104 protein-coding genes, 1 tRNA gene, 1 pseudogene and 1 riboswitch (2 of these 107 only partly in view) are annotated in these 112,833 nt (G+C 67.2%); of the genes and pseudogenes, 59 read left to right on the forward strand and 47 right to left on the reverse strand.

Features of this window, described 5'->3' with window-relative positions; genetic code table 11:
* The 3 genes from aceA to AC10QF_RS07115 form a co-directional block, all read left to right on the forward strand.
* Positions 1–1,205: the 3' portion of an isocitrate lyase gene (gene aceA, locus AC10QF_RS07105; RefSeq protein ID WP_494541976.1), read on the forward strand. Its footprint begins 97 nt before the window's first position; 1,205 of the gene's 1,302 nt are visible here — the last part of the coding sequence; its start codon lies beyond the left edge, outside the window; the stop codon is at positions 1,203–1,205.
* 437 nt (positions 1,206–1,642) lie between these two features.
* Positions 1,643–2,683, forward strand: coding sequence for a GGDEF domain-containing protein (locus AC10QF_RS07110; RefSeq protein WP_414607902.1), 1,041 nt, complete (start codon positions 1,643–1,645; stop codon positions 2,681–2,683).
* 13 nt (positions 2,684–2,696) lie between these two features.
* Positions 2,697–5,189 (forward strand): putative peptide modification system cyclase, encoded by a 2,493-nt coding sequence (locus AC10QF_RS07115; protein WP_494541977.1) that lies wholly within the window; start codon positions 2,697–2,699, stop codon positions 5,187–5,189.
* A 7-nt stretch (positions 5,190–5,196) separates the two neighbouring features.
* Here the strand turns inward: AC10QF_RS07115 and AC10QF_RS07120 are convergent, their stop codons facing one another.
* Positions 5,197–5,493 carry an NHLP-related RiPP peptide gene (locus AC10QF_RS07120; protein WP_065178400.1) on the reverse strand — a complete coding sequence of 99 codons (297 nt, stop codon included), beginning with the start codon at positions 5,491–5,493 and terminating at the stop codon, positions 5,197–5,199.
* A 138-nt stretch (positions 5,494–5,631) separates the two neighbouring features.
* Between AC10QF_RS07120 and AC10QF_RS07125 the strand changes: the two genes are divergently transcribed.
* Complete coding sequence (locus AC10QF_RS07125) at positions 5,632–6,798, forward strand: putative peptide maturation dehydrogenase (RefSeq protein WP_069138098.1); 1,167 nt, start codon at positions 5,632–5,634, stop codon at positions 6,796–6,798.
* Between the two features lie 19 nt (positions 6,799–6,817).
* Here the strand turns inward: AC10QF_RS07125 and AC10QF_RS07130 are convergent, their stop codons facing one another.
* From AC10QF_RS07130 to AC10QF_RS07140, 3 genes are read right to left on the reverse strand one after another with little or no spacing between them, the layout of a single operon-like run.
* Positions 6,818–8,800: an acetyl/propionyl/methylcrotonyl-CoA carboxylase subunit alpha gene (locus tag AC10QF_RS07130; protein WP_494541978.1), complete on the reverse strand. Its 1,983-nt coding sequence runs from the start codon at positions 8,798–8,800 to the stop codon at positions 6,818–6,820.
* A 26-nt stretch (positions 8,801–8,826) separates the two neighbouring features.
* On the reverse strand, positions 8,827–10,437 hold the full coding sequence (locus AC10QF_RS07135) for a carboxyl transferase domain-containing protein (RefSeq protein ID WP_111176920.1): 1,611 nt from the start codon (positions 10,435–10,437) through the stop codon (positions 8,827–8,829).
* A gap of 10 nt (positions 10,438–10,447) precedes the next feature.
* On the reverse strand, positions 10,448–11,611 hold the full coding sequence (locus tag AC10QF_RS07140; protein WP_005420715.1) for an isovaleryl-CoA dehydrogenase: 1,164 nt from the start codon (positions 11,609–11,611) through the stop codon (positions 10,448–10,450).
* A 158-nt stretch (positions 11,612–11,769) separates the two neighbouring features.
* On the opposite strand from AC10QF_RS07140, the gene AC10QF_RS07145 reads away from it, so the two are divergent.
* From AC10QF_RS07145 to AC10QF_RS07155, 3 genes are all read left to right on the forward strand, one after another.
* The gene (locus AC10QF_RS07145) at positions 11,770–12,387 is read left to right on the forward strand and encodes a TetR/AcrR family transcriptional regulator (protein ID WP_049413500.1); all 618 of its coding nucleotides are present in this window, start codon (positions 11,770–11,772) and stop codon (positions 12,385–12,387) included.
* Positions 12,388–12,595: 208 nt separating this feature from the next.
* Positions 12,596–13,114 (forward strand): c-type cytochrome, encoded by a 519-nt coding sequence (locus tag AC10QF_RS07150; protein ID WP_005420711.1) that lies wholly within the window; start codon positions 12,596–12,598, stop codon positions 13,112–13,114.
* 174 nt (positions 13,115–13,288) lie between these two features.
* Positions 13,289–14,731, forward strand: coding sequence for an ExeM/NucH family extracellular endonuclease (locus tag AC10QF_RS07155; protein WP_494541979.1), 1,443 nt, complete (start codon positions 13,289–13,291; stop codon positions 14,729–14,731).
* 118 nt (positions 14,732–14,849) lie between these two features.
* Here the strand turns inward: AC10QF_RS07155 and AC10QF_RS07160 are convergent, their stop codons facing one another.
* The gene (locus tag AC10QF_RS07160) at positions 14,850–15,707 is read right to left on the reverse strand and encodes an EamA family transporter (protein ID WP_494541980.1); all 858 of its coding nucleotides are present in this window, start codon (positions 15,705–15,707) and stop codon (positions 14,850–14,852) included.
* Positions 15,708–15,750: 43 nt separating this feature from the next.
* Here AC10QF_RS07160 and AC10QF_RS07165 point away from each other — a divergent pair, with 43 nt between their 5' ends.
* The 4 genes from AC10QF_RS07165 (at position 15,751) to AC10QF_RS07180 (ending at position 21,730) form a co-directional block, all read left to right on the forward strand.
* On the forward strand, positions 15,751–16,422 hold the full coding sequence (locus AC10QF_RS07165; RefSeq protein WP_494541981.1) for an alpha/beta hydrolase: 672 nt from the start codon (positions 15,751–15,753) through the stop codon (positions 16,420–16,422).
* Entirely contained in the window at positions 16,419–17,519 is a 1,101-nt protein-coding gene (gene zapE / locus AC10QF_RS07170) for a cell division protein ZapE (protein WP_065178408.1), read from the forward strand. The genes AC10QF_RS07165 and zapE overlap by 4 nt, the downstream gene beginning before the upstream one ends.
* Before the next feature lie 641 nt (positions 17,520–18,160).
* A complete protein-coding gene (locus tag AC10QF_RS07175; protein ID WP_053499270.1) occupies positions 18,161–20,563 on the forward strand; it encodes a ribonucleoside-diphosphate reductase subunit alpha in 2,403 nt (800 codons plus the stop codon).
* 147 nt (positions 20,564–20,710) lie between these two features.
* Positions 20,711–21,730: a ribonucleotide-diphosphate reductase subunit beta gene (locus AC10QF_RS07180; RefSeq protein WP_005420683.1), complete on the forward strand. Its 1,020-nt coding sequence runs from the start codon at positions 20,711–20,713 to the stop codon at positions 21,728–21,730.
* Between the two features lie 102 nt (positions 21,731–21,832).
* Here AC10QF_RS07180 and AC10QF_RS07185 read toward each other — a convergent pair whose 3' ends face one another.
* A complete protein-coding gene (locus tag AC10QF_RS07185) occupies positions 21,833–22,468 on the reverse strand; it encodes a LysE family translocator (protein WP_065178409.1) in 636 nt (211 codons plus the stop codon).
* A gap of 90 nt (positions 22,469–22,558) precedes the next feature.
* On the opposite strand from AC10QF_RS07185, the gene AC10QF_RS07190 reads away from it, so the two are divergent.
* From AC10QF_RS07190 to AC10QF_RS07210, 5 genes are all read left to right on the forward strand, one after another.
* On the forward strand, positions 22,559–22,960 hold the full coding sequence (locus tag AC10QF_RS07190; RefSeq protein ID WP_138953304.1) for an acyl-CoA thioesterase: 402 nt from the start codon (positions 22,559–22,561) through the stop codon (positions 22,958–22,960).
* 43 nt (positions 22,961–23,003) lie between these two features.
* Entirely contained in the window at positions 23,004–23,810 is an 807-nt protein-coding gene (locus AC10QF_RS07195; protein WP_494541982.1) for an NAD-dependent protein deacetylase, read from the forward strand.
* A gap of 159 nt (positions 23,811–23,969) precedes the next feature.
* Entirely contained in the window at positions 23,970–25,070 is a 1,101-nt protein-coding gene (locus AC10QF_RS07200) for an NADH:flavin oxidoreductase/NADH oxidase (RefSeq protein ID WP_494541983.1), read from the forward strand.
* Positions 25,071–25,263: 193 nt separating this feature from the next.
* A complete protein-coding gene (locus AC10QF_RS07205; protein WP_065178411.1) occupies positions 25,264–25,764 on the forward strand; it encodes a hypothetical protein in 501 nt (166 codons plus the stop codon).
* A 573-nt stretch (positions 25,765–26,337) separates the two neighbouring features.
* Positions 26,338–26,619, forward strand: coding sequence for a hypothetical protein (locus tag AC10QF_RS07210; protein ID WP_494541984.1), 282 nt, complete (start codon positions 26,338–26,340; stop codon positions 26,617–26,619).
* A 26-nt stretch (positions 26,620–26,645) separates the two neighbouring features.
* Here AC10QF_RS07210 and AC10QF_RS07215 read toward each other — a convergent pair whose 3' ends face one another.
* Positions 26,646–27,557, reverse strand: coding sequence for a LysR family transcriptional regulator (locus AC10QF_RS07215; RefSeq protein WP_111176984.1), 912 nt, complete (start codon positions 27,555–27,557; stop codon positions 26,646–26,648).
* 114 nt (positions 27,558–27,671) lie between these two features.
* Between AC10QF_RS07215 and purU the strand changes: the two genes are divergently transcribed.
* Complete coding sequence (purU, locus tag AC10QF_RS07220) at positions 27,672–28,523, forward strand: formyltetrahydrofolate deformylase (protein ID WP_005420671.1); 852 nt, start codon at positions 27,672–27,674, stop codon at positions 28,521–28,523.
* 206 nt (positions 28,524–28,729) lie between these two features.
* Here the strand turns inward: purU and pncA are convergent, their stop codons facing one another.
* The 4 genes from pncA to AC10QF_RS07240 form a co-directional block, all read right to left on the reverse strand.
* Complete coding sequence (gene pncA / locus AC10QF_RS07225) at positions 28,730–29,356, reverse strand: bifunctional nicotinamidase/pyrazinamidase (RefSeq protein WP_095378597.1); 627 nt, start codon at positions 29,354–29,356, stop codon at positions 28,730–28,732.
* A gap of 55 nt (positions 29,357–29,411) precedes the next feature.
* Entirely contained in the window at positions 29,412–30,083 is a 672-nt protein-coding gene (locus AC10QF_RS07230) for an epoxyqueuosine reductase QueH (RefSeq protein WP_069138087.1), read from the reverse strand.
* A gap of 139 nt (positions 30,084–30,222) precedes the next feature.
* Positions 30,223–30,436, reverse strand: a riboswitch (cobalamin riboswitch).
* Between the two features lie 98 nt (positions 30,437–30,534).
* On the reverse strand, positions 30,535–31,944 hold the full coding sequence (locus tag AC10QF_RS07235; protein WP_494541985.1) for a nicotinate phosphoribosyltransferase: 1,410 nt from the start codon (positions 31,942–31,944) through the stop codon (positions 30,535–30,537).
* Between the two features lie 65 nt (positions 31,945–32,009).
* A complete protein-coding gene (locus AC10QF_RS07240; protein ID WP_069138085.1) occupies positions 32,010–33,059 on the reverse strand; it encodes a bifunctional nicotinamide-nucleotide adenylyltransferase/Nudix hydroxylase in 1,050 nt (349 codons plus the stop codon).
* Positions 33,060–33,253: 194 nt separating this feature from the next.
* On the opposite strand from AC10QF_RS07240, the gene AC10QF_RS07245 reads away from it, so the two are divergent.
* Entirely contained in the window at positions 33,254–35,146 is a 1,893-nt protein-coding gene (locus AC10QF_RS07245) for a patatin-like phospholipase family protein (RefSeq protein ID WP_494542009.1), read from the forward strand.
* Positions 35,147–35,498: 352 nt separating this feature from the next.
* On the opposite strand, the gene AC10QF_RS07250 is transcribed toward AC10QF_RS07245, so the two are convergent.
* Entirely contained in the window at positions 35,499–36,866 is a 1,368-nt protein-coding gene (locus AC10QF_RS07250; RefSeq protein ID WP_494541986.1) for a helix-turn-helix domain-containing protein, read from the reverse strand.
* A gap of 115 nt (positions 36,867–36,981) precedes the next feature.
* Here AC10QF_RS07250 and AC10QF_RS07255 point away from each other — a divergent pair, with 115 nt between their 5' ends.
* Genes AC10QF_RS07255 through mmsB form a run of 5 tightly spaced genes read left to right on the forward strand, consistent with a single transcriptional unit; the run spans position 36,982 to position 42,521 of the window.
* On the forward strand, positions 36,982–38,487 hold the full coding sequence (locus AC10QF_RS07255) for a CoA-acylating methylmalonate-semialdehyde dehydrogenase (protein ID WP_005420657.1): 1,506 nt from the start codon (positions 36,982–36,984) through the stop codon (positions 38,485–38,487).
* Positions 38,488–38,501: 14 nt separating this feature from the next.
* Complete coding sequence (locus AC10QF_RS07260; protein ID WP_494541987.1) at positions 38,502–39,668, forward strand: acyl-CoA dehydrogenase family protein; 1,167 nt, start codon at positions 38,502–38,504, stop codon at positions 39,666–39,668.
* The gene (locus AC10QF_RS07265; RefSeq protein ID WP_005420654.1) at positions 39,665–40,462 is read left to right on the forward strand and encodes an enoyl-CoA hydratase; all 798 of its coding nucleotides are present in this window, start codon (positions 39,665–39,667) and stop codon (positions 40,460–40,462) included. Before AC10QF_RS07260 ends, AC10QF_RS07265 begins: the two co-directional genes overlap by 4 nt.
* On the forward strand, positions 40,459–41,634 hold the full coding sequence (locus AC10QF_RS07270; protein ID WP_494541988.1) for an enoyl-CoA hydratase/isomerase family protein: 1,176 nt from the start codon (positions 40,459–40,461) through the stop codon (positions 41,632–41,634). The genes AC10QF_RS07265 and AC10QF_RS07270 overlap by 4 nt, the downstream gene beginning before the upstream one ends.
* Complete coding sequence (gene mmsB, locus AC10QF_RS07275) at positions 41,631–42,521, forward strand: 3-hydroxyisobutyrate dehydrogenase (protein ID WP_494541989.1); 891 nt, start codon at positions 41,631–41,633, stop codon at positions 42,519–42,521. Before AC10QF_RS07270 ends, mmsB begins: the two co-directional genes overlap by 4 nt.
* 231 nt (positions 42,522–42,752) lie before the next feature.
* Here mmsB and AC10QF_RS07280 read toward each other — a convergent pair whose 3' ends face one another.
* Both AC10QF_RS07280 and AC10QF_RS07285 read right to left on the reverse strand, forming a co-directional pair.
* Positions 42,753–43,178: an organic hydroperoxide resistance protein gene (locus tag AC10QF_RS07280; RefSeq protein WP_111176942.1), complete on the reverse strand. Its 426-nt coding sequence runs from the start codon at positions 43,176–43,178 to the stop codon at positions 42,753–42,755.
* 111 nt (positions 43,179–43,289) lie between these two features.
* Positions 43,290–44,246 carry a cation diffusion facilitator family transporter gene (locus AC10QF_RS07285; protein ID WP_494541990.1) on the reverse strand — a complete coding sequence of 319 codons (957 nt, stop codon included), beginning with the start codon at positions 44,244–44,246 and terminating at the stop codon, positions 43,290–43,292.
* Positions 44,247–44,476: 230 nt separating this feature from the next.
* On the opposite strand from AC10QF_RS07285, the gene AC10QF_RS07290 reads away from it, so the two are divergent.
* The 8 genes and pseudogenes from AC10QF_RS07290 (at position 44,477) to AC10QF_RS07325 (ending at position 52,172) form a co-directional block, all read left to right on the forward strand.
* Positions 44,477–45,931 carry a SulP family inorganic anion transporter gene (locus AC10QF_RS07290; protein ID WP_494541991.1) on the forward strand — a complete coding sequence of 485 codons (1,455 nt, stop codon included), beginning with the start codon at positions 44,477–44,479 and terminating at the stop codon, positions 45,929–45,931.
* A gap of 421 nt (positions 45,932–46,352) precedes the next feature.
* Positions 46,353–46,964, forward strand: a complete 612-nt coding sequence (locus tag AC10QF_RS07295) for a lysozyme inhibitor LprI family protein (RefSeq protein WP_447901377.1) — start codon at positions 46,353–46,355, stop codon at positions 46,962–46,964.
* A gap of 349 nt (positions 46,965–47,313) precedes the next feature.
* A complete protein-coding gene (locus AC10QF_RS07300; RefSeq protein ID WP_095378616.1) occupies positions 47,314–47,907 on the forward strand; it encodes a lysozyme inhibitor LprI family protein in 594 nt (197 codons plus the stop codon).
* A gap of 127 nt (positions 47,908–48,034) precedes the next feature.
* Positions 48,035–48,109, forward strand: a pseudogene (locus AC10QF_RS07305) (hypothetical protein); the annotation flags it as partial.
* Between the two features lie 237 nt (positions 48,110–48,346).
* Positions 48,347–49,378, forward strand: a complete 1,032-nt coding sequence (gene dusA, locus AC10QF_RS07310) for a tRNA dihydrouridine(20/20a) synthase DusA (protein ID WP_494542010.1) — start codon at positions 48,347–48,349, stop codon at positions 49,376–49,378.
* Between the two features lie 212 nt (positions 49,379–49,590).
* Entirely contained in the window at positions 49,591–49,965 is a 375-nt protein-coding gene (locus tag AC10QF_RS07315) for a hypothetical protein (protein ID WP_005420623.1), read from the forward strand.
* A gap of 73 nt (positions 49,966–50,038) precedes the next feature.
* The gene (locus AC10QF_RS07320; RefSeq protein ID WP_004136763.1) at positions 50,039–50,722 is read left to right on the forward strand and encodes a response regulator transcription factor; all 684 of its coding nucleotides are present in this window, start codon (positions 50,039–50,041) and stop codon (positions 50,720–50,722) included.
* A 25-nt stretch (positions 50,723–50,747) separates the two neighbouring features.
* Positions 50,748–52,172, forward strand: coding sequence for an ATP-binding protein (locus tag AC10QF_RS07325; protein ID WP_005420622.1), 1,425 nt, complete (start codon positions 50,748–50,750; stop codon positions 52,170–52,172).
* 85 nt (positions 52,173–52,257) lie between these two features.
* Here AC10QF_RS07325 and AC10QF_RS07330 read toward each other — a convergent pair whose 3' ends face one another.
* On the reverse strand, positions 52,258–53,049 hold the full coding sequence (locus AC10QF_RS07330) for a M90 family metallopeptidase (RefSeq protein WP_494541992.1): 792 nt from the start codon (positions 53,047–53,049) through the stop codon (positions 52,258–52,260).
* Complete coding sequence (locus AC10QF_RS07335) at positions 53,016–53,300, reverse strand: hypothetical protein (RefSeq protein ID WP_014645622.1); 285 nt, start codon at positions 53,298–53,300, stop codon at positions 53,016–53,018. The genes AC10QF_RS07330 and AC10QF_RS07335 overlap by 34 nt, the downstream gene beginning before the upstream one ends.
* A 144-nt stretch (positions 53,301–53,444) precedes the next feature.
* Between AC10QF_RS07335 and birA the strand changes: the two genes are divergently transcribed.
* From birA to AC10QF_RS07355, 4 genes are all read left to right on the forward strand, one after another.
* Positions 53,445–54,413, forward strand: coding sequence for a bifunctional biotin--[acetyl-CoA-carboxylase] ligase/biotin operon repressor BirA (gene birA, locus AC10QF_RS07340; RefSeq protein ID WP_494541993.1), 969 nt, complete (start codon positions 53,445–53,447; stop codon positions 54,411–54,413).
* Complete coding sequence (locus AC10QF_RS07345; protein WP_069138054.1) at positions 54,410–55,141, forward strand: type III pantothenate kinase; 732 nt, start codon at positions 54,410–54,412, stop codon at positions 55,139–55,141. Before birA ends, AC10QF_RS07345 begins: the two co-directional genes overlap by 4 nt.
* A gap of 9 nt (positions 55,142–55,150) precedes the next feature.
* On the forward strand, positions 55,151–55,999 hold the full coding sequence (locus tag AC10QF_RS07350) for an SPOR domain-containing protein (RefSeq protein WP_494541994.1): 849 nt from the start codon (positions 55,151–55,153) through the stop codon (positions 55,997–55,999).
* Between the two features lie 40 nt (positions 56,000–56,039).
* Positions 56,040–56,115, forward strand: a tRNA-Thr gene (locus AC10QF_RS07355).
* Between the two features lie 1,498 nt (positions 56,116–57,613).
* Here AC10QF_RS07355 and AC10QF_RS07360 read toward each other — a convergent pair.
* Both AC10QF_RS07360 and AC10QF_RS07365 read right to left on the reverse strand, forming a co-directional pair.
* The gene (locus AC10QF_RS07360) at positions 57,614–58,213 is read right to left on the reverse strand and encodes a hypothetical protein (RefSeq protein ID WP_134972372.1); all 600 of its coding nucleotides are present in this window, start codon (positions 58,211–58,213) and stop codon (positions 57,614–57,616) included.
* 290 nt (positions 58,214–58,503) lie between these two features.
* Entirely contained in the window at positions 58,504–58,905 is a 402-nt protein-coding gene (locus AC10QF_RS07365) for a hypothetical protein (RefSeq protein ID WP_164263496.1), read from the reverse strand.
* 583 nt (positions 58,906–59,488) lie between these two features.
* Here AC10QF_RS07365 and AC10QF_RS07370 point away from each other — a divergent pair.
* The gene (locus tag AC10QF_RS07370; RefSeq protein ID WP_111176962.1) at positions 59,489–60,259 is read left to right on the forward strand and encodes a DUF3011 domain-containing protein; all 771 of its coding nucleotides are present in this window, start codon (positions 59,489–59,491) and stop codon (positions 60,257–60,259) included.
* Positions 60,260–60,333: 74 nt separating this feature from the next.
* Here the strand turns inward: AC10QF_RS07370 and AC10QF_RS07375 are convergent, their stop codons facing one another.
* Positions 60,334–60,783, reverse strand: a complete 450-nt coding sequence (locus AC10QF_RS07375; protein ID WP_111176964.1) for a hypothetical protein — start codon at positions 60,781–60,783, stop codon at positions 60,334–60,336.
* A 275-nt stretch (positions 60,784–61,058) separates the two neighbouring features.
* Here AC10QF_RS07375 and rocF point away from each other — a divergent pair, with 275 nt between their 5' ends.
* The 3 genes from rocF (at position 61,059) to AC10QF_RS07390 (ending at position 62,709) form a co-directional block, all read left to right on the forward strand.
* Positions 61,059–61,979, forward strand: a complete 921-nt coding sequence (gene rocF, locus AC10QF_RS07380) for an arginase (protein WP_005420594.1) — start codon at positions 61,059–61,061, stop codon at positions 61,977–61,979.
* Between the two features lie 163 nt (positions 61,980–62,142).
* Complete coding sequence (locus AC10QF_RS07385; protein ID WP_005407710.1) at positions 62,143–62,280, forward strand: entericidin A/B family lipoprotein; 138 nt, start codon at positions 62,143–62,145, stop codon at positions 62,278–62,280.
* Between the two features lie 207 nt (positions 62,281–62,487).
* Entirely contained in the window at positions 62,488–62,709 is a 222-nt protein-coding gene (locus tag AC10QF_RS07390) for a CsbD family protein (RefSeq protein ID WP_004153772.1), read from the forward strand.
* A gap of 73 nt (positions 62,710–62,782) precedes the next feature.
* Here AC10QF_RS07390 and AC10QF_RS07395 read toward each other — a convergent pair whose 3' ends face one another.
* Positions 62,783–63,583, reverse strand: a complete 801-nt coding sequence (locus tag AC10QF_RS07395; RefSeq protein ID WP_069138049.1) for a hypothetical protein — start codon at positions 63,581–63,583, stop codon at positions 62,783–62,785.
* 108 nt (positions 63,584–63,691) lie between these two features.
* On the opposite strand from AC10QF_RS07395, the gene AC10QF_RS07400 reads away from it, so the two are divergent.
* From AC10QF_RS07400 to AC10QF_RS07415, 4 genes are all read left to right on the forward strand, one after another.
* Complete coding sequence (locus AC10QF_RS07400; RefSeq protein WP_005420592.1) at positions 63,692–64,987, forward strand: tryptophan--tRNA ligase; 1,296 nt, start codon at positions 63,692–63,694, stop codon at positions 64,985–64,987.
* Positions 64,988–65,114: 127 nt separating this feature from the next.
* Entirely contained in the window at positions 65,115–65,417 is a 303-nt protein-coding gene (locus AC10QF_RS07405) for a hypothetical protein (RefSeq protein WP_032954673.1), read from the forward strand.
* A gap of 156 nt (positions 65,418–65,573) precedes the next feature.
* The gene (locus AC10QF_RS07410; RefSeq protein ID WP_494541995.1) at positions 65,574–66,506 is read left to right on the forward strand and encodes an MBL fold metallo-hydrolase; all 933 of its coding nucleotides are present in this window, start codon (positions 65,574–65,576) and stop codon (positions 66,504–66,506) included.
* A gap of 105 nt (positions 66,507–66,611) precedes the next feature.
* A complete protein-coding gene (locus AC10QF_RS07415; protein ID WP_053498772.1) occupies positions 66,612–68,264 on the forward strand; it encodes a M28 family metallopeptidase in 1,653 nt (550 codons plus the stop codon).
* 127 nt (positions 68,265–68,391) lie between these two features.
* Here AC10QF_RS07415 and AC10QF_RS07420 read toward each other — a convergent pair whose 3' ends face one another.
* Both AC10QF_RS07420 and AC10QF_RS07425 read right to left on the reverse strand, forming a co-directional pair.
* Entirely contained in the window at positions 68,392–68,724 is a 333-nt protein-coding gene (locus tag AC10QF_RS07420) for a hypothetical protein (RefSeq protein WP_254698781.1), read from the reverse strand.
* A 31-nt stretch (positions 68,725–68,755) separates the two neighbouring features.
* Positions 68,756–70,090, reverse strand: coding sequence for an MFS transporter (locus AC10QF_RS07425; RefSeq protein WP_494541996.1), 1,335 nt, complete (start codon positions 70,088–70,090; stop codon positions 68,756–68,758).
* A gap of 223 nt (positions 70,091–70,313) precedes the next feature.
* Here AC10QF_RS07425 and yedA point away from each other — a divergent pair, with 223 nt between their 5' ends.
* On the forward strand, positions 70,314–71,219 hold the full coding sequence (gene yedA / locus AC10QF_RS07430; RefSeq protein WP_005420582.1) for a drug/metabolite exporter YedA: 906 nt from the start codon (positions 70,314–70,316) through the stop codon (positions 71,217–71,219).
* Positions 71,216–72,112 (forward strand): EamA family transporter RarD, encoded by an 897-nt coding sequence (rarD, locus tag AC10QF_RS07435; RefSeq protein WP_494541997.1) that lies wholly within the window; start codon positions 71,216–71,218, stop codon positions 72,110–72,112. The genes yedA and rarD overlap by 4 nt, the downstream gene beginning before the upstream one ends.
* A 120-nt stretch (positions 72,113–72,232) precedes the next feature.
* On the opposite strand, the gene AC10QF_RS07440 is transcribed toward rarD, so the two are convergent.
* The 5 genes from AC10QF_RS07440 to AC10QF_RS07460 all read right to left on the reverse strand — a co-directional run bounded on the left by AC10QF_RS07440 (position 72,233) and on the right by AC10QF_RS07460 (position 80,017).
* The gene (locus AC10QF_RS07440; RefSeq protein ID WP_494541998.1) at positions 72,233–75,058 is read right to left on the reverse strand and encodes a TonB-dependent receptor; all 2,826 of its coding nucleotides are present in this window, start codon (positions 75,056–75,058) and stop codon (positions 72,233–72,235) included.
* Positions 75,059–75,469: 411 nt separating this feature from the next.
* The gene (locus AC10QF_RS07445; protein ID WP_005420576.1) at positions 75,470–76,792 is read right to left on the reverse strand and encodes an ABC transporter permease; all 1,323 of its coding nucleotides are present in this window, start codon (positions 76,790–76,792) and stop codon (positions 75,470–75,472) included.
* 13 nt (positions 76,793–76,805) lie between these two features.
* Positions 76,806–77,963, reverse strand: a complete 1,158-nt coding sequence (locus AC10QF_RS07450) for an ABC transporter permease (RefSeq protein WP_005420575.1) — start codon at positions 77,961–77,963, stop codon at positions 76,806–76,808.
* A gap of 14 nt (positions 77,964–77,977) precedes the next feature.
* On the reverse strand, positions 77,978–78,667 hold the full coding sequence (locus AC10QF_RS07455; RefSeq protein WP_005420572.1) for an ABC transporter ATP-binding protein: 690 nt from the start codon (positions 78,665–78,667) through the stop codon (positions 77,978–77,980).
* A gap of 102 nt (positions 78,668–78,769) precedes the next feature.
* A complete protein-coding gene (locus tag AC10QF_RS07460; RefSeq protein WP_262220907.1) occupies positions 78,770–80,017 on the reverse strand; it encodes an efflux RND transporter periplasmic adaptor subunit in 1,248 nt (415 codons plus the stop codon).
* A gap of 202 nt (positions 80,018–80,219) precedes the next feature.
* Between AC10QF_RS07460 and AC10QF_RS07465 the strand changes: the two genes are divergently transcribed.
* From AC10QF_RS07465 to AC10QF_RS07475, 3 genes are read left to right on the forward strand one after another with little or no spacing between them, the layout of a single operon-like run.
* The gene (locus tag AC10QF_RS07465; protein WP_255313029.1) at positions 80,220–80,348 is read left to right on the forward strand and encodes a hypothetical protein; all 129 of its coding nucleotides are present in this window, start codon (positions 80,220–80,222) and stop codon (positions 80,346–80,348) included.
* Entirely contained in the window at positions 80,345–81,568 is a 1,224-nt protein-coding gene (locus AC10QF_RS07470) for a sensor histidine kinase (RefSeq protein WP_494541999.1), read from the forward strand. The genes AC10QF_RS07465 and AC10QF_RS07470 overlap by 4 nt, the downstream gene beginning before the upstream one ends.
* Entirely contained in the window at positions 81,565–82,167 is a 603-nt protein-coding gene (locus tag AC10QF_RS07475) for a response regulator transcription factor (RefSeq protein WP_005420563.1), read from the forward strand. The genes AC10QF_RS07470 and AC10QF_RS07475 overlap by 4 nt, the downstream gene beginning before the upstream one ends.
* A 576-nt stretch (positions 82,168–82,743) precedes the next feature.
* On the opposite strand, the gene AC10QF_RS07480 is transcribed toward AC10QF_RS07475, so the two are convergent.
* From AC10QF_RS07480 to AC10QF_RS07520, 9 genes are all read right to left on the reverse strand, one after another.
* On the reverse strand, positions 82,744–83,280 hold the full coding sequence (locus AC10QF_RS07480) for a cytochrome b (RefSeq protein ID WP_111201148.1): 537 nt from the start codon (positions 83,278–83,280) through the stop codon (positions 82,744–82,746).
* Positions 83,277–84,380 (reverse strand): catalase family peroxidase, encoded by a 1,104-nt coding sequence (locus tag AC10QF_RS07485; protein WP_065196038.1) that lies wholly within the window; start codon positions 84,378–84,380, stop codon positions 83,277–83,279. Before AC10QF_RS07485 ends, AC10QF_RS07480 begins: the two co-directional genes overlap by 4 nt.
* A 135-nt stretch (positions 84,381–84,515) precedes the next feature.
* Entirely contained in the window at positions 84,516–85,883 is a 1,368-nt protein-coding gene (locus AC10QF_RS07490; RefSeq protein ID WP_494542000.1) for a leucyl aminopeptidase family protein, read from the reverse strand.
* A gap of 3 nt (positions 85,884–85,886) precedes the next feature.
* Positions 85,887–86,606: an HAD family hydrolase gene (locus AC10QF_RS07495; protein ID WP_065196040.1), complete on the reverse strand. Its 720-nt coding sequence runs from the start codon at positions 86,604–86,606 to the stop codon at positions 85,887–85,889.
* Positions 86,607–86,637: 31 nt separating this feature from the next.
* Positions 86,638–87,747: an AI-2E family transporter gene (locus AC10QF_RS07500; RefSeq protein ID WP_005420552.1), complete on the reverse strand. Its 1,110-nt coding sequence runs from the start codon at positions 87,745–87,747 to the stop codon at positions 86,638–86,640.
* A gap of 67 nt (positions 87,748–87,814) precedes the next feature.
* Positions 87,815–88,276, reverse strand: a complete 462-nt coding sequence (locus tag AC10QF_RS07505) for a protein sip-5 (RefSeq protein ID WP_069138037.1) — start codon at positions 88,274–88,276, stop codon at positions 87,815–87,817.
* Positions 88,273–88,743, reverse strand: coding sequence for a phage holin family protein (locus AC10QF_RS07510; protein ID WP_004153834.1), 471 nt, complete (start codon positions 88,741–88,743; stop codon positions 88,273–88,275). The genes AC10QF_RS07505 and AC10QF_RS07510 overlap by 4 nt, the downstream gene beginning before the upstream one ends.
* A gap of 8 nt (positions 88,744–88,751) precedes the next feature.
* Positions 88,752–89,117 (reverse strand): hypothetical protein, encoded by a 366-nt coding sequence (locus tag AC10QF_RS07515; RefSeq protein ID WP_004153835.1) that lies wholly within the window; start codon positions 89,115–89,117, stop codon positions 88,752–88,754.
* 101 nt (positions 89,118–89,218) lie between these two features.
* Positions 89,219–90,652 carry a Do family serine endopeptidase gene (locus tag AC10QF_RS07520; RefSeq protein ID WP_005420544.1) on the reverse strand — a complete coding sequence of 478 codons (1,434 nt, stop codon included), beginning with the start codon at positions 90,650–90,652 and terminating at the stop codon, positions 89,219–89,221.
* A 491-nt stretch (positions 90,653–91,143) separates the two neighbouring features.
* Between AC10QF_RS07520 and AC10QF_RS07525 the strand changes: the two genes are divergently transcribed.
* Entirely contained in the window at positions 91,144–92,031 is an 888-nt protein-coding gene (locus AC10QF_RS07525) for a histone (protein WP_111177994.1), read from the forward strand.
* Between the two features lie 106 nt (positions 92,032–92,137).
* Positions 92,138–92,830, forward strand: coding sequence for a hypothetical protein (locus AC10QF_RS07530; RefSeq protein ID WP_095377907.1), 693 nt, complete (start codon positions 92,138–92,140; stop codon positions 92,828–92,830).
* A 15-nt stretch (positions 92,831–92,845) separates the two neighbouring features.
* Here the strand turns inward: AC10QF_RS07530 and AC10QF_RS07535 are convergent, their stop codons facing one another.
* The gene (locus AC10QF_RS07535) at positions 92,846–93,205 is read right to left on the reverse strand and encodes a DUF1428 domain-containing protein (RefSeq protein WP_494542001.1); all 360 of its coding nucleotides are present in this window, start codon (positions 93,203–93,205) and stop codon (positions 92,846–92,848) included.
* A gap of 91 nt (positions 93,206–93,296) precedes the next feature.
* Positions 93,297–95,699: a S9 family peptidase gene (locus AC10QF_RS07540; protein WP_494542002.1), complete on the reverse strand. Its 2,403-nt coding sequence runs from the start codon at positions 95,697–95,699 to the stop codon at positions 93,297–93,299.
* A 210-nt stretch (positions 95,700–95,909) separates the two neighbouring features.
* Here AC10QF_RS07540 and AC10QF_RS07545 point away from each other — a divergent pair, with 210 nt between their 5' ends.
* A complete protein-coding gene (locus AC10QF_RS07545) occupies positions 95,910–96,482 on the forward strand; it encodes an OmpO family porin (RefSeq protein ID WP_005420534.1) in 573 nt (190 codons plus the stop codon).
* A gap of 198 nt (positions 96,483–96,680) precedes the next feature.
* Positions 96,681–97,358 (forward strand): response regulator transcription factor, encoded by a 678-nt coding sequence (locus AC10QF_RS07550; RefSeq protein ID WP_032954668.1) that lies wholly within the window; start codon positions 96,681–96,683, stop codon positions 97,356–97,358.
* 6 nt (positions 97,359–97,364) lie between these two features.
* Here the strand turns inward: AC10QF_RS07550 and AC10QF_RS07555 are convergent, their stop codons facing one another.
* Positions 97,365–97,754 carry a DUF6165 family protein gene (locus AC10QF_RS07555; RefSeq protein WP_049414316.1) on the reverse strand — a complete coding sequence of 130 codons (390 nt, stop codon included), beginning with the start codon at positions 97,752–97,754 and terminating at the stop codon, positions 97,365–97,367.
* 178 nt (positions 97,755–97,932) lie between these two features.
* On the opposite strand from AC10QF_RS07555, the gene AC10QF_RS07560 reads away from it, so the two are divergent.
* Positions 97,933–98,631 carry a TorF family putative porin gene (locus tag AC10QF_RS07560; RefSeq protein ID WP_494542003.1) on the forward strand — a complete coding sequence of 233 codons (699 nt, stop codon included), beginning with the start codon at positions 97,933–97,935 and terminating at the stop codon, positions 98,629–98,631.
* Here the strand turns inward: AC10QF_RS07560 and AC10QF_RS07565 are convergent.
* On the reverse strand, positions 98,628–99,776 hold the full coding sequence (locus AC10QF_RS07565; RefSeq protein WP_331250375.1) for an MFS transporter: 1,149 nt from the start codon (positions 99,774–99,776) through the stop codon (positions 98,628–98,630). The genes AC10QF_RS07560 and AC10QF_RS07565 overlap by 4 nt on opposite strands.
* Positions 99,777–99,919: 143 nt before the next feature.
* Between AC10QF_RS07565 and AC10QF_RS07570 the strand changes: the two genes are divergently transcribed.
* Positions 99,920–100,807, forward strand: coding sequence for a LysR family transcriptional regulator (locus AC10QF_RS07570; protein ID WP_053499479.1), 888 nt, complete (start codon positions 99,920–99,922; stop codon positions 100,805–100,807).
* Here the strand turns inward: AC10QF_RS07570 and AC10QF_RS07575 are convergent.
* Entirely contained in the window at positions 100,776–101,243 is a 468-nt protein-coding gene (locus AC10QF_RS07575) for a YehS family protein (RefSeq protein ID WP_005420526.1), read from the reverse strand. The two genes, AC10QF_RS07570 and AC10QF_RS07575, sit on opposite strands and share 32 nt — an antisense overlap.
* An 84-nt stretch (positions 101,244–101,327) precedes the next feature.
* On the opposite strand from AC10QF_RS07575, the gene AC10QF_RS07580 reads away from it, so the two are divergent.
* Both AC10QF_RS07580 and AC10QF_RS07585 read left to right on the forward strand, forming a co-directional pair.
* A complete protein-coding gene (locus AC10QF_RS07580) occupies positions 101,328–101,816 on the forward strand; it encodes a hypothetical protein (RefSeq protein ID WP_005420525.1) in 489 nt (162 codons plus the stop codon).
* An 88-nt stretch (positions 101,817–101,904) separates the two neighbouring features.
* Positions 101,905–102,657 (forward strand): SDR family NAD(P)-dependent oxidoreductase, encoded by a 753-nt coding sequence (locus AC10QF_RS07585; protein ID WP_049414322.1) that lies wholly within the window; start codon positions 101,905–101,907, stop codon positions 102,655–102,657.
* A 127-nt stretch (positions 102,658–102,784) separates the two neighbouring features.
* Here AC10QF_RS07585 and AC10QF_RS07590 read toward each other — a convergent pair whose 3' ends face one another.
* The 4 genes from AC10QF_RS07590 to AC10QF_RS07605 form a co-directional block, all read right to left on the reverse strand.
* Positions 102,785–103,669 carry an SPOR domain-containing protein gene (locus AC10QF_RS07590; protein WP_065185647.1) on the reverse strand — a complete coding sequence of 295 codons (885 nt, stop codon included), beginning with the start codon at positions 103,667–103,669 and terminating at the stop codon, positions 102,785–102,787.
* 21 nt (positions 103,670–103,690) lie between these two features.
* Positions 103,691–105,379 (reverse strand): arginine--tRNA ligase, encoded by a 1,689-nt coding sequence (argS, locus tag AC10QF_RS07595; protein WP_005420518.1) that lies wholly within the window; start codon positions 105,377–105,379, stop codon positions 103,691–103,693.
* Between the two features lie 113 nt (positions 105,380–105,492).
* Complete coding sequence (radC, locus tag AC10QF_RS07600; RefSeq protein WP_014035697.1) at positions 105,493–106,197, reverse strand: RadC family protein; 705 nt, start codon at positions 106,195–106,197, stop codon at positions 105,493–105,495.
* A gap of 70 nt (positions 106,198–106,267) precedes the next feature.
* Positions 106,268–106,894: a response regulator gene (locus tag AC10QF_RS07605; RefSeq protein ID WP_061478747.1), complete on the reverse strand. Its 627-nt coding sequence runs from the start codon at positions 106,892–106,894 to the stop codon at positions 106,268–106,270.
* A gap of 199 nt (positions 106,895–107,093) precedes the next feature.
* Between AC10QF_RS07605 and coaBC the strand changes: the two genes are divergently transcribed.
* From coaBC to AC10QF_RS07620, 3 genes are read left to right on the forward strand one after another with little or no spacing between them, the layout of a single operon-like run.
* Positions 107,094–108,383, forward strand: a complete 1,290-nt coding sequence (coaBC, locus tag AC10QF_RS07610; protein WP_494542004.1) for a bifunctional phosphopantothenoylcysteine decarboxylase/phosphopantothenate--cysteine ligase CoaBC — start codon at positions 107,094–107,096, stop codon at positions 108,381–108,383.
* Complete coding sequence (gene dut, locus AC10QF_RS07615) at positions 108,380–108,853, forward strand: dUTP diphosphatase (RefSeq protein WP_061478745.1); 474 nt, start codon at positions 108,380–108,382, stop codon at positions 108,851–108,853. Before coaBC ends, dut begins: the two co-directional genes overlap by 4 nt.
* Before the next feature lie 12 nt (positions 108,854–108,865).
* On the forward strand, positions 108,866–111,214 hold the full coding sequence (locus tag AC10QF_RS07620) for a phosphomannomutase/phosphoglucomutase (protein ID WP_494542005.1): 2,349 nt from the start codon (positions 108,866–108,868) through the stop codon (positions 111,212–111,214).
* 96 nt (positions 111,215–111,310) lie between these two features.
* Here the strand turns inward: AC10QF_RS07620 and AC10QF_RS07625 are convergent, their stop codons facing one another.
* Together AC10QF_RS07625 and AC10QF_RS07630 are read right to left on the reverse strand one after the other, a co-directional pair.
* Positions 111,311–112,024: a response regulator transcription factor gene (locus tag AC10QF_RS07625; protein ID WP_005420506.1), complete on the reverse strand. Its 714-nt coding sequence runs from the start codon at positions 112,022–112,024 to the stop codon at positions 111,311–111,313.
* Positions 112,005–112,833, reverse strand: the final stretch of a protein-coding gene (locus AC10QF_RS07630; RefSeq protein WP_111096922.1) for an ATP-binding protein. 1,832 nt of this gene lie beyond the right edge of the window; the window shows 829 of its 2,661 coding nt (coding positions 1,833–2,661); its start codon lies off the right edge, out of view — the gene reads right to left on this strand; the stop codon is at positions 112,005–112,007. The genes AC10QF_RS07625 and AC10QF_RS07630 overlap by 20 nt, the downstream gene beginning before the upstream one ends.

Raw genomic sequence — 112,833 nt, forward strand, 5'->3', positions numbered from 1 at the left:
TGCGCCTGCGCGGCACCGTCCACATCGAGCATTCGCTGGCCCGCCTGGGTGCGGAGAAGCTGTGGGCGTCGCTGCACGAGCGCGAGTTCGTCAACGCGCTGGGTGCACTGACCGGCAATCAGGCCATGCAGCAGGTCAAGGCCGGCCTGAAGGCGATCTACCTGTCCGGTTGGCAGGTGGCGGCCGACGCCAACCTGGCCGGGCAGATGTATCCGGACCAGTCGCTGTACCCGGCTGATTCGGTGCCGGCGGTGGTCAAGCGCATCAACAACACGCTGCTGCGCGCCGACCAGCTGCATCACGCCGAAGGCAAGGATGACATCGACTTCCTGCAGCCGATCGTGGCCGATGCTGAAGCCGGCTTCGGCGGCGTACTCAACGCCTTTGAACTGATGAAGGCGATGATCGAGGCCGGCGCCGCCGGCGTGCACTTCGAGGACCAGCTGGCCTCGGTGAAGAAGTGCGGGCACATGGGCGGCAAGGTGCTGGTGCCGACCCGCGAGGCGATCGAGAAGCTCAACGCCGCACGCCTGGCCGCCGACGTGATGGGCGTGCCGACCCTGCTGGTCGCGCGCACCGATGCCGAAGCTGCGGATCTGCTGACCAGTGACATCGACGGCAACGACAAGCCGTTCACCACCGGTGAGCGCACCGTCGAAGGCTTCTACAAGACCCGCAACGGCCTGGACCAGGCGATCAGCCGCGGCCTGGCCTATGCACCCTATGCCGACCTGGTGTGGTGCGAGACCGGCAAGCCGGACCTGGAGTTCGCCCGCAGGTTCGCCGAGGCGATCCACGCGAAGTTCCCGGGCAAGCTGCTGGCCTACAACTGCTCGCCCAGCTTCAACTGGAAGAAGAACCTGGACGACGCCACCATTGCCAAGTTCCAGCGCGAACTGGGCAGCTACGGCTACAAGTTCCAGTTCATCACCCTGGCCGGGTTCCATGCGTTGAACTACGGCATGTTCAATCTGGCCCACGGCTACGCGCGCCGCCAGATGAGTGCGTTCGTGGAACTGCAGGAAGCCGAGTTCGAAGCGGCCGAGCGCGGTTTCACTGCGGTCAAGCACCAGCGTGAGGTCGGTACCGGCTATTTCGATGCGGTGACCCAGGCGATCCAGCAGGGCCAGTCGTCGACCACCGCGCTGACCGGATCGACCGAGGAAGAGCAGTTCCACGGCGGGCGCAGCGAACGCGCGGCGTGAGCCGGTGCGCGGCGTGATCCGGTAGTGCCGGCCGCTGGCCGGCAATCACAGGATGCTCCGGGCGCTGCGTGGCAGCCGGCCAGCGGCCGGCTCTACCGGGGCCTGGAAATCCGATCAGGGTGGCCAGGGAAGGGCCAGGCAACGCCGGCCGGTCGGGGGACCTGCCGGCGTTGTTGTATCGATGCAAGGGGGGCAGCCAGCGGGCAGCGTCAATCAGGCGCACCCCGGGTTCCGGCAACTTGGCCGAAACCCTGTGAAACCCGGCATCGAATTGATCCAGCAGGGGTTTTGCCCGGGCACCCGTGACCAGAACGGGCCACCACCGATCTTCACATCAATCAAGATCGGCAGAGCGGTCAAAATGAGATAGGGCGCACACTTTAAAGCGGTGCTATGCTCCGCGGCTCACCAGGGGACGCTGGCGGCGGGTGCAGGGAATGACCGGCAGGGGTGCGGCCGAGAACAGTGATGTGACGACAGGTATCGCCCGGGTGGCGATGGCCGAGATCGTGCACGCGCTGTTGTCAGATGCCGAGGTGGCATTGTTTGCCAGATTCGCCCGCGCATGCAAGCTCCGTGCCGGACAGTGGCTGTTCCAGCGTGGTCACCGCGGCGAGCGCATGTATGTGATCCTCGAAGGCCAGATCGAACTGGACTTCGGCGAGGACCTGGTGATCAAGACACTCGGGCAGCATGAGTTCTTCGGAGAACTGGGCCTGCTGGTCGGCGACCACCTGCGCAGCGCGAGCGCGCGCGCGCTGGTCGACTGCGATGTGCTGGAACTGGGGCCGGCTGATTTCCACCGGCTGGTCGAATCCAATCCGGGCCTGGTGGCCTATTTCCTGCGCCGCACGATCATGCGCGTGCTGGCCAACGAACAGGCCCTGATCAGCCAGCTGCGCCGGCGCAACCACGATCTGGAAACCGCGCTGGACAACCTCTACATCACCACCCACCAGCTGACCCACACCCGCGAGCTGGTGCGTACCGATGAACTGACCGGCCTGCACAACCGCCGTGGCCTCACCCTGTACCTGCAGGAGTGCCGCGAGCGTGCCGAGGGGCCGCCACAGGCGCTGCTGCTGATCGATTGCGACCGCTTCAAGCAGATCAACGACCGCCACGGCCACCAGGCCGGCGACCGCGTGCTGCAGAGCATGGGCAACATCCTGCGCTCGATGGCTGGCGAACAGGATCTGGCCTGCCGGCTTGGCGGCGATGAGTTCTGCCTGATGCTGCGCCGTGGCAACCGCGAGATCGTGCAGCACGCTGCCGAGTTCATCCTCAGCGCGGTGCACGGCCTGCTCGAGCGCAGCCATGGCACGCCGCATGTAAGCCTGGTCAGCATCGGAGCCAGCCTGCTGGATGCCGACGCGGACTGGAGCGAGTGGTATGCCAGCGCCGATCGGGCGCTGTACCGGGCCAAGCGTGATGGCGGCAACTGCCTGCGCTGGGTGGATGATCCGGACGGCCAATAGGGAGATGCAGGCGATGAATGGCGACAACGGAACGTCAGCCCCGCATAGCCCACAGCTACGCGCCCTGCTGTTCACTGATCTGTGTGATTCGCTGCAGCTGGTCGAGCGGATCGGCGACGTGGCGGCGGCGAGCCTGTTCCAGGAACACGACCGCCTGGTGCTGGTGCTGCAGCACCGCTGGAATGGCCAGCTGATCGATCGTTCGGACGGCCTGTTCATGCTGTTCGAGCGCGCCATCGATGCCCTGGGCTTCGCCCTGGACTACCAGCGCGAACTGCATGCGCTGGGCCAGCAGCGTGCGATTGAACTGCGCGCGCGTGCCGGCCTGCATGTGGGTGACGTGCTGACCTGGGAAAACAGTGCAGAGGCGGTCCGCGCCGGCGCCAAGTCGATGGAAGTGGAAGGCTTGGCCAAGCCGATGGCGGCGCGCCTGATGATGCTGGCGCGGCCCGGCCAGATCCTGTTGTCGGCGGTAGCCGAATCGCTGACCCGCCGTGCCACCGATGCGTTGGGCGAGCGCGGCACGCGCCTGTTGTGGAAGTCGCACGGGCGCTGGCGCTTCAAGGGCGTGCCGGTGGTACAGGAAGTGATCGAAGTGGGCGAGATCGGCTCCGCACCGCTGCGCATGCCGCGTGCCAATGCCAAGGCCCGCCGCGACCTGCCGTTGTGGCGGCAGCCGCTGGTGCTGGCCGCCGAAGGCCTGGTGCTGGCGGTGGCGGTGCTGGGCGGCTGGCTGCTGCTGCGGCCGGAACCGGCGATCGCGTTCGCCGAGCGCGACTGGGTGGTGCTCGGTGATGTCGACAACCTCACCGGCGACCCGATCTTCGACGACTCGATGCGGCACGCGATCCGGATTGCGCTGGAGCAGTCGCGCTACGTGAACGTGCTGTCGGAGGGCAAGATCCGCGAAAGCCTGGAAATGGCGCGGCTCTCGGGCGATACCCGGCTCAGCCGCGATACCGCGGCCAACGTGGCAGTGCGGGAAGGCGCGCGCGCCGTGCTGCTGCCGACGGTGCGGCAGAAGATCGGTGGCTACGAGCTGGCCATCGATGTCGCCGCACCCGGCACCGGCCAGGTGATCCAGACGTTCACCGCTACCGTGGATCGATCCGACCAGATGGTGTTCGCGGTGGACGACGTGGTCGGGCGCCTGCGTCGCGGACTGGGCGAATCGGTGGCGAGCCTGGAACAGTCGTTGCCGCTGCCGCGGGCATCGACCCAGGACCTGCGCGCACTGCGTGCGTTCGCGCTGGCGGAGAGTGCACTGGGCCAGCGTCGCTTCGAGGAGGCGCGCAACCTGTACCAGGCGGCGATCGATATCGATCCTGGTTTCGCCCTGGCCTACATGGGCGTGGCCAAACTGCATGCGCGCGTCGAGGAAGGGCGGCGTGCACGCGAAGCCATGCAGCATGCGCTGGACCTGCAGGATCGGCTGCCGCCACGCGAGCGGCTGTACCTGAAGGCCTGGATGGCCGAGCTGGAGCCGGGTGGCTGGGCGCTGGAGCAATGGCGCACGCTGGCCAAGGTCTATCCGGATTCGTTCGCGGGGCTGTCCAACACCTCCTGGTACCTGCTGCAGGCCAACCAGTTCAGCGAGGCCGAACCCTATGCGCGTGCGGCCGCAGTACCGCAGGATCCGCTGCGGCTGTATCCGCTGGTCCACCTGGTGCGGATACAGATCGCTGCCAACCAACCGCAGCTCGCTGCCGAAACGCTGGCCCAGGCGCAGGTCCTGCGCGGTCGTGATGATGCCGATGAGACCGGTGTGGATGTGCTGGTGGCCCTGGGGCAGTACGCCAAGGCAGCGAAGCTGTTACCGCAGATCCATGCCAGCGATGCCCTGCAGCAGCGGATGAAGCTGCGTGCGCAGCTGCTGCTGGCGGCCGCGCAGCGCGATTGCCCGGCGATGCAGCGGGCGATACGTGAAGATGCAGCGGCGCCGACGCTGGTCGATCTTCAGGTGCAGCAGCGCCTGCAGCACGCCAGCGTGGCGGCGTTGTGCCCGGGCGCTGACCGTGTCGAGCTGCAGGCCATTGCGGCGCTGCTGCAGCCGATGCTGCAGGAGCGTGATGATCCCATGCTGCATGCCCGTGGCCTGCAATGGCTGGCACTGGTCCACCTGGCGCAGCGGCAGGGCCAGTTCGAACTGGCCAGGCGCTGGCTGGACGAGCAGCGGCCCCTGCTGCGCAGCCTGCGCAGTCCGGTCGCGGACCGCTGGCTGCGCATCGTCAGCGCCATGGACGAACTGCAGATGCAGCGGCCCGATGCAGCCCGCGCGCTGATCGAGCCGATGCTCGATGGCAGCGAGCCGGTGCAGGCACACGTCGTGCTGCTGCTCGCGCTGCGCGCACAGGGCAATGAAGCCGCGGTACGCCGCGAGCAGGCCTGGCTGTCCCAACATCGCGGCCAGGCCATTGCCGAGGTCACCGCCATGCAGGTCTGGCAACCACTGAACGTGCATGACGTGTCCACGTGGGCATCGCCGGCCACGGCCGGCGCGCCCTGATGGCGGGTCAACCGTCGATGCGCTCGCCGACCTTGCCGGCTTCGAAGCAGAACACCACGGTCATGGCCGCCACCGACCCGGACAGGTGGGCCTGCAGCCCGTCACGCACCTGGCTCAGCTCTTCGACCGAGGCCAGGGTGCCGATCTTCATGCAGTCGTTCTCGCCAACGGCACCGTCCAGCCCGATCGAGGCCAGGGCCTTGGCCGGCGACGCGGTGAAGTGGCGGCGGAAGTCGTCGCTGCCGATCAGGTGGTCCAGCAGGGTGCTGGCGTCTGCGGCGGAAAGGCGGGGATGGGTGCTCATGGGGATCGTCCGTAAGTGGAGTTTCTCGTATCGGCCGCGACAGCCTGCCATTGAGGGCCGCGCTGTGCACATCGCTAAAGTTGGCCGCGCCGCGGTCGTTGCTGCTATGCCGGTTGTGCGGCAGAAGGAAGGAAACCCATGCGCCTGCGCCGCTGCGCCAGCCTGATGTTCGAGCCCCGCGAGGCGGTCACCCTGGACCTGCGCGCGATGCTGGCCGGCCACGCCGAGATGGACAGCCAGATCAGCTGGGTGGCGCTGGCCGCGCATCTGGACCAGCCACTGCCGGTGGACGCCGAGGAGCGCCAGCTGCTGGGCGAGCTCAGCGCGCACCGCTGGAGCGAACCGCCCGCCGATGCCTCCCCGGCGATGCTGGCCCGCCTGGTCGAGCAGGGCCTGCTGCTGACCGACCCGCCGAGCGAGGTGGGGCACCAGTTGCGCGACGAGGCACTGCGGCGCAGCCAGTGGTGGCCGCTGGCTGCACTGGCCCATCGCCATGCACGCTGGCAGGCCGTGGACAGCGTGGAGGACATGCGTCGGCAGGGGTTGGACACCGCTGCCGGCCTGCGCCAGCGCCTCGGGCCGCCGCCGCCGGTGGTGCAGCCCATGCAGGGCGACTACCAGCCGCTGCCGCGCAGCGAAGAGGCCGCGTTCGATGCACTGCTGGCGCGCCGCACCACCTGCCGCAATTTCGACCCGCAGCGCGCGCTGCCGCTGCCATTGCTGGCCCAGGTGCTGCAGCGCACGCTGATGGCGCACGCGGTGCAGAAGGTCGAGCGCGATACCGAGTTCCTGAAGAAGAACGTGCCTTCCGGTGGCGGCCTGCATCCTACCGAAGGCTTCCTGCTGGTGCAGAACGTGGAAGGACTGGCACCGGGCCTGTACCACTACCACCCGGTGCAGCACGCCGTGCTGCCGCTGCCCTCGCCACCGCCGCAGGCACTGCCGGCGCTGGCGCGGCGGATGCTGTCCGGGCAGGCGTGGTTCGCCGATGCGCCGGCGATGCTGGTGCTGGCGCCGCGCTATGACCGCTGCTTCTGGAAGTACCGCAACCACGCCAAGGCGCATCGTGCGGTGACGCTGGATGTCGGCCACATCTCGCAGCTGCTGTACCTGTGCGCGACCGAGCGCGGGCTGGCGGCGTTCGTGACAGCGGCCATCAACGATGCCGATGTCGATCGTGCCTTCGGCTTCGATGGCATCGGTCAGAGCGCGATGGCCATCTGCGGCCTGGGCTGGCGCAGTGCCACGCTGGACACGGCCGAATTCGATCCCGCAGGTCGGGTGACGGCGGGCGACGACCGCTGAGCGACCGTCGCCCCGGCGTTCACGCCGCTTCGAAGTCCACCAGTACCGCGCCGTCGCTGACCTGGTCACCGGCCTTGGCGCGGTAGCCCTTCACCGTGCCGTCGGCCGGCGCCTGCAGGGTGTGCTCCATCTTCATCGCTTCCAGCACCACCAGCGGCGTGCCGCGCTTGACCTCGGTACCGGCGGCGACCAGCGTGGCCACGATCTTCCCGGGCATCGGTGCCAGCAGGCTGCCGGCATCGGCCACGGCGTGGTCCGATTCGCTCACCGGATCATGCAGGGTGAAACGGTGCTGGCCGTCGGTGCCGAACAGGTACAGCTGGTCACCCTCGCGCAGCAGCTGCAGTGTCCAGCGGCGCCCGCCCAGCTGTACCGCCAGCCCCCGCACATCGGCTGTGCCGATCACCTGCACGGGTGCCGCGTCATCGCACTGCACGCGCCAGCCATCGGTCTGCGCCCACACCTTCAGCGTGTGCCGGCGTTCACCCTGCTGCAGCGGAAGCACGCGCGGCGCGGGCGCGCCAAGGCGCCAGCCATCCTGCACCTGCCACGGCGAATGCGGGTCGCGCGCGTCGCTGGCTGCACCTGCAGTAGTGGCCACGGCGGCCACCGCCGCCAGCAGCCACAGCGCATCATCGCTGTCACCCACCCGGCCCAATGCGGCCTGCTCGCGCTCGATCAGCGCGGTATCCAGCTTGGCGTGGGTAAACGAATCGGTGTTCACCAGGCGGCGCAGGAAACCGGCATTGGTGGTCACGCCCACCACCTGGCAGTCGGCCAGGGCCTGGCTCATGCGGCGCAGCGCGGCGTCGCGGTCCACGTCCCAGACGATCAGCTTGGCAATCATCGGATCGTAGTACGGGGTGATGCTATCGCCTTCCTCGACACCGGTATCCACGCGCACATGAGTCGACGGCGCCGGCAGGCGCAGGCGGCGCAGGAGGCCGGTGGACGGCAGGAAACCACGGTCGGCGTCTTCGGCATACAGCCGCGCCTCGATGGCATGACCATGAATCGCCAGCTGATCCTGGCGCAGCGGCAGCGGCTGGCCCGAGGCCACGCGCAGCTGCCACTCCACCAGGTCGGTGCCGGTGATGTACTCGGTGACCGGATGCTCGACCTGCAGGCGGGTGTTCATTTCCATGAAGTAGAAATCGCCGTCCGGGCCGGCGATGAACTCCACCGTTCCGGCACCGACGTAGCCCACCGCGCGCGCGGCATCGACCGCGGCCTTGCCCATCGCAGCACGACGTTCGGGGCTCATGCCCGGGGCGGGCGCTTCTTCCAGCACCTTCTGGTGGCGGCGCTGCACCGAGCAGTCGCGCTCGAACAGGTAGACCGCCTCACCGTGGCTGTCGCCGAACACCTGGATCTCGATATGGCGCGGGCGCTCGACGTACTTCTCGACCAGCACATGGTCGTTGCCGAATGCCGAGGCGGCCTCGCGCTGGCAGCTGGCCAGTGCATCGACGAAGTCCTCGCTGCGTTCGACCTTGCGCATGCCCTTGCCACCGCCACCGGCGCTGGCCTTGATCAGTACCGGGTAGCCGATGGCATCGGCCTGCGCGCGCAGGAACGCCGGCTCCTGCTGGTCGCCGTGGTAGCCCGGCGTCAGCGGCACACCGGCCTTGGCCATCAATGCCTTGGCGGCGCTCTTGTCACCCATCGCGCGGATCGCGCTGGCCGGCGGCCCGATGAAGGTGACGCCGGCGGCGGCGCAGGCATCGGCGAAGTCGGCATTCTCGGACAGGAAGCCGTAGCCGGGGTGGATCGCCTGCGCGCCGGTCAGGCGTGCGGCGTCGAGCAGGGCATCGCCGCGCAGGTAGCTCTCACGCGCGGCGGCCGGGCCGATGTGGATGGCCTCGTCGGCCAGGCGTACGTGGCGTGCGTTGCGGTCGGCATCGGAATACACCGCCACGGTGGCGATGCCGAGGCGGTGGCAGGTGGCGATGACGCGGCAGGCGATTTCGCCGCGGTTGGCGATCAGGACTTTGGTGAACATGGCAACAGGCTCGGTCATGGCACGGGTTACATGCGGAACACGCCGAAGCGCGTCTGCTGCGGGGCGGCGTTGAGGCTGGCCGACAGCGCCAGCGCCAGCACCCGGCGGGTGTCGGCCGGATCGATCACGCCGTCGTCCCACAGGCGCGCGCTGGCGTAGTACGGGTGGCCCTGCTGCTCGAACTGGTCGCGGATCGGTGCCTTGAACGCGTCTTCCTCCGCTGCCGGCCACTGGCCACCCTTGGCCTCGATGCCATCGCGCTTGACCGTGGCCAGCACGCTGGCGGCCTGTTCGCCACCCATCACGCCGATGCGCGCGTTCGGCCACATCCACAGGAAGTTCGGCGAGTATGCACGGCCGCACATGCCGTAGTTGCCGGCACCGAACGAGCCACCGATCACCACGGTGAACTTGGGAACCCTGGCGCAGGCCACCGCCATCACCAGCTTGGCCCCGTCCTTGGCGATACCACCCTGTTCGTACTTGCGGCCGACCATGAAGCCGGTGATGTTCTGCAGGAACACCAGCGGGATGTTGCGCTGGGTGCACAGCTCGATGAAGTGCGCGCCCTTCAGTGCCGACTCGGAGAACAGGATGCCGTTGTTGGCGATGATGCCGATCGGGTAGCCGTTCAGATGGGCGAAGCCGGTGACCAGCGTTGCGCCGTAGCGCGGCTTGAATTCGTCGAAGCGTGAGCCATCGACCAGCCGCGCGATCACTTCGCGTACGTCGTAGGGCTTGCGCGTATCGGCCGGGATCACCCCGTACAGTTCGTGTGCCGGCAGCAGCGGTTCCTCGGGCGCCTGCATCGCCATCGCCGGTTCCGGCTTGCGCCAGTTGAGCTGGGCGATGATCGCGCGCACCCGTGCCAGCGCCTGCAGGTCGTTGTCGGCCATGTGGTCGGCCACGCCGGAAATGCGCGTGTGCACATCGGCGCCACCCAGTTCCTCGGCCGTCACCACTTCGCCGGTGGCCGCCTTCACCAGCGGCGGGCCGCCGAGGAAGATCGTGCCCTGCTCGCGCACGATCACCGTCTCGTCGCTCATCGCCGGCACATAGGCACCACCAGCGGTGCAGCTGCCCATCACGCAGGCGATCTGCGGAATGCCCTGCGCCGACAGGTTGGCCTGGTTGTAGAAGATGCGGCCGAAATGGTCACGGTCGGGAAAGACTTCGTCCTGCAGTGGCAGGAACGCACCACCGGAATCGACCAGGTAGATGCACGGCAGGTGGTTCTGCTCGGCGATCTCCTGCGCGCGCAGGTGCTTCTTCACCGTCATCGGGTAGTAGGTGCCGCCCTTGACCGTGGCGTCGTTGGCCACGATCACGCATTCCACGCCGCTCACCCGGCCGATTCCGGCCACTACGCCAGCGGCCGGCACGGCGTCTTCGTACATGCCGTGCGCGGCCAGCGGCGCGATTTCCAGGAAGGCGCTGCCGGGGTCGAGCAGCGCGTCGATGCGGTCACGCACCAGCAGCTTGCCGCGCGCGGTGTGCTTGGCGCGTGCGGCTTCGCTGCCACCCAGCGCGGTGCGGGCGAGGGTGGCATGCAGGTCGTCGACCACGGCTTGCATGGCCGCGCGGTTGCTTTCAAACGTTTCGCTGCCCGGTTGCAGCTGGGTGCTCAATACGGTCATCGCAGTGGCCTTACAGGGTGCGCTGGAACAGTTCGCGGCCGATCAGCATGCGGCGGATCTCGGACGTGCCGGCGCCAATCTCATACAGCTTGGCATCGCGCCACAAGCGGCCGGTCGGGTATTCGTTGATGTAGCCGTTGCCGCCGAGGATCTGGATCGCCTGGCCGGTCAGCCAGGTGGCCTTCTCGGCGGCGTACAGGATGGCACCGGCGGCGTCCTGGCGGGTGGTGCGCCCCTGGTCGCAGGCACGTGCCACGGCATAGACATACGCGCGGCAGGCACCCAGGCCCACGTACATGTCGGCGATCTTGGCCTGGATCAGCTGGAAGCTGCCGATCGGCTCGCCGAACTGGTGGCGCTCGTGCACGTACGGCATCACCACGTCCATCGCCGCAGCCATCAGGCCCAGCGGGCCACCGGACAGCACCACGCGCTCGTAGTCCAGGCCGGACATCAGCACGCGCACGCCACCGCCAACCTGGCCCAGCACGTTCTCTTCAGGAATCTCGCAATCCTGGAACACCAGCTCGCAGGTGGGCGAAGAACGCATGCCCAGCTTGTCCAGCTTCTGCGCGGTGGAAAAGCCCTTCATGCCCTTCTCGACCAGGAACGCGGTGATGCCCTTGGCACCGGCGTCCATGTCGGTCTTGGCGTAGACCACCAGCACGTCGGCGTCCGGGCCGTTGGTGATCCACATCTTGTTGCCGTTGAGCACGTAGCGGTCGCCGCGCTTGTCCGCACGCAGCTTCATCGACACCACGTCCGAACCGGCGCCCGGTTCGCTCATCGCCAGCGCGCCCACCTTGGCGCCGCTGCACAGGTCGGGCAGGAAGCGCTGCTTCTGTTCCTCGTTGCCGTTCTTGCGCAGCTGGTTCACGCACAGGTTGGAGTGCGCGCCATAGGACAGGCCGATGCCGCCGGACGCGCGCGAGATCTCTTCCATCGCCACCACGTGGGCCAGGTAACCCATGCCGGTGCCGCCGTATGCTTCTTCCACGGTGAGGCCCAGCAGCCCCTGTTCGCCCAGCTTCGGCCACAGCGCCAGCGGAAACTGGTTGCTGGCATCGGCCTCGGCGGCCAGCGGAGCGACCTCGGCGGCGGCAAAATGGGCCACGCTCTGGCGCAGCAGGTCGATGTCTTCGCCAAGATCGAAGTTCAGGGATGGCACGTGCATTGTGGTGGCTCCACGGCGGGATGGCAGGAATGGACGCACCCGGCGGGGGAGTGGGGGGCGGTCTGCAGGACCGCCACCCACACGGGCGATGGCCCCAGCGTAGCGGGGTTCGGTTAAGAAGTGAATACGAATTCAAAAATTGAAAATAGAATCAGAACATGGCTTATAAACGCTCTGCATTGATGGAAGAACGCCTGGCGGGCGCCCGTGAACGGATCCTGCTGGCCACCCGCGAGCTGGTCGCCACCGGCGGCTGGCGCAATGCCCCGGTGACGGCCGTGGCGACCCAGGCCGGGGTGTCCACCGGCCTGATCTATCGCCACTTCCCGTCCAAGGCAGAGCTGTTCGTGGAAGTCCTCAATGCCGCCGTCGCCCACGAGGTCGCGATCATGGAGCGCATCGCCAGTGGCCCGGAGGCGGCCAGCGAGCGGCTGCGGCTGGCGATCACCGCCTTCGTCCGCCGTGCCCTGGCCGGGCCGGGGCTGGCGCACGCCTTCATCGTTGAGCCGGTCGACCCGGACGTGGAAGCCGAGCGCATGCGCGGTCGTCGCGCCTTCGGCGACGTGTTCCTGCGGCTGGTGGAGGAGGGCGTGGCGGCCGGTGAGCTGCCGGCGCAGGACGCGCATGTGGCCGCCGCCTGCCTGGTGGGTGCCTTCACCGAAGCGATGGTCGGCCCGACCGCGCCCAGCCGCGAAGCGCACCGCGACGAAGACGCGCTGGTGGACGCGATCTGCAGCTTCTGCCTGCGCGCGATCGGCGCCCCGGCAATCCGGTAGCGCCGGCCGCTGGCCGGCTTCTGTTGCTCGGGTCAGATCCCTTTTGCGGCGCAAAAGGGATCTGACCCCATCCCCGACCCCATCCCCCGGCATGCTGCGCCGCATCAGCAGTGACGCCTGTTGTCGCACGCAAAGTGCGTTCTATACTCGGCCCATCACGCAGTCGCTCAGCCGTGGTCCAACGACTATCAGCCAGGGGTAACGAAGAGTGCGGAATTACGATCTGGAGTTCCTGAAACGCTTCTCCATGGTGATCGCGCTGCTGGCGACCATCACCCTCGGCCTCATCCTCCTTGCCGCCTACATCCACACCCGGATTCCGCCCGAGGTGTCGCCGACCGCAGCCAAGCGCACCGAACAGCGCATCTCGCCCACCGGCGCGGTCTATGCCGGCAGTACCGGCGCCGCCGCGCAGGCCGCAGCCAAGGCCGCCGCGCTGGCCAAGGCCGCGTCGCAGGTGGCCTACGGCGGCACCAAGGATGGCAAGGTGATCTTCGACAACCTGTGCACCGCCTGCCACACCACCGGCGTGGGCATGGCACCGACGCTGGACCATTCGCACTGGGACAAGCGCATCGCACAGGGCAAGGACACCCTCTACAAGCACGCCATCGAGGGTTATACCGGCCCCGACGGCGGCATCATGCCGCCCAAGGGCGGCAACCCGGCCCTGACGGAAGAACAGATCCACGCCACCGTGGACTGGATGCTGGCCAATCTGAAGTAAGCGGTAGTGCCGGCCGCTGGCCGGCAACCACACATCGCACGAAGGTCATGAGGTTGCCGGCCAGCGGCCGGCACTGCCCAGGCTTTGCCCACCAGGGTCAAAACCCCGCTGCGCAGGCGGGGTTTCGCATTTCAGGGTTAGTCTGTGCGCCCTCTTCCAAGGAATTGCCCGTCGATGCGCCGCCGTTCCCTCGCCCTTGCCCTGTCCCTGCTGCCGGCCAGCGCCTTTGCCCAGGCCCAGCCGCAGGCCGCACCGGTCGCGCCACCCTCCGCCGCGCGCAGCAGCGCCACCGTGGTGCTGACCGCCGCGCCGGCCGACTGGCGCGCGCTGGATGGCCAGCGCGTGCGCATCGCCGCACCGCTCACCCTGGCCGGCACCGATGGCCTGGAGCGCTTCGGCCAGCTCACCGTGGCCTTCGATGGCCGCCTCTGGCAGCCGACCGAAGTGGCCGCGCCGGGCACCGCCGGCTACGAGCAGGTGATGGCCGACAACCAGCGTCGTCGCCTGGTGCTGGACGATGGCAGCGATGCCCGCGATCCGGCCAGCGTGGCCTACCTGCCGGGCAACCCGGTGCTGCGCACTGGCATGCAGCTGCGCAATGTGGAGGGCATCGTGCGCGTGGATGCACAGGGCCGTCCGCGCCTGCGGGTCGAGGGTGCGCTGAAACTGCCGGAACTCAAGCGTCCGGCGGTGCCGACGGTGCCAGGCAGCCTGCACGTGGCCGCCTTCAACCTGGAGAACTTCTTCAACGGTGATGGTCAGGGCGGCGGCTTCCCGACCCTGCGCGGCGCCCGCACGCTGGACGAGCACAAAGCGCAGGTGGCCAAGCTGGTCGCCACGGTCAACGCGCTGGGCGCCGACGTCGCCGCGCTGATGGAGCTGGAGAACGACGGCTACGGACCGCAGTCGGCCATCGCCGAACTGGTCGATGCGCTCAACCGTGACCGCGGCGCGCAGGGCGACTGGCGCTTCGTCGATGCCGGCAACGGCCCCGGCGACAACCCGATCCGGGTCGGCATCATCTACCGCAGCTCACGCCTGCAGCCGGTCGGCACGCCGGCCACGTTGACCGGCGGCCCGTTCGTCGAGCACAGCCGCGTGCCGCTGGCGCAGGCCTTCCAGGGCAAGCAGGGCGCGCCGTTCGTGGTGGTGGCCAATCACTTCAAGTCGAAGGGCTGCCGCGACGCAAGCGGCGCCGACGCCGACCGCAACGACAACCAGGGTTGCTGGAACGCCACCCGCGTGACCTCGGCGCAGCAGCTGCATGCCTGGCTGCAGACGGATCCGACCGGTACCGGTACAAAGGACGCGGTACTGCTCGGCGATTTCAACGCCTACGCGATGGAAGACCCGATCCGCACCCTGCACGACCTGGGCTGGCAGGACGCGTTCAAGGTCGTCAAGGTCGAGCATCCCTACAGCTACGTCTACAACGGCTACACCGGCCGCCTTGACCACGCGTTGCTCAGCCCGGGCATGGCCAAGCGCCTGCGCGGTGCCGCCGAATGGCACAGCAACGCCGACGAGCAGGACGCCAGCGGTTACCAGGGCCGCAACGTGCAGGGCCCGTGGCGCAGCTCCGACCACGACCCGCTGCTGCTGGGTTTCGACAAATAACCCTCAAAGCCGGGGTCGGAGCCCATTCCGTGGGAATGGGATCCGACCCCGGGGCAATGGTCGCGTCAGGGGTCGGATCCCATTCCTACGGAATGGGCTCTGACCCCGATGCACATGCTCACCCCCAGGCGATCAAGCCGATCGCCAGCACCGCAAGCGCCAAACCGGCACGGTTCCACTTCGTGGTGGCCTCGCCGAAGGCAAACACGCCCACCAGTGCACCCAGCATCACCACGCCGATGTTCATGCCGGCGAACACGGTGGCCGGGTTGTCCGGCATCGACTGGTGCGCATGCACATAGAACAGGATGTTGCTGCCATTGAGCAGGCCCAGCAGCGCACCCGCGCCGAGGTTGCGCCAGGCCAGCCGGCTGCGGCCACTGACATGCCGCCACAGCTGCAGGGCCAGCATCAGCACGAAGGCCACGCTGAAGCTGGCCAGCACCGCCGCCATCGACGGCGTGCCCGACAGCGCCACCTGCTTGAGCAGCACGTCGACCACCGCAAACCCGGCCCATACGCCCAGCAGCCAGCCCCAGCCGCCGGGCGAGGACGCCACCGCCGGGCCGCGCGGGCGCAGGCTGATCGCCACCATGGCGACCAGGCCCAGCGCCAGGCCGACCAGCTTCCACGGCGTCGCGCTCTGGCCGAAGAACAGGAAGGCGGCAGCCAGTGACAGCAGCAGCGACAGGCGCTGCGCCACATCGCTGCGCACGATGCCGGCCACCGCCACTGCGCGGCCCAGCACCAGGAAGATCGAGGGCAGCACCACCGCCAGCGCCAGCAATGACAGCCACGGCGCATGCGGCGCGCGCAGCGCATCCAGCGGCGGCTGCAGCACCACCGCGGTGAGCGTTGCCGCCACCAGATAGTTCCAGGTGACCATCTGCGCGACATCCAGCTGGCGGCGTCCAGCCACCTTCAACATCACCGAAACCAGCACGCTGCAGATCACGGCCAAAGACAGGTAGAGCATGGGGCGGGCACAGGGCAGGGGCGGGGGACGGTATCATGGTGCCATGCACAAGCCCTCGTTCCCCGTCGCCCCCGGCGAAACCGCCTGTCTCCAACTGGATGGCCCGGCCGGCCCGCTGGAAGTGGTCGTCGACCTGCCCAAGGCCGATGTGCCGGTGCAGCCGATCGTGGCCATCGTCTGCCATCCGCTGTCCACCGAAGGCGGCACCCTGCACAACAAGGTGGTCACCATGACCGCCACCACCCTGCGCGAGCTGGGCATCGCCACGGTGCGCTTCAACTTCCGCAGCGTCGGCGCTTCGGCCGGTACCTTCGATGGCGGCGTGGGCGAGCAGGATGACCTGAAGGCGGTCGCCGCCTGGGTGCGCAGCCAGCGCCCGGACGACCGCCTGTGGCTGGCCGGTTTCAGCTTCGGTTCGTTCGTGTCGCTGAAGGCGGCTGCCGCGCTGCAGCCGGAGGCGCTGATCTCGATCGCGCCACCGGCCGGCCGCTGGGACTTCGATGGCATCGTACCGCCGGCGCGCTGGCTGGTGATCCAGGGCGAGCAGGACGAGATCGTCGACCCGCAGGCTGTCTACCAGTGGCTGGATACGCTGGACTTCCCGCATGAGCTGGTGCGCATGCCCGAGACCAGCCACTTCTTCCACCGCAAGCTGATCGACCTGCGCGGCGCGCTGACCCACGGCGTGAAGCATTGGCTGGGCGCGGCGGCATGAGTGCAACCGAGTTGACCCCGTCGCAGCGGTACGCGGAAGGGGTCGCCCGTGGTGACTGGCAGGACGACCCGGCCCAGCATGCAGCGCTGGCCGAGCTGGACCGCATCCACCTGGGCCTGCTGGACAGTGCCGAGGACGGCTGGCTGGACCGCCTGTCCTCGTTCTGGAAGAAGCCCGAGCCGGTCAAGGGCCTGTACTTCTGGGGTGGCGTCGGCCGCGGCAAGACCTTCCTGGTCGACCTGTTCTACGACGGGCTGCCGATCAAGCAGAAGTACCGCACGCATTTCCATCGCTTCATGCGCAGCGTCCACGAGCGTCTGCGCGAGCACCAGGGGCAGAGCGACCCGCTGGCGAAGATCGCCCAGGAGTGGCGCAGCAACCTGCGCGTGCTGGTGCTGGACGAGTTCTTCGTCACCGACATCGGTGATGCGATGCTGCTGGCGCGGCTGCTGGAGCGCCTGTTCGCCGAGGGCGTGACCCTGGTCACCACCTCCAACACCGCAGTGGAGAACCTGTACCTCAACGGCCTGCAGCGCGAGAGCTTCCTGCCGGCCATCGGCCTGTTGCAGCGCTTCTGCGTGGAGCTGTACGCAGAAGGCACCGAGGACTACCGGATGCGCGCGCTGACCCGCTCGCCGGTGTACCGCGCACCGTTGGCCGCCGACAGCGACGACTGGCTGGCCACGCGCTGGAGCGAACTGAGCGGCGGCCAACCGGCCAGGCCCGGCAACATCGAGATCGAGGGCCGCAAGATTCCGGTCCGCGGCCGCGGCAAGAGCATCGCCTGGTTCGATTTCGCCGCGCTGTGCGAGGGCCCGCGCGGGCCCTCGGACTACATCGAGATCGCGCACGAGTTCAACACGGTGCTGCTGGGCGGCATTCCGGCCTTCGATCGCCTGAACGAAGATGCCGCGCGCCGCTTCGTCAACCTGATCGACGAGTTGTACGACCGCCACGTCAACCTGGTCTGCACCGCCAGCACCTCGCCGGTCGAGCTGTACACCGGCCAGCGCCTGCAGGGCGCGTTCGAGCGCACCGCCTCGCGCCTGATCGAGATGCAGAGCGCCGAGTACCTGGGCACCCCGCACCGGGCGTGAGGGTAGTGCCGTTTGTAGAGCCGGGCCCACGCTCGGCTGCTTTTCGGCACATCATTCAGAAGCAGCCGAGCGTGGGCTCGGCTCTACAACAGCACGGCGCGGCTATCGGGTGGGCGCAACCGCGCTCCCCAACGGCCGCTCATCCGGCCCGGCCGACACATGCGGCCTCGCGTTGCTGCCCGGCGGGTGATCCCGACGTCCACCGGATGCCCACCACCTATCCACAGGGTTGTCCCTAGCCAGTTTCATCACTGTCATGTGAAGCTGTCATTGTTCCGTTTCCGCGGTGCGTTGTGCCACCGCAGTGACGCCTTTCGGGCTTGACTGCGCAGCCCGTTCCGGCAGGTCTGAAGCGTCTGATCCGGGCGCCGTCGGCACGATCCTTGCGGCGCAAGGGATTGCCGAATTTCACTACATTTGGCGTTGACGGACCCCACTACCCCCACTATCTTGTGGCCGTCGGTCGCAGCAACCCCAGGTCTGGGGGTTGGCAGCAGCACCCATCCGCGATCGTCAACGGCAGTGGCAGGCGCAGGGTCTCATCCCCTGCGACGCCGTCCTGCCATCCTGGGCCGTCATGTCCCGGGCTGCGTCACCCCGATGCATCGAGCACCCCCAATCACGCCAAGAGGACATACGCCGTGAGCACCGAATCCAGCGCCACCATCGAGAAGGAAAGCGAGTTCCTGTTGACGTCGCCGCCGACGGCCAACGCGATGAGTGTGACCAAGCGCAACGGGACCACCGAGCTGGTGGACCTGAACAAGATCGTGCGCGCGGTGCAGCGTTCCTCCGAAGGCTTGCACGCCGTCGATCCGATGCGCGTGGCCACCCGCACCATTTCCGGCCTGTACAACGGCGCCACCACCCGCGAGCTGGACGAACTGTCCATCCGCACCGCCGCCCTGCTGATCGGTGAAGAGCCCGAGTACGGCCGCCTCGCTGCGCGCCTGCTGGCCAACTACATCGCCAAGGAAGTCTCGGGCCAGGAAATCTACGCCTTCTCGCAGTCGGTCAGCCGCGGCCATGAAGTCGGCCTGATCAACGACCGCCTGCTGAACTTCGTGCAGACCAATGCACGCAAGCTCAACGACGCCATCGACGGCGCGCTGGACCTGAACTTCGATTACTTCGGCCTGCGTACCCTGTACGACCGTTACCTGCTGCGCCATCCGCACACCCGCAAGGTGATCGAGACCCCGCAGCAGTTCTTCCTGCGCATCGCCAGCGCGCTGAGCGAGGACGTGTCCGAGACCCTGGCGCTGTACAAGCGCATGGGCAACCTGGACTACCTGCCATCCAGCCCGACCCTGTTCAACTCCGGCACCACCCACGAGCAGCTGTCCTCGTGCTTCCTGCTGGACTCGCCGCAGGACTCGCTGGAGTCGATCTATGCCAAGTACGGCGACATCGCCCAGCTGTCGAAGTTCTCCGGCGGCATCGGCGTCAGCTACACCCGCGTGCGTTCGCGTGGTTCGCTGATCAAGTCGACCAACGGCCACTCCAACGGCATCGTGCCGTGGCTGAAGACCATGGATTCGTCCGTGGCCGCGGTGAACCAGGGCGGCAAGCGCAAGGGCGCAGCCTGCGTGTACCTGGAAACCTGGCACGCCGACATCGAGGACTTCCTCGAACTGCGTGACAACACCGGTGACGAAGCCCGCCGTGCGCACAACCTGAACCTGGCCAACTGGGTGCCGGACCTGTTCATGAAGCGCGTCGAGGCCGACCAGGAATGGTCGCTGTTCGATCCGCGCGTCGTGCCGGAGTTCACCGACCTGTTTGGCGAAGCCTTCGAGGCTGCCTACCTGCAGGCCGAAGCCCAGGGCAAGGCCAACCGCACCATCTCCGCGCGCAAGCTGTACGCCCGCATGATGCGTACGCTGGCCGAGACCGGCAACGGGTGGATGACCTTCAAGGACAAGTGCAACCGCGCCAGCAACCAGACCCTGCGTCCGGGCAACGTGATCCACCTGTCCAACCTGTGCACCGAAATCCTGGAAGTCACTTCCAACGATGAAACCGCAGTGTGCAACCTGGGTTCGATCAACCTGGGCAACCACTTCGACGAGCACAACGAGTTCGACTTCGAGAAGCTGGCCGAGACCGTGCGCCTGGCCGTGCGCCAGCTCGACCGCGTCATCGACCTGAACTTCTACCCGATCGAAACCGCCCGCCGCGCCAACCTGCGCTGGCGTCCGGTCGGCCTGGGCTGCATGGGCCTGCAGGATGTGTTCTTCCGCAAGCGCCTGCCGTTCGACAGCGCCGAAGCCCGCGCGCTGTCGAAGAAGATCGCCGAAGCGATCTACTTCCACGCGCTGGAAACCTCCTGCGAGCTGGCCCAGGAACGCGGCAAGCACCCGTCGTTCAACGACACCCGTGCCGCCAGCGGCGAACTGCAGTTCGATGCCTGGAACGTGGTGCCGGAAGACACTGCGCGCTGGGATGCCCTGCGTGAGCGCATCAAGGAACACGGCCTGCGCAACTCGCTGATGATCGCGATCGCGCCGACCGCGACCATCGCCTCGATCGCCGGCTGCTACGAGTGCGTCGAGCCGCAGGTGTCCAACCTGTTCAAGCGCGAGACCCTGTCCGGTGACTTCCTGCAGGTCAACCGCTACCTGGTCAACGAGCTGAAGAAGCTGGGCCTGTGGACGCCGGAAATGCGCGATGCCATCAAGCTGGCCGAAGGCTCCATCGCCGGCGTGGCGCAGATCCCGGAAACGCTGCGCGAGGTCTACCGCACCGCGTGGGAACTGCCGATGCGTTCGCTGATCGACATGGCCGCCGAGCGTGGCGCCTTCATCGACCAGTCGGCCTCGCTCAACCTGTTCATGGAAAGCCCGAACATCGGCGCGATGTCCTCCATGTACATGTACGCCTGGAAGCAGGGCATCAAGACCACCTACTACCTGCGTTCGCGCCCGGCCACCAAGATCGCCAAGACCACGGTGAGTGCCGCCGCACCGGCCAAGGTGTTCAGCCCGGACGAAGCCATCGCCTGCTCGCTGGAAAACCCGGAAGCCTGCGAGGCCTGCCAGTAACACGCCGCGCGGTGGGTGCCGACCGTTGGTCGGCACTCGAACACCTCGCACCTGTAGAGCCGAGCCATGCTCGGCTGCAGCACGGAAACACCAAGGTAGCGCCGGGCCATGCCCGGCGTTTTGACCCGAGAATTCAAGGAAACACCCATGGCCGACAAGCCCAAGCAGATGCTGCTCGATCCCGGTTTTGAACTGACCCTGCGCCCGATGCGCTACCCGCAGTTCTATGACATGTACCGGAATGCGATCAAGAACACCTGGACGGTGGAAGAGATCAACTTCCAGATCGACATCACCGACCTGCACAGCAAGATGTCGCCGGGCGAGCGCCACCTGATCCACCGCCTGGTCGCGTTCTTCGCCACCGGCGACTCGATCGTGTCCAACAACCTGGTGCTGAACCTGTACCAGCACCTCAATGCGCCGGAAGCGCGCATGTACCTGTCGCGCCAGTTGTATGAAGAAGCGCTGCACGTGCAGTTCTACCTGACCCTGCTCGACAACTACCTGCCGGACCCGGAAGAGCGCGCCAAAGCGTTCTCGGCGGTGGAGAACATCGACTCGATCAAGAAGAAGGCCGATTTCTGCTTCAAGTGGATCGACTCGATCCAGGACCTGACCCGCATCGAGACCCGCGAACAGCGCCGCCAGTTCCTGCTCAACCAGATCTGCTTCGCTGCCTGCATCGAAGGCCTGTTCTTCTTCGCTGCGTTCGCCTACGTGTACTACTTCCGTTCGCGCGGCCTGCTGCCAGGCCTGGCCTCGGGCACCAACTGGGTGTTCCGCGACGAAAGCGCGCACATGGAGTTCGCCTTCGAGTCGGTGCGCGTGGTGCGTGAGGAAGAGCCGGACCTGTTCGACGATGAAATGAAGCAGCAGGTCTACGACATGCTGGCCGAAGCCATCGAATGCGAAGTGCAGTTCGCCGAGGACGTGCTGTCCGGTGGCGTGGCTGGCATTTCCACCCGCGACATGCGCCAGTACCTGCAGCACTGCGCCGACCAGCACTTTGCCAAGCTGGGCATGGAAAAGAAGTACAACGTGCGCAACCCGCTGCCGTTCATGGAACTGCAGGACGTGCAGGAACTGACCAACTTCTTCGAACGCCGCGTCTCGGCCTACCAGGTCGGCGTGCAGGGCGAAGTCGCCTTCGACATGAACTTCTGATCGAACCGGTCAGGCCTGTCGCAACGAAAGACCCCGGCCGATGCCGGGGTTTTTTGTTGCGCGCCTGGCTTTTGTAGAGTCGAGCATGGCTCGACTCTACGATCAGCGCCGCCCTTCCACCGCCATGCGCACCGCCAACCCGGCCAGCACCGTGCCCATCAGCCAGCGCTGCACCCTCTGCCAGGTGGGGCGCGCGGCCAGGAAGCCGGCGATGCTGCCGGCGGTCAGCGCGATCAGGCCGTTCACGCTGACGCTGACAAGGATCTGGGTGCAGCCCAACACGATCGACTGCATCAGCACACTGCCTTCGCTGTCCGGATGCAGGAACTGCGGCAGCAGCGACAGGTACATCACCGCCACTTTCGGGTTCAGCAGATTGGTCAGCAAGCCCATCGTGAACAGTCTGCGCGGGCTGTCCTGCGGCAGCTCGCGCACCGCGAACGGCGAACGGCCGCCGGGCTTCAGCGCCTGCCACGCCAGGTAGAGCAGGTACAGCGCGCCACCGATGCGCAGCGCCTCATAGGCGAACGGCACGGTCATCAGCAGGGCGGTGATGCCCAGCGCCGCGCACAGCATGTAGAACACGAAGCCCAGCGCCACCCCGGCCAGCGAGATCAGCCCGGCGAGCGGCCCTTGGCAGATCGAGCGCGAGATGACGTAGATCATGTTCGGCCCGGGCGTGAGCACCATGGCCAGGGAAACCAGCGCGAAGGCCAGCAGGTCGGAAAGTGCGGGCATGGGCGGTCCTGGCAGTGGGCGTGGCGCAGTGTAGCGCCGCCTGCACGGGGCCTGGCTTAAAATTGACGGACCCCACACCGAAGCACCCCCATGACCCCGATCCCCGACACTGTGCCGCCCACTGAAGTGCGCATGGCCGAAATCGTCTTCCCCAACCACACCAACCACCTCGGCACCCTGTTCGGTGGCCAGGCATTGGCGTGGATGGACAAGGCCGCCTTCCTGGCCGCCGCCCGCTATTCGCGCCGCACCGTGGTGACCGCGCGCAGCGACCAGGTCGACTTCAAGCTGCCGATCCGCATCGGCCAGATGGTGGAAACCATCGGCCGCATCGTCGAAGTCGGGCGCAGCTCGATGAAGGTCGAGGTCGAACTGGTCGCCGAGGACCTGCACAGCGGTGAGCGCAAGCTGTGTACCCGCGGCCACTTCGTGATGATCGCGCTGGACGAGGACGGCCACCCGATCGCGGTGCCGCCGCTGCCGGCCGCCTGAGCCGGCGCTTGCACGGGCGCTGCGGCGCCCCCATCTGGCAGCCATGACCTCGCCGCTGACCGACTTCATCGACCGCGCCCAGCGCCTGTTTGTGCTGACCGGCGCCGGTTGCAGCACCGCCTCGGGCATTCCCGACTATCGCGATACCGACGGCCAGTGGAAACGCACGCCGCCGGTGACCTACCAGGCGTTCATGGGCGAAGCGGGTACCCGCCAGCGCTACTGGGCGCGCAGCCTGCTGGGCTGGCCGCGCTTCGGCCTGGCCCGGCCCAACGGTACCCACCAGGCCCTGGCCGCACTGGAAAACAGCGGCAAGCTGCAGCTGCTGCTGACCCAGAACGTGGACGGCCTGCACCAGCGCGCCGGCAGCCACAAGGTGATCGACCTGCATGGCCGCCTGGACCGGGTGCGCTGCATGGGCTGTGAGCGCCGCAGTGGCCGCGAGGATTTCCAGCAGCGGCTGCTGGAGGCCAATCCGGGCTGGGATGCGCTGGATGCCGGTATCGCGCCCGATGGCGATGCCGATCTGGAGACCGATTTCTCCACGTTCGTGGTGCCCGATTGTCCGTACTGCGGCGGCCTGCTGAAGCCGGATGTGGTGTTCTTCGGCGAGAACGTGCCGCGTGAACGGGTGGCGGCGGTGCACGATCACCTGCAGCAGGCCGACGCCGTGCTGGTGGTGGGCTCGTCACTGATGGTCTATTCCGGCTTCCGCTTCGTGCAGGCGGCCGCGAAGGCAGGGTTGCCGGTAGCGGCGCTGAACCGAGGCCGCACCCGAGCCGACGACCTGCTGTTGTTCAAGGATGAGCGGGACTGCGCTGAAGCGCTGGCCACGTGGGCTGCGCGCTGAGCCGAGCACGGGCTCGGCTCTACCAGGGGCGAGGGCTTCTGTAGAGCCGGGCGCACGCTCGGCTGCTGCAGGTCACGCGAAACAGCGATCCATCCAGATGGTTGATCCGCGAGCCGCGCAGCGGTGCAATACGCACCCCCTACGTCGTTCATCACCGTCTTGAGCCAGCTGTTCTCGCCGATCTCGTTCGGCCCCCTGACCCTGTCCAACCGCATCGTCATCGCGCCGATGTGCCAGTACTCCGCCGAGGACGGCCGCGCCAGCGACTGGCACGCCATGCACCTGGGCAACCTGGCGCAGTCCGGTGCCGGCCTGCTGATCCTGGAAGCCACCGCCGTCGAACCGCGCGGCCGCATCAGCTGGGCCGACCTGGGCCTGTGGGACGATGGCACCGAGGCCGCGCTGGCACAGGTGCTGGCCAGCGTCCGCCGCTGGTCGCCGATGCCGTTGGGCATCCAGCTCGGCCACGCCGGTCGCAAGGCCTCGGTGAAGCGCCCGTGGGACGGCGGCGGCCAGCTGCCGGCCGATGATGCGCGTGGCTGGGCCACGGTCGCGCCGTCGCCGCTGCCGTTCCATGCCGCCGATCCGGCACCGCAGGAACTGGACGAGGCCGGCATCGCCGAGGTGATCGCCGCCTTCGCCGCCAGTGCGGTGCGCGCCGAGCGCCTGGGCTTCGAGCTGATCGAGCTGCATGCCGCGCACGGCTACCTGCTGCACCAGTTCCTGTCGCCGCTGAGCAACCGCCGCACCGATGGCTATGGCGGCTCGCTGCCGAACCGCCTGCGCCTGCTCGTGGAAGTGTTCGACGCGGTGCGTGCGGCGGTATCGGACAGGATCGCCGTGGGCGTGCGCATTTCCGCCAGCGACTGGGTCGAGGGTGGCTGGGATCTGGTGCAGAGCGAAGCACTGGCCCAGGTGCTGGACGCGCGCGGCTGCAATTTCCTGCATGTCTCCAGCGGTGGCCTGGACGAACGCCAGAAGATCACCGTCGGTCCCGGCTACCAGGTGCCGTTCGCCGCGGCGATCAAGGCCAAGGTACGCATGCCGGTGATCGCGGTGGGCATGATCACCGAGCCCGAGCAAGCCGAATCGATCCTGCGCCATCGCCACGCCGATGCGGTAGCGCTGGCACGCGGTATCCTCTACGACCCGCGCTGGCCGTGGCACGCTGCTGCCGCATTGCGCGACAGCGTGGAGCCGGCGCCGCAGTACCTGCGCTGCGAGCCGCGCGATGCGCGTGGCGTGTTCAAGGCGCGCTGACGCAATCTGCGAGCGCATTGTGACACTTCAGGATGCAGGGAATCTGCGTGACGGCGAGTTGCGGCATAGCCTGTCGCAACGAACTAGGAATGATTGCGGATACTACTTTGTGTGAATGACACCTCATTGCGCTGGGTGCGGACATTGCAACGTTGAGCTGCACACATGGGTGTGCAGCCAATGGAGAAACGCAATGAAACCCATGATGCTGATGGTTCTGCTCTCGGCTTTCTCACTGCCCCTATCAATGCCTGCCGTCGCAGGTGATGACGCCGCGAGTGTCACCGGGGCGGAGAATGTTTCGCTCATGCACGCCCCTGTGAACTCGCGGGGGCGGCTTGATCTTCACATGATCGAGCTCTCTCCCGAATCCCCACTGATGTTGCTTTCACCCCTTGCGCGCAAGCAGTTTGTCGATTCGCTGGTGTTTGGAGATCGCGGACTGGCCAGCTTCAGCTACGAGCCCATCGTCTCTGAACTGAGTGCAGGTGAAGCCTATCGGCTCCTGTCACTCTTCGGGGCACAGCGCGCAATTGTGCACATCCCGGGATTGCGGAAGGAGTCGGAAGCGGATCATGTGGTCGTGCGGTCGGCCAATCCAAACCCGGTATTCGAAGATTATCCGGGCTACGCCTGTTCAGGGCGTGCGACCTGTTCAACCTCCATGAGCAGCATCTGCATGTCGAGTTGCTGATCGCATGATTGGTCGCATGCTGCTTTGGTGTTTGCTGCTGCCCACAAGTACGTGGGCAGCAACTCCAGTAGACGCTCAACTGCGTGAAATGGACCGGGAGATGTTGGCCGCTGGCGCTTCAGACCGAGTCGAGAAGCTGGTGGATGCCTATTCGTCATGGGAGTCTTCCAGATCTTCAGGGGATGGTTGCGGCAGTTTGAGCGATCTGGATCTTGAGGCCGCGTTCCGCGCCAGCTTCTACATCTCAATGTACGTTGGAGACGAGAAATGGCTTGGCAAAGTGCGATGCATTCATGCAGAACTGGGGCGGAGAGGTATTGCCACAGAGACAACGCACCGGAAAATGCACGCGGTCCTGGTGCAGGTTCGACATTTTGCTGAGGCCAATGAGCTGCGTGAGAGGGCGTCATTGCGTGTAGATGAACTTCCCGAGATAGAGCGGAACGCACCCGACCAGCGGGCGTTCTCCACCCTCTTTCGGGTGGGAAGCTGGAATGGCGGCGCTGGACGTACAGGGAGGGAATGGAGGTGGTCGTCTATGTCAGTCCGGCATGCGCTCCCTCGCGACGCGCGATGCAGGTGATCCTGAACGAACCAGAATGGATATGGATTCGATCCAGCGTGCGCTTTGTCGTGCGTCGGTCTCCTGCGTGGCCGCAGCCGGGTGTGAGCGAGTGGAACAGAAGCAATCCCTCTCATCCCATGCTGCTCCAAGCGGGGCCGCAGGGCTGGAAAGAACTGGATGTCCATGAAACTCCGGTATTCCATGTCTTCAGGAATGGCCTGCGCCTGCGCACCCTGACAGGATGGGCAGAGGCCAGTGCTCACCTGATGCGCCTGAAGGAGAGTTTCTGACCGCGAAGGCCCTCCGCTCCTCCCCGTCACACCCGCCAGGCCGGCGCCATGCCGGCCTGCAGATGCTCGAACAGCGCGCGGATCTTGGCGGTGAAGTCGCGGCGGTCGCTGACGCAGAAATAGACCTCCATCGGCTCCGGGCGCCACGCCGTGTCGGCGCCGAACACCGCCTGCAGGCGGCCGTCGCGCAGGTAGGGCTCGGCCACGAACGCAGCCAATCGTGTGATGCCGGCACCGGCCGCCGCCAGCGACGCCAGCGCATCGATGTCATCGCAGACCATGCTCGGCGGCAGCGCGGCGTCTACGCGCTGGCCGTCCTTCAGCAGGCCCCAGCGCAGCGGCCGGCCATCGGTGGGGAAGCGGTGCAGCAGCCCGCGATGGCTGCCCAGGTCCGAGGGTTCCTGCGGCGTGCCATGGGTCTTCAGGTAGGTTGGTGAGGCGCAGAACACGAATGGCACGCGCGCCAGCTGCCGTGCGACCACACCGTCCTCCAGCTGCGCGCCGATGCGGATGCTGGCATCCACCGCCTCTGGACCATGCTGCACGGCGCGGTCGGTCAGGCGCAGCTCCAGGTGCAGTTGCGGGTAGCGCTGCTGCAGTGACGGCAGCAACGGTGCCAGCACGTGGCGGCCGAAGGCGCTGCTGCTGGCGATGCGCAGGGGACCGGCCGGTTCGATATCACCGGCAGTCACCATCGCCTGCGCGCGCGCCAGGTCGCCCTCGATGTGGCGCACCTGCGCCAGGTACAGCGCGCCGGCCTCGCTGAGGGCCAGCTGGCGCGTACTCCGGTTCAGCAGCCGTACGCCCAGATGCGCTTCCAGTCGGTTGATGTTCTGGCCGACTGCGGTGGCGCTGATGCCAAGGATGCGGGCCGCGGCGGCAATGCTGCCGGTCTCTGCGGTGCGGGTGAAGCTGCGGATCAGTTGCAACAGGTTCATGACCGACCAGCTTGCCACGGTGATGGCCAAGTATCGCTTGGGACTGAACCAAGCGGTTCGGTTGCATCGGTGATCATCCGGCTGCTGGGCAGGAAGCTGCCCTACACTGTGGAGATGCGCCCCGATTCCATCCTCACCCTGTCCTGCCCCGACCGTACCGGTATCGTCTACCGAGTGTCCGGCCTGCTGTTCGACCACGGCTGCAACATCCTCGACGCCCAGCAGTTCGGCGATGAGGAGAGTGGCCGCTTCTTCCTGCGCGTGCATTTCGACCGCGATGCCAGCCTGCTGCTGGAGACCGTGCATGCCGCGATGGCCAAACTTGCCGAAGGCTTCGGCATGGACTGGCAGCTGCATGATGGGCGCCGCCGGGCACGCCTGCTGGTGCTGGTCAGCAAGCAGGGGCACTGCCTCAACGACCTGCTGTTCCGTGCCCACAGCGGCCAGCTGAAGGTCGATATCGCGGCAGTGGCGTCCAACCACGCCGACTTTGCGCCATTGGCCGCGTCTTACCAGGTACCGTTCCACCACCTGCCGGTGACCGCCGATACGCGTGCGGTGCAGGAGCAGCAGATCATCGACCTGGTCGAGCGTGAGCGCATCGACCTGGTGGTGCTGGCGCGCTACATGCAGATCCTGTCACCCACGCTGTGCCGCGCGCTGGCCGGCCGTGCGATCAACATCCATCACAGCTTCCTGCCCAGCTTCAAGGGCGCTCAGCCGTATCATCAGGCGCACGCGCGCGGGGTCAAGATCATCGGTGCCACCGCGCACTACGTCACCGAGGATCTGGACGAAGGCCCGATCATCGAACAGGACGTGGCTCGCGTCGACCACGCCATGGCGCCGCGCGAGCTGGTGCGGCTGGGCAGCGACACCGAATCGCTGGTGCTGGCGCGCGCCGTTCGCCGCCATGTGGAGCATCGCATCCTGCTCAATGGGCATCGCACGGTGGTGTTCCGGTAATCGCCCATCCCGCGTCCGCCGGGCATGGCCCGGCGCTACCGAATCCTGATTTCATCCAATGAAAAGCCCCCGGTTCGGCCGTCCCGCGATCTGTAGGGGGCGTAGTTAGGGGGCTGGATGAATCGATTGTGTTGTTGTGGGCAGGAGCGCGCAAGCGGCATAAGCGACGTGCGCGGTAGCGCCGGGCCATGCCCGGCGGTCACGCCTCAGACGATCGCGATCCCCGCCTTGCCCAGCGCTTCGCGCACCATCGCGTCGTTGGCTTCGGTCACCGGCCGGGTCAGCTCCCACAGGAACTTCACCCGGAAGCCGGATTTCACCGCGTCCTGCGCGCTCCACAGCACGCAGTAGTCGCGTGCCAGGCCGCACACGTGCACCTCGCGGATGCGGCGCTCATGCAGCCAGCCGGCCAGGCCGGTGGCCGGGCGCTCGCCATCGGGGCCGTGGTTCTCGCGGAAGGCGCTGTACGAATCCACCTGTGGGCGGGTGCCCTTGCGCAGGATCAGGTCGGCCACGGTCCAGTCCACGCCCGGGTGCAGCGCGGCGCCATCGCTGCCCTGCACGCAATGGTCGGGCCACAGGGTCTGTGGCTGCGCGTGCAGCAGGATGGTCTCGAACGGTCGCTTGCCGGGGTGCTGGCTGGCGAACGAGGCGTGGTCGGCCGGGTGCCAGTCCTGGGTCGCCACCACGGTGCGGTAGCGACGCTGTGCCAGCAGGTCGGCAATCGGTGCCACCAGCGCATCGCCCTGGTCGCAGGCCAGCGCACCGCCGGGCATGAAGTCCGGCTGCAGGTCGATCACCAGCAGGGCGACATCGGCGGGCAGGGCAATCATGGCAGATCCACTACATCAGAAGGAGCGACCAGCGTGGCCGCCCCATGCCTGCACGTCAATCGCCCTGCGGCGCCTCAGCGTCCTGCCCGTAGTACAGCAGTCCGATCTTGATCCGTTCGCGCCCGTTCTCGCGGCGGTGGCGGTTGGCATCGCGCAGCGAGTACACGCAGCCGCAGTACTCCTGCTGGTAGAACTGCTCGCGCTTGCTGATCTCGATCATGCGGCTGGCACCGCCGCCCTTGCGCCAGTTGTAGTCCCAGTACTGCAGGCCTTCATAGCGCGACGCCGCGCGGATGCCGCAGTCGTTGATCTGCGCCATGTTCTTCCAGCGCGAGATGCCCAGCGACGAACTGATGGTGTCGTAGCCGTGCTCGTGCGCGTACAGCGCGGTGCGTTCGAAACGCATGTCGAAGCACATCGTGCAGCGGATGCCGCGCTCGGGCTCGTTCTCCATGCCACGCGCACGGCTGAACCAGTTGTCGGTGTCGTAGTCGCAGTCGATGAACGGAATGCCGTGCTGCTCGGCGAAGCGGATGTTCTCCTGCTTGCGCAGCTCGTACTCCTTCACCGGATGGATGTTGGGGTTGTAGAAGAAGATCGCGTAGTCGATCCCGGAAGCGGTGATCGCCTCCATCACTTCGCCCGAGCACGGCGCGCAGCACGAATGCAGCAGCAGGCGCTTGCCATCGGCGGGCAGGGTCAGGGTGGGGCGTTGGAACTCGGTCATCGTGGCGTGCGTCAGGGCGTGGGAGCGGTCTGGCCGGTTACCGTGAACAGGACGCGCGCGGCCACGCCGCCTGCACGTGCAGGCAGGCGATGGCCCCGGCACCCTCCCCGCGGAGAGTCCAGGTCGAATCAGGGGACGGTCGTGTCCCCCGGCCGGGGCCGGTATTCGGGCTGATGGACACGGGCCGCAGCCCACCTACTCCCTGCCGCTTCCCAGGCGCGAGCCCAGTGCTGTTGGCAGGATTCGTTTCCATTCACCGCTGCGGGGCAGCTCCGGAATGGGCGCACGAAGCGCCTTCACCGGATTCCCGTTTAACTCCCTGCCGCCATCCAGCCACGGCAGGGATACCTTCGGCGTGCCCACGGTGGACGCGTTGCCGGCGTGGGTCAAGGGGCACCGGGGTCGGAGCCCTTTGCGCTGCAACGGGATCCGACCCCGGTCGGGATGCGCCTCAACGCCCCGCCGCAGCCCGCGCGCGGATCTCATCCAAGCGCTGGTCGTGCAGCAGGCGCCCGTTCTCCCACACGGTCACCATCGCATCCTCGAAGCCGGTCGGCAGCGCCTCGTCACCGCGGGGAGGCAACGCCACCGTGTGCAGGCTGCCGTCATCCAGGCGCCGCAGCAGGCGCATGCGGCCACGCTTGCTGGTCTTGCCGGCATCGGTGACCGGGTCCTTGTAGACGTCGATCCACTCACCCTCGACCCGTGCTGCCGAGCACTTCAGCGCGAACTTCTGGGTGTCGCGGTCCAGCCGCTGCAAAAGCGCGCCGCCCATGCCGAAGGCCACGTTGTCGGCCGCGTAGCCGTCTTCGGTGATGCGCTGCAGGATGGCGCGGATCGTATCCGGGTTGATGCCATCGCCCTGGATCACCCGCACGTGGTTGAGTACGCGGTAGCCCTTGCCGTTGAGGGTGTGGCCGAATGCTTCATCCAGCCGGCGCAGGCTTTCGGCCACCACGTCCACCGGGTCACCCGAGTCGGGGCGGATGACCAGGGTGGCGCCCGAAGCGATCACTTCATCACGCAGCGTCGTGCCCCAGTGTTCACTGATCGCGCGGTAGATGTCATAGCTGTCCGACACCACTGCCACGATCGCGCCCGGCTTGCCGAACTGGCGCAGCATGTTGCGGTAGGCGTCCACTTCGCGCTCGCGGCCCCAGCTGGTGATGGTGCTGTGCTCGGCGGCGGGAATCGAATAACCGGCCATCGGTGCGTGATAGTGCGCGCGGGCCAGGCACAGGGCCGAGACGGTGTCGGTGCCGAGGAAGTTGACCAGGTGTGCGGCACCACCGAGCGCGGCCGATTCCAGGCTCGATACACCGCGGGCGCCGAAGTCGTGCAGCTTGAATGGCAGCTGCCCCTGCGGATCGTCGCTGGTCTGCTGCAGGAACGCAGCAATGGTCTGCCGTGCATGCCAGCTGATGGTGGCCACGGTGACCGGGTACCACACGCGCAGCAGCAGCGTTTCCAGGTACGACGGCACCCAGAATGCAGCCGGGTCGGTCGACTCGATCGTCATCAGTGCCTGGTGGGTGGGTACCACGCTGCCCTCGGGCACGGCACGGATGCGCACTGGCAGGTTGCCCCCGAGCCGGTCGACGATATCGCGCCAGCCGGCTTCGTTGAACGGCTCGCCATGGGCGGCGAATACCGCAGCAGCGTCGTCGATGTCAGCGTGGGTGACCGGCCGTGCCAGCGCGTCCTTGAGGATCGCCTGCAGGCCGAAGAACACCGTGCGATCGTGCAGGCCGCCACGTGATTCGACGTAGAAGAACGTGGCATCGGTACCCGGCGGGTACTGCAGCCAATGGCTGGCCTTGTAGCTGTCGGTGTTGAGGAGAAGATTATCGAGGTAGTGCATGACGGAAGCTCCTTCGCGTCGAGTGACACCAGCGGTCTATCCGCCAGTGGGGAGAGCCGGGCAGGTCAGCCGCGGCCGAGGAAATACTCCAGGATGTGCAGGTGGTCCTCGAACAGCTGCGGGCCCATGTCCAACGCCTCACTCACCGGTATCCAGCGCGCCTTGTCGGCGTCGTCGCCACCGCGCACCGGCGGCAGGTCACCGGCCGGGAATTCGAAGTGGAACCCGTGGGTGATGGTGCGGCCGCGCTGGCTGCGGTCGGGGTGGTCGAATACCTGCTGGCCCTTCAGCGAACCCTTCAGCACCGGCAGCGGAATCTTCAGACGGGTTTCCTCGCGCAGTTCGCGCAGGCAACTGTCCAGCAGGCTCTGCTCCTGGCCAACGAAACCGCCGGGCAGCGCCCACAGGCCCTTGCCGGGCTCCGAACGGCGCCGTACCAGCAGCACGTGGCCCGAATGCACTACCACCGCATCGGTGGTGACGAAGGTGGGCGCGTAGGGCGCATCCTTCCAGGCGGCCTTGTACTGTTCGATGAAGCGGTACTCGGCCACCAGCTGGGCATACGCAGGCGCGCTTTTGCGGAACGCTTCGAGCATGTCGTACACCGGCGCCGGCACATTGCCACGCAGCATCAGCAGCGCGCCGTGGAAGTCGACGTCGCCGGCTTCGAACAGGTAGCGCCGCAGCTCGGTGGCCGACAGGGTGGCGGTGTGCTGCACGTCCACCAGCGGCCATTGCGGGAACTCCCTCAGGTAGTAGCTGGAGGCATCCTTGTCCATGCCGATCAGGCCGACCTTGGCATCGGCGGCGGCGCCGTCGTTGCGCAGGGCTTCGGCCACCTGGCGCTGCACGTTGGCGATCCACTGCGCTTCGTTGTACAGGTGGTCGCGCAGCGGGCGGATCAGCAGGCGGTCGGTGTGGCCATCGAGGGCGGCCTGGATCATCACGGCGCGTTCGGCCACGGTCCAGGGATTGCGGAGGCTGCGGGGGGTATCGGCAGAGCCGACCAGGAAGATCAGCTTGCGGGCCCGGCTCAGGGCCAGGCGGGCAACGGCGGCGTGGCCGTTGTGGAAGGGCTCGAATCGCCCGATGAAGACGAGATAGTCGAATTCCATGAGAATCCCTCATGTCGTTGTGGCAGCCGCGGGTCTGTCCCTTGGCTTGCTGCAGATGCTACGCCGATGGTGGGGCCGGTCAAGCCTGCAGGCCTGCCATCTGCTGAACGCCGCAGATTCCTGCCCGGACTGCGGTGGTGTTCTCAGGCCCTGAGAAGCCGCTGCGCCATACTGGCATCCACGCGGCGGACGGCATGCTCGGGGGCAAGACGGTGGCGGACAAGTACTGCGATCTGGTCATGAAAGGCGGCATCACCAGCGGCATCGTGTACCCCAATGCGGTACTGGCGCTGGCACGCGAGTATCGGTTCAAGAGCATCGGCGGCACCTCCGCTGGCGCCATCGCTGCGGCGGTAGCGGCTGCGGCGGCATGCGGTGATCGCCGCATGCAGGCCGGCGAGCACCTGCCCGATGATGCCGGTTATGGCGGGCTGTCGGCGGTGTCGGCGCAGTTGTCGCGGCGCGGGTTCATCTACAGCCTGTTCCAACCGGCACGGGGCGCGCGCGCGGCCTATCGGCTGCTGGTGGTGCTGACCGGCAATGCCGGCCTGCCGCACAAGCTGCTGTGCCTGGCGGTGGCGGTATTCGAGATCGCGCCGCTGGAAGTGCTGGTGTCGCTGGCGCTGCTGCTCGGCCTGGGCTGGTGGGGCGGTGGCTGGAGCGGCGTGGCCGCAACGCTGCTGCCGTCGCTGCTGTGCGCCTACGGTGCAGGCGTGGCCGGAGCCGCGTTGCGCGTTGCGCGTGTGGCCCGGCGCAACCTGCTGGGCCTGTGCAGTGGCCTCGGCCGCGATGCACGTAAACCGGCATTGACCGAGTGGCTGCATGAATGCCTGCAGCAGTTGTCCGGCAAGCCGCTGGATGCACCGCTGACCTTTGCCGACCTGCACGATGCGCCGCGCTATGCCGGCGAGCCGGACAGCCCGCATGCGATCAGCCTGCAGATGATCACCACCTGCGTATCGCACAACGAACCACGCACACTGCCGCTGGGCGGCGCGCAGTTCTGGTTCCTGCGCGAGGAGTTCGAGCAGTTGTTCCCCGCCAGCGTGGTGCAGTGGCTGGTGACGCAGGCCGGCCCGCCGCTGGAGGTGGAAGGGCGCCGGTACTACCACCTGCCGCAGGGCCCGAAGCTGCCGGTGCTGGTGGCCACGCGCATGAGCCTGAGTTTCCCGTTGCTGATCAGCGCGGTGCCGCTGCATGAGCCCTCGCGCCGCGAGCGCCGCTGCGAACCCACTGCACCGGCCGCCGACCAGGAACACAACGTGGCCGACAGCATGGAAGGGCTGACCAGCGCTGGGCAGACCTGCGGCCCGGTGATTACCGCGTTCCGCATCTGCTGGTTCTCCGATGGTGGCATCAGCAGCAACTTCCCGATCCATCTGTTTGATGCCGCGCTACCGCGCTGGCCGACCTTCGCCATCAACCTGGTCTACCCGCAGCATGCCGAGGACGTGGGCCGTGGCAGTGATGGCCGACAGGCGCTGGAACGTGCCGTGTTCCTGCCCACCGAAAACCGCCACGGTTGGCAACGGCATTACCAGTCCATTGCCACGCCGCTCGCCGCAGCCGAGCTGGGGCGCTTCCTGTTCGCGGTGGTGGCGACCATGCAGAACTGGCGTGACCTGCTGCAGGCACGCGCGCCGGGTTACCGCGACCGTATCGTGCACGTCAGCCTGCAGGGCGACGAAGGCGGCATGAACCTGGACATGCCGCAGGAGGTGCTGACCCGCATCGCCGACAAGGGCAGCCTGGCGGGTGCGCGCTTCTGTTCGTTCTCGTTCGGGAACCACTACTGGATCCGCTGGCGCAACCTGGCCTCGGCCTACCAGCGCTACACGCTGGAAGTGGCGCGTACCGACGACCCGGCGCAGCAGGTGCTGGCCTACTGCGCGGCGTACTCGATGGTTGCCCGTGGCGAGCCGGCACCGCCGTCGTACAAGCTGGGCTCGGAAGACAAGCGTCGCGGCTCGCAGCAGCTGTGGGCGCAGATGGTCGAGCAGGGCCGCACATGGGAAGACCTTGGCCCGGACCTGACCGACGGCGCACCGCGCCCGCTGCCGCAGATGAAGGTCACGCCGATCTACTGACCCGGTAGTAGATCCACGCCATGCGTGGATGAACGTCCATCGAAATCGAATATTTCGAACATTCATCGAAGAGCATCCACGCATGGCATGGATCTACCGTGTCGACCAAGGTCGACACCTACCAGAGCAATACGTCGTTCCGACAGATGGAAGGAAACTGTCGAAGGCGGGGTGGTGTCGGATTGCGGGGTGTCCGCGGCATGGATGCCGCGGCCAAGCCCCCAGGGACGGGTTCACGGCGTCCCCGCAATCCGACACCGCCCCGCAATCCCACGGAATGCCAGCTTTTGCTGTTGCTTCGGCTTCGGCTTCGGCTTCGGCAGGTGCAGGGCGCAGCCCTGCCGAACCAACCCTACCTCCCCGGCAACTGCGCGAACGCACGCTGCATGCAGTCCTCGCGTGGGCACACCCGGCAACCCGGTCCGATCGAAACCGAGTTTCCTGGGCTCTGCACATCCAGCCCCAGCGAATACACCAGGCGTTCGGCATGCTGTAGATCGCAGCCCAGCGCCACCGCGAAGGTCTTGCGCGGCTGGCCATGGCCCACCGGGCCACTGCTGACCTGCCGCGCCAGCCAGAAATGGCGGCGCCCGTCGGGCATGCGCGCCGTCTGCGTAAGGATGCGACCGGGCTGGTTGAACGCCTCGTAGACGATCCACAGCGGGCACGAGCCGCCCACCTGCGAGAAATGGAAGTCGGTGGCCGAATGGCGCTTGGATACATTGCCGGCACGGTCTACGCGGATGAAGAAGAACGGCAGGCCGGGCGCACTGCGCCGTGCCAGCGTGCTCAGCCGGTGGCAGACCGCCTCGAAACCGACGCCGAACTGGTGCGCCAGCAGTTCGATGTCGTAGCTGCTGGCCTCGGCCGCACGCAGGAAGCGCATGTAGGGCATGACCAGCGCGCCGGCGAAGTAGTTCGAAAGACCCACCCGCGCCTGCGCGATGCGCGCGTCATCGGTGAAGCCGGCACGCGCCACCACCACGTCGATCTGCGGCAGGTAGCCGTGCAGGGCCAGTTCGGCGGCCATCTGGAACGCCTGCTGGCCTGGCTCCAGGTAGTCCGGCAGCCACAACCGGCGCGTGCCGGCATCGTACTGGCGCTTCTCGCGCCCGGCCTGCAGTGCGGCCACTTCCACCAGCACGCCGTGGCGGTCGGCCAGCAGCTGGCGCAAGCGCGGCGCCACATGCCCAGGCGATAGCCCCCACTCGGCGAACAGGCGCTCGGCCAGTTCGTCCAGCTCGGGAATATGGTTGTGCATGCGGTTGAAGAACTCGCGCACCTGGTCGCCGGCCGGCAGGATGCTGCCGGCGCCGGGCTCGCCCAGCTGGAACTCCAGCGCGGCGGCATGCTCGCGCAGTGCCAGGTGGCGGCGGTGCAGGTCCAGCAGCGCACGGCTGACCTGCGGCAGGTTGCCCGCCAGGGCGCGCAGTTCGGTGGCACTGACTTCGGCCAGGCCCAGGTCGCGCAGGGTCTCGCCCAGCGCTTCCTGCAGCGCGGCGGGCTCATCTTCGTCGAACAGCGCGGAAACATCGCCCAATACCTCGCCCAGCTTCTTCTGCACCGCTGGTGTGAGGGGGCGCTTGTTGCGCTCGATCTGGTTCAGGTAGCTGGCCGACAGCCCCAGCGCCCGCGCCAGGTCAACCTGGCTGTAGCCGCGCTGTTCGCGCAGGCGCAGCACGCGCAGGCCGAGTTGCCGCTGGGGAGCTGAGGTATTCACAAAATTAACAGGAATCGTGGGGTGTGTTGGCCAGATTAAGCGGATTCAGCCCGGAAATCGAGGTGCGTGCTGTGAATAATGCCAAGCATCTTTCGCACCCTGTGGGATTGTCGTCATGACTGTTGCAGCGCCCCGTATCCGCATGCTGATCGATGGCCAGTTCGTTGAATCGGCCACCTCCCACTGGCAGGACGTGATCAATCCGGCCACCCAGGACGTGCTGGCCAAGGTGCCCTTCGCCACCACCGGTGAAGTGGACGCCGCCGTCGCAGCCGCCAAGGAAGCCTTCAAGACCTGGCGCAAGACCCCGATCGGCACCCGTGCGCGCATCTTCCTGAAGTACCAGCAGCTGATCCGCGAAAACATGAGCGAGCTGGCCCACATCCTCACCGCCGAACAGGGCAAGACCCTGCCGGACGCCGAAGGCGATGTGTTCCGCGGCCTGGAAGTGGTCGAGCACGCCGCCGCCATCGGCAACCTGCAGCTGGGCGAGCTGGCCAACAACGTGGCCAATGGCGTGGACACCTACACGATCATGCAGCCGCTGGGCGTGTGCGCCGGCATCACCCCGTTCAACTTCCCGGCGATGATCCCGCTGTGGATGTTCCCGATGGCGATTGCAACGGGCAACACCTTCATCCTCAAGCCGTCCGAGCAGGACCCGATGGTCACCATGCGCCTGGTCGAGCTTGCCCTGGAAGCCGGCATTCCGAAGGGCGTGCTGAACGTCGTTCACGGCGGCGAGGAAGTGGTCAACGCGATCTGCGACCACCCGGACATCAAGGCCGTGTCGTTCGTCGGTTCCACCCGCGTCGGCACCCACGTCTACAACCGCGCCTCGCTGGCCGGCAAGCGCGTGCAGTGCATGATGGGCGCCAAGAACCACGCCGTGGTGCTGCCGGACGCCAACAAGGAACAGACCCTCAACGCGATGGTCGGTGCCGCCTTTGGTGCCGCGGGCCAGCGCTGCATGGCCGCCTCCACCCTGGTGCTCGTCGGTGAGGCGCGCAACTGGGTGCAGGACCTGGTCGAAAAGGCCAAGACGTTGAAGGTCAGCGCCGGCACCGTGTCCGGCACCGACGTCGGCCCGGTCATTTCCTGCAGCGCCCGCGAGCGCGTGGAAGGCCTGATCGCCTCGGGCGTGGAGCAGGGCGCCAAGCTGGTACTCGACGGCCGCAACCCGCAGGTCGATGGCTTCGAGAAGGGCAACTTCGTCGGCCCGACCATCTTTGCCGGTGTCACCACCGACATGCGCATCTACCAGGAAGAAATCTTCGGGCCGGTGCTGGTCATCCTCGAAGCGGAGACGCTGGAAGACGCCATCGCGATGGTCAACAGCAACCCGAACGGCAACGGCACCGCACTGTTCACCCAGTCCGGCGCGGCCGCGCGCAAGTTCCAGGAAGACATCGACGTCGGCCAGGTCGGCATCAACGTGCCGATCCCGGTGCCGGTGCCGCTGTTCTCGTTCACCGGTTCGCGCGCCTCCAAGCTGGGCGACCTGGGCCCATACGGCAAGCAGGTGGTGCTGTTCTACACCCAGACCAAGACGGTCACCGCGCGCTGGTTCGATGACGAAACGCTGAGCCACGGCGTCAACACCACGATCAGCCTGAAGTAACGGCAGGAGCAGCCATGAGCCACTCGATGACGACGGAACTGGAAGAAGCGCAGCAGGCGTACCGCGAGGCAGCGCGCGACTTCGCACAGGCCGAACTGGCGCCACACGCCGCGCGATGGGATGCGGAGGGCATCTTTCCGCGCGAGGCGATCGCCAAGGCCGGTGAACTGGGCTTCTGCGGTCTGTACATGGACCCGGAAGTGGGCGGCAGCGGCCTGAGCCGGCTGGACGCCGCCGTCGTCATCGAGGAGCTCGCCAACGTCGATCCGTCGACTGCGGCCTACATCAGCATCCACAACATGGCCTCGTGGATGGTGTCCACGTGGGGCCAGCCAGCACTGCGCGATGCGTGGGGCACTGACCTGTCCTCGGGCAACAAGCTGGCCTCGTACTGCCTGACCGAACCGGGTGCCGGCTCCGATGCGGCCTCGCTGAAGACCACCGCCGTGCGCGACGGCGATCATTACGTGCTGAACGGCTCGAAGGCCTTCATCTCCGGCGCCGGTGCCACCGAACTGCTGGTGGTGATGGCACGTACCGGCGGTGCCGGTGCCGGCGGCGTCAGCGCCATTGCAGTGCCGTCGGACCTGCCGGGCATCAGCTTCGGCCGCAAGGAAGAGAAGATGGGCTGGAACAGCCAGCCCACCCGTGGCATCACCTTCGAAAACGTCCGCGTGCCGGTCAGCCACCTTCTGGGAGAGGAAGGCGGCGGCTTCAAGCTGGCGATGAAGGGGCTTGATGGTGGCCGCATCAACATTGCCGCCTGCTCGCTGGGTGCCGCGCAGGGCGCGCTGGATGCCGCGCGCCGCTACATGGGCGAGCGCCGCCAGTTCGGCAAGGCGCTGGCCGAGTTCCAGGCGCTGCAGTTCAAGCTGGCCGACATGGTCACCCAGCTGGTGGCCGCGCGGCAGATGGTGCACACCGCCGCACGCAAGCTCGATGCCGGTGCCAGCGATGCCAATGTGTGGTGCGCGATGGCAAAGCGTTTCGCCACCGATGCCGGTTTCAGCGTCTGCAACGAGGCGCTGCAGATCCACGGTGGCTACGGCTACATCCGCGAGTACCCGATCGAGCGCCTGCTGCGTGACTGCCGCGTGCACCAGATCCTGGAAGGCACCAACGAGATCATGCGGGTGATCGTTGCCCGTCACCTGCTCAACACCGAAGAGGAACTGCGATGAAGGATTGGCGTACCCAGGAGCACGTGGGCCTGAAGGTCGAGGCCGACGGCCATACCGCCGTGGTCACCCTGAACAACCCGCCGGCGCACACCTGGACCGTGCACAGCCTGTCGGCGCTGCGCGACCTGGTCGGCGCGCTCAACGCAGACCGCGACATCTACGCGCTGGTGATCACCGGTGACGGCGAGAAATTTTTCTCCGCCGGTGCCGACCTCAACCAGTTCGCCTCCGGCGACAAGGCCGCTGCACGTGAGGCCGCGCGCCGCTTCGGCGAAGCCTTCGAGGCGTTGTCCGGTTTCCGTGGCGTGTCGATCGCCGCGATCAACGGCTACGCGATGGGCGGAGGCCTGGAATGCGCACTGGCCTGCGACCTGCGCATCATCGAAGAGCACGCCCAGGTGGCGCTGCCGGAGGCCACCGTCGGCCTGCTGCCGTGCGCCGGTGGCACCCAGAACCTGCCGCGCCTGGTCGGCGAAGGCTGGGCCAAGCGCATGATCCTGCTGGGTGAGCGCATCAACGCCGAGACCGCGCTGCGCATCGGGCTGGCCGAAGAAAAGGTCGGCAAGGGCGAAGCCAAGGCACTGGCGCTGGAATGGGCGAAAAAGGCCGGCAAGCAGAGCCCGACCAGCATCGCCGCCTGCAAGACGCTGGTGCAGTCCACCCGCACCGGCACCCACGCCTCGGCGCTGGTGGCCGAGCGCGAAGCCTTCGTCGACCTGTTCGACACCGCCGACCAGGTCGAGGGCGTGACTGCCTTCCTGGAAAAGCGCGCCGCGCAGTGGAAGAACGCATGAGCGCCGACACCGCTGCCGACGACACACCGGTGCTGTTCGAGGAGCGCGTGGCCGGTAACGGCGTGCGCATCGGCCTCGCCACGCTCAACGCGCCGCGCACGCTCAATGGCTTCTCGCTGCCGATGGCACACCTGCTGCTGGAGCAGTTGAACGCTTGGGCCGACGACGACGGCATCGCCATGGTGGTGCTGCAGGGTGCTGGCGAAAAGGCGTTCTGCGCTGGCGGCGACCTGCACAGCTTGTACAAGGCCATGGTCGCCTTCCGTGAGGACGGCCGCAGCGACATCCGCGAGAACGACTACGCCGGCGAGTTCTTCGACGTTGAATATCGCGTCGATTACCTCATCCACACCTACGCCAAGCCGATCCTGTGCTGGGGCCACGGCATCGTCATGGGGGGCGGCATCGGCCTGATGTCCGGCGCCAGCCACCGTGTGGTCAGCGAGCGCTCCAAGCTGGCCTTCCCGGAAATCACCGTTGGCCTGTTCCCTGATGTCGGTGGCAGCTGGCTGCTGCCGCGCGTGCCGGGCAAGGGCGGGCTGTTCCTGGCCCTGACCGGCGCGCTGCTCAACCCGGGCGATGCCATCTACGCTGGCCTGGCCGATGTACATGTGCCGGAAGAGCGCCGCAGTGCGGTGTTCGATGCGCTGCTGCAGGTGGCCTGGTCCAGTGAGCCCGCACACAACCACGAACGCCTGACCCATCTGCTGCAGTCGCATGCCAGCGATGCCGCCACCGGTCCGCTGCTGGCCAACGCGGCGCAGGTCGATGCGTTGTGCGAAGGCGATGACCTGCCCGCGATCATCAAACGCATCAGCGCGCTGCAGACCGACGATGCCTGGCTGCAGGCGGCACAGAAGACCCTTGCCGCCGGCGCGCCCGGCTCGGCACGTCTGGCGTTCGAGCTGCAGCGCCGCAGTGCCGGCCAGGACCTGGCCAGCGTCTACCGGCTGGAGTACATCACCGCGCTGCACTGCGCCGCCCACGGCGATTTCGCCGAAGGCATCCGCGCACTGCTGATCGACAAGGACCGCAATCCGCAGTGGAACCCGGCCACCCTGGCCGAGGCCACCGGCGCGTGGGCCGACACCTTCTTTGCTTCCCCCTGGGCCGCTGCCGCGCATCCGCTGGCCGACCTGGGCACTCCCCTTGTTGAAAGGAGCCTTGCATGAGCCGCATTGCATTCATCGGGTTGGGCAACATGGGTGGCCCGATGGCCGCCAATCTGGTCAAGAACGGCCACGCCGTGCGCGTGTTCGATCTGGTCCCGGCCGCGGTGCAGGCCGCCGTCGATGCCGGTGCCAGCGCGGCGTCGTCGGCACGCGACACCCTGGCCGATGCGGAAGTCGTGATTTCGATGCTGCCGGCCAGCCGCCACGTCGAAGGCGTCTACCTGGGCGATGACGGCATCCTCGCCGCCATCCCAGCGGGTGCACTGGTCATCGACTGCAGCACGATCGCACCGGCCAGTGCCAGCAAGGTTTCCGAAGCGGCCGCCGCGCGTGGCCTGCAGATGATCGACGCGCCGGTCTCCGGCGGTACCGCCGGCGCCCAGGCCGGTACCCTGACCTTCATCGTCGGTGGCGAAGAGGACGCGCTGGAGCGCGCCCGCCCGGTGCTGCAGGCGATGGGCAAGAACATCTTCCATGTCGGCGCCAGCGGTGCCGGCCAGGTCGCCAAGCTGTGCAACAACATGGCGCTGGGCGTGATCATGGCGGTGACCGGCGAAGCCATCGCCCTCGGCGTGGCGCACGGGCTGGACCCGAAGGTGCTGTCGCAGATGATGGCGGTCAGCACCGGCCGCAGCTGGGCTACCGAAGTGTGCAACCCGTGGCCGGGCGTGCTGGAAAACGCCCCGGCCTCGCGCGGCTACAGCGGCGGTTTCGGCAGCGATCTGATGCTGAAGGACATGGGCCTGGCGGTGGAAGCGGCGATGAGTGTCGGCGCCTCGATCCCGCTGGGCGAAGTGGCCCGCAACCTGTACTCGATGAACCACCAGGCCGGCCGCGGCAAGCTGGATTTCTCCAGCGTCGTGCAGCTCATCACCAGCGACCGGTAACCGGTCGCTGGTCCGCGCATTCCACCTTATCCCCGCGCCGTTGGCGCACCCCCTTGAACAACAAGGGGGCTCTCCTCCAGAAGGATGGATGCGCGCCGTAGCGAATGCGTCCCCGGCCACGTGCCGGGGCCCACCCGAGGTGGGATGGGCGGATGCTCGGTTTCGACCGGCATCCGCCCATTTTTTTGCACCGCGCGCGGGTAGTGCCGGCCGTTGGCCGGCAGCACCGCATCAGGCAACGATCAGCGTTACATCAATGTTGCCGCGGGTGGCATTCGAGTACGGGCACACGATGTGCGCCTTCTGCACAAGCTCTTCGACCTGCTCGCGCGGCACGCCCGGCACGTTGATGGTCAGCTCGGCCTCGATGCCGAAACCGGTCGGGATCTGGCCGATGCCGACCTTGCCGGTGACGGTGGTGTCGGCCGGCAGCACGACCTTGGCCTGGCCGGCCACGAACTTCAGCGCGCCCAGGAAGCAGGCCGAGTAGCCGGCGGCGAACAGTTGTTCCGGGTTGGTGCCTGGGCCACCGGCGCCGCCCAGCTCGCGTGGGGTCGACAGCTGGATGTCCAGCACGTTGTCGGAGGAGACGGAACGGCCTTCGCGGCCGCCGGTGGAGGTGGCCTGGGCGGTGTACAGAACCTTTTCGATGGACATCGGGATGCTCCTGGTCAGTGGGTGGGTGTTGCGTTGGAGCCTACTTTGCCCGCTTTCCGCGTACGTTGGGTTGCAACGCGTACGAAAAACTTGATCGATCGTCCTGTTGGCCTAGATCGTCCACTCGCGGTCGGTGGTGAACATGATGGTCAGCCAGCGGTCCGGCGAGGCCTCGCCCAGCGCTTCGCCGATCTCGTCGCGCAGCCGGTCCCATTCCACCAAGGGCCTCGGCGGGTCGTCTTCCGGCACCACGAAGAACAATTCGATCTGCTCGCCACGCCCCACCTGCGCCACGTAGCTGCGGTGCTCGACGAAGCCGTGCCTGGCCACGATCGCGCGTGCCACCGCATCCACATGCGCCTGCAGTTCCGGCGGAGTGACCAGCAGGATGCCGGCCAGCGCCCGGCGCACGGTGCCGAGCGGGGCGATCATCACCAGCACGCAGACGAAGGCGAGGATGGCCGGGTCGATGTACGGCCCGACCCACGCCAGCGAGGTGCCCTGCACCAGCACGCCGCCGAGGAAGGCCAGCAGATAGCAGGCCGACATGCTGGCGGCGATCGCCCAGTTCTTCGCGTCCAGTGCGATGAACTCCGAACCGATGCGCCGGTTGGCGCGCAGCACGAACCAGGCCAGCGCACCTTCGCCGACGATCGACAGCCCGGCGAAGGCGATGGCCGGGCCGAGCGCGATGTGGCGGCCACCGGACATCAGCGCGTCGACCGCATTGACCAGCGCATACAGCGCCGCGCCGATCATCAGCGTGCCGCTCACCCCCAGCACGATCGGCTCCAGGTGCCAGAACCCCATGGTGAAGCGCTGGTTGAGCCGCGACTGCAGCGCGTCGGTGCTCGTGGACAGTGCGATCAGCCGCGCGACCAGCAGTGACAGCCAGGTCATCACCACATCGATCAGGCCGTAGATGCCGTCGAAGATGATCAGCGAGGAATTGGCCAGCAGGCCGAACACCACCGCTGCCGCGGCCAGCAGCAGTGAGCCTGCGATGGACAGGCGCAGCACGCCTTGTTCGGTGGCGGGATCGAAGAACTGTGCGCGGTCGGTGGCCATGGGCGATTGTAGAGCGGAGCCATGCTCCGCTGCCGTTGCGGACTGTCGACGCTGTCCCTTGGCAGCCCTGTGCCGTAGACTGCGTCCCTCCCACGTACCGATTCCCGCCTGCAGTGATCACGCCACCCTGACCCTTGCCGCACCTCGGCAGCCGGCCCGCCCGGCTCAGGAACCCGCGTCTTTCACTGCAGCGCCACGTGGCCCAGCCCGCGTGTGCGCGGAGTTTTACCATGCAAACGTCTTATCCCCTGCGCCAGCAATGGCTCGGCAACATCCGTGGTGATCTGCTGTCCGGCACCGTCGTCGCCCTGGCACTGATTCCCGAAGCCATCGCGTTCTCGTTGATCGCCGGCGTCGACCCCAAGGTCGGCCTGTATGCTGCTTTCTCCATTGCCGTCATCACCGCGATTGCAGGCGGCCGCCCCGGCATGATCTCTGCCGCCACCGGCGCGATGGCCCTGGTGATGGTCGACCTGGTCAAGGACCACGGCCTGCAGTACCTGTTTGCCGCCAGCATCCTGGCCGGCCTGCTGCAGGTGCTGGCCGGCGTGTTCAAGCTGGGCTCGCTGATGCGCTTCGTCTCGCGCTCGGTCATCACCGGCTTCGTCAACGCGTTGGCCATCCTGATCTTCCTGGCCCAGATGCCCGAGCTGATCGGCCGCGGCCCCACCGTGTATGTGCTGTGCGCCACCGCGTTGGCGATCATCTACCTGCTGCCGCGCCTCACCCGCGCTGTGCCTTCGCCGCTGGTGGCAATCGTCGTGCTCACCGCCGTAGTGATCGGCTTTGGCGTGGACGTGCGCAGTGTTGGCGACATGGGCCAGCTGCCGGACAGCCTACCGCAGTTCCTCATCCCCGATGTACCGCTCAGCTGGGAAACGCTGCGCATCCTGCTGCCGGTGTCGGCCACGCTGGCCGTGGTCGGCTTGCTCGAATCGATGATGACCCTGCAGATTGTCGAGGACATCACCGAGACGCCCAGCGAGCGCAACCGCGAGTGCGTTGGCCAGGGCGTGGCCAACACGGTCACCGGTTTCCTCGGCGGCATGGCCGGCTGCGCGATGATCGGCCAGTCGGTCATCAACGTGACGTCTGGTGGCCGCGGCCGCCTGTCCTGCCTGGTGGCCGGCGTGCTGCTGCTGGTGCTGGTGGTGTACGGCAGCGACCTGGTGCGGCAGATCCCGATGGCCGCGCTGGTGGCGGTGATGATCATGGTCAGCATCGGCACTTTCAGCTGGCGCTCGCTGCGCGACCTGCGCACGCATCCGCGCAGTTCCTCGGCCGTGATGTTGCTGACCGTAGTGGTCACCGTGGCCACCCACGACCTGGCCAAGGGCGTGCTCAGTGGCGTGCTGCTGTCGGCGCTGTTCTTCGCCCGCAAGGTCGGCGGCATGCTGGATGTGCAGCGCGAGGATGCCGCAGACACGCAGGTCTACCGCGTACGCGGGCAGGTGTTCTTTGCGTCCGCTGGCCAGCTGGGCGCCGCCTTCGACTACCAGCACGTGGCGCCGAAGGTGCAGATCGACCTGCGTGACGCCCACCTCTGGGACCTGACCGCAGTGGCCGCGCTGGAACGTGCGCAGGAAAAGCTGGCTGCGCATGGGGCGGAGGTGACGGTGGTGGGACTCAATGCGGCCAGCCAGACGCTGATCGAACAGGTGGGCGGGCGCGCGGGCGGGCATTGAGGCTTACGCGTCCTGCTTCTGGGACAAGGTGCACGCATTCTGAATCCGGTCAGGCACCTGAAACCGGCGCCGTCGTAGCATTGCCCGCGTGATGGGGGTCGATGGACGGCCCCTTCCTGCCGGCACCCGCTGGCGACACGCAAGGGAGAAACAGGCAATGCAGGCAATGGACGCGCTCGGGCGCAACGAACGGGTCAGCGTCGGCCGTGGGTGCTGGAAGGTGTTGGCCCTATGCCTGGCGCTCACCGCATGCCAAGCGCCTTCTTCCCAGGCAGCGGCCGATACGGCTGCGCCCGTGTCGATCGCCGCAGCATCGCCGGCAGCTCCTCCCGGCCCGGCATCCGCAGATTCTCCGCGGTACCCGGATACGTCCTATAGCGAAGGTACGCTGCGCCCCGCCTATGGCTGGTGTGTGGATGGGGTGGAAGATGCAGGCAAGCTCCAGGCCTGCGGCAAGGACGAACTCGCCTACCAGGAAGCGCGCCTCGAAGCGGCGGCCAGCAAGGCGCTGGCCGGGCTCGACGCCGCTGCCCAGACGGCGTTCCAGGCCAGCCAGGCGAGCTGGCGCAGCGATACAGACCGTTATTGCCGCGATTTTCCCAACGGCAGCGTGCAGCAGCTGCAGGGCGCGCAGGAATGCCGCCTGTACCGTGTTGCCAACCGTGCCGACCAGCTGCTGGCGCAGAGCGCGCCGCCGGATACCTCATATACCCGGGCAACGCTGCGTCCGGAATACACCCGTTGCGTGCAGGACGCCCGCGGCATGGACGACCAGCTGGAAGCCTGCGATACGGCCGAGCTCGCCCACCACAAGGCGCTGCTGGAAGCACAGGTCGCGCGACTGATGGACGGCGCCGACGGCCCGGCCAAGGACCGCTGGATGGACGAGCAGGCCAACTGGGTCGCAGAGACGGACAAAAAGTGCAGCCAGGCCACTGACAGCGTGGGCCCGGCGTTGGATGCACAGTTGTGCTTCATCAATCGTTATGCCAACCGTGTGGCGGAACTGCAGAAGGGCGTGCTGGCGCGATGACGAGCCTCGATGCCGGCATTGCAGGGGGCCTCGACGCCGATCCGAAAGCCCGTCTGCTGGCAGCGCAACGGAATTGACTGCGATCAAGTCTTCAAGATGTTCTTGAGACGGCAGTTTCGTTGAGGTTCGTGAGTGTTGGGCATCATGTGAGCGACCTCAACATACGAATTCGCGAACGCGATCGCGAGGACGTTGCGCCGTGCAGATTGCAGTTGGGACAAGGTGCACGCATTCCGAATCCAGTCAGGCATCTGAAATCCACGCTCGCGTAGCATGCGTTTCCTGATGGGGCCGATGGACGGCCCCGCGTTGACCGGCCACGCGCCTGGATGCCAAGGAGATGCAAGCAATGCAGGGAACGAACCACCTTCCAGCGGCCCCCCGTGAAACGTTCGGCAAGGTTGGGGCCATCGCCCTTGCGCTGGTCTTTGGCCTCAGCCTGGCGGCATGCCAGGCCAAGAGCCCGGAGGCGTATACGGCAGCTGCCCCCGCGGCCGCCGCGCCGGCCACTGCATCGCCGCCCGCCACTGCGGAGCCTGCACGTGCCGCACCTGCCACGACGGCGGCCGATGCCGATGACCAGGACATGCCGCCGCGGCGCCCGGATGATTCCTACAACAAGGCGACGCTGCGGCCGCAATACGCCACGTGCGTGAAGTCCAGCGGCGGCGAGACACCGGCACTGCAGGCGTGCGGCGATGAGGAGCTTGCCTGGCAGGAGCAGCGACTCGAGCAGGCCTTCATGAAGATCGTCGACGGCCCCGATGGCAAGGACAAGGACAGGCTGATGGACGAGCAGGCCGCCTACATGTCCGATACCAATCGCTACTGCTGCTGGAACCCTGCCGAAGACGGGCAGGGGCAGATGCTGGACGCGCAGTCCTGCCGGATCAATCGCACTGCCAACCGTGCCGATGTGCTGCAGGCACTGACCTCGAAGTAGTTCCGCGCAAAGGAGTACAGGACGATGGATGCAGCGCGCCCAGGCCGGCCTGAAGCCATTGTTCGCCAACCCGCAGGAAGCCGAGCGTGCGGCCGGCCAGTTGGCCTATGAAAGCAAGGTGTCCGGGATGCGCCAGATCGACCACGTCGTGGCCCGCCCCGACGGCACCGGCCTGTTCGCGGTGCAGGGTGAGCTGGGCGATCCGGCGGCGCAGCGGACCTACGTCAACCGCCAGCAGGCGGTATCGCACTCGGTCGAGGCCGGCAGAGCGAGGCGCTGGACAGCCAGTTCAACCAGCGTGCGCAGGAGCAGCAGCAGGAACAGGTGCGCAACCGCGGGTTGTAAGCCACGCGGTGTCCCCGGGGCCGGTCGAGCGGCCAGCCCCGGCGCCACCCGCCGCCGTTCAGCCACCCGGTGTAAACTATTGATCTCACTGGCAATGCCAGTCTCCGCGATCAACACCCCGATGACGTCCGCCGCCGCCCGTTACGCCGATTCCCTGCGCCTGTCCGTGGCCCCGATGATGGACTGGACCGATCGCCATTGCCGCGTGTTCCATCGCGTGCTGGCACCGGGTGTGCGCCTGTACACGGAAATGGTGCACGCCAATGGGGTCATCCACGGCGATCGCCAGCGCCTGCTCGGTTTCGATGTCAGCGAACAGCCGCTGGCGCTGCAGCTGGGCGGCAGCGATCCGGCCCTGCTGGGGCAGGCTGCGCGCATTGCCGCCGAGTGGGGATACGACGAGGTCAACCTCAACTGCGGCTGTCCGTCCGACCGCGTGCAGGCCGGGCGTTTTGGCGCTTGCCTGATGCGCGAGCCGGCGCTGGTGGCCGACTGCGTGGCGGCGATGGTCGACGCGGTTGATATCCCGGTGACGGTGAAGTGCCGCCTGGGCGTGGACGAGGACAACGACTACGACGTGTTCGCCGCCTTCGTCGACCGCCAGGTCGCCGCCGGTGCCGCAATGGTGGTTGTGCATGCGCGCAACGCGTGGCTGAAGGGCCTGTCGCCGAAGGAGAACCGCGAGGTTCCGCCACTGAAGTACGACTGGGCCTACCGCCTGAAGCAGGAGCGCCCGGGGCTGCCGGTGGTGCTCAACGGCGGCCTGGCCAGCATCGAGGCGGTGCAGGCGCAGGCCGCGCATGTCGATGGCGTGATGCTGGGCCGCGCGGCCTACCACGACCCCTACCTGCTGCATCAGCTGGAGGCGCTGCAGACCGGCGCGCCGTTGCAGGCGCGCGGTGACCTGCTGCGCACGCTGCGTCCCTACGTGGAAGCGCGCCTGGGCGAAGGCCTGGCACTGAAGCACATCACCCGCCACCTGCTCGGCCTGTTCCACGGCCAGCCCGGTGGCCGCGCGTTCCGCCAGGTGCTGAGCGAGGGCGCGCACCGCCCGGGCGCCGACTGGAGCCTGGTCGAGCAGGCGCTGTCGGTCACCGAGCGCGAAGCCGATCGTGCCGCAGCGTGACCGCAGTCACATTCCTGACTTGACAAGGGACGGCGATTCGTCCCGAATGTTCACCTAGCTGAACATCGCAGGGCTGCGGCCGGAAAAGTTCAGACCGGATTCACTGCCCCAAACCAAGAATTTGCAAAGGAATTGTAAAGGCCGGGTCCCGCACCCGGCTCCCGGATTTACGACTTTTGAACGAATCGCCGTGCTCGGCTAGGATCGCATCGATGTCTTCCGCTCCCTTCCATTGCCGCATTGCCCTGGCCACCTGCGTGGTGCTGTCGGCTGCGCCGCTGTCGTCGGCGCTGGCGCAACAGCCGCCGCGCGGCGAGCAGGCACGGGCGGAAATGATGGATCGGGGAGAGCGCGGCAACCGTGGCGACGAGCGTTCGCTGTCCGATGCCGTGCGCCGCGTGCAGCGCAGCACCGGCGGCCACATCCTCGGCGCCGAGCGCGTGCCGTTCGATGGTCGTGATATCAACCGGGTGAAGTACATGGACGACCGGGGCCGGGTCCGCTACATGGACGACCCTGCCCCGTCGCGTTCACAGCCGCGCACGCCGCGGTCGGATATGTCATCACTACGCGGCGATAACCCCTGAACAGGGATAGTCGTCGCTATCAACCCGTACCCCACAGGCCTCCGGGCCACACCCAGGACACTAGGGAGAGTTCATGCGTATCCTTCTGGTCGAAGACGAAGCCCCGCTGCGTGAGACCCTGGCAGCCCGGCTCAAGCGCGAAGGCTTTGCCGTCGATGCTGCGCAGGACGGCGAGGAAGGCCTCTACATGGGGCGCGAAGTTCCGTTCGATGTCGGCATCATCGACCTTGGCCTGCCCAAGATGTCGGGCATGGAGCTGATCAAGGCCCTGCGTGACGAAGGCAAGAAGTTCCCGGTACTGATCCTGACCGCGCGTTCGAGCTGGCAGGACAAGGTCGAGGGCCTGAAGCAGGGCGCCGACGATTACCTGGTCAAGCCGTTCCACGTCGAAGAGCTGCTGGCCCGCGTCAACGCGCTGCTGCGCCGCGCCGCCGGCTGGAGCAAGCCGACCCTGGAATGCGGCCCGGTCGCCCTGGACCTTGCTGCCCAGACGGTCAGCGTGGCCGGCAGCAATGTCGACCTGACCAGCTACGAGTACAAGGTGCTGGAGTATCTGATGATGCATGCCGGTGAACTGGTCTCCAAGGCCGACCTCACCGAACACATCTACCAGCAGGACTTCGACCGCGACTCCAACGTGCTGGAGGTCTTCATCGGCCGCCTGCGCAAGAAGCTGGACCCGGATGGCGAACTGAAGCCGATCGAGACCGTGCGCGGTCGCGGCTACCGTTTCGCGATCCCGCGCAACGAGGGCTGAGCCGGCTCACCCTGGCGATAACACGATGTCCGGCCGTCTGTGGTTCTTCCGACGCTGGCGGCCGCGCTCACTGCAGGCGCGCCAGATGCTCGCCGCGTCCGTGGGCCTGGTGGCGTTCCTGGCGCTGGCCGGCTACGCGCTCGACGCCGCCTTCGCCGATACGGCGAAGGCGAACCTGCGTGAGCGCCTGAAGAACTACGCCACCTCCTACGCGGCCGGCATCGACTTCACCCGCGACCGCTCGCTGTATATCCGCGAGCAGCCGCCGGATTCGCGCTTCGACGTACCCGGCAGTGGCCTGTACCTGCAGGTGGTGATGCCGCACGGCAAGGGCAATTCGATGTCCGCCGAAGGGCCCATGCTGCCCACCGTGGGCGGCGGCCTGCTGGCGCCGCGCCAGGAAGTGTTCGAAGGCCCGCTGCCGATGATCCAGATCGATGGCAGCCAGGGCTCGGTGTACCGCTATGGCCTGGGCCTGGTGTGGGGCGCCGACGCCGACCCCGCCACTGAATTCCCGTACACCATCTACGTGATGGAAGACTCGCGCGCGCTGGGTGCGCAGCTGCGCGTGTTCCGTGGCCGCGTCTGGTTCTACCTGGGCGGCATCGGCCTGATCCTGCTGCTGCTGCAGACCGTCATCCTGCAGTGGAGCCTGCGCCCGCTGCGCCGGGTGATCACCGAGCTGACCAAGGTGCAGCGCGGCGAGACCGAGCGCATGAGCGAGCGCCACCCGCGCGAGCTGGAACCGCTGACCGACAGCATCAACGCCTTCATCGAAAGCGAGCGCGAGAACCTCGAGCGCCAGCGCAACACCCTGGCCGACCTCGCGCACAGCCTGAAAACGCCAATCGCGGTACTGCGCACGCAGATGGACAGCGGCGCCGGCGACGGTGCGCTGCGCGAAGAACTGGACGTGCAGCTGCAGCGCATGAACAACCTGGTTTCGTACCAGCTGGCACGCGCGGCCTCGTCAGGCCACAAGCTGTTCTCCGCGCCGCTGCCGATCGAGTCCAACGCCGAGGAAATCGTGCGTGGCCTGGAAAAGGTCTACGCCGCCAAGGGCGTGCTGTGCGAATTCGATATCGACCCGGTCGCACGCTTCCACGGCGAACCGGGCGACCTGCAGGAACTGCTCGGCAACCTGCTGGAGAACGCCTTCAAGTGGGCCAACCGCCGCGTGCTGTTGACCGCACAGCCGCTGCCGGCGCCGAACGCACGCCGTGCCGGCCTGCTGCTGGCGGTGGACGACGATGGCCCGGGCATCGCCCCGGATGACATCGGCAAGGTGCTGCAGCGTGGCGTGCGTGGCGACGAGCGCGTGCAGGGCCACGGCATCGGCCTGTCGATCGTGCAGGACCTGATCAAGGACTACCGCGGCGAACTGACCGTGGGCCGTTCGGCCGAACTGGGTGGCGCCCGCTTCGAAGTGCGCTTGCCGCCGGGGCCGTAAGCCTCGTTGATCGGTAGTGCCGGCCGCTGGCCGGCAACCAAGCAATGCCATCGAAGATCATGAGGTTGCCGGCCAGCGGCCGGCACTACGGCATTTCGATCTTCGGCGGCTCGCCGTAGAACCGCCGCAGCTGCGCGGCGACCTCCGGCAACGCCTGCTGCAGCAGATCCGGTGCCGAGAAGTGGTACTCGCTGGCCACCGCGAAGAACTCCTCCGGCGCCTCGGCCGCATACGGATCGATCAGCGTCTCTTCGCCTGCGTCCACCTGCGCACAGAAGGCATCGTAGGCGCGCTGGAACGTGGCCACCCACTCGCGCTGCCATTGCCGCGGCAGCGGCGGTGTGCCGTCCATCGCGCCATCCAGTGCATCGAGCTTGTGCACCATCTCATGCACCGCCACGCAGTAGCCCTCGTGCGGCGCGGCCAGGTCGGCCTGCACGTCGGCCCAGGACAGGATCAACGGACCACTGTCCCACGACTCGCCGATCAGCTCGTCATCCCACTCGTGCAGCACGCCGGCCGCATCCATGTGGCTGCGGTGCACGCGGAACGCATCCGGGTAGAGGATCAGCTGCGACCAGCCTTCCAGCCCCACTTCGCCGAATTCCAGCAGCGGCAGGCAGCACAGTGCGGCCAGCAGCACGCCATCGCCAGCCTGCAGTTGCAGTTCACCGACAGGGGTAATGGTCTTCTCATGCAGGAAGCGCGTGGCCAGCACGCGCAGTCGCGCGCGGCGTTCGTCGTCCAGGCCGTGCAGCCAGGCCGCACGGCGGCAGGCGTCTTCCCAAAGCGCATCGTCGATCGGCCGCGGCGAGGGCCGCAGCCACTGCAGCAACGACTTGATCAGCGGAACATTCCCGGCAGGTAGCTGTGCCACTTCGGCGCACGGATGCGCTGCAGCACGTCGTCGTCGCTGCCGCCGCCCCCGGTGCTGGTGGCACTGCTGGCCGCAGGGCGTACCGGTGCCGGCTTGGTGGTCGCAGCCGAGGCGGTCGCGGTCGGCGCGCGCTGCGAGGCGGCATCACCGTTGGAGGACACGCAGGCGCCGCGGCTGTCGTCCAGCGCTGCCGTTGCAGACGCCGCGAAGGGCATCATCAGCAGGATCAGGCAATGGGCATAACGGCGCATTGACGACATCCACGTTAAGGGAGGGTGAGTTCCCGATTCTAGCCCGAACCCGGCGCCCCGTTGGAAGCCCCTGCGGAACCCAGCGTGGCAGGCGTCGCTGGCGGCTTTCCCGCATAATTCCTGCCTGACTTCGTGGAAGCTGCCGTGGACGATCGCCAATTGCTGGCCAAACTCGCTGCCGGTCGCCTGTCCGGCGACGCCCTGGCCCGAGAGCTGGGCCAGACCCGGGCCGCTATTTGGAAGCGTATTCAAGGGCTTAGGGCCGCAGGTGTGGACATCGAGGGCCGTGCTGGCGAGGGCTATGGCCTGACCCGCCCGGTCGACCTGCTGGACCCGGCGGCGATCCGCGCCGGCCTGCCCGCCGATGCCCAGGCCCTGCTGCACGACCTGCAGGTGGCCTGGACGGTGGACTCCACCAACGCTGAATTGCTGCGGTGCAGCGCGCCCCAGCGCGGGGTCAGCGTGCTGCTGGCCGAACGCCAGACCGGTGGCCGCGGCCGTCGTGGCCGCACCTGGGCCTCGCCGCTGGTCGCGCATATCTACCTGTCGGTGATGCGCCTGTACTCCGGCGGCCTGGGGCGCCTGGCCGGGTTGAGCCTGGTGGCCGGCATCGCCGTGGCCGAAGCGCTGCACGACCTGGGCTACACCCAAGCGCAGTTGAAGTGGCCGAACGACCTGATCGTCGATGGCAAGCGAAAGCTGGTCGGCCTGCTTGCCGAGGGCGGTGGCGAATACGCCGGCCCGGCGCGCGCGGTGATCGGCATCGGCATCAACACCCACATGCCGCCGTCGTTCGGCGAGCAGATCACCCAGCCGTGGGTGGACCTGGACACGCTGGCTGGCAAGCCAGTGGATCGAAACGTGGTCGTTGCCGCCGTGCTGGCGCGGCTGCTGCCGGCGCTGGAGGAATTCGATCGCGAAGGCCTCGCTCCGTTCCTGCCGCGCTACGCTGCCTTCGACATGCTGGCCGGCCGCGAAGTGCGCGTGGAACTGGACGGGCAGTGGCAGCACGGTACTGCGCTTGGCCTGGCTGATGACGGCGCATTGCGCGTGCGCATCGATGGCCAGGAACGCCTGCTGCACGCCGGCGAAGTCAGCGTGAGGGCGGCATGAGCGATTGGTTGTTCGACCTCGGCAACTCGCGCTTCAAGTTCGCGCCGTTGCAGGGTGACCGTGCCGGTGACGTACAGGCCTGGGCGCATGGCGCCGAAGGCATGGCCGGGCAGCCGCCGCACAGCCTGCCCAGCGGCCGCACCGCGTTCGTGGCCAGCGTGGCCGCACCGTCGCTGACCAGCGCGATGCTGGACCAGCTGCAACGCCGCTTCGAAAACGTGCACGTGGTGCGCACCAGCGCCGAATGCGCCGGTGTGCGCATTGCCTATGCCAAGCCGGAAAAGTTCGGCGTCGACCGCTTCCTGGCCCTGCTGGCCGCGGCCAAGGCGCAGCGCCCGGTGCTGGTGGTCGGCGTGGGCACCGCACTGACGATTGATCTGCTCGATGCCGACGGCCAGCACCACGGTGGCCGCATCTCCGCATCGCCCACCACCATGCGCGAAGCACTGCATGCCCGTGCCGTGCAGCTGCCCGCGACCGGTGGCGGCTACAGTGAGTTCGCCAACGACACCGCCGACGCGCTGGCCTCCGGCTGCGATGGCGCTGCGGTGGCGCTGATTGAACGCAGCGCACAGCACGCGCACACGCTGCTGGGCGTGGCACCGTCGCTGCTGGTGCACGGTGGCGGCGCAGCGGCGCTGATGCCGTTGCTGCCCGCTGCCGATTACCACCCCTCGCTGGTGCTGGATGGCCTCGCCCGCTGGGCGGTGCACCAGCCCGCGCGCTAGTATCCGCGCATGCTCACCCGTGCCCTGATCGTCGTACTGGCCATTCTCAATCTCGGCGTCGCCTGCTGGTGGCTGCTGCGCGAGGCGCCGCAGAAGCCTGCGCCTGCGCCGCAACCGGCTGGCGTCGCCGAGCTGCGCTGGGTGCCCGGTGGCGTGGATGCCATTGCCGCAGCCGAGGCCACCGCCGCCGCCCCGACTGCACCGCTGATGGAGCGCGAACCGGCGGCGAAGACCGCGGTGGCTGCGACACCCGCGCCGGCCGTGCCGGCCAAGCCGGAATCCGCCAAGCCGCAGGTGGCTGAGGCTGCGCTGGTTGCTGCCGCTGCCAAGCCGGTAACACCGCCTGTACCCGTTCCGGCAGCGGAAAAGCCCGTAACCCCGCCCGCGGCCGCCGAGCCGCCGCGCTGCGTCGCGCTGGGCCCGTTCGCCGACCGCGCCGCCGCGAGCAGCGCGCAGGGCAAGGCCGGCACGCTGCTCAGCCAGGTGCGCCTGCGCGAACAGCCCGCTGCCAGCGGCAGCGCCCGTTACCGGGTGATGCTGCCGGCCGCCGCCAACCGTGATGAAGCCCAGGCCACCGTGAAACGCATTGTCGCCGCCGGCCTGAGCGACTACTACATCATCAGCCAGGGCGAGGAGGCCAACGCCGTGGCGCTGGGCCAGTACCGCAACCGCGAAGGCGCCGAACGGCGCATGGCGGCGGTGCAGGCCGCCGGCTTCCAGCCGCGCCTGGTCGCCAGCGGCGACGCCGGCCAATGGTGGCTGGAAGGGCAGCTGGCGGCGGGCACGCAGCCGGCCCAGGCCCAGCAGCGCAGCGGCGCGGCGCAGAGCCGGTCGCTGGAATGCACGCGGTTGCGCTAGAATCCCCTGACCGCGGCGCTGCCGCCGGTGCACCACCCATGCCGCTTTAGCTCAGTTGGTAGAGCAACTGTCTTGTAAACAGTAGGTCATCCGTTCGATTCGGATAAGCGGCACCACATGGGAAGCTCTGAAACGCCTTGAAAACAGTGCTTTCAATGAAAAGGGCCAGCGCGGTGCGCTGGCCTTTTCTGCGTCTGCCGTCCGTCCCTACGCTGACCTCAGGGAAGCAGACCCCTAGGAGGAACTAATGAGCTCGACTGAAGCCCGACAACCTCGCTTCTGATCTGCTGGCATCGGTCCAGCATCAAGTCGCCAGATGGAGCTCCAAGCCGGATGCTTCCGTCCGCCAGCAACGGATATGTTTCCAAGCGCACACGATAGGCCTCCTGCGAGGAGTATCGTACTGCCCGATCACCGGACTCGAGAGGGGCCCCCGGCAAGTCTTCTTCCGTAATGAGGCCGTTGATCCGAAGTTGCGCGCACAGGCCCGCGTAGTAGGCACTTCTTTCGTCCAGTCCTCGGCGGTGTTTTGTAGCGTGGCCTAATGCGTGAAAGCTCTCGTGCGCAACCAAGTCAACCAAATTCGCGAAGGTTCTATGTTGATTACTGTAGACAGGTGCCACAAACGCAAGCTGCCTGCCCGTGGCAAAGAGGCCAAGCGATCTTGTTCGTATTGCCCCAGCAGTGCCTTCCGGCAGAAGAAGGATTCGGTACCTGTTTGATGCTGCCGGTATCCATGACTCGGATGCCGCAGCCGCAGCATCGATACGTGCGCACACATCTGCGGCATCAAGCGCCAGCCCGTTCGCGATCTGCAGGTTGATCGTCCGCGCGGTGTTCGTGCAGCGGACGAGGTTCGTAGCGCCTACGGCGTTCTTCCCCGGTAGAACAGAAGTCGTATGGAAGTAACGGAGAGGGCCTAGAGGGACGGAAACAACTTCAGTGTATCCCGCTGAAGCAACCCCATTGGGAAGTGTGGTAGTCGCGCAGCCTGAAAGAACAATGGTGCAGACGCCAACCAGGAAGATTGCAATTGTGCGCATCTTGTCCCCACATGAAAGCGGGGCTGATGCCTCCGCTCCAGCGAATCGCGTCAGGTGTTCCACGACAACCAGGTCATCCGTTCGACTAGGATAATCGCCCCCATTCCCATGAGTCAGCGCCTCTTTGCGCTGCTTCAGGTACTCCCATTTGTTCGAAGGGCGGCAGAGCGGTTGCGTCGACGGCCTTACCTTGAGAACGCTGGCCCGTCCTGCGCATGAACCTGCTGCGCCGGCTGCTGTTCCAGATTTGCGGCCAACGCTTCAGCGCGATGAAGGGACTCTGCTTCAGGCAGGCGAAGCGCGTCCATCATACTCATGGTTCCACGGCGTTGGGCAGGATCGTCCATCGCTCCCTCGACGATGAATACTCTCTTGCCACGTGCAAGGGACTATCAGCCTGCGCAAGACCCGCTCGAAGTGTTGGGGATTTGGTCAGAAGCGGTGCCAGCGAGGGATCAACCAAAGGCGAAGCCGGACGACGTGTTGCCCCTGGTCGGCCACTCTCCTGCGGCTGTGACAGTGCAGATTCTTCAGTACGCTCCATGGTGCGGCTCTTTCGCAATGACAGGGATCAGCGCTGACTGATCGATACGTAGGTCAGCGTCTTGTGGTCAAGGGAGAGCCCGAGTACAACCTTGGCACTGTTCACCTGAGCAGACCAGTAAGGGCGGGAATCAGGCGCATCCGGGTGGGGTGGATACATGGCGGATTCTTCCCAGATGATTCCCTCGAGCGCGATGCTCGGCGGTGTGACTTCAAAGATCAAGGTCGCGTGCGTAGGATCGTCGGCAGGACTTCTCAGCGTGATGTTCTGGATACCAAGTCCGCCCAGCATGCCGCGTTCTGCGGTCCGCTCGTCCTTCAAGCCTTGTCGAGTCGGTTCTCCCAGGTGCGTGTGGAGCTGTTCATTCAATGCGTCGACATCATCAAAACGCAATTTGGTCAAACGCTCGATATCGTTCTTGAACCGCTCCATACCAGTTTGACTACCTGATTCGACGGGCTGTTTTTGATTCAGATGATCTGATGGGGGCGGCGGCGCGGCGCTCGTACATGCTGCCAGCACAAGCGCCGGAACAGCGATCGCGAGGCGACGACGCACTGCTATCCAGAGGTGGCGCCGAAGTTCACGTTCTGATGAAGAAGCGCATTTCTCGACCCATGCATCCATGAAAGCGTCTCTCGTGCCAATGTCACGCTCTTGAATCTAGCACAGCATCTTTTGACTGCGGATTGGTCCGTGATCCGTGCCTTGGGTGTGCGATTGCACGCCAGCGCAGCATAAGCACATGCGCCGATCATGATGCGTCGGCGCGGCGCCGGTCGCAAAGGCGATGGAACGAAGATGAAGAAACCGCCATTCGCTGGTTTTCTCGTCCCAACCCGGTGAGTCAACTCACTGTATGGCGCGGGCAGATCCTTCGATCAATGCCGCACACACACACTGCGACCGCAGCAGCCTCAGCTACGCACCTGCAACGCCACATACTCCGCCAGCCCCCGGCAGGCCAGCATCAGTCCTTCGCGCGTGCCGTCGCCGATGTCGTCTTTCTCTTCCCCGTCCACGCGCACGCGCTCGGCGGCGTGGTACAGCTCCAACAGCGACACCAAACCCACCGCAGCGCGATCCCGGCGTGCGGCGGCCACGGCCTGGCCGGGTGTGCTGGCGGGCCCCGTCCACGGCTGTCCATCGGCGGCATCACCGGCGCGGATGCGCTGCAGGCAGCTGGGCAGGTTGATGGACGCAGGCGCTTCGTTCGCAGCGGCGAAAGCGGCTTCCAATGGCTGCGCCAGTTCGGGCGGCAGGCGCAGGGCGGCCTCGCCCAGGGTGGCGGTCAGGTATGGGTGGTTGGTTCTGGACATGCGGGCATCCTCGTCAGGAACAGAGGTGCCGCCACGATAGGGTGGCGGGCGATGCGTGGCTTCCAAGACCGGGTCAACGAATCGGCGGGCACGAGGCCCCCACGCACCGCCCGCCGTCGATCGGCTAACGGATTGCCAGCCGGCGCTGCCCCTGAAAGGACGACGCCGGCTGGCAAGCGTATACATCGTTGACAACACGGGCTTGGAAGTCCCGACCACCTTTGCAGGCGGCGATTCATCATGCGCAGGCGAAATCCCCGTCTGCCAGTCGATTGTTTCGATGGCATCGGGTGATCTGAAAGGAAAAATGAATTATCGCGTTTGGCCCGTTTCGGGCATCGCAATGCCAGAAGCGACAGATTGCGCAGTGGCGCCATCAGCGAGAAATCTGCCCGAACCATCGCTGCCGTATGCCCTGAGCTGGCCCACGAAGTAAAGGTGACTTAACAGCCTGGGCAAGGCTCCACAGCTACCATAGCAAACACAAACGCCCGAATGCGCTGCCGGCTTTTTTGATTCTCCTCACAGACCATTTGCAGACCCCCGACACATACTGGGGACACATGCCCTTCGGGACCCGCCCATGCGTCGCCACGCCCTGCCGCTCACCGTCGCACTGTTGGTCACAACCTTCGCAGCCCCGGCCATGGCCGCCGTGCCGTTCTTCAACGCCAGCTGCCCGGGCGGCATCGATGTGCACGCCGACGACGGCGGGCCGGTTTACGTGCAGGGCCGCGAGACGGCGCTGAAGCGCTTCAACGACCGCTATTTCGAAGCACGCGATGCCAACAGCGGCATCACCCTGTCGATCAGCCGCAACGATGACGGCGCGCCGCAGGTCAGCTACACCGGCCGTGGCGGCGCCAATGGCATCTGCCAAGTCAGCGCCAGCGGCACGCCTGCGCCCGCCGCAAACGGCGAACGCTCTCGCGACGGTGCCGCCGGGGATGCCGCGCTGCCGCGCGAAGTCACCTGCGAATCCACCGGCCAGCAGCAGGTGTCGTGCGATCTGAATACCCGTGGCAATGTGGAAATCGTGCGCCAGCTCAGCCGCACCCGATGCGAGGAAGGCAGGAACTGGGGCCTGTCGCGGCACTCGGTGTGGGTCAATGGCGGCTGCCGCGCGGTGTTCCGCAATGTGTCTTCGGTGACCACCCCGGCGCCGGCAGGCGATACCGCGTTGGGCGCCTGCAACATGCGCAAGGGCGCTCAGGGCGCGCTGGTCACCCAGATGCCGGTGGGCAGCGATTACCAGGAACTGATCATCGATTATCCCGACGGCCGCTTCCTGTGCATGATGCGCAACAACGGCCAGGTGCAGAGCCTGACGCCGGTTCGTCGCCGCGGCGGTTGAGATATCGCGCCGGCGCGTCTGCCGTCGGCCGCGAGTCTGAAGGGGGCAATGCAGCAAGCGTTGCCCCCGTCCTGTTACTGCTGGTTCACCGGGTCATTTCCCTTCTTGTAGGAGTACCCGGTGACATCCCAGCCGCCGCCATGGCCGGATGAGGGCTCCACCCAGGTGAATTCCCACGTCTGCAGGGAGCCGTCGGGGAGCAGGTTTTCCACCCGGTAGATCTCACCGGGAATTCCCTGGTCTGGCAGTTTTCCAGGAATCGATTCATCCGAGCGTGCAGACGCGAGGCCTACGGAGACTGCCTGTCGTTCCACCTGTACGTTGCCGTAGCCCTGCGGGGCGAACGACGGCTTCACCCGCTGCGCCACCCAGTCGAGTACCTGGCGTGCGCCTGCCGTCTGCATGGGATACGCATCGGAGGTCACCGTATGCGTGATGCGTTGCGAGGGTGCACTGGCAGCGGCGGGAAACAGTCCGCCCAGGGCAATTGCCAGTACCGCAAGTCCATTGAGTGCATGTTTCATGCGCGTGGTGCTCCATGATTGAGGAAGTGAGGCGGCACCTTCAGGGTGCCTGCGCAGCGTGGACACAACAACAGCCTTGCGTAAGAGGCGAAACCGACCGGGATGTGAGGTGGATCGCGGAAGGTCCAATTCCTGACGACCCAGCGCTGGAATGCCTGACCGGATACGGCTGGCAGGCCGCGACGATCTGACCCATGCCCTGCTGCACCGCCGCGAGTGGTGTCACACAGCTCTGGCTAGACTGTGCTTCTTTTTCCGCACCGCAGGAGGCAGCCATGGCCCACCCCATTTCCGTATCCCTGATTGGCGTTCCCACCGATGTCGGTGCGGGCCATCGCGGCGCACGGCTGGGGCCGGAGGCGCTGCGCGTGGCGGGCCTGCCGGAGGCGCTGGAAGCGCGCGGCGTGGACGTGCGCGACGTGGGCAACCTGGATGGCCCGCGCAACCCGTGGACCGCGCCGGTGGAGGGCTACCGCCACCTGGATGAGGTGGTGGCCTGGAACCGCGCACTGATGGAAGCCAGCTACGCCGAGCTGCAGGCCGGGCGCATGCCGATCATGCTCGGTGGCGACCATTGCCTGGGCATCGGTTCGATCACCGCCGTCGCGCGCTGGTGCCGCGAGCAGGGGAAGAATCTGCGCGTGCTGTGGCTGGATGCGCATTCGGACTTCAACACCAGCGATGTCACGCCGTCGGGCAACATCCACGGCATGCCGGTGGCCTGCCTGTGCGGCCTCGGCCCGGACGCGCTGACCCGTCTGGGCGGCAGCGCACCGGCGATCACCCCGGCGCAGATGCACCAGATCGGCATCCGCTCGGTGGACCCGGAAGAGAAGCGCCTGATCAAGACCCACAAGGTGGATGTCTATGACATGCGCTACATCGACGAGAACGGCATGAAGCGTGCCGTGGAAGCGGCGCTGGCCGGCATTGATGAGAACACCCACCTGCACGTCAGCTTCGATGTGGATTTCCTCGACCCCAGCATCGCGCCGGGCGTCGGCACCACGGTGCCGGGTGGGGTGAACTATCGGGAGGCGCAGCTGGTGATGGAAATGATCGCCGATACCGGGCGCATGGGATCGCTGGACATCGTCGAGCTCAACCCCTTGCTGGACAAGCAGAATGCCACCGCCGAACTGGCCGTGGACCTGGTGGAAAGCCTGTTCGGCAAGTCCACCCTGATGCGCGACTGACCGCCCCCTGCTGAATGGATCGCCGAACCGTTCACGCCCGCTCCACGCCCCTGCCGCCAGATTGCACTTCACGCGGCGGCAGTGGGCATTGGTGCCCTCCCGCCGAGCGAAAGAATCCCATCCGCGAATGAAGCGGTATAGCGGCGAACCCAAGGAGAAGCCCATGAAGCGCGTAGTTGCCCTGATGCTGTTGTCGATGTTCTCGGTGGCCCTGCTGGCCGGTTGCAACACCGTGGCCGGTGCCGGCAAGGACGTGCAGAAGGCCGGTGAAAAGGTTGAGGATGCCGCCAAGGGCCGTTGAGCCTGAAGTGGAACGGAAAGCAAAAAGGCCGGGGGGATCTCCCCGGCCTTTTTGCTTGCGCGTTTCTCTGCAGCGTACGTGTCGAAGCGTAGTGAACCATTCAAGCAGGTGAGCGTGCATTTCATTGCCGGTTGACCGGTACTCAACAGGGACTGCGCGAAGCTGGAGCCACGGTAAGAACGCCGTTGCAACCAAGGACTCCCAGCAATGAACAAAGACATCATTTCCGGCAAGTGGTCGCAGCTGAAGGGCAAGGCCCAGGCCAAGTGGGGCGATCTGACCAACGACGACTTCGATGTGGCCGAAGGCAATGCCGAGTATCTGGCCGGCCGCCTGCAGGAACGCTATGGCTGGGCCAAGGACCGCGCGGAGAAGGAAGTGCGTGAGTTCCAGGACGCGGTGAGCAAGGACTACCCGGACTACAAGTAAGCGCTTCGGTTTCCCCCACATCACGACGCCCGCACCGTGAGGTTGCGGGCGTCGTGTTGTCTGCGCGGGACGATCAGCGGGCCGGAGGGTCCGGCACGTAGCGGTTGGGGAACGCCTGCGGTTCGCGCGGCAGGCGCGAGGGCGCATCGACCAGGATGCCGCGCGCACGCAGGTTGCGGGCACTGTCGTAGCGCAGCTGCAATACCTGTGCAGGGCTGCGGCTGGCACGTTCGAAGTCGGTGTCGCGTACCGAGGATTGCTCGCGTGCGCCATGGCCGGTACCCAGCGCCGGGGCCTGCGACTTGCTGGCGTAACCCTCGATGCGGCTGGCACTGGCGTCGGCCGCCGCTTCGGCCTGTGCGGCTGGAGCCGGCGGCGGCAGGCCACGGCGCAGGATCGGCTCGGGGCGCCAGCGACGCGCTTCCTCGAACACGGCCACGCCGACCACACCGATGTTGTCCGGGCGGCCGGTGCGGCTGGCATAGCTGCCGCTGGGGCTGCTGAACACGAACTGCGCCACTTCGTCCTGGCTCTTGCGCCAGCCGGTGATGTCGGCGCGCTGGCCGGGATTGAGCACGTAGCCGGTCTGCGAGGGATCGGCATCCTCGCCGGAGATGGCGTTGACGCCGTCCACCGACAGCACTACCAGTACCCGGCGAGGGCTGTCGTTGTACAGGCGCACGGCGTAGCGGTGGCCGCGCTCGCCGGCCACCCAGCGCTGGCCCTCGGCAGGGTAGCTGCGCAGTTCGGTGCCGCGGTCGCGGTCGACAAGGGCCATGCGCACGGGGCCGCCGTCGTATACCGGCGGCGGTGGCGGGACCGGGCGGAAGCCGGCCAGGGGCAGGATCAGCAGCAGGGGCAGCAGGCGTTTCATCGGGCGTCTCCAGCGGGGTTGCGTGAATGAACGCGCCGCAGGCCCTGACGGGGTTGGTGGCGTGCAAGGTAAACTGGCCCCGTTCATCGAAGGTTACCCCACGCAGTCATGACGACCCGAGTCCTTACCGGCATCACCCCCTCCGGCACGCCCCACCTGGGCAACTACGTTGGCGCCATCCGTCCGGCGATCGCGGCCAGCCGCGCGCCGGGGATCGAGAGCTTCTTCTTCCTGGCCGACCTGCACAGCCTGATCAAGTCGCAGGACCCGCAGCGCACCCAGCGCGCGACCCTGGAGATCGCGGCCAGCTGGCTGGCCTGCGGCCTGGACCCGGAACACGTGTGGTTCTACCGCCAGAGCGACATCCGCGAGACCACCGAGCTGATGTGGTTCCTGACCGCCATCGCCAGCAAGGGCATCCTCAACCGCGCGCACGCCTACAAGGCGGCAGTGGACAAGAACCGCGAGGAAGGCGTGGACGAGGACGCAGGCGTCAGCGCCGGTCTGTTCATGTACCCAGTGCTGATGGCCGCCGACATCCTGATCTTCAAGGCCAACCAGGTACCGGTGGGCCGTGACCAGATCCAGCACATCGAGATGGCGCGCGATTTCGCCCAGCGCTTCAACCACGTGTACGGCAAGGAGTACTTCCCGCTGCCGGACGTGGTGATCGATGAGCAGGTGGCAACGCTGGCGGGCCTGGATGGCCGCAAGATGAGCAAGAGCTACCACAACACCATTCCGCTGTTCGTGCCGCGCGAGGAGCTGAAGAAGCTGGTGTTCTCGATCCTGACCGACTCGCGCGCGCCGGGTGAGCCGAAGGACACCGAAGGCTCGGCGCTGTTCCAGATGTACCAGGCGTTCGCCACGCCGGAACAGACCGCGGAATTCGCCAGGGCCTTCGCCGCCGGCATCAGTTGGGGCGACGCCAAGCAGCAGCTGTTCGAGCGTATCGACAGCGAGCTGTCGCCGCTGCGCGAGCGCTACAACGCGCTGATGGCCGAGCCGGAGAAGATCGAAGCGCTGCTCAAGCGCCGTGGCCAGCAGCTGCGCGAGCAGCTGGCGGCACCGCTGCTCGACGAGCTGCGCCATGCGGTGGGCCTGCGTGACCTGTCCAGTGCCGGTGACATCGCCAGCGAAGATGCCGGCGTGGCCCGCGTGGCGCCGCCGCAGTTCAAGCAGTACCGCGAGAAGGATGGGCGTTTCTACTTCAAGCTGACCGCTGGTGACGGCACGCTGCTGATCCAGAGCGAAGGCTTCGATTCGCCACGTGATGCGGGCCAGCTGATCGCGGTGATCAAGCAGGCAGAGCAGGGCGACCAGCTGCAGAGCGAGCTGTTCAAGCTGGACGCCGAGGTGGACGCGGTGCTGGCCGCCCTGGCTGCGTTGCGCGAAGCGGCCTGATCGCCGGGCGTAGAGTCGAGCCATGCTCGACTCGGCTCTACAGGGAAGCCCCCCGCCGGCACGACCGTGGCACAGCACCCATGGCATGATGTCCGCGCGCCTCTGGCGCGATGACATGGAGTCTGCGATGGCCTGGTTGTCGCTGCTGCTGTTCCTGCCCTGGTTCCTGCTGCTGGGCAGCCTGTACTGGCTGTTTCCGCGCCAGCCGCGCAGCGCGCGGCGGCGCCTGTTCGATGGCACCACCCTGGTCGTGGCGTTCGCGCTGAGCATCGTGTCGATGCTGTGGGGCTACCGCATTGGCGTGGTGCAGCCCGGCGCCGGCCCGATCTGGCCGCAGGTGCTGGCGGTGCTGTATGCCTATGGCGCGTTCCTGGCGGTGCTGGTGCTGGCGTTGCTGCTGCGGCCGCGGTTCGGATTGCGTTCTGGCTGATCGGTAGTGCCGGCCGCTGGCCGGCACATGCATTCTCCCGGCCATCCCGAGGTTGCCGGCCAGCGGCCGGCACTACCCGACCAAAGCCGCATCGAACCCGGGCCGCCTGCGCGCCTACCATGGGCGTCTGTTCCCGAGACTGCCAGGTGCGTGCCGATGACCGCCGACCCCAGCATCCACACGATCGATACGGGCTTCCAGCGCCCGGACTTCGACGCGGCCTACCTGATCGTTGAAAACGGCCGCGCGGCCTTCGTCGACTGCGGCACCGGCCTGTCTGTGCCGGCGATGCTGCAGGCGCTGGTGGACGCTGGCCTGGGCGTGGATGCCGTGGACTGGCTGCTGCTCACGCACGTGCACCTGGACCACGCCGGCGGCGCCGGACTGCTGATGCAGCAGCTGCCCAACGCAAAGGCGGTGCTGCATCCGCGCGGTGCGCCGCACATGATCGACCCGACCCGGCTGATTGCGGGTGCGACGGCGGTGTACGGCGCCGAAGAGATCGCGCGCAGCTACGGCCGCATCGAGCCGATTCCCGAACACCGCGTGGTGGTGGCCGAAGACGGCCACCGCATCGATCTCGCTGGCCGCGAGCTGGTGCTGCTGCACACGCCGGGCCACGCACTGCACCATTATTGCGTGTGGGATGCTCGCAGCCGCAGCTGGTTCACTGGCGATACGTTCGGCATCTCCTACCGCGAGCTGGACAGCGCGCAGGGCGCTTTCATCTTCCCGACTTCCTCGCCGGTGCAGTTCGACCCGGAGGCGATGAAGGCCTCGATCCGACGCATGCTGGGCTACGCCCCGCAGGCGATGTACCTGACCCACTATGGGCGCGTGGGGCAGGTGCAGAAACTGGCCAACGACCTGTTCGAACAGATCGATGCGATGGCCGCCATCGGCCGCCAGTGCGATGGCCGGCCGGACCGCCACCGCTGCCTGCTGGCGGCACTGCAGGCGCTGTACCTGGAACGGGCGCAGCAGCATGGTTGTGCGCTGGACGATGCGGCGGTGATTGCCGTGCTGGCGATGGACATCGAACTCAACGCACAGGGCCTGGCCTGCTGGCTGGATCGCATCAGCAGGTAGATCCACGCCATGCGTGGATGACACAGGCCCAAGCCGCGCCGTGGTGTCACGACCACGTTACACTCTGGTGACTTCCAAAGTAGCCGTGGTACTGCCGTGAATCCGATGCGCGTGTTGCTGCTGTCGTCCTGCCTGTTTGTCGGTGGCCTGGCCCATGCGGCCAACGACCTGCCGGGTGGCGGCATCGATCCGCAGGCACTGTCGCGGCATGTGCGTGTGCTGGCGTCGGATGAGTTCGAGGGCCGCGCACCGGCCACCGAGGGCGAAGAGCGCACGGTGCAGTACCTGATCGAGCAGTTCCGCAGCTATGGCCTGCAGCCGGGCGGCGTGGACGGCAGCTGGGTGCAGCCAGTGCCGCTGGTGCGCGCGCAGCTGGAGGGTGAGGCCAAGGCCAGCCTGTCGCTGAAGCAGGGCAAGCGTGCGCTGGCCAATGGCGTGGACGTGACCCTGCAGAGCCTGCAGCCGCGCAAGCGCGTGCAGATCAAGGATGCACCGTTGGTGTTCGTCGGCTACGGCATCGACGCACCGGAACGCCACTGGAACGACTACAAGGACGTGGACCTGCACGGCAAGATCGCCGTGGTGCTGATCAACGACGCCGACTTCGAGGCCGACGCGCCGGGCGCGTTCGATGGCAAGGCGGTGACCTACTACGGCCGTTGGACCTACAAGTTCGAGGAAGCCGCACGCCGGGGTGCCGAAGGCGTGCTGATCGTGCACGAGACCGCGCCGGCCGCGTATGGCTGGGCCACGGTAAAGAGCTCGGGCACTTCGCCGCTGTTCGACATCGAGCGCGGCCACGCCGAAGCGATGGCGCAGCACACCCCGCTGCGCGGCTGGATGCAGCGCGAGCTGGCCGAGGCGATCTTCGCCGACGCCGGCCTCGACTTCGATGCGGAGAAGCGCAAGGCGATGCGTGCCGACTTCCGCCCGGTGGCACTGGACAACGCGAAACTGAGCGTGGATTTCGCGCTCAAGCGCGAGCAGGTGGTGACCCGCAACGTGGTCGCCAAGCTGCCCGGTGGTGAACATGCTGACGAGGCCGTGATCTTCTCCGCGCACTGGGATGCGTTCGGCATCGGTCAGCCCGACGCCAAGGGGGACCGCATCCGCCGCGGTGCGATCGACAACGCCACCGGCGTGGCCACGGTGCTGGAGCTGGGTCGGGTGTTCGCTGCCGGCCCGCAGCCACAGCGCACGCTGTACTTCGTGGCGCTGACCGCTGAAGAGAAGGGCCTGCTGGGGGCCAGCTACTATGCTGCGCACCCGCTGGCGCCGCTGGACAAGACCGCTGCGGTGCTGAACATCGAGATGTTCAGCCCGGATGGCCCGACCCGCGACATTGCTTCATGGGGCAAGGGCCGGGTGTCGTTGGAAGGCGATCTGGAGCGCGTGGCCAAGGCCCGTGGCCGCAGCTACAGTCCGGACCCGAACCTGGAAGCCGGCTTCTTCTACCGTGCCGATCATTTTGCCTTCGCCCGCCTGGGCGTGCCGGCGATCACCATCGGCCCGGGCCTGGACAAGCTGGACGGTGGCGTTGAAGGCGGCCGCGCGCTGCGCGAAAAGTACTTCGCCGACTGCTACCACCAGGCCTGTGATGCCTGGACGCCGAGCTGGGACCCGAGCGGCCACGCTGCCGACACGCTGCTGGTCTACGACCTGGGTGCCGAGCTGGCCAACAGCCGCCGCTGGCCGACGTGGGAAAAGGAATCGGAGTTCCGCGGCGCGCGCGACAAGAGCGAAGCGGCCCGCCGCTGAGGTAGTGCCGGCCGCTGGCCGGCAACTCCCTGCTCTTTCCGGAGGTTCATGAGGTTGCCGGCCAGCGGCCGGCACTACCAAAGGAATGTTGAGTTGCCGGCCAGCGGCCGGCACGACCGGGTGTTCGTCAGCGCCGGCGCAGCAGCTTCCACGCGCCCCAGCCGCCGGCGACGAGCGCTGCCAGATAGCACGCCACCATCGTGCGCAGGCCAACCAGGGGGGCCGGACTGACACCGCGATGCAGCCGCAGGTGCAGCGAGCTGTGGCCGCTGCCCAGGTCCATCGCCAGCTGCAGCGCCAGCGCGGCGCAGAACACCAGCAGGGCGATCCCGAAACCCGTGCGCGGCCACGTGGCCTGCGCGTTGGGGCGGCGCAGCACCCAGGCCAATGCCGTGGCTGCGGCCAGCGTCACCGCGATCCACATCAGCGCGGTGGCGGGAGACGTAGCGGCCACCGGCATTGCACCAGTGGCCGCGATCAGGGCAACGCGCTTACTTGCGGGTGCCGTCGAGCCAGTTCGGGCCCTTGTTGGTAAGGAAGAACACATAGACCACCAACGATACCGCGATCGTGGCGGTCACGTAGATGGCGAACCAGTCGACGTGGCCGGTCTTCAGCGCGCCCTGGTACAGCAGCGGGGCGGTGCCGCCGAACAGCGAGTTGGCCAGCGCATAGCCCAGGCCCACGCCCAGTGCACGCACGTGGGTGGGGAACAGCTCGGCCTTCACCACTGCGTTGATTGAGGTGTAGCCGGTGAGGATGACGAACGCCAGCGCCAGGGTCAGGAAGGCCAGGGTGGCATCATGCTGGTGCGGCAGCTGGGTGATCAGGTACCAGCTGTACAGCACGCCGCCGACGCCGAAGAACACCAGCAGGGTCTTGCGGCCGATGATGTCCGACAGCCAGCCGCCGACCGGTTGCAGCACCATCAGGAAGGCCAGCACGCCCAGGTTGATCAGGGTGCCGGTCATCGGGTCGTTGCCGGCGAAGGCGCTCTGGATCATCTTCGGGCCGTTCACCGAGTAGGTGTAGAAGGCCACGGTGCCGCCAGCGGTGATCAGGAAGCACAGCAGCAGCGGCCGCCACTGGTGCACGAACAACTCATACATCGAACCGAACTTCTTTGCCTTGCCCTCGCGCGCGGCCTCGATCGACGACTCCGACAGCGATTCGTCCATGCCCCGGCGCAGCCAGAACACCACCACCGCAGCGATGCCACCGATACCGAAGGCGATGCGCCAGCCCCACTCGGAGATCTCCGGCTTGCCCCAGAAGGTCAGCATCAGCAGCAGGGTCAGCTGGGCCAGCACGTGGCCGCCGACCAGGGTGACGTAGTGGAACGAGGACAGGAAGCCGCGACGGCCCGGAATGGCGGCCTCGGACATGTAAGTGGCGCTGGCACCATACTCGCCGCCAGTGGCGAAGCCCTGCAGCAGGCGTGCGAACAACAGGATCACGGCGGCCCAGATGCCGATGCTGGCGGCGGTGGGGGTGATGGCGATGAGGAACGAGCACAGCGCCATCAACGTGACCGAGACGGTCAGCGCCAGGCGGCGGCCGTGGCGGTCGGCGAAGCGGCCGAAGAACCAGGCGCCGATCGGGCGCATCAGGAAGGTCGCCGCGAAGATCGCCCACACGTACAGGGTGGAGTTCTTGTCGTCCGGCGAGAAGAACTGCGATTCGAAGTACACGGCGAACACCGAATACACGTAGACGTCATACCACTCCACCAGGTTGCCGGCGGAGCCTTTGAGGGTGTTGGAGATCGACCGCCGCAGGGCGGCACGGTCGTTCGCGGGGACAACAGGTTGGGACGTGGTGCTCATCTGGGTGGAAATCCTCGATGCGGCGCGTCCGTGCGCAGGGAAAACGGCGTCCGGCCTTGGGGCGGCGCGGCCGGGCAGCCCTCTTGGTACTGCATCGGCCGTCAACACGGGGTAGCAGACCAGAGCAGGGTGCATGGATGGATGACAGCGTGCCACCGTATGGGGTCCCGGACCATACTCAAAACGTCCTAGAATCCGCCTTCCCCCGGCTCCCTGGTGTGTCATGTCGGCTCCCCCCTCTTCGTCTGCGGCTGCCCCCCGGGGTGGCCTTGTCGCGCTGGCACTGCTGCTGGTCTACGTGGTCTGGGGTTCGACCTATCTGGGCATCGCCAAGGCCCTGCACGGCGGCGCACTACCGCTGACGATGGTCTCTGGCAGCCGCTTCATCATTGCCGGCGGCCTGATGTTCCTGGCCTTGCGCCTGTTCTGGAAGCTGCCGAACCCGACGCTGCGGCAGTGGCGCAACCTGGTCATCATGGGCGTGACCATGCTGGTGCTGGGCAACGGCATGGTGGTGCTGGCCGAGCGCGAGGTGTCCTCGGGCCTGGCCGCCACGGCGGTGGCCTCGGTGCCGCTGTGGATGGCGCTGTTCTCGGCGCTGCGCGGGCAACATGCCAGCCGTGGTGAGTGGCTGGGCATCGCCATCGGCTTCCTCGGCGTGGTCTGGCTCAACGCCGGCAGCAGCCTGACCGGCTCGCCGACCGGGCTGGTGCTGCTGCTGATCGCGCCGATCGGCTGGGCGTTCGGTTCGGTGTGGGCACGCGGCCTGGACCTGCCGGGTCCGTTCATGACCGCGGCCGGGCAGATGATCTGCGGCGGCGTGCTGCTGGTGCTGATCGGCCTGGCGGTGGGCGAGCGCCCGACCACGCTGCCCGATACCGGTGGCCTGCTGGCGATGGCCTATCTGTGCGTGTTCGGCTCCATCGTCGCGTTCACTGCCTACGTGTGGCTGCTGCAGAACGTGCGCCCGGCGCTCGCGGGCAGCTACGCGTATGTCAATCCGGTGATCGCGGTGCTGCTGGGCGCGCTGCTCAACGGTGAGCGCTTCGGTTGGCGCGACCTGCTGGCGATGGCGGTGATTCTTCTGGGTGTGGTGGTGCTGACAATGGCAAGGACGAGAAAGAAGTGAGCATGGACGAGAAAGAACAACGCCGGGGCCTGCTGGTCACCGCATCCACCTTCGTGATCTGGGGCCTGGTGCCGGTCTATTGGCACCTGCTCAACGAAGTGCCCTCGTTCCAGATCATCGCCCACCGCATCATCTGGAGCACGGTGCTGGTGCTGGGTTGGCTGTTGATCAGTGCGCGCCTGGGCTGGTGGCGGAAGATCGCCGCGCAGCCGCGCGCGCTGCCGATCCTGCTGGTGTCGAGCCTGACCATCGCGTTCAACTGGGGCCTGTACATCTGGGCGGTCAACGCCGGTCATGTCATCGAGACCAGCCTGGGCTACTTCATCAACCCGCTGGTGAACGTGCTGCTGGGCGTGCTGGTGCTGAAGGAACGGCTGCGCCGGCTGCAGTGGGTAGCGGTGGCAATGGCGGCGGTGGGCGTGGCCTGGCTGACCATCGATGCAGGTGCGCCACCGTGGATCGCGCTGGGCCTGGCCTGTTCGTTCGGCTTGTATGGCCTGCTGCGCAAGCTGGTCTCGGTCGACCCGGTGGCCGGCCTCGGCGTGGAGAGCATGTACCTGTTCCTGCCGGCGCTGGCGTTTGCGATCTGGGCCGAGAACGGCCACGGCGGTGCGTTCTTCCATGGTTGGGGCTGGCGCAACGACCTGCTGCTGATCTTCGGCGGCGCGGTCACCGCAGTACCGCTGATCGGCTTCGCCTACGGCGTGAAGCGCATTCCGCTGTCGCTGGTCGGCATCCTGCAGTACATCGCGCCGAGCCTGCAGCTGCTGCTGGGTGTGTTCTTCTTCCATGAGGCATTCGACACTGCCAAGGCGATCGGGTTTGCAGCGATCTGGGCTGGCCTGGTGCTGTTCGTCGGCGACAACATCCGCACGATGCGCGCCAAGCGCTAGCGCCGGCGGGGATCCGACCCTGCTTCCACGCAAAAAAGAACGGCGCCCCGAGGGGCGCCGTTCTGCTTCCATCCACGGCCAGGAGAGAGGGATGGCCGTGGCGGGAACGCGGTTGCAGGCTTAGAAGCGCTGCTGGTACTTCATGTACATGAAGCGGCCGATGTCGAAGCCACCGTAGTAGGTGAAGCTGCTGTTCGGCTGGCTGTACATGATCGGGCCCTGGTGGTTGAACACGTTGTTCACGCCCAGCGACACGGTGCCATCCCACGGCAGGCTGTAGCGCACCTGCAGGTCGTGGAAGGTGTTGGAGCCCACCTTGTTGGTCGGCGAGGCGCTGGTGTACGACGAGTTGAAGCCCGGCATGTTGCACTCGTCCATGTACGAGCACTTCTCCTTCATGCTGGAGTAGTAGCGCGCGGTCCAGCCGATGCCGAGGTCGCCATACTGCCAATCCAGGTTGAAGGTGGAGCGCACGCGGAAGTCGCCCGCCCAACCGGTACGCTGTTCCACCGGGGTGGTGGCGGCGCTGTCGTTGCGCTGCTCCAGATAATCGGTGTAGGTGGTGTTCCAGTTGACGGCGAACTTGCCGAACGCGGTTTCCGGCAGGCGGTAACGCACGTTGATGTCATAGCCGGCAGTTTCGCGGTAGCCCGCGTTGACCAGCGAGCGGTCCAGCGAGTTGACCTGGCCGTTGCTGCCACGGGTGAAGCGGCCACAGGCAGCATCCGAACCCTGCACGTAGCACTGTTCCAGGATGTTGGTGGCCGACTCACCGACGATGGCGTTGTCGATGCGGATCTTCCACCAGTCCAGGCTGACGTCCAGGCCCTGCACGAAGTCCGGGCTGTAGACCAGGCCCACGGTCCAGGTCTTGGCGGTTTCCGGCTTCAGGTGCGGGTTGGAACCCGAGCTGAAATCGGTGGTGGCCTGCTGGCCGGGCTTGGTGGCCACGCTGCCATCGCTGTTGAGCTGGCGGAAGTTGGCCGGCACCTTCAGCGCCTGGCAACGGGCAGCGACGGCTGGGCTGCTGGCGGCGGTGCCGAAGGAGGTATCGCACGGGTCGGTGAACGAGTCGCGACTGCTGACGGTGCCGCCATACAGGTCATCCACGGTCGGCGCACGGAAGCCGGTGCCGTAGGTGGCGCGCACCAGCAGGCTGTCGATCGGCTTCCACTTCAGGCCGAACTTGCTGTTGGTGGTGGAACCGAAGTTGTTGTAGTCCGAGTAGCGACCGGCCACGTCCAGCGACAGTTCGCGGGCGAACGGCAGGTCGGCCAGCAACGGCACCTGCAGTTCCAGGTAGGCCTCGTTGAGCGAGTAGTTGCCGCGGGTCGGCTGGCCGCTGGTGCCGGCGATCTCGCCCTTCTGCACCTTCATGTCCGGCGTGTAGCTGGCCTCCTCGCTGCGGTGCTCGAAGCCCATCGCGGCCAGGATGTCGCCGGCCGGCAGGGTGAACAGCGAACCGGAGATGTTGCCGCTGGCGACCTTGGTGGTGCTCTGCATCTTGTCGACGAAGCGGGTGAACAGGTAGTCCTGCACGTCCTGGTTGCTCAGCGAGCCCGGGCCGGTGTAGCCCATCGGGGCAGCCGGGTTCCACGGCACGCAGCCGGCGATCACCGCGCCCGGCGTACCGCAACGGGCCACGTTGCCGTCCATGAAGGACGGGCCGACGGCCAGGTTGACGTGCGGCTGGTACATGCTGCCGGTACCGATGCGCTCGCCTTCGTTGCGGTTGTACATGTAGTTGATGTTCCAGTCCCAGTACCGCGAACCGGTTTCGAAGCTGCCTTCCAGGCCGATGCTGGCGCGCTTGGTTTCCAGGTTGTTCTCGGTGCCGCGCGGCAGCTCCTCGGTGCGGTGCGCGAACAGCGCATCCTGGCCCCACAGGTTGAACGCGCTGTCCTTGGACAGGGCGGCACGGCTGCCATTGCGGGCCTGCGCGGCGCTGACCGAGTACGGGTAGCCGGCCAGGTGCTTGGTCGACTCGCGCTTGCTGTACAGCGCGTCGGCGACGATGCGCAGGTTGTCGGTGATCGAGAAGCCACCGTTGGCGAACACCGAGGTGCGCTCCAGGCCGGTCAGCAGGCTCATGTTCGACTTGGTGTTGGCACCATCGGCCGGGTCCGGCGCATGGAAGTTGCCGGCCTTGCTCGGGTCGCCGCCCGGACCCACGGTCAGGTTCTTGCCACCGACGGTGACGTAGCCCCACGGCGTGTTGCCGTTGAGGCCATCGTTCGGGTGGCGCGGGCCGTTGGTGTAACGGCTGAACTCGCGGTCCTTGCCCAGCACCTCGTCTTCCTTGGTGCGCTCGGCGCCCACGCTGAACCAGCCGCGCTCGAAGGTCTTGCCGAAGGTTGCACTGTATGCGCGCTTCTGGCCGTCACCCTGGCCGTACTGGCCGACATAGACGCTGGCTTCGCCACCATCGAAATTCTTGCGGGTGATGATGTTGACCACACCGGCGATGGCATCGGAGCCGTACAGCGCGGAGGCGCCGTCGGTCAGCACTTCCACGCGCTCGACGATGGACGACGGGATCGAGGCCAGGTCGGAGTAGCCGCCGGCGCTGACGCCCATGCGGCGGCCGTCGATCAGCACCAGGCTGCGTTCCGGGCCAAGGTTGCGCAGGCTGACGTACATGCCGCCGAAATCGCGCGAAGAAGTCAGCGACGAGGCGCGGCTCATGCTCGGCGCCCCGGCGGCAGGAATGTCCTGCAGGATGTCGGCGACGTTGACGTAACCCTTCTTCTCGATCTCGGCGCGGTTGAGCGCGACCACCGGCTGTGCGGTTTCGACACTGGCCTGGCGGATGCGCGAGCCGGTGATTTCGATGCGGTCGAGGTTGGTCGGGGTATCGCCGGCGCTCTGTGCGAAGGCGGGGGTGGTGCAGCTGGCGGCCAGCGCGATGACGATCGCGTTGCGCAGCGGATTGGTTTTCAGGGACATCCGTGAAATCTCGTGTTTCAGTAAAAACATGCGCCCGTTCTATGGGCGCGTGGGGTGCTGCAAACCAACGTGGGGGGCGCGATTCTAGAATGTTTCCATTCGTAACTGTTTGTCTCGACGCCGCTGGAAGTGCGCGAAGATGAATCGCAACCAACAATCCACAGATGCACTGTGCGCAGCGTCACGCGCGCTGCGTTTGCGATGAGTAGAGGCATCGATAGCGGCGGGTTTCCTGCAATCTGTAGCAGTGCATGTGCGCAAGCATCCATCCACGCATGGCGTGGATCTACTGCATCGAGATCGGGGTCAGATCCCTTCGCGTAGCGAAGGGATCTGACCCCGCCAACGAAAAAGGGACGGAGCCTTCGCTCCGTCCCCCTGCGTGATGCGCAGTCCACCGCTGCATGATGCTCAGGTTTCGCGCAGCGCCGTAGTGATCGGCAAACGCGCCGCGCGCAGCGCCGGGAACAGGCCGCCGACCAGGCCGATGCCCAGTGCCCATTTCAGGCCGGTCCACAGCAGTTCCGGTGATACGTGGAACTTGAACACCACCGCGCTGAAGTTGCTGCCGATGGTGGACACGCTGTAGCCATTGAACAGCAGCCATGCAACCGCACAGCCGAGCAGGCCACCGAGCAGCGCCAGCAGCATCGTTTCCAGCATCACGGCCGTCACCACCGGCAGGCCGCGGAAGCCGATCGCACGCATGGTGGCGATTTCGCGGGCGCGCGTGGCCACGGCCGCATACATGGTGTTGAGCGCGCCGAACACCGCACCGACCGCCATGATCGTGCCGATCACCTTGCCCAGAATGTCGATCAGCTTCGTCAGCCCGCCGCCCTGCTTGCTGTAGTAGACGCGGGTGGTTTCCACGTCCAGCTTCAGGCGTGGGTCGGCAGCGACGGCCGCCTTGAACTGATCGAAGCCGGCCTTGCCATCGGTACGCACGCTGATCGACTGCCAGGCGCTGCGCTGGTAGGTGGTGGCCAGCGTATCGGCGTCGGTCCACAGTTCCGAATCATGCGCATCGCCAGTGGCGAACACACCGACCACGGTCCAGGTCTGGTTGCCCAGGGTCAGCGTCCTGCCGACCTCCATGTCGCGGAACTGGCCCTTGGCGCCCTGGCCGACCACGATCTCGCGCAGCCCGGTGGCGAACTTGCGGCCCTCGACGATCTTGACCTTGTCATGCACCGCCCACGCCTGCGGGCCGACGCCGCGGAACTGGGCGTTGACGTCGGTGCCATCGGACTTGGACACCAGGTTGACCACCTGCGACAGCTCCGGTGACAACAACGGCCGGCCCTGCGCATCGCGGCTGATGCCGGGCAGGGTGGACAGCATGGGCACCTGTTCGCGGGTGATCACCGAGTTGGTCTCGGCCTGCGAGCCACCGCGCAGCACGATGGCAGTGGTGTCATCGCCGGTGTTGTTGAGCGTGGCCTGGAAGCCTTCGCCCATCGCCAGCATCGCCACCAGCACGCCGACCACGCCGGCAATGCCGACCACGATCACCGAGGACGCGCCCCAGCGTTGCGGCAGGCTGGCCACGCCGATGCGGGTGGCGGCCAACGCCAGCCGTCCACCGCGGGTCAGCAGCAACCACAGGGCCACCAGCACGGCCACGGCCAGCACGCCGATCCACGGCAGGCTGATCCACAGCACCAGGCCGACCGCCAGCAGCAGCACCGTCACGCCGTTGCCCAGCCACTTCTTGAGTTTGCTCTTGAACATGTCTGTGTTCTCCTCAGCGACCGGCCAGCGCGTCGACGATCTTCAGGCGCTTGGCACGCAGCGCTGGCAACAGGCCGACGATGATGCCGATCACCACGATCAGGCCCAGCCCCATCAGCCAGGTTGGCGTCGGCACGTGCGGCGGCAGCATGCCCATGCTCTTCGGGCCGATGGCCGGCAGGATCAGGGCGGCCAGGCCCATGCCGATCAGGCCGCCCAGGCCGATCAGCAGCACCGACTCCACCATCACCAGGGTCAGCACGGTGCTGTCCTTGAAGCCCAGCGTTTTCAGCGTGGCCAGCTCCGGCACGCGCTCGCGCACGGCCTGCGCCATGGTGTTGCCGGTCAACAGCAGCAGGGTGAAGAACACCGCGCCCATGATCGAGGTGACGATCATGCCGATATCCGCGAACTGCTTGACGAAGGCCTGCTGGAACGCCGATTCGGTCTGGGTCTTGGTCTCGTGGTCGGAGTTGGCCGAGATCGCATCGATCGCCTGTGCGACCCGCGAAGAGTGGTCCGGGTTGTCCAGCGTCACCGTGTACCAGCTCACCTGGTTCTTGATGTAGTCGTTGGATTCATCGAAGTACTTCCAGTTCATCATCAACTGGCGTTCTTCGTTGGCGGCCAGCGCACGGTCCTTGGAACGGTAGATGCCCTTGAGCACCAGCGGCCAGTCGTTGCTGCCGCCACGCGGGAAGATCGTCGCCTGCAGCGGGATGGTGTCGCCGATCTTCCAGCCGAACTGCTTGGCCAGGGTTTCGCCGACGATGGCGCCGGTGCGGGTCTGCTTCCAGTCCTCCAGTTGTGCCGGATCGATCTGCAGCTCGCGGTAGACATCGAAGTAGTTGGGTGACACCGAGAAGTTCGGGAAGAAGTTCTTCGGGTCCTGGTAGATGCCACCAAACCACATGCCATAAGCCACGTCACGGACGCCGGCCACCTGCCGAACCTGTGCTTCCAGCCGGATCGGCAGTGACTGGGTGATCGACAGCCGCGAGGCCACCACCAGGCGGTTGGCGCCTTCCACGCTGCCACCCGACGAGAACGCCACGCGCACCGAATCGAGCATGCCGAACAGCAGGAACGCGGCCACCACCGACAGCAGGGTCAGCAAGGTGCGCGTGCGGCTGCGGAACAGCTGCGCCCACACCAACGAGAAGTATTTCATCGCTGTGGCCTCCGTCAGTGGGCCAGCGGCGCGTCGGCCAGCTCGCCCTTGTCCAGGTGCACCGTGTGCGTGGCGTACTCGGCGGCCTTCGGGTCATGGGTGACCATGATGATGGTCTTGCCGTGCTCGCGGTTGAGCTGCTGCAGCAGGCCGAGGATCTCCTCGGCCGATTGGCGGTCGAGGTCGCCGGTTGGTTCGTCGCAGATCAGGAAGGTCGGATCGGAGACGATCGCGCGGGCGATCGCCACGCGCTGCTGCTGGCCGCCGGACAGTTCATTCGGGCGGTGGCTGCGACGGTCGGCCAGGCCGACCAGGGTGAGCGCGATTTCGGCATTGCGGCGGCGCTGCGCCGCACTGAGGTGGGTCAGCAGCAGCGGCAGTTCCACGTTCTTCTGCGCGGTCAGCATCGGCATCAGGTTGTAGAACTGGAATACGAAGCCGACATGGTGGCTGCGCCACGTCGACAGCTGGCCGCCACTCATCTGGTCGATGCGCTCGCCCTCGATGCTGATCTCGCCGCCAGTGGGGCTGTCCAGGCCGCCGATCAGGTTGAGCAGGGTGGTCTTGCCCGAACCGGACGGGCCCATCAGCGCGACGAAGTCGCCGCTGGCGATGTCCAGGTCGATGCCATGCAACACCTGCACTTGCTCGGGGCCACGCTGGTAGGTCTTGGTGATGTTGCGCAGTGAAACCAGGGTCGACATGGGTGGTTCTCCACGGGAGGCGGGAAACGGGGAAGCGCACCTGCGGCGGCCGCAGGCGTGCGTCGAGCGATGCTGCCGGCCGCGCCCACGGGCGCCAGGCCGTTACTGCGCTTGTTTCTGTTGCACCTTGGCGCCATCGCGCAGGGTGTCCGGCGGGTTCACCACCACCGATTCACCTGCGCTCACGCCCTTGAGGATCTGGCGGTCCTTGCCCATCGCCTGGCCGGCCTCGACCGTGCGCTGCTGCACGCGGCTCTCGTCACCCAGCACGAAGGCCACCGAGGCACCGTCGCGCTGGACCACGGCGCCGCCCGGCACGCGCACGCCCTGCGGCTTGGCCACGGCCTGCGGCTGCGCCTGTTCCAGGAAGCTGACCCGCACGCCCATCTCCGGCACGATGCGCGGGTCTTTCACCTTCAGCGCCACGCGCACCTTCACCGTGGCCTTGCCGCGGTCGGCGGTGGGGATGATGGCGATCACCTCGCCGGGAATCTTCCATTCCGGGTAGGCGTTGAGCGTGGCTTCCACCGGCATCTTCGGCTGCACGCGGCCGATGAAAGCCTCGCCGACCTCGACTTCGATCTCCAGCGAGTCCATGTCCACGATGGTGCCGATGCCGGTACGGGTGAACCCACCACCCGCCGACAGCGGCGAAACGATCTCGCCGGGCTGCGCCGCCTTGGCGGTGACCACGCCGGAGAACGGCGCGCGCACGATGTTGTTGTCCACGCCCAGATCGGCGATGGCCAGCTGGTCGTTGGCAACCTTGACGTTGCGCTGCGCGGTATCCAGCTGCGCACGCAGGCTGTCGCGCTGGGCCACGGCCTGGTCGTACTGCGAGCGCGAGACCAGCTGCTGGCCAACCAGAGCCTGCAGGCGGCTGGCTTCGGCGGTGGCCTGCCTCTGCTGCGCCTCCAGCCCGGCGACCTGGCTGCGTGCGGCCTGCAGCTGCGAGGCGTACAGGCTGCGCTGCGCGTCGGCATCGATCGGGTCGAGCGTGGCCATCACCTGGCCAGCTTCGACCCGCATGCCTTCTTCGATCATCACCTCGCGCACCTTGCCGGTGATCTTGGCCGATACCGTGGCCATGCGCCGGGCGACCACGTAGCCACTGGCGTCGAGCACCGAGCTGCTGGCGCTGCCCTGCTGGATGGCCACGGCGGGAGCGGTTTCCACCTCTACGGCCGGTGCGCGACCGAACAGGTAGGCCACGGCCGCGGCGACCAGCAGCACGACCACGATGATCGCGATCCACAACCAGCGGCGACCACCGCCATTGCCTCCGGAGGCCGGCGGCGGCGACTTGCGGTCGATACGGAGTTCCTTCAACAGCTCGGCAGAAGCGTTCATTCGTTCCATCACAGGCGTTCGGGCGGGTGTGGCCGGAAGCGCGGACGACGGCGGTTCCGGCGGTGGAGCGTGCGGCACAGCATGAAGGCAGGCACAGCGATGACGGCAGTGACAGCTGTCATCCGATGACACTGACGGCGGCAACTGCGAAATGTGACCACGACGGCACAGGATGGCAACGTCTCCGCTACCGGTACCGCCCATGGATCCGATCGCCCTATTGCCGGCCCGCCGCAGCGGCGCCGCCAAGCGTACCGTGATCTGCGCTCGGCTGCGCCAGTGCCGCCCAGCCGACGGTGGCGCCTGCGCGCAGGCGGCTGAACTGGCATGATCGGCGGCGATCGTCCCCGCCTGGAACCGCCCGTGCCGTCCATCTGGCTTGCCTCGCTGCTGCGCCCCGCGCCGGACTCGGCGGTGGCCGATACGCTGCGCCGGGGAAAGTCCCCCTGGGGCGAGGCAATCCACCTGCTGTGGTCAGTGTGGATCTTCCTGACGCCCTTGCTTGGCCATGGCTTCACCCTGCGCTGGCTGCTGCTGACGCTGGCCAGCTACCCGGTGTTCCTGCTGCTGTACGCCAAGGTGATGGTGGCGCCGCGCCATCACGCCCCGCGCTATGCCCTGGGCCTGATCGCGATGTCGCTGGTGCTGCTGCCCTGGTACCCGTCCGGGCTGACCTACTTCGTGTTCGGCTGCGTGCTGCTGCGGGTGAGCGGTCGCGGAGGGTGGTGGCAGTATCTGCTGCAGCTCACTGGCCTGAACCTCCTGTTCTGCAGCCTCGCCCTGCTGTTCCAGTACCCGTGGCAGAGCCTGGTCTGGATCCCCGCCGTGTCCTATATCGTCGGCCTGGTCGTGAACGTGGAGGCACTCAACCAGCAGAAGGATGCGGCACTGCAGCTGTCGCAGGACGAGGTGCGGCGGCTGGCGGCCACTGCCGAGCGCGAACGCATCGGCCGCGACCTGCATGACCTGCTCGGTCACACCCTGTCGCTGATCACGTTGAAGCTGGAGCTGGCGCGCAAGCTGCACGACCGCGGCGACGCGCGCGCGCGGCTGGAGATCGGCGAGGCCGAGGCCATCGCCCGCGAAGCGCTGGCACAGGTCCGCAGCGCGGTCACCGGCATCCGCGCCAGTGACCTGGCCGGTGAGCTGGCGTCGGCGCGGCTGCTGCTGGAGTGCCAGCAGGTCCACCTTCAATACGCACCCCCACCGGCGATGCCGGTGGATGTCGAACGTGGGCTGGCGCTGGTGCTGCGCGAGGCCGCGACCAATATCGTGCGCCACGCACAGGCGACGCAGGCACGGGTGGAGTTCATGCTGGAGGGACGCATGCTGGCGATGCAGATCCGCGACGATGGTCGTGGCGGCGTGCAGGCCGAGGGCAATGGGTTGTGCGGCATGCGCGAACGCGTGGCCGCCCTGGGTGGAAGCCTGCAGGTGCAGTCCGCAAGGGGTGAGGGTACGGTGCTGACCGTGCGCGTGCCACTGGCCGCCGCGACCACACCGCTGCCGCCAGGCGTGCCGCCGTCGCTGGTGCAGGACGGTGCCGCATGATCCGCATCCTGCTGGCCGAAGACCAGGCGATGGTACGCGGCGCACTGTCGGCGCTGCTGGGCCTGGAAGCGGATATCGAAGTGCTGGGCAGCGCCGCCGACGGCGAAACCGCGTGGCGCATGCTGCAGCAGCTGCAGCCGGACATCCTGGTGACCGACATCGAGATGCCGGGCTTGTCCGGGTTGGAGCTTGCACAGCGCATCGCGCGTCACGAGCTGCCGATCAAGGTGGTGATCGTGACCACCTTTGCCCGCGCCGGTTTCCTGCGCCGTGCGTTGGAAGCGGGCGTGCTGGGCTATCTGCTGAAGGACGCACCGGCCGAGAACCTGGCCGAGGCACTGCGCAAGGTGAAGCAGGGCATCCGCGCGATCGACCCGCAGCTGGCACTGGATGCGTGGTCGCAGGCCGATCCGCTGACCGACCGCGAGCGTCGCGTGCTGCGGCTGGCGGGCGAGGGCCGCACCGCCAGCGAGATCGCCGAACAGCTGGGGTTGTCGCACGGCACAGTGCGCAACTATCTGTCCGAGTGCATCGGCAAGCTGGGCGTGGCCAACCGGATCGAGGCGTACCGGCTGGCGCGGCAGAAGGGGTGGTTGTAGCGGCGTGCGCCGACGCACTGGTAGCGCCGGGCGCTGCCCGGCGGATTGTTTCCGCGCCCGCGGAGAGGTGTCACTTTCTTTGCTCGTGCAAAGAAAGTAACCAAAGAAACACGCCGCCAGAGCGCGAGCCGGTGCTGCGCACCGGTGCCCTGCGCTCCTCGGTCCGTCGAGGGACGGCGCGGGAACTCGCTGCGCTCAGACACCCGCACCTCTTCGCCCTCGCCGGACCTGCGGTGCTCGGCTCGCTCAAGGCGGACTGGAAGGTCAAGATCAACGGCAACAGCATCCACGCATGGCGTGGATCTACTGGGTGCAGCTGTCGCTCTTGATGTTGGGTCCGCCTTGAGCGAGCCGAGCATCGCAGGGGAATCAGGGGCGAAGAGGCGCCGGTGTTTGAGCGTAGCGAGTTCGGCGCCGTCCCCTGATTCACCGAGAAGCACAGGGCACCGGTGCGCAGCACCGGCTCGCGCTCTGGCGGCGCGTTTCTTTTGGTTACTTTTCTTTTCGCGCGAAAAGAAAAGTGACACCCCCCCGCGGCCGCGGAAACAATCCGCCGGGAACGCCCGGCGAATCCTTTCAATCCTTCCCGCGCGCCATCGCCTGGAACACCCCGTCCCGCCGCACCCACAGGTGGAACAACGCCGCACCCACATGCATCAGCACCGTAGCGAACAGCACATACGCCAACAGGCTGTGCGCATTGCGCAAGGCGGCATACAACGCCGGGGTGTGCGGCACGATCGGCGGCAGGTGCAGCCCTCCCCACAACACGATCGGGTATCCGCCGGCCGACAGCATTGCCCAGCCGATCAACGGCATCGCCAGCATCAGCGCGTACAGCATCCAGTGCGAGGCCTTGGCCGCTACCCCCTGCCAGACCGGCAGGTCGGCAGGCAGCGCCGGTGGGCGATGGCGCAGCCGGTTGTACAGGCGCAGCAGCGCCAGCAACAGGATCGCGATGCCCAGCGGGCGGTGCAGGTCGATCAGCGCGGGACGCAGGTGCAGCGAGGCGACCATGGTCACGCCGATGAACAGCATGGCGACGATCATCAGCGCCATGGACCAGTGCAGCACCCGCGCCAGCAGGTTGAAGTGGCCGTTGCCGGTGCTCATCGTGCGGCCTCCTTCGGTTGTTCGACATTGCCGGCGGCGCGCTCGCGTTCACGGCGGTTGAAGGACTGCGAGTACACCGCCGAGCGGGCCGCCAGGATCGGATCATTACTGCCGCGCACCCCACTGGGCAGGATCAGCGGATCGAAGTTGATCTGGCCGCAGGCGCCTTCTTCCTGCGACTGCATGCGGTCCAGGCTGAGTACGCCCGCCACTACCTGGTCACGCGACTCGGGCCACGGCACCGACGGATCATCGATGGCATCGCCGGGCTCGGCGGTGGTCACGACCAGGTTCCAGCGTACCGGGCCGCGGGCCAGGCGCTGCTGCAGTTCCTGGCTGAGGAAATCGACGCTGGCCTGCTTGCGCGCTTCCGCATCCATCTCCACCACCGGCGCCAGCGGCTGCCAGCGCCAGCGCACCGCACGCTTCTGGCCCTGCGCATTGGTGAACCAGAAACTGTTGACGCTGTTGAAAGTGGTGTCGGCCCAGCTGCTGGTCCATGGCGCTGTCTTCGCCCACTGCTGGAACGCCTGCGCACTGGGGTATTTCGCCAGCACTGCCGCCATCTTCTGCGGGTCCGGCTTGCCGGTGGCCGGATCGGGAATCGAGGCGCGGGTCTGCTCGTAGAACGCCTCGGCCGTGGGTACCGCGAAGAACGGGAAGCTGTTCATCGCCATGCGCCATTCCTGGCCATCATCGCTGACCATCTGCACCGCCAGGCTGCGCACGCGTGCGGTGTTGTCGGCGCCGTAGGGGTCGCCGCCACCGATCGACAGGCGGCCCATCACCGGCACACGCGTCTGCGAGAACACCCGGGCACTGGACAGGGTAGGGGCCTGCGCGCTGGGTTCGAACCAGCCGCTTACGCAGACGCCCTTGCTGTGTGCACGGCGGAAGCCCGGATGGGCCGGGCCGGTGGCCTCGATGGTGTCGGTGAAGCGCTGCGCGGTGAGGCGGTCGCCCATCCAGCCGGCCAGCCAGGCGAAGGCCAGCGCCACGGTACCCAGGATGAGCGCGATCAGCGCGATCCAGAGCAGGGGGGAATGCTTGCGCGGTGCGCCCGGCGTCTGGCCGGCACGGGTGTAGCCGAAGAGCGACATGGTCGGAGTCCTGCCTTCACGGAGCGTGTGGGTGGTCGACCCACACATCCTCGCAGAACCCTTCCAGGCCGGGTATTCAAATTTTCGTCAAGTTTGCCGGGGACGGCGTGCCGACCAAGGCCGGCACCCACCCGGTCAGCTGTAACGCGCCTTCAACATCGCCCACGCCGAGCGCAGCGCCAGCGCTTCGCCACCGGCCGGACGGCCCGGGCGTTCACCGTCGTTCCAGGCGTACACGTCCAGGTGCGCCCAGCGCTGGCCGTCTTCGAGGAAGCGTTCCAGGTACAGCGCGGCGGTCACCGAGCCGGCCATGCGCGAACCGGCATTGGCCAGGTCGGCAATGCCGCTGCTCAGATAGCGCAGGTAGGGCCGCCACAGCGGCATGCGCCAGACCGGGTCATGGGTTGCGTCGCCGGCCTGCAGCCACTGCTGCGCCACCGTGTCGTCGTTGCTGAAGAGCGCCGGCAGATCCGGACCCAGCGCGATGCGTGCGGCACCGGTAAGAGTGGCGAAATCCAGCACAAGGTCCGGCTTCTGCTCACCGGCGAAGGTCAGCGCATCGCACAGGATCACGCGGCCTTCGGCATCGGTGTTGTCGATTTCCACGCTCAGGCCCTTGCGGGTGGCGATCACTTCGCCCGGGCGGAACGCATCCGGACCGATCGCATTTTCCACCGCCGGCACCAGCAGCGTCAGGCGCACCGGCAGTCCGCGCGCCATCACCAGGCCGGCCAGGGCCAGCGCATGCGCGGCGCCACCCATGTCCTTCTTCATGTTGCGCATGCCGTCGGCCGGCTTGATGTCCAGGCCGCCGGTATCAAAGCACACGCCCTTGCCGACCAGCACCAGTGCCGGGTCGGTTTCCTTGCCCCAGCGCAGCACCACCAGGCGCGGCGCACGGTGCGAAGCGCGGCCCACGGCGTGGATGGCCGGGAAGTTCTGCTTCAGCAGTTCATCGCCGGTGATCGCCTCGACCTGCGCACCATGTGCATCGGCCAGTGCACGCGCGGCGTCTTCCAGCTGCTGCGGCCCCATGTCTTCGGTCGGGGTGTTGACCCAGTCGCGCACGCGCAGGCTGGCGGCGATCAGGTCGGCCACTTCGCCGGACGGTGCGGCCACCAGCTGCGCCGGGGCGCGGTTGCGCTTGCGGTAACGGTCGAAGCGGTAGCTGCCCAAGCCCCAGCCCAGCTGCAGCAGCGCCTGTTCGGCGGCAGGCAGTTCATTGGCCAGCTGCCAGACACTGCCTTCCGGCAGCGCGTGCGGCGCATGCGCATAGCTGTAGGCATCGGCGCGATCACCGACACCGATCACCGCGCCGGCCAGGCCCTCACTGCCGGGCAGCAGGGCCACGCTGTGCGCACCGGCAGTGAAACCCTGCGAGGCCAGCCAGGCCTGGGTGGCGGCCGGTTGGCCGCCCTTCCAGGCGGCGAACTGCTCGCGGTCCAGCACGTACAGCGGCAGCGCCGCGGTGGTGTCGGCGGTGAAACCAGTGATCTCGCTCATGCGTCAGGTACTCCGGGATGCGGCGGCGTCGAGGTTGGCGTCCAACCAGTCGGCCAGGCCGGTGAGGGTGTCGAACTGCAGGTCCGGCTGCAGTTTCGGATGGGTCCAGGTGGCTGCTTCGCGGTTGATCCAGCACCCGCGCAGGCCGGCGGCGATCGCCCCGGCCACGTCCATTTCGGCGTGGTCGCCGACATGCAGTACCTGTGCCGGCGCCACACCCAGTCGGGTGCAGGCGGCGTGGAAAATGCTTGCCTCCGGCTTGGCCGCGCCGTGTTCGCGCGCGCCCAGCTGGAAGGCGAAATGATGCGCCAGGCCGATCCGCTCCAGATCGGCGTTGCCGTTGCTCAGCGCTGCCACCGGCACCCGCGCGGCAATCCGCGCCAGCGCATCGATCGCATCGGGATAGCACTCGACCTGATTGCGCGCGGCGTAGAACGCTTCGTACGCTGGCTCCAGCAGATCGAGGCTGGCGCCACTGGCGTGCAGCGCTTCGTGCAGGGTCAGCCGGCGCAGTGCGCTCAGGTCGTGATGGAGGTGCGGATGGGCGTGGTACAGGCGCTCGCGCAGTTCGCGCATTGCCGCCACCGGATACATCTCGGCCGTGGCGGGGCTGTGTTCACGCATCCACTCGTGCAGGACCAGGTCGATGCGGGCGCCGATCGGAGCGAACGGCCACAGCGTGTCGTCAAGGTCGAGAGTGATGGCTTGGACGGGGAAATTCACCCCGCCATTCTACGCCTGCCCGCGCGGGCTTTCATTCCAGCAGCCGTGCCCAGCCCTGCATGCCGTCCAGCCGTGCCAGCACCAGCTTGATGCAGACCAGCAGCGGCACCGCCAGCAGCAGGCCGATCATGCCCCAGGCCCAGCCGAACACCATCAGCGCCAGGATCAGCACCAGCGGCGACAGCTTCATGCGCCGGCCCAGCACGATCGGGGTCACCATCTGCCCTTCCAGAGTGTGCAGGGCCAGGTACGCGGCCGCCGGCAGCAGCGCCTGCAGCGGGTCGCGGAATTCCACGAAGCCCATCAGCAGCATCAGTGCCACGCCGATCAGCGGGCCGACGTACGGGGCAAAATTCAGCAGCGCAGCCACCGTGCCCCACAGCAGCGCCTCCTGCAGGCCGATGCCGAGCAGCATCAGCACGCCTGCGAACACCAGCCCGACCAGGGTGTTGATCACGCTGATGGTCAGCACGTAGCGCGAGACCTCGCGCTCGATCGACCGCAGGATGTCGGCGGTGAAGCGCTGCTGCTGGCGGTTCGGGAACAGCGCGATTGCCGCGCGCTGCAGGCTCTGCCCATAGATCATGAAGAACAGGGTCAGCAGCACCACGGCCAGCACCGAGGCGGCAAGCCGTGGCGCGCGGGTCAGCATGCGGTACGGGTCGTCGAGCTGGGTGCGGATCACCTGCACCTTGTGGTTGCTGTCGCCGCCGGCGACGCGCGCGAAGTTCTCCGCCGCCTGGTTGGCCTGCTGCACCGGCTTGGTCAGGTCCTGCACCTGGCGGGCGACCTTGCGCAGCTGCTGCGGGGCTTCCTGCGCCCATTCCATCGCCGGGCCGATCAATTGCACCGCCAGCGAACCGGTCACGCCCAGGCCGGCGCCGAGAATCAGCAGTGCGCCCAGCGCGCGCGGAATCCACAGTTTCTGCAGCAGGCGCAGGATCGGGTTGCCGACCAGTGCGAAGAACATCGCCAGCAGCACCGGCAGGATGATGTCCTGCGCAGCCCACAGCGTGTAGCCCACCGCCAGGGTCGCCAGCACCACCAGCGACATCGGCCCGCGTGGGCGAGACGGAGGCGGCAGCGGTGCCTCCGGGTCCTGCGGATCGGCTGGTGACAGGGACAGGGAGGACTCGCTCATCGACGCATCAGCCGGAAAGGGGAGCGCATTATCCGCCGGCCGCGATCGGCGCGGCGGATTCCATGGATCAACGTTCGGACAGTTCGGTGGCGGCTTCGGCCGGGCGCGGTTCGCGCAGGTCCGGTTCCGCCTCCGGCACAGCTCGCGCCGCCGCTGCGGGCCGCGCTTCAGCGGCGGAGGCCGCTGCGTGTGCCTGTTCGCTGGCATCGCCGGCTTCTTCGGCCGCATCGTCGGCGGTGGCCGCCGCCTGCGCCGCCATCGCCGTGGCGAACGCTGCCTGCGCACTGGCGAACAGGTTCGAGACCGAACCCACCATCTGCAGCCAGCGCGCACCGTTGACCTTGCCCGGCATTTCCAGCTTGCCGGCAATGAAGCCACCGGCCAGGCCCACTACCACGATGCGTAGTGGCGACCAGCCCTGGCGCCAGACCTGGCTGAGCGTGGACCAGTGGTCCTGGGTCTCGACCAGACGCACGGTCACCACCTGTTCGCAGCGCTTCACCCGCCGCTGCAGCGCACCGAACTTCATGGCTTGCCCTCTGGCAGCTGCACATCGGCATCGGGGTCGTCTTCGCTGGGCTCGTCGAACAGGCCCAGGCGGGACAGCTGGCGCCGGGTGGCGTGCATGCCGGTGTGGTGGAAGAAGTAGGACACCCGCCAGATCGCATAACCGGTGACGGCCAGGCTCAGCAGCGAGGTGATCAGCAGGGCCTGCAGCCAGCTCAGGCCCCAGCTTTGCAGCAGGGCGATGAGGGTGGCGGCCATCAGCAGCCAGGCCGACGCACCGAACACGATCGCTACCCCGGCCCAGGCCAGTGCACGGCCGAATGCGCTGCGAGCCAGCGCGAAGTCGGCCGAGGCCAGCCGGCGCAGGGAACGCAGCGAGTGCTTGGCCGAATCGGCAGCGGCACGACCGGCCGCGCCGACCTGGCGGATGCTCTCATCCAGCGGCGGGGTGGCCGCCGGATCAGGGGCTTGCGCGTTGTCTTCGCTCACGCCGCGGCTTACTTGTCGCTGCTGCCGCGGGCCAGCTTGGCGATGATCCAGCCGGCAGCGAAGGCCACGCCGAACGAGGCCAGCGGACGTTCGCGGATCAGCTCGGCGGCGCTGTCGATCAGGTCCTTGCCCTTGTCCATCAGTGCATCGACCTGTTCCTTGGCAGCGGCCCCGCCGAACTCGGCGGCGGCCAGGCCGGACAGCGCGCTGTCGGACAGTTCAGCCTTGACGTTGGCCTTGCCGATCCGCAGTTCGTCGGTCGCGGCACCGGTTGCGCCCTTGATCGCACCGCCGGCGGCCGTGGCGGCCTGCTTCAGGTGGGAACCGGCTTCACCCAGGTGTTCCTTCAGGTTCTCGGTATTGGTGGGGCTCATCGAATCACTCCTGTTGCGATGGGGGAACGGGCGTCGGCGGTGCCGACCTGGACTGACAGCAATAGCATTGCCGGGGTATAGGGGGTGTTACGGCAGGGCGATCAGCGCATCACGAGCTGGCCCTGCTGCTGGCCATTGTTGCGCAGCACGCGCACCACCAGGGTCGGCGGGCGTTGCTGGAAATTGGCACGCCAGCTGGCCAGGTCGGCAAATTCACCCACGGTGGCGTCGGTGATGATGTCGCCCTGCTGCAGGCCGTTGCTGGCCGCGCGGCTGCCGCGCTTGACCTCGCTGACCAGTACGCCGCCGACCCCCGACTGCCGCAGCGACTCGGGCAGGTCGACGAAGGTGGCGCCGGTCAGCCGCGGGTCCAGGCTCTCGCCGGTGACCGCACGTGCCTGTTCCTTCAGCGTTGCCTTGATCTGCACGGGCTTGCCTTCGCGGCGGACGTCCAGCGTCATCGGGCTGCCGACGGCGGCCAGGCCTTCCACGTTGTGCAGGGCTTCGGCGCTGTCCACGCGTTGGCCGTTGGCCGAGACCACCACGTCGCCCGGCTTCAGCCCGGCTGCGGCAGCGGCCGAGCCGGCCAGCACGCGGGTGATCAGCGCACCACGTGTTTCGGCCAGGCCCAGTCCCTGCGCAATCTGCGCGGTCAGGTTCTGGCTTTCCACCCCCAGCGTGCCGCGCACCACCACGCCGTGCTTGACCAGCTGGTCGACCACGCTGCGCGCCAGGTTCGATGGAATCGCCAGGCCCAGGCCGATGTTGCCGGCCATGCTGCCCTGCGGGTTGAAGCTGGCGGTATTGATGCCGACCAGCTGCCCCTGCAGGTCGACCAGTGCACCACCGGAATTGCCGGGATTGATCGACGCATCGGTCTGGATGAAGTTCTGGTAGCCCAGCCCGCGGATGCCGCTGCGGCCCACCGCCGAGACGATGCCGGACGTGACCGTCTGGCTGAAGCCGAACGGGTTGCCGATGGCCACGACGAAGTCGCCGACCCGCAGCTGGTCGCTGTTGCCCAGCTTGATGTCGGTGAGGTTCTGCGCCGGAATGCGGATCAGGGCGATGTCGGTATCGCGGTCCGAACCCAGGAACTGGGCCTTGACCGTGCGCCCGTCGGCCAGTGTCACCTGCACGTCATCGGCGTTCTCGATGACATGGTGGTTGGTCAGTACCAGGCCTTCCTTGGCGTCGATGATCACGCCGGAGCCGAGCGATTCGTTGATGCGTTCCTGCGGGATGTCCGGGAACAGGCGGCGGAAGAACGGGTCGTTGAAGAAGGGATTGCGTACGCGAACCACCTGCTTGGTGTTGACGCTGACCACCGCCGGCATCGCCTTCTCCAGCATCGGTGCCAGTGACGGTACCGCCTGTCCGGCCACCGAGGCCGGCAACGCTGCGGTGGTCGGCAGGACCGCCGGCAGCGGCGCGGCGTCGGCACGATTGTCCAGGTGGGCATTGATGCCGGTGGCAACGAAGCCACCGAAGGCGGCGGCGATTGCGAGCGTGAGCAGGGTGGGAAGCGGTCGCATGGGAGTCGGTTCGCTGGCGTGGGTGGGGGCTGTTCGGGCCTACGGTAAAACAAGCTGAATGAGTGTGTCGCGATCTGGATAAATGCGCCATGAAAACGGGGGCCTCGAAGGTGGGAGCGCGGGGGCCAAAAGCGCGGTTGTGGTGACACCCGGGCAGGTGATGGGTGCGCCACTCAAGGCCAACGCGCACCGCACTGGCACAGGCGGATACTTGCGCAGTTCCGCGCAGGCGGCTGCCGCAATGCGCCACGACGGATGCCGGACGCTGCGTCCGTGCATGTGCGCGCGACGACGGCCAGACAATGCTGGGTTCGCGTGGCGCAGCACTGAAAAAAAGGGGTTTGCTGCGAACCGCAGGTGGCAACAGGGGCTGCTGCGTACACCATCGGCGTCGCAACAGATGCGATTGCTGGCACATGCCCCGTTCCACGATCGTCAATGTCGGTATAGCATCGCCCCGTTTTGATACTTAAGGCCCGCAGGAGGGCAACATGAGCAACGGTAATGGTGTGTCGGTCGTGACCGACGCTGTCGAGAACGTGAAAGAAACCGCCACCAACGTCGGCGAGACCATCGCCCACGCCGCCGAAGACGCAGTGAAGTCGGTCAAGAAGACCGTCAAGCGCGCCAGCAAGGCTGCCGGTACCCGCGTTGCCAAGGCCAAGAAGGCCGTGGCCAAGGTCGAGAAGACCGTTGCCAAGAAGGCCGAGAACGCTGCCAAGTCGGTCGGCAAGACGGTTGCCAACGCCAGGAAGAAGCTGGAAGCGGCCAAGAAGAACGCCAAGGCCGAAGCTGCTGCCCTGAAGAAGGAAGTGGCGAAGAAGAAGGCGGCTGCGGGCAAGGCCGTGACCAAGAAGGCCGCCGCTGCCAAGAAGACCACCAAGGCCGCCACCAAGGCTGCCGGCAAGAAGGTCGCCACCGTGAAGAAGGCCGCCACCAAGAAGGCTGCTGTCGCGAAGAAGACCGTTGCCAAGAAGACCACGGCCGCCAAGAAGGTGGTTGGCAAGAAGGTCGCCACCGCCAAGAAGGCTGTGGCCAAGAAGACCGTCGCCGCCAAGAAGGTTGCCGGCAAGAAGGCAGTGGCTGCGAAGAAGGTTGTCGGCAAGAAGGTTGCCGCCACCAGGAAGGTCGCCACCAAGAAGACCGCCGCCGCCAAGAAGGTTGTCGGCAAGAAGGCTGCCGTCGCCAAGAAGGCCGTTGCCAGGAAGACCACTGCTGCCAAGAAGGCTGTCGGCAGGAAGGTCGCTTCGACCAAGAAGGTCGTCGCCAAGAAGGCTGCACCGCTGAAGAAGGTCGCCGCCAAGAAGGCTCCGGCCAAGAAGGCTGTTGCCAGGAAGGCCCCGGTCAAGGCCGTGCGCAAGGTCGCCAAGCGCAAGTAATTGCGCCGTGACCGAAGGCCCTGCCGCCCACCGGGTGGTGGGGCCTTTCGCGTTTTCGGGGCGCGGTCTGGCGCAAGATGCAGATTCTTCCCGCCGGAGCCCCAGCATGCGCGGTATCGATTTCAGTTCCTGGCAGGGCGTGCTGTCCACGTTGGCCGGCCTGGTCCTGATCACCCTGCTGGGCGTGGGCATCCGCCTGCTGGTGATGCAGACCCTGCAGCAGCGTCGCGAGCGCGAGAACCGGCAGATCAACGAGCGGCTGCGCACACTGATGGCGGCCTACAAGACCCTGGGCGGTTCATTCACTGGTGAACTGGGCGTGGATCCCAGCCATCGCCGTGATCTGCGCCAGCGCGAAGCAGCCGAAGGCATCGCCGAACCGCGTTCAGATCGAACGCGCCGCATCCGCGATGCGGTCGAGGCCGCGCTCTCGGACATCCTGTTGCTGGGCACCGACGAACAGGTGCGGCTGGCCGCGCGCGCTGCCAACGAACTGGCACAGGGGCGACCGGTGCATACCCACGAACTGGTGGTCTCGCTGCGCGACTTCGTGCGCGAAGCGCTGGACCTGGCGCCGATTCCTCCCGACCTGCCGATTCCGCCGCAGGGGCCGACCCGCCCCGCTGCCAGTGGTGGCGGCAAGGGGCGCAACGATGGCGATGCCAAGGGCGGCCGTGCGGGTGGTGGCGGAGGTGGGGGCGGCGGAATGGGCGCTGGCATGGGCGGCATGGGCCTCGGTGCCGGCGCCGCACTGGGCGCCGGCCATGCCGCTGCCAGCGATGAAACGGACGCGCGCTGAGCACGTCCGCCGGGTTCAGCGGGTCAGCTCGTAGATCGGCACGAAGCCGCCGTAGATCATCCGCGCACCGTCAAACGGCATCGGATTCTTCGTTGGATCAAACCGCGGGTCTTCCATCATCTTCTTCATACCGGCGTCGCGGGTCGATTTGTCGGGCCATTCGATCCAGGAAAACACCACCGTCTCGTCCGGCGTGGCTTTCACCGCGCCGAAGAAATCGGTGGTCTTGCCATGCGGCACGTCATCGCCCCAGCACTCCACCACGCGCAGTGCGCCGTACTCGATGAAGACCGGATTTCCTGTGCGTGCATGGGCGAGGAACTTCTCCTTGTTGGCGGTGGGAACCGCCAGGACGAAACCATCGATGTAGCTCATTGCCAGCCTCCGGATGGACCGTGCCACATGCACGGCCTTCAAGTACACGACGAACCAGCGCGGCGGGGATCGACATCCCGCGTACGCCTGTTCAGCCCGGGCCACCCGGGAGCGGGGCCAGCGCCGTATCCGGTGGCTGCTGGCCGGCCAGGTGGCGCACGAAGTAGTCCCACATGCGGTGCGTATAGGTGGCGTCGTTGCGGAACAGTTCGTGGTCCTGTCGAGCCAGGTACAGCAGGTCGTAGCGACGCTGGGCCTTGTTCAGGGCCGCGGCCAGCTGCAGGGTCAGCGCGGGTGGCGCGTTCTCGTCCAGTTCGCCATAGACCAGCAGCAGATGCCCGCGCAGGTTGCTGGCCAGCGCCGCATTGTCGAGACCGGCAAAGGGGGCCGGCACGCCATCGGCCATGGCTGTAGCTGGCACCACGCCACCGAACAGCCGGTCCATGCCGTGCAGGGCGCCGCCGTACATGCCCTGAAAATTGTGGCTGCCGGCCGAGGCCACGGCCACCCTGTAGAACGCGGGGTAGCGCAGCAGGGCACGCGCCGCGCTGTAGCCGCCGAACGAATGCCCATAGATGCCGACCCGCTGCAGGTCGATACCCTGGTAGCGTTCGCCCAACTGGCGCAGTGCGGCCACATGGTCATCGAGCTGTACATCGGCGCCGTGCAGAAAGCTGCTGTCATGGAATGCCTTGTCGCGGCCGCCGGTTCCGCGGGCATCGATGCTGACCACCACGAAGCCTAGCTCGGCGAGGCTGGCGCGGGATACCGGGTTCTGCGCCGAGACCGCTTCGGCATAGGTGACCGGCGCATTGCTGATGAAAGCACCGCCGTACATCGCGTCGATCACCGGGAAGCTGCCGTCATCGCGATAGTTGCGGGGCAGGTAGATGGTGGCGAAGATCGGCGTGCGCCCGTCGGCGGCCAGCAGCCGCTCGCGCCGTGGCGGCCGCCAGCCAGCAGTGATGACCGCCTGCGCATCCGCAGCCTCCAGCACCATCACTTCGCGGCCATCGTCGCTGGCGCGCAGCACCGTGCGTGGCGGCTGCGCGAGGCTGGACACCGTATCCACCAGGTAGCCACCGCCGGGCGACAGCGCTTGCGGAGCACGTCCACCGAACAGCATGCCGGTGCCCGCATCAGCCAGGTGGTCGTCGCCATCGGCGGCCAGGCGCTGCACCGCTCCGCCGTGCAGCGGTACCCGGTACAGGCCACGCACGTAGGGATCGCCGCCCTCGACACCGCCGGCACTGAAGTATGCCCAATCGCCTGCGCTGTCCACGCCGAGCAGGTCCCGCACCGCCCACCGGCCGCCGGTGAGCTGGCCCATCACCTTGCCGTCGGACAGGCGCACCCGGTACAGATGGCCCCAGCCATCGCGCTGCGAGAACCACACGGCGGTGTCCCGGCCGGGCAGGATTGCCACCGCTGGCCGGTTGTAGGAATACACGTTGAGCTGCAGGCGGGTATCACTGGACTCCTCCAGCACGGTGCGCAGCGCACCGCTGCCGGCGTCGATCTCTACCAGGCGCAGGCGCCGTGGCATGCCGAAGTGCGCCATCGCGGCGTACAACCGGCCACCGTCCCAGCCCAGGATGCCCGCCTCGCTCAGGATGTTCCAGCCCTCGGGCAGGGTGATGTCCTGCTGCCGGCCGCTGCGTACATCGACGATGTACAGGCTGTCGCGCACCTGCTGTGCATCGCCCAGTACCCCCAGCTTCACGGTGTGCACGCGTGGGCGCGCGCTGTTGGCCGGCGTGCTTTCCAGATAGGGGTAGTCCTGCAGCGCACGCTCGTCGTAGCGGATGCCGGCCACGTAGCGGCCATCCGGTGACCAGCCGACCGCAAACGGCCGCACCGGCATCCGGCCCTGGCGGCGCGGAATGCCGCGGAGGGTGAAGTCCGGCAGTACGCCATAACCATGACCGGGTTCGCCGCCGGTGGTCAGTGCCCGTGCTGCCGTTCCGGGCGACTGCAGCCACAGATTGTGGTCGCGCACCTGCAGCCAGGCATTGCCAGCGGGCGAAAGCAACGCATCTGCCGGCGGCATCGCATCCTGCGACGGCGCGCATTGCCAGCGCGGCCACCGGCAATCGATCGGCGCCTCGCCGCTGAATCGCAGGCGCAGGCCATCGTCGGTTGCCTGCACGCTGGCCAGTCGCAGGCGTGGCCCGCTGGCACCGAAGGGCGCCACCGCGCTGTCCAGTGCGGCGGGCTCGAACAGGACCTCGCCAGTGGCCTGTAGCGGGTCGACCAGTACCGCCTGGCGTCGACCGCGTGCATCCTCGCGCTCATACCAGAAGCGGCCATCGGCCAGCCAGTTCGGCACGACCGAGGCATTGCGCAATGCACCGCGCAGGTGGCTGTCGTGCACGCGCTCGGCGCGCTGGTAATCAGAAGGCTGCAGTGGCTGAGCCGATACAGTGGAACACCCGTCGATGAAGGCGAGGACGACAGCGCAGAGCGGGAACCGCAGCGGGGCAGGCACGTGCAAGGCAACCTCCTGTTGCAAGGGTCAGCGGAACTCGAATGCACGCGCGCCGCGCGCGTATGCCAGATACAGCCTGAATCAAGCCAAAAAATTCAGCAATGCGAAGGCTGCTGTTTTCAGGGAGCGTTGTGGCGAATAACGGAGAATTTACATTCCCGATGCGATGGCGCCCTGGCGCTGCTGCACACCATAAGAAAGTAAAGGTGTACCCCCATGAAGAATTCGCTGATTGCTCTGGCCCTGGCCGCCGCCCTGCCGTTCACCGCCTCGGCTGCTGAGAACCTGTCCTACAACTACGCCGAAGCCGACTACGCCAAGACCGACAACGACGCGTTCAAGTCCGACGGTTGGGGTGTGAAGGGTTCGTACGGCTTCCTGCCGAACTTCCACGCTTTCGGTGAGTACAGCCGTCAGGAATTCGACCACACCAACGTCAAGCTGGACCAGTGGAAGATCGGTGCCGGCTACAACGTTGAAATCGCTCCGAGCACCGACTTCGTTGCCCGCGTTGCCTACCAGAAGCTCGACCAGAAGCATGGCCTGGACTTCAACGGCTACAGCGCTGAAGCCGGTATCCGCACTGCCTTCGGCGCCCACGCCGAGGTCTACGGCATGGTTGGCTACGAAGACTACGCTAAGAAGCACGGCGTGAATCCGGAAGGCCAGTGGTACGGCCGCCTGGGTGGCCAGGTCAAGCTGAACCAGAACTGGGGCCTGAACGGCGAACTGAAGATGAATCGCGACGGCGACAAGGAATACACCGTCGGCCCGCGCTTCAGCTGGTAACTGCTGTTCCGGCGCGCCTGCGCGCTGGAGGCGTCTCGACAGGCCCGGCTCTTGCCGGGCCTGTTGCGTTTGTGGCGGCGCGAAACAAAATGCCGTCTGACTGGTGGCGCACGCGGGCCGAGCATTGCAAGGAATTGGATTCCGCCGCTGCGGGCACCGGCCTACGGTGGATGTTCCATGTTGCCTGGACAGGCCGCGATGCCACCGACACTCCCGCCCCTGCGGCCTGATCGGCCACGACGCCTGGCGCTGCTGGATCCGCACCCGGTACTTCGGTTGGGCGTGGAAGTTCTGCTCCGCCAACACAGTGGTGTGCAGGTGCGCGTGAGCCTGTCCAACGAGGCGCACCTGCTGCAGCTGCTGGAGCGCAGCCCGAGGTGTGTCGACCTGCTGCTGATCGATGCGCTGCCGATGGGCGACCTGGGCGATGGATTGGCCCTGCTGCGCGTGCTGTCGCAGCGCTGGCCGGCGCTGCCGGTGCTGGTGCTCTCGGCGCACTGCAACGCCAGTACGGTGACCACCGCGATGCGAGCCGGCGCGCGCGGCTTCCTGTCCAAGTCGATGCCACCGGAGACGTTGCTGCGCGCCATTGACGTGGTCGCTCGCGGAGGGCGCTTCGTGCCACCGGAACTACGCGAGGAGCTGAAGCTGCCACGCACACGCCGGGTATCTGCACCGGTGCTGACGCCGCTGAGCCAGCGCGAGCGTGAAGTGCTCGGGTTGGTGCTGAAGGGCGTCAGCACCAGTGAAATGGCCCTGCGCTCAGGGCGCTCGGCCAGCACCATCAGCTCGCAGAAGACGTCGGCCTACCGCAAGCTCGGCATCCGCGGGGATGGTGACCTGTTCCGCTTCCGCCACCTGCTCGAATGCGGCTGAGCGGCCTTACTCGCCCTGGTACTGCTTCTCTTCCACCAGCGCCGAACCGGCCACGCGGTTGATCTCGTTCTTCACCTGCACGCGCTCGCCATTGGTGCCATAGACACCGCGTGCCAGCTGGATGAACGCATCGTCGAACACCTGGGCCGCTTCCTTGTCGCGCAGCTGGTCCTGGATGTCCCACATGCGTTCGTTGATCGCCTTCAGCTGCTGCTTCAGCGCGTCCAATGCCGGCTGCGCCTGCAGCTGCTGCTGCAGCAAGGGCAACAGGCCATCCAGTTCGGTGCGCACGTTGGCCAGCTTGGCAGCATCGTCGATGCGCTCGGCCTTGATCTCGAGAATGGTGATCTTGTCGATCAGCTCGCCGATCGATACCGGGGTCAGGATGGCGTCCACGTGGTTGGTTCCTGGAAACAAGGCGCCATGATACCGCGCGGCTGGCACGTAGCCTCCATCCACGGGATTTACGCCGAATTTGCGCTGCAGGCCGGGCAGCGCCCTCGATCCGTTACGGCGGCGCCCCCGACACTGCCGTCCCGGCGGCGCGACCGCCTTCGACGAGGAACACAGTGCAGTGAACAGCAAGGAGACGATGGCGGCGCTGGTGGCCACCCTGGCAGGGCTGCTCGGGATCGGCAGCGCGCAGGCACAGGTGCAGGCCAGTGGCAGTGCTGCATTGACCAGCGACTACGTGTGGCGTGGCAGCTCGCAGAGCGATGGCGACCCGGCGGTGCAGGCCGGCGCGAAGGTCTCGATCCCGTCGGGATGGTACGCCAGCGTGTGGGGTTCGAACGTTTCGTTCAAACCGGACAATGGCGCGCGCAGCGAGTTCGACTTGGTGGCCGGCTGGTCCGGCGCACTGGCGCCGGCCTGGAACCTGGATGCGAACCTGACCCGCTACGTGTACCCGGGCACCGGCCGCACGCTGGACTGGACCGAACTCAACACCACGTTGACCTGGAAGCAGCGTGCCTGGCTGCAGGTCGCCCATTCCAGCGATGCACTGGCCGGTGGCCATCGCGGCACCTATGCCCAGCTGGGTGTGCGTGTGCCGCTGCACGAACGCGTCCGCCTGGAAGCGGCGGTGGGCCAGTACTGGCTGGCCACCGCGCAGGGCCCGGACTACCTGCATGGCCAGCTCAGTGCCATTGCCACGCTGGCCCCGGCATGGGAGCTGCGTGCCACCGTGCACGACACCGACAGTGCGGCCAAGCGCCTGTTCCCGGGTAACGCCGGTGGACGCTGGGAGCTGGCGCTGCAGGGCAGTTTCTAATTCGACGATGCCGCCTGGCGCGCACGCAGCGCGCCGGGCAGCCACAGCAGCAGGGCCAGCACGGCCACGGCGGCACCGGCCACGCAGACACCGGTCCAGCCGAAGCGCTGGTAGACCTGTGCAGACAGCAACGAGCCCAGCGAGCCGCCGATGAAATAGCCGGTCATGTAGCCGGCATTGAGGCGGTTGCGTGCCGCAGGCTGCAGCGCATAGATCAGGTTCTGGTTGCTGACATGCAGCAGCTGCGCGGCCAGGTCCAGCACCACCACGCCGACCAGCAGCGCCAGCAGCGAGTGGGCCGACAGCCCCAGTGGCAGCCACGACAGCAGCAACAGCGCCAGTGCAATGGCGGTGGCACGTCCGGTCTGGCCACGGTCGGACATGCGACCAGCCAGACCCGCCGCCAGCGTCCCGGCCGCACCGACCAGCCCGAACAGGCCGATGGTGGCGTCGCTGTAGGCGTACGGCGGTTGTGCCAGCAGGAATGCGAGCGGGGTCCAGAAGATCGCGAACATGGCGAAGCTGCAGGCCCCCAGCAGCGTGCGCTGGCGCAGCACCGGTTCCCGCACGAACAGCTCGCCGATGGAGCGCAGCAATGCGAAATAGCCAAGGCCGGCGCTGTGGTGGAATCGCGGCAGGCCGCGCTGCAATGCCAGTGCGGTCAGCACCAGGGTGGCAGCGGCGATCGCGTACACCAGGCGCCAGTCGCCCAGGCTGGAAAGCAGACCGGCCACGGTGCGCGCCAGCAGGATGCCCAGCAGCAGGCCACTCATCAATGTTCCGACCACGCGGCCACGATGTTCCGGCGCGGCCAGCGTGGCGGCGAACGGCACCAGCACCTGGGCCACCACCGAAAACAGGCCGGTGATCGCGGTGCCCACCAGCAACCAGGTCAGCGACGGTGCGCAGGCACTGATCACCAGTCCGCCCGCCGACAGCAGGCTCATCACCACGATCAGGCGGCGGCGTTCGAACAGGTCACCCAGCGGCACCAGCAGGATCAAGCCGGCGGCATAGCTCAGCTGCGCGGCGGTAACCACCATGCCGACCTGGCCGAACGGCACGCCGAAGGCGTCGGCGATGGTGTGCAGCAGCGGTTGCGCGTAGTAGTTGCTGGCCACGGCCACGCCGGTGGCGACCGACATCAGCAGCACCTGCCAACGGTGCAGAGGGGGAAGGGACGGGCTCACGCGATGTTCCAGGAAGCGGGGGGCACAGTGTCCGCCTGCTGCGAGCATGATGGAAATGAATCATCATCATCCATGCCATCTGAAAACAAGATAGTTGTATGAACCTCAAGCAGCTCGAGTTCGCCGTGGCGCTGGCCGAGGAGGGCAATTTCACCCGTGCCGCCGAGCGCTGCCACGTGGTGCAGTCCGCGCTCAGCCACCAGATCGCCCATCTTGAACAGGAACTGGGTGCCACGCTGTTCGAGCGCCTGCCGCGCCAGGTGCGGGCCACCGCCGCCGGCGAGGCGTTGCTGGTGCACGCACGCCAGGTGCTGGCCAGCCTGCGCCACCTGCGCGCCGACGTAGCCGCCGTCAGTGGCGAAGTGCGTGGGTTGCTGGCCATCGGGCAGATTTCCTCGCTGACCGGAATCGACGTTGTGGCGATGCTGGCGGCCTTCCAGCGCGTGCACCCGCAGGTGGAGTTCCAGTTGCGCGTGGACAAGAGCGAGGACCTGATCGCGCAGGTACAGTCGCGCGCGCTGGATGTGGCACTGGTCGGCCTGGCGCCTTCGGCAGCGCTGGACGGTGTCTGCCATCAGGTGCTGCAGGAGGAGGATCTGGTGGCGGTACTGGCGCCATCGCACCGGCTGGCCGGGCGCAAGCGGCTGCCATTGGCCGCACTGCAGGATGAAGCACTGGTCGATTTCCCGCGCGGCACCGGCGCACGCCGGCAGACCGATGATGCTTTTGCCGCAGCCGGACTGCCGCACACGGTCCGTTTCGAGGTCAACCTGATGGAACTGGTCGAGCGCTTCGTCCGCCATGGGTTGGCAGTCGGCATCGTGCCGGCATTGATCGCCGATGGGTTTCAGGGCGTGGTGCAGATTCCGCTGCAGCCGACCCCGACCCGGCGCGTGCACCTGGTCTGGCAGCGCCTGCCGACACCAGCGGCGCGGGCGTTCGTCGACGCCGTGCTCAACCGCGCAGGCGCAGGCTCAGGCCCTTGAGGAAGTTGCGCAGCATCTGGTCCAGGCAACGCCGGTAGTTGGCGTGCCCGGGTTGGCGGAACAGCGCGCCCACTTCCGACTTGGAGACATTGAAACCTGCGCTGGCAAAGATCTCCATCAGGTCCACGTCGCGCAGCTGGAACGCCACGCGCAGCTTCTTCAGCACCAGGTTGTTGTCGATGCGGGTTTCCACTGCGCGCTGCGGCTGGCTCTCGTCGCGGCCACGCAGGTGCACGATCAGGCCGTCGAGGAAGTGCGCCAGCGCGCTGTCGTTCATCGCCTCGAAACCGGCTTCGTCCTCGCGGCGCAGCCAGGCCTTCACCTGCCCGGTATCCACGGCAAAGGCCGGGTCGGCCATCTGGCACAGGGCGACCACGTGCTGGTCACCCAGGTCCAGGGAGTAGCGCACGCTGCGCAGGACATCATTGTTGATCATGGCCCAATTGTACCGGCCCCTGGCGTGTCACCGGAGTGTCATCGAACTGCAGCATCGTGAGCACTCGTTAGCTGGGACCCTTGCATGCGCCGGTATCTGTTTTCCGCACTACTGCTCGCCGGCAGCTTCGCTGCCTTCGCCCAGGACCGCTTCGTACCCGTCGAGCGGCGCCTCAGTGCATCCCAACTGGCCGAGGTCGGGCTCAGTCCAGCGCAGTTGCAGGCGTTGAACCGGGTACTGCGCGAGGCAGAGAGCACGACCGCTGCGTCGACGGCAGCGGTGGCCCCGGTCGCTGCGCCGCTGCCTGCCAATGTGCCGGCACCGGCAGCAATGCATCTGGGCCTGGATGACGAACCGGTCAGTGCCCGTGTAGTCGGAGAGGTCGCAGGCTGGCAGCCCGGCACGCTGTTCACCCTTGATAACGGCCAGCAATGGCAGGTGATGAAGGGACAGATGAAGCTGCGCAAGGTGTTGCAGTCGCCTCAGATCGCCGTTGTTCCTGGAATTGCCGGGCGCTGGTTCCTGCAGGTCGACGAAGACCTGCCCAAGGCCAGAGTGTTTCGCGTGCGTTGAGCCGGGTGGACGGCTGGACGGCGGGCAACTCAGGACGGGCCGGGAATGCCAGAATGGGCGTCCGGTTTTTCCCCCCTGGAGTTGCCTGATGACCCGCACTGTCCTGATTACCGGCGCCACGTCCGGCTTCGGCGCCGCCGCCGTCCACCGCTTCGCCCAGGCCGGCTGGAAAGTGATCGCCACCGGCCGCCGCGGCGAACGCCTGCAGCCGCTGGTCGAGCGCTACGGCAAGGACGTGGTGCATGCCGCCGCCTTCGACATCCGCGATGCGGTGGCGATGGAGGCGGCCCTGCTGGCGCTGCCGCCGGCCTTTGGCGAGATCGACCTGCTGGTCAACAACGCCGGCCTGGCGCAGGGCACCGCGCCGGCACAGAGCGCCACGCTGTCGGACTGGACCACGATGATCGACACCAACATCACCGCGCTGGTGACCCTGACCCACCGCCTGCTGCCGCAGCTGGTGGAGCGCAAGGGCGCGATCATCAACATCTCGTCGGTGGCCGGCGTCTACCCGTACCCGGGTGGCAACGCCTACGGTGGCACCAAGGCCTTCGTCAGCCAGTTCTCGCTGGGCCTGCGTTCGGACCTGCACGGCACCGGCGTGCGTGTGACCACGATCGAGCCGGGCATGGCCGAAACCGAATTCACCGTGGTACGTACCCATGGCGACCAGAACGCCTCGGACAAGCTGTACAGCGGCGCCAACCCGATGACCGCCGAAGACATCGCCGAGCAGATCTTCTGGGTGGCCAGCCTGCCGCCGCACCTCAACATCAACCGGCTGGAGCTGATGCCGGTCAGCCAGTCGTTCGCCGGATTCCAGGTCGCCCGCGAGGGCTGACCTGCTTCGCGGGTCCTGTAGAGCCGAGCCTATGCTCGGCTTCGTCTGGATTCAGCCGAGCATGGCTCGGCTCTACAGAAACGAAAAAGCCGGGCACTGCCCGGCTTTTTCATTCACATCGGCAGGCTTACTGCGCCTTGATCGCCATCGCCTGCAGGCCGGTGCCATCCAGCTTCTGCTTGGCTTCGGACAACTCGCCGGCACTGCCGTACGGGCCCATGCGCACGCGGTACACGGTCTTGCCGTTGATCTGCGCCGACTCCACGCGTGCCGCCAGGCCCATCATGGCCAGCTTGGCCTTGGTGGCTTCGGCGTCACCGGAAGCCCCAAAGGCTCCTGCCTGCAGGATGTAGCGGGCGTTGTCGGCGGCCGCTGGTGCAGCTGCGGCCGGCGGTGCCGATGCGGCGGGCGCGCTTTCCGCGCGCGGCGCCGGAGTGGCGGCCGCCGTGCTGGCCGACGGGGTTGCCGCGGCCGGGCGCTCGCTCAGCGGTGCCGGCAACGGACGGTTGGTCGCGGTTACCGGCGCGGTGCTTGCGACGCTGGCCGTTGCGGTCGGTGCCGGCGTGGCCGTACTGGCCGGCGGTACCGGCTTGCCCTCCAGCGCGGCCTGCGCGCGCGACGCTTCGGCCTTGGCCCGGCGCTGATCCTCGGCGCGCGCGCTGGCGGCCAGTTCGGCGTCGGACATTTCCACTTCCTTGCCCGGCAGCAGGGTGTAGAAGTCGTACTGCGTCGCGGCGGGCTTCTCCGGTTCGGCCGGCTTCGGCGTGGCCGGCTGCGCGGCCGGCTGGCTGCCGACATCGCTGTCGGCATCAGCGACCGGGGCCGGCTGCGCGTTCGGGTTCGGCTGCGGACCGGCACGCAGGAAGCCATCGCCTTCGCCCTTGAACAGGTTCGGCGCCGCCAGGAACACCACGGCGGCGATCGCCACACCGGCCACCAGCCACACCCATCCGGGGGTGCCCTGGCTGCTGCTGTTGCGTCGTGCCTGGGTTTTGCCGCGTCGTGCTGCCATGTGTACTGCGTCTCCTGATGCTTACATTTTTTCCGGGGCACTCACGCCCAGGAGTTCGAGGCCGTTGGCCAGCACCTGGCGCGCCGCGCAGGCCAGGGTCAGCTTGGCGTTGCGATCGGTGGCGTCGTCCACCAGCACCGGCGTCCCGTGATACCACGTGTGGAAGGCATGCGCCAATTCACGCAGGTACTGCGCCACCAGGTGCGGCTCCAGCGCCACGCCGGCCGCTTCCACCACTTCCGGATACCGCGAGATCTCGTTCATCAGCCCCAGCGAGGCATCGTCGGCCAGGCGGCCCAGATTGGCCAGGCCATTGCCCTGCTCGTACACCAGGCCCTTTTCCTGGGCCTGGCGCAGCAGGCTGCAGACGCGGGCGTGCGCGTACTGCACGTAGAACACCGGATTGTCGTTGCTCTGCTGGCGGGCCAGGTCGATGTCGAAGGTCAGCTGCGAATCGGGCTTGCGCGCGATCAGGAACCAGCGGGTCGCATCGCGGCCGGCCTCCTCGATCAGGTCGCGCAGGGTGAAATAGCTGCCGGCACGCTTGGACAGCTTCACTTCCTCGCCGCCGCGCATGACGGTGACCATCTGGTGCAGCACGTATTCCGGCCAGCCCTGCGGGATGCCCACTTCCAGCGCCTGCAGGCCGGCGCGTACGCGCGCCAGCGAGCCGTGGTGATCGGCACCCAGTTCGGTGATCGCGCGCTCGTAGCCGCGCTGCCACTTGGACAGGTGGTAGGCCACGTCCGGTACGAAGTAGGTGAAGGTGCCGTCGGACTTGCGCATCACGCGGTCCTTGTCGTCACCGAAATCGGTGCTGCGCAGCCACAGCGCGCCGCCTTCCTCGTAGGTGTGCCCGGAGGCCTGCAGCTTGGCCACGGCCTCGGCGACCTTGCCATCGGCGTACAGCGAGCTTTCCAGGAAGTAGATGTCGAAGTCGACGCCGAAGGCGGCCAGGTCCAGGTTCTGCTCGTTGCGCAGGTAGGCCACGGCGAAGCGACGGATCGCCTGCATGTCGTCCGGGTCCTTGGCGCCGACCACCAGCGTGCCTTCCAGGTCAACGCTGGCGCCGGCCATGTAGGCGCGGGCAACATCGGCGATGTATTCGCCGCGGTAGCCGCCTTCCGGCCAGCCTTCCTGGTCCGGCGCAATGCCCTTCACGCGGGCCTGCACCGACAGCGCCAGGTTCTCGATCTGCACGCCGGCGTCGTTGTAGTAGAACTCGCGCTTGGCGTTCCAGCCGTTGGCATCGAGCACGCGGGCCACGCAGTCGCCGATCGCCGCCGCGCGGCCATGGCCGACATGCAGCGGGCCGGTCGGGTTGGCCGACACGTACTCCACGCCCACCGTGCGGCCGTTGCCGGACAGGTTGCGGCCGTAGTCGTGGGCTTCCTTGATGACCGACGCGGCTTCGCGCTGGTACGCAGCCGGAGCCAGGTGGAAGTTGATGAAGCCGGGGCCGGCGATCTCCACCTTGCTGACGTCCTCGCTGCGCGGCAGCGCCTCGACCAGCGCCTGAGCCAGTGCGCGCGGATTGCTGCGCGCGGCCTTGGCCAGCAGCATCGCGGCGTTGGTGGCGAAGTCGCCATGGTCACGGGTCTTCGGGCGCTCGACCACGAAGTCCGGCGGCAGGGAGTCGGCGGGCAGGGTGCCATTGGCGCGCAAGGCTTCGATGCCTTGGCTGATCAGGGCGCGGAGGAGATTTTTCACGAGGCCTGCTGTGAGAATGAGCGGCGGAATCGCCCATTTTAGCGCAGATGCCCGCGCCCACGCTGACCAGAACATGCCTGCGGGGGTTCCTGCCCGGCCCTGGTCAGGCCCGCTCAGCCGAACAGGCGTGGCTGGGGCGGGGACAGCAGGCCCCGTTCAGCAAACGAAACGGGGCGGCCTTCACCGACCACGAAGTGGTCCAGCAGGCGTACGTCCACCAGTGCCAGCGCCTGCTGCAGTTCATCGGTGATCCGGGTATCGGCGCCGGAGGGTTCCGGGTCGCCGGAGGGGTGGTTGTGGCTGAGGATCACCGCTGCCGCATTGTGCAGCAGGGCTCGCCGCACCACCTCGCGGGGGTAGACCGGGGCGGCATTGATGGTGCCTTGGAACAGTTCCTCGCAGGCGATCAGCCGGTGGCGGTTGTCCAGGAACAGCGCCATGAAGATCTCGCGGGCCTGGCCGCGCAGGCGGTGCTGCAGGTAGCGGCCGACCGCGGCTGGGTTGTTGCCGACCGCCTCGCCCTGCTGAAGCTCGGCGGCCAGGTAGCGATGGGCCAGTTCCAGGCCGGCGGCCAGTGCACAGCTTCGTGCCGGCCCCAGCCCCGGCAACCGGGCCAGCTCGCGGGCCGGGCGGTCCAGCAGCACGCGCAGCGGGCCATGCGCCTGCAGCAGGTCGCGGGCGGTCTGCACCGCGTCGCGTCCACCGAAGCCGGAGCCGAGAAACAGCGCCAGCAGCTCTGCGTCGGACAACGTGGCGGGGCCGCGGGCGATCAGCTTCTCGCGGGGACGTTCCTGCTCGGGCCAGTCATGGATGGGCATGCCTGCATCATCGCCAGCGCGGGTGATGCGTCCCATCAGGGCAGGGCGCACGCCCGGGTAGGCTGTTGCCTCAGTCGCGTCGCGACTGCAGATAGGCGAACAGCTCCTGGTTGTTCTGCAGCCCCAGCTTGCGCTTGGCTTCGGCCTTCTGCCGGCTGATCGTTTTCGGGCTGCGTCCGCAGTGGACGGCGATGGCGTTCACTTTCAGCCCGGCGGCCAACAGGTCCAGCACTTCCTGTTCGCGGGCCGACAGCGCCGCCGGCTCACGCGCGAACATCAGGTCGCGCGCCTGCAGGTGGTCGCGCAGCTGCTGCGAGACGAACACCTGCCCAGCCATGGCCGCGTTCAGGGCCTGCGGCAACTCGCCGAAATCGGCGCACTTGTCGACCAGGCCACTGACACCTTCACGCAGCAGGCCATCGAGCAGGCCGGGGTGACGGGCGCCGGTAAGCACCACCACGGGCATGCCCGGGTGGCGTGCGCGCAGCTCAGCGATCAGTTCCGGGCCATCCGGGCCGGTGCCCGGCATGGAGAGGTCGGTCAGCACCGCGTCGCAGCCGTGGTGCTCGACCAGCTGCAGCAGCTGGGCGCCGTCACGCGCGCTGCCGACGACCTCCATCAGATGGGTCTGCAGCACGATGCGGATGCCGTGCAGGACGACGGGATGGTCGTCGGCGATGATGATGCGCGGGTGCACGCGGAATCCTCGAAAAGCGAAGCGGCACACCTGCGGTGGCCACTGACGATTCTGCAAACGTGGCCGGCCAACAGGTATAGGAAAGTTCCGAATCGCAGTGTCTTGAACCCCGGAAGCGTTGTGGCGCAAGTCCCATCTGCTGATAGCCGCCCGCTATGTGTGCCGTGTACCGGGACATTACCGACCATCGGGTAAGCTAATGCCCTCGTTTGCACAGGAATTCCAGGTGGCTGACTCCCCCAACGCTTCCCCCGCGCCGGCCCGCGCGCTGGAAGGCCAGAAACTGCTGTTGTGCGTCGGAGGCGGGATCGCGGCCTACAAGGCCCTGGAGCTGGTGCGGCGCCTGCGCGATGCCGGTGCCCAGGTGCAGGTGGCGATGACCGCCGGTGCCCAGCAGTTCGTCACTCCGCTCAGCTTCCAGGCCCTGTCCGGGCAGCCGACCCGCACCACGCTGTGGGACAGCGCCTCCGAGCAGGCCATGGGCCACATCGAGCTGGCCCGCTGGGCCGACCGCATCGTGGTCGCGCCGGGTACCGCCGATCTGCTGGCGCGGCTGGCCCAGGGCCATGCCGATGACCTGGTCAGCACCCTGTGCCTGGCCAGCACCGCACCGCTGACGATCTGCCCGGCAATGAACCACCGGATGTGGCTGCATCCGGCTACCCAGGCCAACATCGCCCTGCTGCGCCAGCGCGGTGCGCAGGTGATCGGCCCGGTCGATGGCCCGCTGGCCGAAGGTGAATCCGGTCCCGGCCGGCTGGCTGAACCGGGCGACATCGTGGCCGCGCTGGTGGCCAATGGCGGTACCGCTGCGACGGTTGCCGCGCCGGAAACCCGTGCCCTGCAGGGCTTGCGCCTGCTGATCAGTGCCGGCCCGACCTACGAAGACATCGATCCGGTGCGCTACGTCGGCAACCGCAGCAGCGGCAAGATGGGCTTTGCCCTGGCCGCTGCCGCCGCCGCGCTGGGTGCGCACGTGGTGCTGGTCAGCGGCCCGGTCCAGCTGCCGACGCCACCGGGCGTGCAGCGCATCGACGTGCGCTCGGCCGCGCAGATGCGCGATGCCGTACTGAAGTCGCTGCCCGCCGACATCTATATCGGTGCCGCCGCAGTGTCCGACTACACCCCGCGCCAGGTCGCCGCGCAGAAGCTGAAGAAGACCGCCGACAGCCAGTCGCTGGTGATCGAGCTGGTGCGCACGCCGGACATCCTGGCCGAAGTCGCCGCGCAGACGCAGTCGCTGAAGCTGGTGGTCGGCTTTGCCGCCGAGACCCACGACGTGGAGAAATATGCACGCGGCAAGCTGATCGACAAGCGCCTGGACCTGGTGATCGCCAACCAGGTCGGCATCAGTGGCGGTGGTTTCGAGAGCGACAACAATGCCGCCACGGCCTTCTGGCAGGACGGTGAACAGGTATTCCCGGCCACCTCCAAGCGCGAACTGGCCGAACAACTGCTGGCGCTGATCGCGCGGAGACTCCAGGCATGACCCAGGCATCCCTTTCCCGACCGCTGCAGGTCAAGCTGCTCGATCCGCGCTTCGGCGACAGCTGGCCGCTGCCGGCCTACGCCACCGAAGCCAGCGCCGGCATGGACCTGCGCGCGGCGCTGGATACCGCGCTGACCCTGCAGCCGGGCGACACCGCGCTGGTGCCCAGCGGCCTGGCCATCCACATTGCCGACCCGAACCTGTGCGCGGTGATCCTGCCGCGTTCCGGGCTGGGCCATCGGCATGGCATCGTGCTGGGCAACGGCACCGGCCTGATCGATGCCGACTACCAGGGGCCGCTGCTGATCAGCGTCTGGAACCGTGGCCGCGAGGCCTTCACCATCGAGCCCGGCGATCGCATCGCGCAGCTGGTGGTGGTTCCGATTGCCCGCGTCAGCCTGCAGGTGGTGGATACTTTCACCGACAGCGTGCGGGGCACGGGTGGATTCGGCCATACCGGGGTGCGTTGACAGGGGACATCGATGAGCGGCATCGGGGAAGGACAGCGGGGACGGTCGTTGGGTCGCAGTGCACCACTACTGGGGGTGCTGCTGATCCTGCTGGCCGGCTGGTTCGGATGGAGCGCGGTGCAGCAATGGCGGCAGGAGGCCAACGGCCAGGCGCTGGAAGAAGCGCGCGACCAGGCCGTGCAGGGCCTGCAGCAGGCCGCTGCAGGCCAGTTGCAGCAGCTGCAGCAGCAGTTGAAGAACGATCGCGTGCAGCAGGCGCTGCAGGCCGGCGATGCCGCTGCAGCGGCGCTGGCCGTGCGCGAGAGCTGGACCGGGGTTGAGCAGGTCGAGGTTCTGACGGCCGATCTGGCCAACGCCTATGCCGATCCGGCCACCTTCGGGTATGCACGCCTGGCCCTGCTGGAAGCGGCGGTGGCTGAGGGCAAACCCAGCCTGCGCGTCGTCCGCGATGGTGGCGGCAATCGCCTGGGCCTGGCTGCGCCAGTGCAGCTGGGCAGCCTGGGGCCGGCCGTGATCTATGTCCGCCAGCCGCTGCTGCGGCTGACCTCGCCGCTGGACCAGGTGCGTGCGCCGTCCGCCGGCTTCCTTGGCCTGCGCCAAGGTGGCTTCGATCTGGTCACCCAGGGCAACGCGGGCCTGTCCGAAAGCGCCGAAGCGCTGGCGCGCCCGGTTGCTGGCACGCCGCTGCGACTGGTCGCGTCGGTACCGAATGTCGACGCCGGTCCGCTGGGCCTGGGCGCGCTGGCCAGCGCCATTGTGGCGTTGCTGCTGGCGTTCATTGCCGTGTTGCTGGTGGTGGGACGTGACCGACTGCCGAAGTCGCTGCCCTTGCCGCGCCGCGCCGCAGCGTCCGAGGCCGACCATGGCCCGACCCTGAGCGAGAGCCTGCAGCAGGCGCCGCCACCCGTGGCCGCTGTGACCGGCAGTGGCGATGTCACACCGCCGCCGCCAGCGCCGGTGCCGGCCGAGGAGCTGGCCGCCGGCATCTTCCGCGCTTATGACATCCGCGGCGTGGTGGGCAGTGAACTGACACCGAAGACCGCGGCGCTGATCGGCCAGGCCATTGGCACCGTGGCACTGGAGCAGGGCCTGCGCGAGGTGGTGATCGGTCGCGATGGCCGCCTGTCCGGTCCCGAGCTGACGGCTGGGCTGGCCGAGGGCCTGCGCCGTGCCGGCTGCGCGGTGATCGACATCGGCCTGGCGCCGACCCCGCTCGTGTACTACGCCGCCTTCCATCTGCGTACCGGCACCTGCGTGGCAGTCACCGGCAGCCACAATCCGCCCGAGTACAACGGCTTCAAGGTGGTCATTGGCGGCGAGACGCTGTCCGGCGATGCCATCACCGATCTCTACCAGCGCATCGTCGAGGGCCGCCTGGTGCAGGCCGCCGAGCCCGGTGACTACCAGCAGCGCGATGTCAGTGCCGACTACATCCAGCGCATCGCCGATGACGTGCAGCTGGACCGCCCACTGAAGGTCGTGGCCGATGCCGGCAATGGCGTGGCCGGCGCACTGGCGCCGCAGCTGCTGGAAGCGATCGGCGCCGACGTCATTCCGCTGTACTGCGATGTCGACGGCACCTTCCCCAACCATCATCCCGACCCGAGCGAACCGGCCAACCTGGAAGACCTGGTGCAGACGGTCAAGCGCTTTGGCGCCGATCTCGGCGTGGCCTTCGATGGCGACGGCGACCGGCTGGGCGTGGTGACCGGCGAAGGCCGGATCATCTACGCCGATCGCCTGCTGATGCTGTTCGCTGCCGATGTGTTGATGCGCAATCCGGGCGCGATGGTGATCTACGACGTGAAGTGCACCGGCAAGCTGTCCGACCATGTGCTGCGCAACGGTGGCAGCCCGCTGATGTGGAAGACCGGGCATTCGCTGATGAAGGCGAAGATGCGCGAGACCGATGCCGAGCTGGCCGGCGAGATGAGCGGCCACTTCTTCTTCAAGGAACGCTGGTTCGGTTTCGACGACGGTCTGTACGCCGCTGCGCGATTGCTGGAGATCCTGGCCCAGCGCGAGGAAACCCCGGACGAGGTGCTGGGCGAACTGCCGGAAATGGTCGCCACGCCGGAGCTGAAGGTACCGGTGGCCGACGGGACGCCGCATGCCCTGGTGGCGATGCTGGTGGCGGCGGCGCAGTCCCCGGACAACCCGTATGTGGGTGGCCGCCTGTCGACCATCGACGGGCTGCGCGTGGACTTCGCCGATGGCTGGGGCCTGGTGCGTGCCTCCAATACCACGCCGGTGCTGGTGCTGCGCTTTGAAGGCAACGACGAGGCGGCACTGGAACGCATCCAGGCCCTGTTCCGCAGCCAGCTGCAACCAGTGCTGGGCGACACCCCGCTGGGGTTCTGACCCCTTTGGAAGCTGCAGCAGAATGGGTAGTGCCGGCCGCTGGCCGGCAAGCCCATGAACCTCACACACCCTGCAGTTGCCGGCCAGCGGCCGGCACTACCCCTTGAACCGCAACCCCACGCCCGGCTCGGTGAACAGGTAGCGCGAATCCAGCGCCGAATCGCCCAGCTTGTGCCGCAGCTTGCCGACCAGGATGCGCAGGTAGTGGGTGTCGTGCTGGTGGGTCGGCCCCCAAATCTCCTGCAGGATCTGCGGCTGGGTCACCACCCGTCCGGCATTGCGCAGCAGCAGCGACAGCAGCGCGTATTCCTTGCGGGTCAACGCCACCGGCTCACCCTGCAGGGCGACTTCGCGACGCACCAGGTCCACGTGCAGGTGGCCATCGTCGAACACCGGCGGTGTGCCATCGGTCGGCACGCTGCGCGTGCGCAGCAGCGCCCGCACGCGCGCCATCAGTTCCTGCGTGCCGAACGGCTTGGTCACGTAGTCGTTGGCGCCGGTATCCAGTGCGCGCACCTTCTCGGCTTCGCCGGCGCGCACGGTCAGCATGATCACCGGCACCTGGCTCCACTGGCGCAGCTGTTCCAGGACCTCGTGGCCTTCCATGTCCGGCAGGCCTATATCCAGGATCACCAGGTCCATGTCCTCGCTGGCAGCCAGCTGCAGGCCTTCCTGGCCGGTGGCGGCCTGCCGCACCTGGTAGCCTTGCGCGCGCAGGCTGATGTCCAGGAACCGGCGGATCTGGGTTTCATCATCGATCACCAGCACGCGTGCGGCCGGCACGCTGGCATCAATCGGGGTCGGGCTCATCGTGGGAGGCTGGCTTGAGCAGGGGCAGGGTGATGCGGATCAGGGTACCGCGACCGTCGCGTCCGGGCAGCGCCTGCACGCTGCCGCCATGTGCGCCGATCATGCCCTGGCAGATGGTCAGGCCCAGGCCGGTGCCGTGGCGGCCTCGGTCACCGCGCTCGACGCTGTAGAACATGTCGAAGATGCGCGCGCGCTCGTCATCGGGAATGCCGGGGCCGGCGTCGATCACGTCGATGCGCAGCTGGCCGTCCAGCTCGCGCGCCTGTACCTGCACGGCGGCGTCGGGCGGCGAGAACTTGGCCGCGTTCTCCATCACGTTGAACACGGCCTGTTCGACCAGCGCCGGGTGCACCCAGATCGGTGCCAGCGTGGCTGGGATGTCCAGCTCCAGCCGTACCTTTGGCTGGTAGCGCTGCAGGCGCCGTGCCGCCGAGCCGATCAGCTCGTCCACGCCGATCCAGTCGCGGTTGATCTTCAGCCCTTCATGACCCAGCCGGGTCATGTCCAGCAGATTCTGGATGTAGCGGTCCAGCCGTTCGCCCTCGACCAGGATGGTGTCCAGCAGGGCGCGGCGATCAGCGGTATCCATCGCTGCACCGTAGCTGGCCAGGCTGTCGGCCGACCCGATCATCGCCGCCAGTGGCGAGCGCAGGTCGTGCGACACCGAGGAGAGCAGCGCCGAACGCAGCCGCTCGGTCTCGTTGCTGACGTGTGCCTGCTCCAGTTCCGCCACCAGCCGCGTACGCAGCGCGGCCTGTGCGATGTCATCGACCATCGCTTCGGCCAGCTGCCGCTGTTCGGGCAGCAGG

The sequence above is a fragment of the Stenotrophomonas maltophilia complex sp. Om-AH-Sm3 genome, from assembly GCF_059337855.1.

Excerpts from the sequence above, each read along its gene's own strand:
- AC10QF_RS07110 (WP_414607902.1), top strand. The coding sequence starts at position 1,643 with ATGACCGGCAGGGGTGCGGCCGAGAACAGTGATGTGACGACAGGTATC.
- AC10QF_RS07115 (WP_494541977.1), top strand. The coding sequence starts at position 2,697 with ATGAATGGCGACAACGGAACGTCAGCCCCGCATAGCCCACAGCTACGC.
- AC10QF_RS07120 (WP_065178400.1), bottom strand. The coding sequence starts at position 5,493 with ATGAGCACCCATCCCCGCCTTTCCGCCGCAGACGCCAGCACCCTGCTG.
- AC10QF_RS07125 (WP_069138098.1), top strand. The coding sequence starts at position 5,632 with ATGCGCCTGCGCCGCTGCGCCAGCCTGATGTTCGAGCCCCGCGAGGCG.
- AC10QF_RS07130 (WP_494541978.1), bottom strand. The coding sequence starts at position 8,800 with ATGTTCACCAAAGTCCTGATCGCCAACCGCGGCGAAATCGCCTGCCGC.
- AC10QF_RS07135 (WP_111176920.1), bottom strand. The coding sequence starts at position 10,437 with ATGACCGTATTGAGCACCCAGCTGCAACCGGGCAGCGAAACGTTTGAA.
- AC10QF_RS07140 (WP_005420715.1), bottom strand. The coding sequence starts at position 11,611 with ATGCACGTGCCATCCCTGAACTTCGATCTTGGCGAAGACATCGACCTG.
- AC10QF_RS07145 (WP_049413500.1), top strand. The coding sequence starts at position 11,770 with ATGGCTTATAAACGCTCTGCATTGATGGAAGAACGCCTGGCGGGCGCC.
- AC10QF_RS07155 (WP_494541979.1), top strand. The coding sequence starts at position 13,289 with ATGCGCCGCCGTTCCCTCGCCCTTGCCCTGTCCCTGCTGCCGGCCAGC.
- AC10QF_RS07160 (WP_494541980.1), bottom strand. The coding sequence starts at position 15,707 with ATGCTCTACCTGTCTTTGGCCGTGATCTGCAGCGTGCTGGTTTCGGTG.
- AC10QF_RS07165 (WP_494541981.1), top strand. The coding sequence starts at position 15,751 with ATGCACAAGCCCTCGTTCCCCGTCGCCCCCGGCGAAACCGCCTGTCTC.
- zapE (WP_065178408.1), top strand. The coding sequence starts at position 16,419 with ATGAGTGCAACCGAGTTGACCCCGTCGCAGCGGTACGCGGAAGGGGTC.
- AC10QF_RS07180 (WP_005420683.1), top strand. The coding sequence starts at position 20,711 with ATGGCCGACAAGCCCAAGCAGATGCTGCTCGATCCCGGTTTTGAACTG.
- AC10QF_RS07185 (WP_065178409.1), bottom strand. The coding sequence starts at position 22,468 with ATGCCCGCACTTTCCGACCTGCTGGCCTTCGCGCTGGTTTCCCTGGCC.
- AC10QF_RS07190 (WP_138953304.1), top strand. The coding sequence starts at position 22,559 with ATGACCCCGATCCCCGACACTGTGCCGCCCACTGAAGTGCGCATGGCC.
- AC10QF_RS07195 (WP_494541982.1), top strand. The coding sequence starts at position 23,004 with ATGACCTCGCCGCTGACCGACTTCATCGACCGCGCCCAGCGCCTGTTT.
- AC10QF_RS07205 (WP_065178411.1), top strand. The coding sequence starts at position 25,264 with ATGAAACCCATGATGCTGATGGTTCTGCTCTCGGCTTTCTCACTGCCC.
- AC10QF_RS07210 (WP_494541984.1), top strand. The coding sequence starts at position 26,338 with ATGCAGGTGATCCTGAACGAACCAGAATGGATATGGATTCGATCCAGC.
- AC10QF_RS07215 (WP_111176984.1), bottom strand. The coding sequence starts at position 27,557 with ATGAACCTGTTGCAACTGATCCGCAGCTTCACCCGCACCGCAGAGACC.
- purU (WP_005420671.1), top strand. The coding sequence starts at position 27,672 with ATGCGCCCCGATTCCATCCTCACCCTGTCCTGCCCCGACCGTACCGGT.
- pncA (WP_095378597.1), bottom strand. The coding sequence starts at position 29,356 with ATGATTGCCCTGCCCGCCGATGTCGCCCTGCTGGTGATCGACCTGCAG.
- AC10QF_RS07230 (WP_069138087.1), bottom strand. The coding sequence starts at position 30,083 with ATGACCGAGTTCCAACGCCCCACCCTGACCCTGCCCGCCGATGGCAAG.
- AC10QF_RS07235 (WP_494541985.1), bottom strand. The coding sequence starts at position 31,944 with ATGCACTACCTCGATAATCTTCTCCTCAACACCGACAGCTACAAGGCC.
- AC10QF_RS07240 (WP_069138085.1), bottom strand. The coding sequence starts at position 33,059 with ATGGAATTCGACTATCTCGTCTTCATCGGGCGATTCGAGCCCTTCCAC.
- AC10QF_RS07245 (WP_494542009.1), top strand. The coding sequence starts at position 33,254 with ATGCTCGGGGGCAAGACGGTGGCGGACAAGTACTGCGATCTGGTCATG.
- AC10QF_RS07255 (WP_005420657.1), top strand. The coding sequence starts at position 36,982 with ATGACTGTTGCAGCGCCCCGTATCCGCATGCTGATCGATGGCCAGTTC.
- AC10QF_RS07260 (WP_494541987.1), top strand. The coding sequence starts at position 38,502 with ATGAGCCACTCGATGACGACGGAACTGGAAGAAGCGCAGCAGGCGTAC.
- AC10QF_RS07265 (WP_005420654.1), top strand. The coding sequence starts at position 39,665 with ATGAAGGATTGGCGTACCCAGGAGCACGTGGGCCTGAAGGTCGAGGCC.
- AC10QF_RS07270 (WP_494541988.1), top strand. The coding sequence starts at position 40,459 with ATGAGCGCCGACACCGCTGCCGACGACACACCGGTGCTGTTCGAGGAG.
- mmsB (WP_494541989.1), top strand. The coding sequence starts at position 41,631 with ATGAGCCGCATTGCATTCATCGGGTTGGGCAACATGGGTGGCCCGATG.
- AC10QF_RS07280 (WP_111176942.1), bottom strand. The coding sequence starts at position 43,178 with ATGTCCATCGAAAAGGTTCTGTACACCGCCCAGGCCACCTCCACCGGC.
- AC10QF_RS07285 (WP_494541990.1), bottom strand. The coding sequence starts at position 44,246 with ATGGCCACCGACCGCGCACAGTTCTTCGATCCCGCCACCGAACAAGGC.
- AC10QF_RS07290 (WP_494541991.1), top strand. The coding sequence starts at position 44,477 with ATGCAAACGTCTTATCCCCTGCGCCAGCAATGGCTCGGCAACATCCGT.
- AC10QF_RS07300 (WP_095378616.1), top strand. The coding sequence starts at position 47,314 with ATGCAGGGAACGAACCACCTTCCAGCGGCCCCCCGTGAAACGTTCGGC.
- dusA (WP_494542010.1), top strand. The coding sequence starts at position 48,347 with ATGCCAGTCTCCGCGATCAACACCCCGATGACGTCCGCCGCCGCCCGT.
- AC10QF_RS07315 (WP_005420623.1), top strand. The coding sequence starts at position 49,591 with ATGTCTTCCGCTCCCTTCCATTGCCGCATTGCCCTGGCCACCTGCGTG.
- AC10QF_RS07320 (WP_004136763.1), top strand. The coding sequence starts at position 50,039 with ATGCGTATCCTTCTGGTCGAAGACGAAGCCCCGCTGCGTGAGACCCTG.
- AC10QF_RS07325 (WP_005420622.1), top strand. The coding sequence starts at position 50,748 with ATGTCCGGCCGTCTGTGGTTCTTCCGACGCTGGCGGCCGCGCTCACTG.
- AC10QF_RS07335 (WP_014645622.1), bottom strand. The coding sequence starts at position 53,300 with ATGCGCCGTTATGCCCATTGCCTGATCCTGCTGATGATGCCCTTCGCG.
- AC10QF_RS07345 (WP_069138054.1), top strand. The coding sequence starts at position 54,410 with ATGAGCGATTGGTTGTTCGACCTCGGCAACTCGCGCTTCAAGTTCGCG.
- AC10QF_RS07350 (WP_494541994.1), top strand. The coding sequence starts at position 55,151 with ATGCTCACCCGTGCCCTGATCGTCGTACTGGCCATTCTCAATCTCGGC.
- AC10QF_RS07360 (WP_134972372.1), bottom strand. The coding sequence starts at position 58,213 with ATGGATGCATGGGTCGAGAAATGCGCTTCTTCATCAGAACGTGAACTT.
- AC10QF_RS07365 (WP_164263496.1), bottom strand. The coding sequence starts at position 58,905 with ATGTCCAGAACCAACCACCCATACCTGACCGCCACCCTGGGCGAGGCC.
- AC10QF_RS07370 (WP_111176962.1), top strand. The coding sequence starts at position 59,489 with ATGCGTCGCCACGCCCTGCCGCTCACCGTCGCACTGTTGGTCACAACC.
- AC10QF_RS07375 (WP_111176964.1), bottom strand. The coding sequence starts at position 60,783 with ATGAAACATGCACTCAATGGACTTGCGGTACTGGCAATTGCCCTGGGC.
- rocF (WP_005420594.1), top strand. The coding sequence starts at position 61,059 with ATGGCCCACCCCATTTCCGTATCCCTGATTGGCGTTCCCACCGATGTC.
- AC10QF_RS07385 (WP_005407710.1), top strand. The coding sequence starts at position 62,143 with ATGAAGCGCGTAGTTGCCCTGATGCTGTTGTCGATGTTCTCGGTGGCC.
- AC10QF_RS07390 (WP_004153772.1), top strand. The coding sequence starts at position 62,488 with ATGAACAAAGACATCATTTCCGGCAAGTGGTCGCAGCTGAAGGGCAAG.
- AC10QF_RS07395 (WP_069138049.1), bottom strand. The coding sequence starts at position 63,583 with ATGAAACGCCTGCTGCCCCTGCTGCTGATCCTGCCCCTGGCCGGCTTC.
- AC10QF_RS07400 (WP_005420592.1), top strand. The coding sequence starts at position 63,692 with ATGACGACCCGAGTCCTTACCGGCATCACCCCCTCCGGCACGCCCCAC.
- AC10QF_RS07405 (WP_032954673.1), top strand. The coding sequence starts at position 65,115 with ATGGCCTGGTTGTCGCTGCTGCTGTTCCTGCCCTGGTTCCTGCTGCTG.
- AC10QF_RS07410 (WP_494541995.1), top strand. The coding sequence starts at position 65,574 with ATGACCGCCGACCCCAGCATCCACACGATCGATACGGGCTTCCAGCGC.
- AC10QF_RS07415 (WP_053498772.1), top strand. The coding sequence starts at position 66,612 with ATGCGCGTGTTGCTGCTGTCGTCCTGCCTGTTTGTCGGTGGCCTGGCC.
- AC10QF_RS07420 (WP_254698781.1), bottom strand. The coding sequence starts at position 68,724 with ATGCCGGTGGCCGCTACGTCTCCCGCCACCGCGCTGATGTGGATCGCG.
- AC10QF_RS07425 (WP_494541996.1), bottom strand. The coding sequence starts at position 70,090 with ATGAGCACCACGTCCCAACCTGTTGTCCCCGCGAACGACCGTGCCGCC.
- yedA (WP_005420582.1), top strand. The coding sequence starts at position 70,314 with ATGTCGGCTCCCCCCTCTTCGTCTGCGGCTGCCCCCCGGGGTGGCCTT.
- AC10QF_RS07440 (WP_494541998.1), bottom strand. The coding sequence starts at position 75,058 with ATGTCCCTGAAAACCAATCCGCTGCGCAACGCGATCGTCATCGCGCTG.
- AC10QF_RS07445 (WP_005420576.1), bottom strand. The coding sequence starts at position 76,792 with ATGTTCAAGAGCAAACTCAAGAAGTGGCTGGGCAACGGCGTGACGGTG.
- AC10QF_RS07450 (WP_005420575.1), bottom strand. The coding sequence starts at position 77,963 with ATGAAATACTTCTCGTTGGTGTGGGCGCAGCTGTTCCGCAGCCGCACG.
- AC10QF_RS07455 (WP_005420572.1), bottom strand. The coding sequence starts at position 78,667 with ATGTCGACCCTGGTTTCACTGCGCAACATCACCAAGACCTACCAGCGT.
- AC10QF_RS07460 (WP_262220907.1), bottom strand. The coding sequence starts at position 80,017 with ATGAACGCTTCTGCCGAGCTGTTGAAGGAACTCCGTATCGACCGCAAG.
- AC10QF_RS07465 (WP_255313029.1), top strand. The coding sequence starts at position 80,220 with ATGGATCCGATCGCCCTATTGCCGGCCCGCCGCAGCGGCGCCGCCAAG.
- AC10QF_RS07470 (WP_494541999.1), top strand. The coding sequence starts at position 80,345 with ATGATCGGCGGCGATCGTCCCCGCCTGGAACCGCCCGTGCCGTCCATC.
- AC10QF_RS07475 (WP_005420563.1), top strand. The coding sequence starts at position 81,565 with ATGATCCGCATCCTGCTGGCCGAAGACCAGGCGATGGTACGCGGCGCA.
- AC10QF_RS07480 (WP_111201148.1), bottom strand. The coding sequence starts at position 83,280 with ATGAGCACCGGCAACGGCCACTTCAACCTGCTGGCGCGGGTGCTGCAC.
- AC10QF_RS07485 (WP_065196038.1), bottom strand. The coding sequence starts at position 84,380 with ATGTCGCTCTTCGGCTACACCCGTGCCGGCCAGACGCCGGGCGCACCG.
- AC10QF_RS07490 (WP_494542000.1), bottom strand. The coding sequence starts at position 85,883 with ATGAGCGAGATCACTGGTTTCACCGCCGACACCACCGCGGCGCTGCCG.
- AC10QF_RS07500 (WP_005420552.1), bottom strand. The coding sequence starts at position 87,747 with ATGAGCGAGTCCTCCCTGTCCCTGTCACCAGCCGATCCGCAGGACCCG.
- AC10QF_RS07505 (WP_069138037.1), bottom strand. The coding sequence starts at position 88,276 with ATGAAGTTCGGTGCGCTGCAGCGGCGGGTGAAGCGCTGCGAACAGGTG.
- AC10QF_RS07515 (WP_004153835.1), bottom strand. The coding sequence starts at position 89,117 with ATGAGCCCCACCAATACCGAGAACCTGAAGGAACACCTGGGTGAAGCC.
- AC10QF_RS07520 (WP_005420544.1), bottom strand. The coding sequence starts at position 90,652 with ATGCGACCGCTTCCCACCCTGCTCACGCTCGCAATCGCCGCCGCCTTC.
- AC10QF_RS07525 (WP_111177994.1), top strand. The coding sequence starts at position 91,144 with ATGAGCAACGGTAATGGTGTGTCGGTCGTGACCGACGCTGTCGAGAAC.
- AC10QF_RS07530 (WP_095377907.1), top strand. The coding sequence starts at position 92,138 with ATGCGCGGTATCGATTTCAGTTCCTGGCAGGGCGTGCTGTCCACGTTG.
- AC10QF_RS07535 (WP_494542001.1), bottom strand. The coding sequence starts at position 93,205 with ATGAGCTACATCGATGGTTTCGTCCTGGCGGTTCCCACCGCCAACAAG.
- AC10QF_RS07545 (WP_005420534.1), top strand. The coding sequence starts at position 95,910 with ATGAAGAATTCGCTGATTGCTCTGGCCCTGGCCGCCGCCCTGCCGTTC.
- AC10QF_RS07550 (WP_032954668.1), top strand. The coding sequence starts at position 96,681 with ATGCCACCGACACTCCCGCCCCTGCGGCCTGATCGGCCACGACGCCTG.
- AC10QF_RS07565 (WP_331250375.1), bottom strand. The coding sequence starts at position 99,776 with ATGTCGGTCGCCACCGGCGTGGCCGTGGCCAGCAACTACTACGCGCAA.
- AC10QF_RS07570 (WP_053499479.1), top strand. The coding sequence starts at position 99,920 with ATGAACCTCAAGCAGCTCGAGTTCGCCGTGGCGCTGGCCGAGGAGGGC.
- AC10QF_RS07575 (WP_005420526.1), bottom strand. The coding sequence starts at position 101,243 with ATGATCAACAATGATGTCCTGCGCAGCGTGCGCTACTCCCTGGACCTG.
- AC10QF_RS07580 (WP_005420525.1), top strand. The coding sequence starts at position 101,328 with ATGCGCCGGTATCTGTTTTCCGCACTACTGCTCGCCGGCAGCTTCGCT.
- AC10QF_RS07585 (WP_049414322.1), top strand. The coding sequence starts at position 101,905 with ATGACCCGCACTGTCCTGATTACCGGCGCCACGTCCGGCTTCGGCGCC.
- AC10QF_RS07590 (WP_065185647.1), bottom strand. The coding sequence starts at position 103,669 with ATGGCAGCACGACGCGGCAAAACCCAGGCACGACGCAACAGCAGCAGC.
- radC (WP_014035697.1), bottom strand. The coding sequence starts at position 106,197 with ATGCCCATCCATGACTGGCCCGAGCAGGAACGTCCCCGCGAGAAGCTG.
- coaBC (WP_494542004.1), top strand. The coding sequence starts at position 107,094 with ATGCCCTCGTTTGCACAGGAATTCCAGGTGGCTGACTCCCCCAACGCT.
- dut (WP_061478745.1), top strand. The coding sequence starts at position 108,380 with ATGACCCAGGCATCCCTTTCCCGACCGCTGCAGGTCAAGCTGCTCGAT.
- AC10QF_RS07620 (WP_494542005.1), top strand. The coding sequence starts at position 108,866 with ATGAGCGGCATCGGGGAAGGACAGCGGGGACGGTCGTTGGGTCGCAGT.
- AC10QF_RS07625 (WP_005420506.1), bottom strand. The coding sequence starts at position 112,024 with ATGAGCCCGACCCCGATTGATGCCAGCGTGCCGGCCGCACGCGTGCTG.